The following is a 115,343-nucleotide window of genomic DNA, read 5'->3' on the forward strand; positions in this document are numbered from 1 at the left end:
TAGCGATAAAAAAGGCATGTCGATTGAACGGGAAACCTTTTTATTGTTAATGATCAGGGATGAGTTGTTGGCTGTCCCAAGCTGATATTTTTATTCTCAAAAGCCTGTCACTGCAAAGTCTAATGCGCTAAGTATGTCATCTCTGAGATGGGCGAGTGAGCCTATTGGTTCTTTTAAAATTCTACTAGGAACGGAGGCGATTTGTGGTGTCAGTAGGATGAGTTGCTCGTTGTTGTATTCGATGATTGGGGTGAGTATCTGCATACTTTCATTTTTAAAGTATTCCAGCTTTCCCAAGGGAATGACGATTCTGCTAGTTAGGTCTGAGAGGATGGGGTTTTGGATGTCGAGAAGAAAGGGGTAGGCTTGTTTTGTCGTTTTGCTTGGGTTTGTGTAGACATCAAACTGTGTCATTAGAACGTCCTGTATTCCTCACCAAAACAACCGTTTTCTTCTACAAATTCATTGTATGACTGAATCGCTGCTCGGTTGTCTGCTTTCCATTGCTCTGCCTGATTCTTGGCGAGTTCTTCTTTTAGTGCGTTTTCTAACATGGCAGATAGGTTGATTTTTAGCGCCCGAGATTTGGCCAACAAATCGCTGTTGATGCTTAGGTTGGCCGCTTTTTTGGGTGCCTTTGAATCAAAGAGTGTTTGCATGCTTCTCACCGTATATTTATGCGTATGTCTATGCGCATAGTAGGATGTTTAATATATGCTGGCAAGGCAATAGGAGAAATGATTAGGGGTAGAGAGTCAGTGTAAAACAAAAAGGCGCTCTGGATTTTTCTTAGAGCGCCTTTTTAGAAGGTGTTGCGTTTCGAAGTGATCACTTTGTGCTGTGTTAAGGCGTTTGTATGTAGTTCACTTCGTATTCGATGTTTTGGCGTAGATCGCTCGGCAAATGCAATGCATCTCCAAGGCGGTCTAGGTAGCGGCGCTCTTCTTCGGTATCGATATCAACCGCGAGCAAGGATACGAGATAAATTTCTGTGGCCTGTTCTTCGTTTTCAGATAGGCGTGCGATGGTAATCGGGTCGCTGGTTGCTCGCAGTTGTTCTACTAAAAACTGTTGTTCTTCTTTGCCAATACTAAGGTCTTTGATTTGTTGTTCGATTCGAGTGCGTTCGGTCGCGTCGATATGTCCATCTGCTTTGGCGGCGCTGATCATAGCTCGAATCAAAATGAGGCGCATGTCTTCGCCCTGTTTAGTTGGTTTTTCCTCGACTAGGTCGAAAATGCTCCCTGTTGGGACAGCAGGTAGGGCGTTAGAGGAATCTGAGTGAAAGCTCTGATTGGATGTTGCTGGGGCGGTTTGTGCTGTGTTTTGGTTTTCTTTGTGAGCGCACCAAGCTTTGTAAGCGATTCCGCCTACCGCAGCCATGCCGCCGTATTTAATTGCCGCGCCGCCCATTTTTCGGGCTTTTTTGTTAGTTAATAACATGGCAGCTAATCCGCCAGCCGCAGCGCCACCCAATAATCCACCGGGCATAGAGCCTGATTTGGCGGCAGTGGTAGCTTTGTCGATTCCAGCACTCGCGGTGCCCATAATACTATTTAAAAGTGAGTTAACATTCATGGTCGAGAGCCTCTGGTCTTGATGTTGTTTGTCGTGATTAAGGACACTGGTTGTTAAGTTAAGCCTGATAGTAGGACACGTAAAGTGCTGGTGAGTTCATCCTTGTTTTTGTGGTGTTATTGTTGTTGGAGGGCAATACTTATGTTTTGCTCAATGAGGTAGGGTATGTTGGTTAGAAAATTTTTATACTTATTACTGTTTATTTTATTACAGGGGTGCTCAGGTATTATGCCGAATTTAGGTGTTTCAAATGGAAAATTAGCCGTCTGTCCTGACTCGCCAAATTGTGTAAGTAGCCAAGCCCAAGCCGAGGATAAGCATTATATTGAACCTATCGAGCTTAAAGGCTCCAATGTCGATGCCCATGACAAAGTGGTTGCGGTACTGGAATCGTTGAAGCGAGTGAAGGTTGTGGTGAATGAAGCGGATTACATTCATGCGGAATTTACGTCGGCGATTTTTCGTTTTGTAGACGATGTGGAGTTTTTGATTTCTGAAGAGCGCGGTGGAGAAGTGGTCATCGATATTCGCTCAGCGTCTCGAGTTGGGCATTCAGACTTTGGCGTGAATCGAAAACGTATGGAAGCCATTCGCAGTAAGTTACAAGAATAGTGCATATGGCGCTGTTATGATTGGCTTCCGTACTTGAAATCCTGAAGACGTCTGTTCGACGCACTTTTTATAAGTGAAGGATTGCGCGACCCTATGGAGTTTCAGAGTCATTAACGGAAATGCTCTCTCGAACAGCAATACAGCTCTATGCCTTACGATATAACGAGCGTAGGTAGAAGTTATGTTCCTATTAAGGAAATGAGGGATTAAAGATCTTAAAGCAAATTTTTTCTTTTCTTTAAACTTAAGTTTTTGGGCGCTAGACAAAAGTTACCCGCTCAGTAGAGCCGAATAAAGGCTAGAAATTCAAAGTGCTTGAATGAAATCCAAAGCACTTGAGTGCAACCTGAAAAAGAAATTAACCAATAACTACAATGTCTCTATTTATACGTTTGTTAAAGTCGTCTGTTAGCTCTAAGTATTTGAATAAAACTAAAGAATTATCTCATTGGACATTTTAATTAAGCATATCGATTGCTTGCCAAATTAGTCGGAAGGCCAGTACCGAAAGTAGTATGTTAAAGATGAGATGATAGTATTTATCTGGCAGCTTTTTGGATAGGTGAAGGCCAACCCAAGTACCCAGTGCTCCACTTATGATCATGAAGATTAGTAGGGGAATCCATGGTGTTAGGTTAAAGCCAGTGTAGCCAAAGATGGCTATTTTGCAGGTGTGTTGAAGTGTCATTACAGCTGCAAAGGTAGCGATTGTTTTTAATTTATCTGTATGGATTTGTTTAACAAAAGCTCCTACTAAAGGGCCGGTGGCGCCAACAAAAAGTGTTAAGAATGTTGTGATTAAACTGGCGGTTGCTATACCTATAGTTCCTAAGGCTATTTTGGGGAGTTTTGGTCCCCAACATAAAAATAAAATAAATCCAGCTATCGATAGATACATGATGGCTGGTGGTAAGGTGACAAGTACAAGCAACCCAATTAAAGAACCAATAATCGCCCCAGGTAGGAAAGCGATGATTACTTTCCAATCAATATTATGCCAACTCATTCCAGCTCTGCCCGCGTTAGAGCCGAATTGAATAATTCCATGAATAGGAATGATAAGTTGTGGTGGCATAATTTGGGCAATAATGCCAAGCATTAATATACCTCCGCCAGCACCAAGGCTGGCAGTTAGCATGGACGTAAAAAATGCGCTAATAACTAAGGTTACGAATACAAACTCAGATAGCGTGTATAAAATAATTTCCATCAGTTTTTCTTTTGCAGTAGTTGATGTTTTGTTAACCCAGTGGCCAAGGTAGCGTTATCCAGTCTTGTAGTAAGCCAATCGGTAAATCGAGCACCATTAGGTAAGATAAGGTTGTGATAAACGTCATTGCGAGAATCGAGAGGATGAGAGATTTTAGCCATGACAATTGGGCTTTTAACTTCAGAAAAATAATAAAGAATGCAAAGGTTGCAATGACAAAACCGACTAGGTAATACGATGCTATTAAGCCGCCAATCCAACATAAGTAGAGATAGAAAGATTCTTTATTTTCTTCCTTTGGAGCTTCTTCATCGTAATTGACTTGGCTGTAATCTCCATCTGTAACCAGTTTTCTTAGAATTAATAAAGAAAGACAAATTAAGCAAACAGCTATGCCTGCTGGAAATATACGAGCAAGCATAGATACTTGAAATGCATCGTATAAAGCGTAGAGCGAAAGACTTAATATCGCCAAAACAAATAACACTTGAGGAGCTATATTGGCGGCTAAGTAACGGTTGTTTGATTCTTTGTTTTTTCGTTTCGCTTTTAGTTGAAGGGCTGTAAAGGTTAGCGAGCTAACAACAATAAAACCAATAATCAGTACGCCAGGTTTTAAGAGGAATCCCCAGCCGTCAAATTGAGCCGCTTGATAGAGATAATTTTCCATTCCTGAAGCAAGTACATAACCAATCAAAAAAGCAGGACGAGGCCAGCCAAAGCGTTTGAAAAAAGCACCTAATATACCAATACCAATTAATGCGGTTAAATCACTAAGATCTCTAGTTGCCTGAAACGCGGCAAAGCAAATCACTGCAATCATGAAAGGCGCTAAAATTGCGTAAGGAATAGTTGTGAGTTTCGCTACCCATTTGGACATGAATAAACATGCGCCAGCGCCTAATACGTTAGCAAGAGCCAAAGACCAGATAATGGTGTAGGTGATGTCTAGATTTGTGCTTACCATTGATGGACCAGGCTCTAATCCTATTAAAATCATACCACCTAGGAAAACAGCCATTCCGCCAGAGCCTGGGATGCCGAACAGAATAGTTGGAATTAGCGCGCCACCTTCTTTGGCGTTATTGGATGATTCTGGAGCAATTACACCACGGATATCGCCTTTGCCGAATTGGCTTTTATCTTTGCTGGTTTGGACCGCGTGACCGTAGGAAATCCAGTCGACTACGCTGCCACCTAAACCTGGCAAGGCGCCAACAACACAGCCAATACATGCACAACGAAAAGCAAGCCATCTATGGGTTATTAAGTCTTTTACGCCAGCCATCCATCCTCCGCCTAGCCCTGATGCTTCGGCGATTTGGCGTTTACTACGAAGTAGATCAACAATTTCAGGTATGGCGAAGATACCCAAACCAACGACAACCAATGGTAGGCCATCCATTAGATAATCGATATTGAAGAATAAACGGAATTCGCCTGTGGCTGGTGCACCACCAATGGTGCCTAGCATTAAACCTAATGCACAGGCACATAGACCTTTCATTAAGCTGTTTCCTGCTAGTCCACCAACCATGCTTAAACCTAATAGAGTAAGCATAAATAATTCCGCTGAACCAAAAGCGAGAATGACAGGGCGTGCAATAAGTACAAATACAGTCAGAACAGCTGCACCAAATAGTCCGCCAAAAAGAGAAGCAGAGAATGCGGCGGAAAGAGCTCGTGCTGCTTGCCCCTTTTTAGCCAAAGGAAAGCCATCGAGAACGGTAGCTTGAGACCCGCTGGAACCTGGGATACCCATTAATACTGATGTGAAAGTATCTGACGTTGGGATAACAGCGACCAAACCAATTAACATGGCTAAAGCCGAGGTCACGTCCATCCCATAAATGAAGGGTAATAGCAGAGACAAGCCAGCGATACCCCCAAGTCCAGGAAATATACCGACAGCTAAGCCTAATACAACGCCGACGCACAGAAACATTAAATGTTCTATGGATAGGACGGAGTAAAAAGCACTCATGAATACATCTAACATGATTTTTACCTAAAAAAGCCAATAAGAAGCATGGGAGTAATCCCATGCTTGGTTGAAAGTTTTGTTGGGTTAACTGAGTAGTTCGTTAGAATTTGACGTTGTAGTTTTTACTTAGCCAATTCTGGATCCATTTTTTGTCGTCGTCTGATAGGCTGAAGATTTGATTGAAAGCGTTTTCTACCTTTTTGTCTCCGACGATTTGTTCATAGTCTCCAATGGCTAGACTGGCATCTTCTTTAAAGCCGTCTTGATTGATAATATCAATCATTGTTTTACGGTAAGTTTGAACTACATCACTTGGAGTATCTTTTGGTAAAAAGAGAATTTTCTGAGCTGCGAACCCTGCAATGAAGAAGGTTTTCCAAACATTGTAGGCTTGTCCTGTTGGTTTATGGCCATTCAGCATTTCGTAGACTTCTGGAAAGCTTGGTAAGTCAGGGAAAGATGGATCTCGCTGGATGTTGCCATCTTCATCTAGTGCTCCCCAAGTCATAATTGGAATCGCGCTTCCTTCTTCTACAAGTGGCGTAACTTTTTGGATATAAGGGGCAGAAGTTTGATAATCCACATTTACTTCACCACGCTCAAAGGCTAGTCGTCCAGCACTTCGATCCATACCAAAAACAGGCTTTACATTTAATTTAAGCATGTCCATGGCAAGCAATGGCACTAGATCAAGAGACGTCGGCCCTAGGCTAGGAAAGATAAGCTCTTTGTTTTTGATTTTTACCAAATCTTGGGCGGATTTAATGCCTAGGCTTGAACTGACGTAGAAAACACCACCAGTTGGTGTAGCAAAAACGGCCTTCCAATCTTTTGGCTCGTAGCGGGCGCGCTTATCACCAAGAAGGTAGTAAAAAAGAGTCGATGCTGTAGACCCGAAAATATGAAGGCCATCATTTTTAGCTCGTTTGTCGAATTGATTTGCACCGTTTATAGAGCCGCCACCAGGTACGTTTTTAATTACTATGGTTGCCGGTAGAGCTTGAGATAATTTTGGGAGGAAGAAGCGTGCCCATGTGTCTGTACCGCCACCTTCTTTAAAAGGAACGATCCATTCAACTCGCTCACCACTAAAATCTGCAGCAATTGCAGTATTGGAGATGCTGGATGTGATAATGGCAAGGCTGGAGGCTAGTCCAAACATTAGTTTCTTCATACATATTCCTACTTTTTTGTTGTTAGAGTTGGCGTAGTATAAAAAATGAAGCTTTCAGAAACCTTTCAATTTTGGGAAGAAGAGTTTTATTTGTTAAACATCATGGCGTTCTCCCATTCTTTTAATAGGATGTTACGTTTGGCTTGATCCGTTAATAAGATGATTGGAAACCCGAAGGTGATTGGGATAAGAGGGCTCTGTGTTGATAGGCGCAATTTATTTATTGGGCTATTTGAACTGGCATCTGGCTTGATGGGAATAAGACTGGAGTCGTTTTCAATGATTTTTTGCCCTTCATCAGAGAGAATAAAGTCAATGAACTGTCTGGCTAGCTCTATGTGTTTAGAGTACTTCGGAACGAGGGCGCTACGTAAAATCACGGAAGTATAATCCGATGGAAATATCACTTCAATTTCAGGAAAGCGAGTCGCCCAATCTGAGGCATAAGACCCTAAAACATTATAGGCAATATAAATATCTTGGTTTGCTAATGCTCCCAGCATGGATGTGCTATTGGCATAGAGTTGTGCATTGTGAGCGCCAAACACTTCGAGTAAACGACCATAAGTGCGTGATTGTTGGCTATCATGAGCCCATGTTAAATAGCCTAAACCGACAGTTTCGATGTCTAGTAGTCCAATTTTATTGTAGAAAGATGTACTTTTTTTGCGGATCAAGTTGAGTAGGTCTGTACGATTTTTAGGAGTAGGGTCGTCATCTAATATAGCTTTATTAACCGCAATGGCTACTGGCTCATAGGTGAATGCAAATACTTCATCTCTCCAGTTTGCCCATTCGGGTAACTGTTTTGTTTGGTCGGAACTGAAGGCATAAGTTAGTCCGTCATTAACAAGTTTAATTTGTAAGTCCATGGCAGGGCTTAAAAGGAGGTCAGGCCAATCATTACTTGATCTAACTGTATCGTCTAACTCCCTAGTACTAAATTCTTTATAAAAAACTGATATATTAGGCATACGCTGCTGAAAGGAGCGTATGACTGGATAGATCGCCTGATAATCCGCCGCACCATAAATTGTTAAAGTGTTTTCCTCTATAGGAGTATTCAATAAGCTTGGGAAATAATATTCATCTGCTGCTAATGTAGTGTGATGAATAGTTGCTATAAGAAAAAGAGCAAGATAACGGCAGTAGGTAAGATAGCCGTGAAAAAAATCTTGGTGAGCATCATCATTGCACCACTTAACTTTCATATTGTTTCTCTTGTTGGAAGCGTACTTCGACGATTAATCCTGTTGGCTGATTATCTTTTAATTCCAAGATCGCATAGTGGTGTTCGGCTACTTCGCTTGCTATTGCTAAACCGATTCCTGTGCCGGATTTTATATTATTTTTGGAACGGTAGAGGTATTCGAATACTCGCTCTTTTTCACTGTCTGGAATGCCATAACCGTGATCCCGAATTTGTAAAATAATACTGTCGACTGATGTATCAATTGATACTTCCACTGGGCTGTCTTTTGGGCTGTATTTAACGGCATTTTCGAGAAGGTTTCTGACCATCTGTTTAAGCGCATATTCGTTCCCGGTGATCATCGCTTCTTTCTCTTCGCTTACATAGGCTATTTCTACGTCGCTTTCCAGCGCTACCACAGTAACTTCTCGACATATATCTGTAACAAGTTTGGGTAGTGAGATAGCAACTTTGTCATCACTTTGGAAGCGGTGCGCTAAATTTGCTTGGTTTAATAGCATAGAAATAATGACAGTTAGTTCATCGCAGCAGGCAATGACGTTTTTTAGTTGCTCGTTTCGGCTGTGGGAGTCATGTTCTTCTAGAGCACTTTGGGCTTCGGAGCGCAACCCTGCAAGCGGCGTTCTTAGTTGGTGAGCCGCTTCTCCTGTAAAGCGCTTTAAGCGTTTTAATGTAGTATTTAGTTTTTCCATAAAGTAATTAATGGAGCCAAGTAGTGGCTGGATTTCTTTTGGTACTATCATCTTTATCGGCGACAGATCTGTAGACGATCGAGACTCCAAAGCAATTCCTAAGGATTTAAGTGGGCGTAATACTAGCCATATTCCGATGGTAATTAGCAGCATAAAAACGCAAAAAAACAACAGTACAAATTGAGTAACGAAAAGGCTCATTTCTTTTGCTAGTGCCTCTCGGGCGATAGATGTTTGCCCTAATGTAATGACAATACTAGTATCGATATCGGTATCTAATAATCGTTTTTTGAGCTGTACAAAGCGTACCGATTCACCGCTATAAAAATCGTTGTAATAAAGCGGTGTTGTTTTTGGTGTTTTCGAAGGCAGGGGAAGGTCATCATAACCTGTGATAAGTGTGTTGTTTACGTCTCTTACGGCATAAAAACCTCTATCTCTTGGCGACATGGCTAGTATTTCAAAAGCAGATAAAGGTAAGTCGACGATGAGCTCTCCATCAACCAATGTGATGCTTTCTGCCATTTGAAGAGCCGCGCCTAGTAATTGATTATCGTAAGATATACGCGCTGCACGGTGACCATATAAATTGGCAGACCAATAAGCCAGCAAGCACATAACTAGTAAGATGCTGCTTGTAACAAGTAAAACTCTTTGACGAATAGAGTAGTTGCGTAAGATCATTTTACTCTATCCAATAAATAGCCTAATCCTCTGAGTGTTCGAAGGTTAAAATTTTTGCAGTCTGCAAGTGACTTTCTAAGACGAGCAACATAAATTTCAATGGCGCTTGAGTTTGGTGCATCATCGAAGTTGTATAAGTGCTCTATTAGATATTCTTTGCTCAGAGCTTGTCCCGCATGGCTAAGGAAAATGTTTAATAATCGATATTCAGTATTGGTTACCGCGATGGGGGTGTTATTAATAAAAACAGAGCATGCTTGTCGGTCAACGATCAAGTCTCCGTGTTCTATGACATTTTTGGCCATTCCTTGACTGCGACGTAAGAGAGCAAGGCAGCGAGCTTCTAATTCGGAAAAGTCAAAAGGTTTTGTCATATAGTCATCAGCGCCAAGGTTGAGTAAGGATATTTTATCTTCCATTTGGTCTTTGGCAGTAAGTACTAATACAGGGGTGATTTTTCCTTGATTACGGAGATTTTTTAGAACAGTTTGGCCGTCTATTCCAGGTAGATTTAGGTCAAGAATCACGAGATCATATTCTTGAACTTTTAGAAAGTGATCTGCCTCTACTCCTGTCATGGCTAAGTCGACCGCATGTCCCATTTTTGTGATTTTAGCTAATACTGATTTAGATAAAATAACGTCATCTTCAGCAAAAAGTACACGCATGACTGGACCCTGTTCAGCGTTATTTATAATACTCAATATAACAATTTGCTTTTTGTTTAGCACATTTCATTTGTCATGTTGAGTACCTTAAGCGTATTTAGTAATGGATAAGTATGGCTAGATGTTAATATAGTTTTCAAACATTATCTTTATTAAGAACCAATATTGTGTCTATTACATACCTTGTGTTGTTGAGTTTCTATGGCTCCCTAAGCCTAATTACCTTCTGTTTCTATGGTGTGGATAAGTCCGCGGCTAAGCGTGGAAAGCAGAGAATTCGGGAATCTACTTTGCATTTTCTGTCGTTGTTTGGCGGTTGGTTTGGTGCTCTGTTGGGGCAGAAGGTGTTTCGTCACAAGACGAAGAAGTTACGGTTTTTGGTGGTGTTTTGGCTGACGGTTGTGGTGAATGTCGCGACGATGGGCTACGCAGTTTATTTTTTTCAATTCTCTTAATCTTGGTTAATCTCGTTACGTTATGTAATAACCATAGATTTTTTATTCAAACTCCGTAGATAATTAGTGCTCATATGAGAGCGCTTTGATTAGTTGTCTTCTACAATCCATGAATGACACTGATTTTTTATCTTTAGGTGTAATGTTTTATGAAAAACAATGAGCTAGCCATTAGCCTTGCAGATGTAATGGAGCTGATGCTCGATTCTGTTTGTGTTGTTGATCGCAATGGAAGTTTTGTTTTTGTTAGTGCGGCTTTTGAAAATATGTTTGGCTACGCGCCCCATGAAGTGATTGGCAAGCCTATGGTCGATATGGTGTATCCAGATGATAGGGAGAAAACGCTAGGTATCGCTGAGTCTGTTGTTAGTGGTCAGATTCTGCCGCGCTTCGAGAACCGTTGGGTACGTAAAGATGGCAAGGTGGTAAATGTGCTGTGGTCGGCTCGGTGGTCGGAAGAGCACCAGGTGCGAATCGCAGTTGCTCATGATATTACCGAGCGCAAGGAAATGGAGGCTCAGCTGCTTTACGCTGCGGGTCATGATGATTTGACGGATTTACCGAATCGTACTTTGTTGTTAGACCGTTTGCAGGCGTCGCTAACATTGGCGGAGCGTGAGCATGTCGGTTTATCGGTTTTGTTTATTGATATTGATGGTTTTAAAGATATTAATGATGGCTATGGCCATGCAATAGGTGATTTATTGTTACAACTAATAGCTAAAAGGCTAGGTGCTTGTGTTCGTAAGTCAGACACGGTTGGACGTCTGGGCGGCGATGAGTTTTTAATTATTTTAAATAAAGTGAATAATGCGGAAAGTGCGGCCTTGGTCGCTGAAAAAATCCGTGCTGCTTTATCTGAAGTTTTTGTTGTTGAAGGCTCTACATTGTCTGTTTCTGCCAGCATTGGTATTGCTAGTTACCCTGAAAACGGTAAAGAGCCATTGGATTTGGTGCAGTCTGCTGATCATGCTATGTACCAAGCAAAAAATAATGGTGGCGATAAGGTTATTTTGGCGGCTTCTTAGGGATTTTTAGTTTGGGTTATTGAGCCCTTCTTATCGAGAAGGTAATATCTTTGTCACGTCTCATCACTCTTCTGTCAGTCTATTTTCTGGTTAAAATTAGCAAATATACTGGAAATACACATTCTGTTTGATCCGTGGTTTACGATTTGCTTTCTTCGTGCTGGTTTCCGTTTTACTATCGGGGGATTGGGCGAGAAGCAAAGTCTAGAGTCCACATAATATCAGTGTCGATCACTGGTGTTGTTTGTAATCATTTAACTTTATAGGAAACAATAATGGCGGCTTTTGGTAGCGTGTTTATGCCTAAAATGGCGTTGGCAACATTCGAAAATAATCAATGGAGTGATGCAAGCATTGTCGCATCGGACAGCATTCAGTTGCATCCTGGTGCCCACGTATTGCATTACTCAAGTACTTGTTTTGAAGGTTTGAAGGCGTTTCGTCATGCTGATGGCAGTGTACATGTGTTTCGTATGGACCAAAATATTAAGCGTTTAGCTCAAAGTAGCCGTTTATTGTCTTTGCCTACAATTGATGAAGCGCAAGTTTCTAAAATGATTGTTGATGCTGTTGCTGAGTTTGCTACTGATGTGCCTGAGCCACCAGGGTCTATGTACATTCGCCCAACTCACATTGGTACGGAAGCGGCAGTGGGTAAAGCAGCTGCGCCAACAGCTACGTCTATGTTGTATGTTTTGTTGTCTCCTGTAGGTGATTATTTTACTGGCGGCGCTAAAGCACTTCGTCTTTTGTTGGATGAAACCGGTATGCGTTGCGCGCCTCATATGGGCATGATCAAAAGTGGTGGTAACTACGCGAGTGCTTTAGGTCCTATTTCTAGAGCGAAAGCAGAAGTGCAAGCAGACCAAATTTTGTTCTGCCCAAATGGCGACGTACAAGAAACTGGCGCGGCAAACTTCTTGTTGATCGATGGTAATGAAATCATTACTAAAGGCTTAGATTCTTCTTTCCTACATGGCGTGACTCGTTCTTCTATCCTAACGCTTGCTGCAGATTTGGGTATGACGGTAACTGAACGTGATTTGACGGTTGCGGAATTGCTAGAACGTGCCGCTAAGCCTGAAGTGGAAGCTGTTTTGTCTGGTACAGCGGCAGTATTAACGTCTGTTGGTACCTTTATCCATAATGATAAAGAGTACAAAGTAGGTACTGGTGAACCAGGTCCTATCGCGCTAAAACTTCGCCAAGCATTGAATGATATTCAGTGGGGTAAAGCGGAAGACAAGCACAATTGGCTAACCAAAGTTTGCTAAGTTAAAGCTGTTTTAAACTGCAAAAAAACGGGCTGACATGTTGAGTGTCAGCCCGTTTTTTATGGTGTTTGAATCGGTTTAGAAATTGAGTCTTAGTGACGCAAACATGGCGTTTAGGTCGTTGCCATTGGTTTCTGCGGTGTCGTAGTTAGCTGCCACGGAAAAGTTTGGCGTGACATAGTATCTAAGGGCAGCGGCAAAGCTGGTATCGGTTTGTGAGTAAACATCGTCGTGTTTAATTTTACCTTCTAACTCGACACGGTTTGATAAAGTGGTTCGTACCCCCAAAGAGATTCTAAAACCTGTTTCGTCGTTGTTACCATAGTCCGCTTTTATGTATTGCAGTATGCCGAATACATTGGACTGACCTCCAACTGGCGCATAGACACCTGCACCTATAGCCAATACATCGAGCTCGCCGTATTCTGTGGTCTCAAGCGCAACAAAAGGGCCTGCAGATGTTTCAACGGCGCCAGAAAGTGATGAGTAGTCATCGGATGATGAAGATGAGTCTGGGTCAATTTTGCCAAATCCGTAATCTATATAATCAAATGGACCTGCTTGAGCACCTGCTGATAAAGCACATGCTGTGGCTGTTAAGCTAGATAGTATTATGTTTTTCATGTTCATATCCTTTGTTTTGATTTATGGGAAATCTGTCACATAAGGCGTTGGAACGATTCTTTCCCCCTTTAGTCTGCGGCGGGTGAAGAGATTAGTTTAGTGGAACAGGGCGGTTTTTTTGTCAATCTGACGTATTTTACGGTAACTTTACGGTATTTGACGATATTGGTTTTTAGTTATGGGTGAAGGAAGTTGTCTATGAAAGATGTTTTGAGAAAGATCTGTTCTCCAGTATTGGGAATGTTCGAATCTGGCGAGGGGGATTTTGACTATAAGTCATCCCATCGAACGATATTGATAGTGTTGGGCTTACTTTGTTTTTTGATCGGATCTGTTTCTTTGGTGATGACGCTGATGACAGGTGAAGCGGCCGGTATTATACCTATCATGGTGTTTTTTCTAATGGGCTTAGTATGCGAAATTGTAGGCTTGTTAGGTAGTGATCGTGCAGTGGCAAGAATTTGGAAACGTAGCTAATTAGATCGTTTTATAGTGTGCAGAATACGAAAACAGCGACCCTAGTCTAGGGTCGCTGTTTGTTGTCTGCTATCTGTAGTGATAGTTATTTACGATCTTTGCCGTGATGACGAGGCATGTCATCACAATCTTCCATGCGCTCTTTTTGTAGCTCGATGAATTTAGTTTTTTGTTCTGGAGTTAAGATACTGAGCATTTTGTGCTGTTTGCTTAGCATGTCAACTTGACGCTTAACTTGTTTGTCTGACATTTCTTGTGCTAGTTCAGTGGCTTTAGCTGGATCAAATTTATCAGCCATCAGTAGGCTATTTACTTTATCAAAATGAGCCATACGAGCTTTTTCGCCTTGCTCTTTTTTGTCATTGAAGCGCTCTTTCATTTCTTCTTTGTTAGCTTGACGAAGCGTTTTGAATTGCTCTTTCTGGCTGTCTGTTAGATTCAATTCTTTCATCATGCCTCGGTCTAGACCTGGACGACATTCTTCCTGTGAGCCTTTGTGATCTTTTCCGCCAAACGCAAATGCGCTAGTGCTCAATACTAGTGGTAAAACAACAGAGGCTAGAATAAGTTTTTTTGCCATTTTCATATTTTCTTCCTTATATACTTTAGGGGATCAGATTATTGATAAGTACTGCGTTCTGAACGCATGGGAGTAGAATAGAGGCTGTAAGGTAAAGTGGCGTATTAGCTAGGTAAAGTATCGTAAAGGCTGCACCGCGCTTAGTATTTCGACGTAAAATGTTACCCATCAGCAAGAGTTTTATTCGCTAGCTACAGATTAATCCAAACCGTTTTAGGAACTATTGATGCCACATATTTTAATAATCGATGATGATGTTGAATTGAGTGATTTGCTCAAAGAAGTTTTATCTTTTGAGAATTGTGCTGTTTCTGCTGCCTATGATGGTGAAGCGGGTTTGGCAGCGATGGATGATAGTGTGGATTTGATATTGCTTGATGTCATGATGCCTAAGCTAAACGGTTTTGAAACTCTGAAGCAGTTGCGTGAAAAATGGGATGTGCCTGTTTTGATGTTAACGGCGAAAGGTGAAGAGATTGATCGTGTGGTTGGTCTTGAGCTAGGTGCGGATGATTATTTGCCAAAGCCATTTAGTGAGCGCGAGTTGTTGGCAAGAATTCGTGCCATTTTACGCAGGACTCAAGCAAGCAAAGGTCAGCAACAAAATGATTTTGTGACATATCGAGACATCAAACTTTATCCAGGTCGCCTTGAAGCGTATTGCAATGGTGATTTGTTGGATTTGACCAGTACTGAGTTTGCGCTTTTGCATTATTTTTTACTTCATCCCGGTAACGTTTTAACCAAAGAAGACTTAAGTTTGGATGTGTTAGGTAAACGTTTGGCGGCTTTTGATCGAGCGATTGATATGCATGTCTCGAATTTACGTAAAAAACTGCCAGACTGGCCGAATGGCAAACCTCGTATTAAAACCTTGCGTGGACGCGGTTATTTACTGGTGGAGGGCGACTGATGCGTTTGCCAAAGATCACTAGTTTGTACGGTCGTATTTTCGCTATTTTTTGGTTTACCATGTTTTTGGTGATTTTGGCTGTGTTGGCTTTGCCGCATTTTGATCCTCGTAAACCACGAGATATTCCTCCTCCTCATTATGATCGGATGCTGCAAATACGTGACCAAGTTGAGCGGACTTTTGCTTCTGCTCCGGATTTTGTTCAGGTTCTACATAATCTAGAAGGTTGGTCTCGCCATGGACCAGACGATAATAAACTGCGCCTTTTTATTACTGACCTTGATGGTAATGTGATTACTACTGATCGCCGCCCTGATTTTAGTTATAAGGCATTACGCAATTTTGTGACTTCTATTGATAACCCTCAGGAACCCCAGCAAAAACTGTACGGCAAGACGATGATTTCTGGCCCTCTTCCTATTCGGTTGGCCAAGAACGATTATTTTCTTTATATCGGAACTCGCTGGAGTGAGCCTCCGCATTTTTTATTACAACTCTTTGATCATCCTTTTCGTTTGTTGTTGGCAGTAATGTTGGTTAGTACACCTTTGTTATTGTGGTTGGCATGGGCGTTGAGTCAGCCTGCCCGTCGTCTTGAAAGAGCGGCGCAGCGTGTGTCACAAGGCGTGTTTGAAATTGATCCTGAGCTTGAAAAAGGTACCTCAGAGTTTCGCCAAGCAGGTGCCAGTTTTAATCAGATGGTAACGGCCGTAAACTTGATGATTACTCGGCAACAGCGTTTGCTATCGGACATTTCTCATGAGCTACGCTCACCTTTGACTCGCCTAAGAATGGCGCAAGCTTTGGCAAAACGAAAGCTAGGCGATAGTACGGATTTAACGCGCATTGATACGGAAGCTCAGCGTCTTGAGCAAATGATAGGCAAGTTGCTTGAATTGTCTAGCGTGCAAGTGGATAGTCATTTGAATCGAGAAATTCAACCGCTATCGAGTCTTTTTGATGCTTTGTTAGCCGACAGTCAGTTTGAAGCTGAACACATGGGTAAGACCTTGCTTTTGTCGGCTGTCCCTAATCGAATGATTAACTGTCATCCTCAATTGTTAATGAGTGCTTTAGAAAACATTGTCCGTAATGCCATTCATTATGGTAAAAACCAAATTCAGGTTTCATTGGATGTTCATTCAGATACGTTATCTATCCGAGTAGAAGACGATGGTGATGGTGTGCCTGAGGATGAGTTTGATTCTATTTTTAGGCCTTTTTATCGGGTTTCAACAGCACGTGACCGCCACAGTGGTGGCGCAGGGTTGGGTTTAGCTATCGCCGAAAATGCGGTTCGTCAACATAATGGTATGATCAGAGCTGCTCGAAGTGAACTGGGCGGGTTGCTGGTGGAAGTGACTTTGCCGCTGCAAGAAGAACCATAGTGCTTCTTTAATTTTTTTTAGGAAAGTATTATCTTTGTTTTTACGAAAGCATTAGTAGACAAAGCGATTAATTCAGCTCATATTAGAACCTCATCGTTCTTATTATGCATTCGGTTAATCGCTTTCCCCAAAAGCTATCCCTAAAAGTACTGAGTAACGCAGAGAGTATTTCTCTCTCGCACCTTGCCTTTTTTATACTTTATTTGAATAAGAAATTTGCTAATAAGCGCTTGGTCTATTTGTTTAGACTCGTTTTTAAAAACAAGAAAAGAGAGAAGCCTTGTCGTTTTTCTCTAAAACCATAGGTAATACATGATAAATACAGCCAAAGAATTTGTACTACAGCGAATTTGCATCTTTGCAAGCCAGACATTCGACCCTAACTCCGACTCGCAAGTGGTTGGATTATTAAAAAGTAAATTCAATATCCGTTTACCGCAGAGACGTTCTATTAATGAGTCTTTATCTTCTTCCGTTAGCGATCATGAAATTATCTCTTTGATTCTAAAGTATCGTTCAATGACAGAATCTTAAGTTCAAACCGTTAAGTCTTCTTTATTTTTTGACACACAAAAAGATTGCGTTACCAGATAGCTTCTCCCAAGGTATGATTTTGTCGTGTTCATGTTCAAATACATGAACGTCAAAATATGGCATTAACAGCGCTTGTAGTTCATTAAAGCTTAGTGCCACCATAGGGTGCTCGTCTGTCCAGAGCTGAGTGTGTTGCGCACTTGTTTTTTCAATGCTCAGCTTTAGTGTTTGCTTTTCTCCCTCACCACAGTAATACCAAGAAGAACCAAACGAAAACTCGCTGTTATCGTGCATCACACTGTGCTTGGCTGATAGGGTATTATCTATATGGTTTTTATCGACCGAATTGAAACAAAAAACACCGCCAGTATTGAGAGCTTTGTGCACGCTTTGAATGCAACTTGTTAGGTTTTTAATATCGCCGCTATAATGGACTGAGTATAAAAAACAGGTGATCAAGTCATAAGGCTCAGCTGCATCAAATGCACACATATTACCTAATTCGAAGTAAGCGTTAGGGCATCGTTGTTGTGCTATATCCAGCATTGGTTGATTTATATCCAAGCCGCTTGATTGATAGCCTTCTTGGCTAAGATAGCTGATATGTGGACCAGTACCACAAGCCAAATCCAAATGTTGTTTCCCGCCATTGCCGAAAATCTGATGAAGTCTATGCGCGCTGTTGCTTTGGGCTTGATAATTAATATCGGCACACATTAGATCGTAATAGCCGGATAAGTCCGTATAGAGCGCGTTGTCAGACATGTTTTCTTCACTTGGAGGGGATAAAATTTGATGGCGAATAATATAGTAGATCGCACTTTTTGCGAAGCAAAAAAACAGGAACAAAGAGCGACTTTGTTCCTGTTTTTTTATTGGAGTTTCGTTATCTTAATTAGACAAAGATAAAGAATTTAGCGATAAACAAGGCAGCTAAAAGGTATACCGCAATGCCTACTTGCTTGCCTTGACCTGATAATAGCTTGATCACAGCGTAGCTGATGAAGGACAAAGCAATACCATCTGCGATTGAGTAGGTTAGTGGCATGGTGAAAGCCGCAATCAGGACTGGTGCCGCTTCGGTAATATCATCCCAATCTACATGCGCTAGGCTGCTTGTCATTAATACAGCAACGTACATTAACGCGCCAGCTGTTGCATAAGCAGGGATAGATCCAGCCAATGGCGCAAAGAACAGGCTTAGTAAAAATAATAACGCAACAACTACGGCTGTCAAGCCAGTACGTCCACCAGCGGCAACGCCTGAAGCGCTTTCGATATAACTTGTTGTAGAAGATGTGCCTAGTGCAGCACCAACCACAGTAGCGCTAGAGTCTGCTAACAAGGCTTTTTTAAGACGCGGCAGTTTGCCTTCTTTATCTAATAAGCCACCACGTTGGCCAACGCCAATTAACGTGCCTGATGTATCAAATAAATCGACAAAGAAAAATGCGAAAATAACGCTTAGCATACTGATTTGGAAAGCACCTTCTATGTCCATTGCTAAGAAAGTAGGCGCAACGGAAGGAGGCATAGAAACTAATCCGCCGAATTCATTTTGACCAAATAGAATCGACAAAACCGTCACAAAAAGTATGCCGATCATTACTGCGCCTGTGATATTCAAATACGCCAAAGCACAGATAACAAAAAAGCCAAGTAAGCCATAAATCGCAGATGGCGAAGATAGGTCGCCTAAGGACACCATTGTCGCTGGATTTTTTACAATAATGCCTGAGTTTTGCAGTGCAATCATGGCTAAGAAAAGACCGATACCTGCCGCAATCCCCAGCTTCAATGAAGACGGAATGGCATTAATAACCCATTCACGAATTCGAAAAATACTGATGAAAATGAAAAGAATACCGGATAAGAAAACAGCGCCAAGTGCTTGCTCCCATGTGTAGCCCATGCCTAAGACTACACCGTAGGTAAAGAAGGCGTTTAATCCCATTCCTGGTGCTAGAGCGATTGGGTAGTTTGCATACAGACCCATAATCAAGCAACCAATTGCAGCTGCAAGACAGGTTGCTACAAATACAGCACCTTGATCCATGCCTGCTTGAGCAAGAATAGAAGGGTTAACGAAAATGATATAAGCCATCGTCAAGAAGGTGGTAATACCTCCGATAACTTCATTACGTACCGTGGTGTTGTGCGCTTTAAGTTTGAAATAACGTTCGAGCATGAGGGGGACCTTTTGCTAGTAGACGACGGCGATTATTTTATTGAGAGATTACTTATGCAGATTTGCTCTCAATAAAATATGCCGAGACAAGTTTAGTAACTGATCATTTGGTCAGTAAATAATTTCGGCGGCAAGTATAAAAAATTCGAGATGGTTTGGGGAGATAAATTGTAAGAAATAATCGATGTAATGGAGTTAAACAGTAAAAACTCACTAGTTGTGTGAGTTTTTACTGTTTATCCTGTGTTTTCTGACCGTTAAAGGACAGTTAACGGGTATTTATAATTTAGAGACTTGATAACCGCTGGCTTTAAGTTTTGCAAGTAAACTGTCTGGCCCAGCAAGGTGCATTGCTCCAACCATGATGAATTCGACTTCATCGTTCTTTAGCATATTTTCAATTTGCGCTATCCAAAGATTGTTTCGATCGACTAAAAGCGATTGATATACTTCAGGGTAATCTTGTCTAAAATCTGTTAACTCAATATCTGCCATGGTTTCCATATCGCCTTTTCTCCAGCTTTCCCTTAGGTCATTCATGGTCTTTGGCATGTCTTTGATATCTGACAAGGTATAATTAATCACATCATTACTGTCTTGATCATTGAGATTGCTGAGCATTTCTACTTGTGCTTCAGGCTCTTCAAGCCAGCCTTTGGGCTTTTGATCTTGTTGGGCTTTTTGTGCATAAAACTGATCGACACCTTCACTGGTAAAGCCCAGATGTTTCAGCTCAATCATACTTAGGGAAATCGCCAGTGCACTGGGCTTTAGGTTTTGAATAGCTGTAAAAGGTATTTGTCTAGCGTTTAAATAGATTTTGAGTGACTGATAGGTTTCCGCTGAGATCACTTGATCTATGGTCGTGCCATCAGAATAAGACAACTCGGCTTGCATTTGTCGTTTGAATGCTGGGTTACTTAAGGTTTCCATGTTGGTTTCAAAAATAACTTTATCGGCAGCTTGGTAGGCTTTCTCGTAGGCTTTTGGTAAAGGGTAATCTTGTGCAGTGAGTAAGTGAATGGTACCACCAATATAGAGCGTATTGGTGCCTGACGTTACTTTCCAGACAGAAGCTGCTTGGGTTTGAAATGTAGCAGCCGCTAGTAAGGTTAAGCCAAATTTTTTGAGAAGATTCATGAGATACCTAAATGGTTTTGTTGATCTATTATGACTTTCAGTTTACCTATCTCAATGATGAGCGGAAGAGGTTAATGAAAGTTGTACTGCTTTTTTCTCATTTTTTGCTACGGAATTAGTAGGTTTTATCCTACTAATACTCTCATAAAGAATGGCAAGCATAATGAGTAAAAGTGGTATTATCCTCGTTCTTATTTATTCGAGTGTGTGGGTTTTCGATGGGAAAAGAGTTTGTCTCTATAGGGTTAACGAACCCTAAAAGCACTTCAAATGTCGGTTCTGTAATGAGGGCAGCAGGGTGTTATCAAGTGGATCAAGTTTTATATTCTGGCAGTCGTTATGATCGTGCAGCTAAGATGTCGACAGACACCAAAAAAGCAACTTCATCCATTCCTTTGATCAATATAGAAAGCCTTGGTGTAGACAATTTGATTGAGGCAGTAGACACCGATACCAAGATTGTGTGCGTCGATTTGATCCAAGGTGCGACACCGTTACCAGCCTTTAATCATCCTGAAAAAGCCTTGTATATTTTTGGGCCAGAAGACGGCACGATAGGCCAAAAAATTGTCGATAGAGCCGATTTTGTTGTCTTTGTTCCTACTGTTGGTTGTATGAATCTAGCCGCATCGGTGAATGTGCTGCTTTATGATCGCTTAGCAAAGTCTGCTCGAGCCTTTGCAGGGGACGAGCTGATTCGCCAAAGTAAAGACGTCAATAATAATGTTAAAGTCCGACCTAATGCTTGAAAGTAAGGCGCCTGAGTGTAAGGGGATGTTGCTTTCTTATCTATTACTTTGCATATAGTTAGCAGAATTTTGACTGTGATAAGTCTGTATCAATGCAAAAATGTCTCTTAAACCTAATGGCTATATTAGGAAGACGGCAGGTGTTCTGTTTTTTCTGTTTTTGAGTACCATCTTGCTGTCCATTACTTCCTTTTAGCCATCATGGAACCTGTTTGATGAGATAGAAGGAACGCATACAAATGGAGCCTATAAAACGAGTCGTGCTTGCTGCATTAGCTTGTTATGTCCCAGTTATTTATGCTGCTGACACCCCCTTTACTCCTTTAGAGCCCTTGAGCGCTGAATTGGAGTTGGGAGTTATTGCAATTACTGGTAATACAGAGAGTACAGCGGTGAAAGCAAAAGCGACTATTAAACAGGACTTTGAAGCTTGGAAAGCGAAGTATCAGATAGATACACTTTACAAAAGAGGTAAAAATGAGGGCGAAACTGACACAAGAACAACGGCACAAAAATTATTTTTATCCGCACAGAGTGACTATAAATTAAGTAGTGAAAATACTTCTGTATTTATCTATGGTTCCTATACTGACGATCGATTTAGTGGTTATGAATATCAGAATACAGTGTCTGTTGGTTACTCTGCGCGTTTGTTTGCTAGTGATAGCTCTTTTTTAGATTACAGTATCGGCCCTGGTTATTCTTTTACTAAAACGGATAAGGGCGATGAAGATGAAACAGCAATAATGCATGTCGAATTGCAATATGAGTACAAAATTAGTCCTAATGCCACGTTTCAGCAAGCCCTTAGCACCGAAGCTGCATTGCAGAGTGATAAAAATACTCGTTCGAAGTCAGAAACTTCCGTTAGTGTAAAACTGAGGGATGACCTTAGTATGAAAGCCTCTTATAGTCTTACTCATAATAGCCAAGTGTTGGATGATAAAAAGAACACAGATGGCACAACAAGTATCATTTTTGCTTATACATTTTGAGATGTTTTCGTTATGCGCTATCAGGGTATAAAAGTCACTTTGGTGACGGGTTTTTTAGGAGCGGGTAAAACAACCCTTATTCGCCACTTACTTGCGCAATCGCCTCCTAATGAGCGTTGGGCAGTATTGGTTAATGAGTTCGGTGATATTGGACTTGACGGTGCTTTTTATGCGGATTTAGGCGTGGCGATCCGTGAAGTTCCTGGTGGCTGTGTTTGCTGCACGACGTCCGCCGCCTTTCAACAAGGATTGAACCAATTAATTCGCCAATATAATCCCGATCGCATTTTTATTGAGCCATCGGGCCTTGGTCATCCAAAACAGATTATGCAAAAGCTACGCAGTGCTTCTTATCAAGATGTGTTGTTTTTGACTGGGGCATTTTGTGTATTAGATGCACGTAACCTAAAAGACGAGCGTTACACAAAGCATGATATTTTCAATGATCAAATAGAGTCTGCTGACGGCATTGTATTGAGTCATGTTGATCGTTATCAGCAGGAAGATATTGATTTATTAGAGTCTCGATTTGGCGCGCTTACTTCAAAGGCATCAACTCCCGTTCTTTACATGTCTGAGCCTATGGCCTTAAGTGCGGATTCGTTGGATATAGGCTTAATGAATTCATTAAGTATTTCTATTACTCCAGAAAGTGATTCGAATCACTCTTCCCACCACCATCGTTATCATGAAGGTGGTGGTGTAGAAATACCGATTCAAAACGAGCGCTGGAGCTATCATAAACAACAAGGTGCAATGCAGGTGGTCGGCTGGCGTTGGCCTGATTTTGATTGTTTTGATAAAGAGAACATGACGTCAATTATTCAAGATATGTCTAAGCCTAATGGTGTTTACCGTATCAAAGGAGTGTTTGTTATCAACTCAAGTGAAGCTCTTTTTGTGAATGTCGCGCGAGGTGAAGTTGTAATAACAATATCACCTTGGCAGGGAGGTAGTCGCTTAGAAATAATAGGCGGAATCGAAGGTGATTGGTTGGAAGTTTGCCAAAATTATTGTGCTAAGTTTCTTTAATTAAGGTTTCGCTGATTATATTTGCTAGCTTTGTATTTACTTCAATTTTGTAGATTCTCTTTGTTTAACTGACAAAATCCGATGCTTGGTCTATTTTGTCATTAACTTTGGCACCTTTTGTTATTGAGAGAAAGCCTCCGATAGAGGAACCTTTCTAGCATAAGAGGTTCCTATTGGAACGGATGGAATAAAAACAATAAGAGGTCATAGGCTATGCCTGAATATAAAGCGCCACTGCGCGACATCAAATTCGTCACTGAAGAAGTTCTCGATTTTCATGGACACTACGCTAAGTTGCCTGGTGCCGAAGAAGCGACGCCTGATATGGTGGCGGCGATTCTGGAAGAGGGCGCCAAGTTTGCTGAGCGTGTTCTTTCTCCTCTAAACCGTGTTGGTGATCAACAAGGTTGTCAATTTAAAGATGGTGTAGTCACAACACCCGAAGGCTTCAAAGAAGCTTATCAGCAATATGTTGAAGGTGGCTGGCCATCGCTGTCTCATCCTGAAGAAGTGGGTGGACAGGGCTTACCAGACTCCCTTGGCATGATGGTGACGGAAATGATCGCCACTTCAAACTGGTCTTGGGGTATGTACCCAGGCTTAAGCCACGGAGCCATGAACACCATTGAATTGCATGGCACTGATGAGCAAAAACAAACCTATCTAACAAAACTTGTTTCTGGTGAATGGACTGGCACCATGTGCTTGACTGAGCCTCATTGTGGTACTGACCTTGGTATGCTGAAAACCAAGGCTGAGCCGCAAGCTGACGGCAGTTATGCCATCACCGGCACCAAGATTTTCATCTCTGCCGGTGAGCATGATATGGCTGACAACATTGTCCATATCGTATTGGCTCGTTTACCTGATGCACCTGCTGGTACAAAAGGCATTTCATTGTTTATTGTGCCAAAGCATAACGTCGATGGCTCTGGTGAAATGGCAGATCGTAACCAAGTGTCTTGTGGTTCAATTGAACACAAAATGGGTATTCATGGTAACGCGACTTGTGTAATGAACTTTGATGGCGCGAAAGGCTTTCTTATTGGTGAAGCAAACCGCGGCTTGAATTGCATGTTTACCTTCATGAATACTGCGCGTCTTGGTACTGCTTTACAAGGCTTAGCACATGCTGAGTGGGCGTTGCAGAACTCTGTTGCTTACGCGAAAGACCGCCTGCAAATGCGTTCTTTGTCCGGTCCAAAAGCGCCAGAAAAAGCAGCAGACCCAATTATTGTTCACCCAGATGTACGTCGTATGTTGCTAACGCAAAAAGCGTTTGCCGAAGGCGGTCGTGCTTTGATTCATTATTGCTCTATGTTGGTAGACATAATGAAAAAAGGTACTGCTGACGAGAAAGCAGAAGCTGACGAACTGATGTCCTTACTTACCCCAATTGCTAAAGCATTTCTCACTGAAACTGGTTTTGAATCTGCTAACCATGGTTTGCAAGTGTTTGGTGGTCATGGCTTTATCGCTGAATGGGGTATGGAACAAAACGTACGTGATTGCCGTATCTCTATGTTGTACGAAGGTACAACAGGTATTCAGGCGTTGGATCTATTGGGTCGAAAAGTACTAATGACTCAAGGTGCTACACTACGTCGTTTTACAAAAATTATTCATAAATTTTGCAAAGAGCACAAAGGCGATAAACGCTTAAAATCTTATATCACTGCACTGGATAAACTGAACGGTGAGTGGGGCGATGTTACGATGAAAATCGGCATGAAAGCTATGCGCAATAAAGATGAAGTAGGCGCAGCGTCTGTGGATTATTTGATGTTCTCTGGTTATGTGGTGTTGGCTTATTTCTGGGCTCGCATGGCTGTGACGGCACAAACAAAACTAGACGAAGGCACTGATGAAGTTGGTTTTTATACGGCCAAACTGCAAACAGCAACTTTCTACTATGAGCGATTGTTACCACGTACTCGTGGCCATGTAGAAGCTATGTTGTCAGGTGCTGATAATTTATTGGCGATGGATGAAGATAATTTCTTATTCCTAAATGCATAATTAACACAACGAATAAGCACCTGTGTAACATTGTCACACAGGCAATAAATTTTTTGCTAGGTTAAAGAGGTTTATATTATGAGTGAAGCAAGAACCGTTTTTGAATCCATGTTAAATCGTTTCGATGCGGATGAAGCAGATGACATGGAAGCTGTGTTTCAATTTGACTTAGATGATGCGGACAGTTATTACTTAAGTATCACGGATGGAAAATGTGATATGGGGGAAGGGGAGCATGATGATCCAACCGTGACTCTTAGTATGGACTTAAATACCTTAAAAGATGTTATGAGTGGTGAATTAGATGGTATGGCTGCTTTTATGCAGGGAAAAATCCGTGCCGATGGAGATATTATGCTGGCGACTAAATTGACTCAAATTTTCCCTCAGTAAGGGATCTTTTAGCAATTTTATAGCTCTAAAGCTCAACTACCTTTGTGTGGTTGGGCTTTTGTACTGAGATCTTACATGATCGTCAAAACTTTGTTAAAAAGAGACTGGAAATGCTTATTTATCACTTATAAATACTGCTTTTTTGTCTGTTTTTGCCTTTTTATGGCTTGGCTCGTGACATCATGAAAGAGTCTCATATTCTCCTAAATAAAAAAAACAAATGGAGCTTATTATGACAATGGATACTTCTTTTCTTAGCAATGCAAATATTAGAAAAGCGCCGGGCAGCTATTTACCCGCATCGCTAAACCCACATGCTTATCAGTCATTAAATGATGTCTTAGCGTTAGCTACGAAAAAATTTGCCGATCGACCTGCTTTTACCAGTGTTGGCCGTACTTTGACCTATCGTGAATTAGGTGAAAAGTCCGATGCATTTGCAGCGTACCTTCAGCATGAAACGGATTTAATGCCTGGCGATCGGATCGCTGTTCAATTGCCTAATATTATTCAATATCCTGTGGTGCTGTTTGGAGCGATGAAAGCAGGCTTAATTATTGTTAATACCAACCCACTTTACACGCCAAAAGAGCTTGAGCATCAATTTAATGATGCTGGTGTAAAAGCCTTGGTTGTGTTTGCGAATATGGCGCACAACGTCGAAAAGATATTGGCAAAAACCTCAATTAAGCACGTCATTATTACAGAAATTGCTGATTTTCATCCTCCTTTAAAACGCTTGCTAGTTAACTCTGTTGTTAAATATGTGAAGAAAATGGTACCTGAGTATCATATTTCTGGTGCTTTAACGCTTAATGATGCGTTGTCGAAAGGCAAGGGTAAACCAGTCGAGAAAGTTGAATGCAATCCGGAGAACATTGCGGTATTGCAATACACTGGTGGAACAACTGGTGTTGCGAAAGGGGCGATGCTGACTCATGCAAATTTGATTGCCAATATGTATCAGTTAAGTTCTAGATTGAGTTCTATCATAGCTGATACAAACGAAGTCTATATTGCTCCGCTGCCGCTTTATCATATCTACGCTTTCCTAATTCATGGTCTGACACTTTTAGAGCGTGGTGCTCATAGTGTTTTGATTCCTAACCCTCGAGATTTACCAGGCTTTGTTAAAGAGCTTAAAAAATGGCCATTTACTGGCTTTGTTGGTCTGAATACCTTGTTTGTAGGGCTATGCAATAAAGCGGAATTCAAAGCACTTGATTTTTCAACTCTTAAGCTAACCTGCTCTGGAGGCATGCCTCTAACTCATGCTGCCGCGGATGAATGGGAGAGAATCACTGGCTGCAAAATAGTAGAAGGTTATGGTTTAACTGAAACGTCACCAGTTGTGTCTTTTAATCCTATTGGTAAGGAGCGTATTGGTACGATCGGCCTACCTGTTTCTGAGACGGATATTAAGATTCAAGGGCGTGATGGTGAAACCTTGCCACAAGGGGAATCGGGTATGTTGTGCGTACGAGGACCTCAGGTGATGAAAGGCTATTGGAATCGTGAAGAGGCGACCCGAGAAGTCATGACAGAAGATGGTTTTTTAATCACAGGCGATATTGCTATGCAGCACCCTGATGGTTACTTACAAATCGTCGATCGTGCGAAAGATATGATCATTGTATCTGGCTTCAATGTGTACCCAACTGAAGTGGAAGATTGTCTTTCTTCTCATCCGTCGATTCTGGAATCCGCCGCTATTGGTGTGCCAGACGATAAGACGGGTGAGTCCGTAAAAGCTTTTGTGGTTTTAAGAGCGAATGTTGAAACACTTGATGAAAAGGCCTTGCGCATATACTGCAAAGAAAATCTTGCTGCTTATAAGGTTCCTAAATTTGTTGAAATTCGCAAAGAGTTACCAAAGACCAACGTGGGTAAAGTTTTGCGTCGTGCCTTGCGCGAACAAGAGCAGGCTTAACGCTTACGTTTAACGCCTTTTGAAGTGATTGGGAGAGCAATAGTGGCACAGGTTAAACGTAAGCTAATGCATCGACGTTGCATAGAGTCCTATGGTTTTTTACGCGAAGACGGTCTATGGGATATTGAGGCAAGTATGCAGGATCTTAAGTCCTATAATGTAAAGCGTGAATTTGATGGTAGTTTGGTGCCGGAAGGTAGTCCTTTTCATGATATTCGTGCTTGCTTGACGTTAGACGACACCTTTTTAATCAAAGAGGTGTCGGTGACTATGGATTCCTATCCTTTTCCTAACTGCGGAGGCGCAGCACCTAGTTTTTCGATACTAAAGGGGACTCGAATTGAACCAGGTTGGAGCCGTTGGCTAAAAGAAACCTTTAGCGGCAAAGTCGGCTGTACTCATGTGTTAGAGCTTTTCCCAGTGGTCGCTACAACGGCGTTTCAAACTATGTGGGGGCCGCTTGGCGAGAAATACCCTGAGCAAATTTCATCAGCAGTGACTAAGTTAATTAATAGTTGTCATGGTTGGTCTGAAGACGGTCCAATGGTTCGTAAATTGGTCGATGAACAGGTACTTAAGTTACCATCAGAGGAGAGTCAGTAATGAGTGATTTTGTTACTGAAAGCATTGAGTCTGGTGTGCAGATTTTGTGCTTAGATCGAGTTGAAAAGAAAAACGCAATTACATTGGACATGTATCAGGCACTAACTAATGCACTACGTCGTGCAGAGCTTAATCCAGAAGTAAAGGTGACCTTAATACATGGCGCGGGGCGTGATTTTTCTTCGGGAAATGATATTAATGAATTCGTTCAGATTGCCCAAACGCCAGAAAAAATGGAAGCCATCATGGCTTTCTTGCAAGTCTTAAGCAGCTATAAAAAACCACTGGTAGCAGGTGTTGAAGGCCGAGCTGTTGGTGTTGGCGCAACCATGTTGCTTCATTGTGATTTGGTTCTTGCTTCTCGAGGGGCGCGTTTACAGTTTCCATTTGTACAACTAGGCTTGGTGCCAGAAGCGGCGTCGAGTCATTTGCTTCCTCAATTAGTAGGTCATCAAAAAGCCTTTGAGATACTTGTGTTGGGTGACGTTGTTGATGCGACGCAAGCCTACGAGTTGGGGCTAATTAATCACTTATGTGAAGAGGGCGAAGCCTATAAAATGGCATTGTTTTATGCTGAGAAAACAGCAGCGCTGCCTGTTGAAGCTGTAGCTTTAAGTAAGGATCTATTGAAATATCGAGCGCAGGATGATGTTCAAATGGCCTTGATGCGAGAAGGTCGAATTTTTAAAGATCGTCTACGTTCAACAGAGGCACATCAAGCTTTTACTGCGTTTTTGTCGCGTAATAAGTAATGTCTTTTAATGATTTCTGTAAAGCCTCACTTATCAGTGGGGCTTTTTTGTTATTAAGGCTAGACTAATTGGGTTGAAAGGTTTTGGAGCCTTTTTAACAGATAATGCGCGCTTCTGAACGACGCTTGAATATTTTTGTCAGTTAACTGGCGCTTTTTTGTTATTGATGAAAACCATTCCCAAACTACTATAGAGGGTAAGTGAAGAGTTCTATTGATAGGGAATATTAATATGCAATCAATCTAGTGAAAACTAAGGTTGAATGCTTAAAACAGAACTTAATAATAAATACGAGGGGCTTATGAAAATCTTAGTATCTGTAAAGCGAGTCATAGACTACAACGTCAAAGTTCGTGTCAAATCCGACCATACAGCGGTCGATCTTACCAATGTCAAAATGTCCATGAATCCTTTCTGTGAAATCGCCGTGGAAGAAGCTATTCGCTTAAAAGAGAAAGGTGTTGCTTCTGAAGTCGTGGTGGTATCTGTTGGTTCAAAGTCTTGCCAAGAAACCTTGCGTACAGCAATGGCGCTGGGCGCAGACCGTGCCATTCAAGTTGAAACAGAAGATGGTTTAGATTCTTTATCTGTCGCTAAACTCATCGCCAAAGTGGCCCAAGATGAAGCCGCTGATTTGGTTATTATGGGTAAGCAAGCGATCGATTCTGATAATAACCAGACTGGTCAGATGGTGGCTGCGTTATTGGATTATCCTCAAGCGACATTTGCATCTGAGGTTGCTATTGAAAATGGTGAAGCGCAAACATCCCATGAAATAAAAGTAACCCGTGAAATCGATGGTGGTTTGCAAACCTTGGCAATTATGCTGCCTGCGGTTGTTACCACAGATCTTCGTCTAAACGAGCCTCGCTTTGCGTCTCTGCCTAATATTATGAAAGCGAAGAAAAAACCATTGGATGTAAAAACACCTGCCGATCTTGGTGTAGAAGTTGGCTCTAATGTCAGCATCGTATCGGTTACGCCGCCGCCACAACGCGCTGGTGGTATTAAAGTTGGCTCTGTTGCTGAGTTAGTAGACAAACTTAAAAATGAAGCGAAGGTGGTGTCATGAGCGTTTTAATCATTGCAGAACACGATAACAAATCTCTAAAGCCTGCGACCTTAAACACAGTGACCGCAGCAACACAAATTGATGCTGATGTTCATGTATTGGTTGTCGGTTTTGAATGCCAAACCGTCGTCGAGCAGGCTTCACAAGTGGCTGGCGTCACCAAGGTATTGGTCGCTGACAATGCCGCTTATGAGCATCAGTTGGCAGAAAATGTTTCTAAATTGGTGGTTGAAGTCGCTAGCGACTACGAACACATTTTAGCCCCGGCAACAACGACAGGTAAAAATACCTTGCCGCGTGTGGCTGCACTATTGAATGTGGCTCAGTTGTCCGATGTGATCAAAGTCGAAGCAGCGGACACCTTTGTACGCCCAATCTATGCAGGCAATGCTATTGCTACCGTCAAAACAACCGATGCGGTAAAAGTACTAACTATTCGTACAACTGGTTTTGATGCCGCAGCTAGCACCGGCGGAAATGCTGAGCGACAAGTGCTTTCTCAAGTTATTGCTTCAGATCGTAGTCGTTTTGTGAAAGAGCAATTAGCCGAGTCTGATCGTCCCGAATTGACCGCTGCCAGTGTAATTATTTCTGGTGGTCGAGGCATGGGCAATGGCGAGAACTTCAAATTATTGGAAGGTGTCGCAGACAAACTAGGCGCTGCTATTGGTGCTTCCCGTGCCGCTGTGGATGCTGGTTTTGTACCGAACGATTTACAAGTCGGTCAAACGGGTAAAACCGTTGCGCCGGATCTGTATATCGCGGTCGGTATTTCTGGTGCGATTCAGCATTTAGCTGGTATGAAAGACTCCAAGGTGATTGTTGCCATCAACAAAGACGAAGACGCACCTATTTTCCAAGTAGCAGATTATGGTTTGGTAGCCGATTTGTTTGATGCCGTGCCAGAGCTAGAAAAAAGCCTGTAATTTTTTAATAGAACGTCGCCTGTTTAAGCTTTTGACAAGGCTTAAACAGCTTTTAAATACCGGATAGCGGTGAAAGATAGTTTCACCGCTATCAAAATAAAAATAATTGGAGACCAGCATGATTTTCGAAGGACAAGCAGTCAAGGTTGCAGTCGATGATGCCGGCGTGGCAACCGTCACTCTGGATTTGGTCGGTGAATCGGTCAATAAATTCAATAGTCTTACCTTGAATGAATTGGCCGAAGCCGTTACTGCGCTAAAACACATTGACGATCTACAAGGTGTTATATTTGCCAGCGCAAAAGATGTTTTTGTAGTAGGAGCGGACATCACTGAATTTACTTCTTGGTTCAAACTTGAGGACGATGATTTAGCTGATAAATTGCGTCACGCACACAGTATTTTTAATGATATTTCAAACCTATGCTGCCCAACCGTAGCAGCCATCAATGGTGTTGCGCTTGGTGGCGGTATGGAGTTGGCGTTGGCGTGTGATTATCGCGTCATGGCGAGTACAGCCAAAATTGGTTTACCGGAAACGCAATTGGGTATTTACCCAGGTTGGGGCGGTACGGTTCGTTTACCTCGTCTGATCGGTGCCGATAATGCTTGTGAATGGATTTGTGGTGGTGCTCAAAAACGCAGCGAAGATGCCTTTAAAGATGGTGCGGTTGATGCCGTTGTGCCTGCTGCGAAAGTCAATGAATCCGCTCGTCATCTTATTCAGCAGGTGCTTGATGGCAAGTTGAATTATCATGCTCGTCGCGATGAATTACGCGCTCCAATGGAATTTACTCCAATTGAAAAAATGATGGTTTTTGAATCGGTTCGTGGTGTAGTTGGTGCGAAAGCGGGCAAACATTACCCTGCGCCAATGGCTGCGATTAAAACCATTGAAAAAGGCATCAGCCAAGATATGGAAAAAGCCCTTGATACCGAAATCAAAGGTTTTATTAAACTTGCTAAGGGCCCAGTAGCGAAATCTTTAGTGAACTTATTTTTAAGTGATCAACAGATTAAGAAAACGGCAGGCAGATACGCTAAAAATGCGACGCCAGTTAAGCAAGCTGCGGTATTGGGTGCAGGTATTATGGGTGGTGGTGTTGCCTATCAGTCTGCGTCAAAAGGCACACCAATTATCATGAAAGATATTCGTCCTGAAGCCTTAGAGTTAGGTTTGAGCGAAGCGAATAAGCTATTCAATGGTCAAGTAGAGCGCGGACGTTTAACAACCGAAAAAGCCTTTAAAGCCATGAACGCAATTATTCCTGCTTTGAGCTATGGCGAATTTGAACATGTTGATCTAGTAGTCGAAGCGGTTGTTGAAAACGTCAAAATCAAAAAGTCGGTTTTGGCTGAAGTAGAAACTAAGATAGCTGACGACGCTATTTTGACGTCGAATACTTCCACTATTTCCATTACTGAATTGGCAAAAGATCTTAAACGCCCAGAAAACTTCTGTGGTATGCACTTCTTTAACCCAGTGCATCGTATGCCGTTGGTAGAAGTTATCCGCGGTGAAAAAACCAGCGATGCTGCAATCGCCAAAACGGTTGCTTATGCTCAAGCCATGGGTAAAACACCTGTTGTGGTAAATGACTGCCCAGGGTTCCTTGTTAACCGTGTGTTGTTCCCTTACTTCGCTGGTTTCTCCTTGATGATGCAAGAAGGCGCGGATTTCCAAGTGGTTGATAAAACGATGGAAAAATTCGGTTGGCCAATGGGGCCAGCTTATTTACTTGATGTGGTTGGTATTGACACGGCTTATCATGCGGATCAGGTCATGGCAGAAGGCTTCCCAGATCGTATGAAGCATGAAGGCACAAACGCAGTAGATTGTTTATTCGAGTTGGAGCGTTTTGGTCAGAAAAACGGTAAGGGTTTTTATACCTACGAGCCAGATCGTAAAGGCAAACCGAAGAAAATCTTTAATGAAGAAATCGATGTTTTGCTTTCTTCCATAGTTGTGTCGAAATCTGAGTTGAGCGAAGACGACATAGTGGCACGCATGATGATTCCACTTTGTATTGAAACAGTACGTTGCCTTGAAGAAAATATCGTGGCATCGGCGGCAGAAGCGGACATGGGATTGATTTACGGTATTGGTTTCCCTCCATACCTTGGCGGTGCTCTGCACTACTTAGACCAAATGGGACTGCAGGCCTTTTGTGACCTTGCAGACAAATACAGCCACTTAGGTAAGTTGTACGAGCCAACCGCAAAAATGCGAGACATGGCGAAAAACAACGACACTTATTACGGCGCATAATTTCCCATAGGCTATAGGAGAATTTCCATGAAACTGAATCCAAATGATGTCGTAATTATCGACGCCGTTCGCTCACCAATGGGTAAAACGAAAAATGGCGTATTTCGTAATGTACGAGCAGAAAACTTATCTGCAGCGCTAGTAAAAGAATTGTTCAAACGTAATCCAAATGTCGATCAAAAAGACGTTGAAGATTTAATCTGGGGTTGCGTTAACCAAACCTTAGAACAAGGCTTTAACATGGCGCGTGCTGTGTCCTTGTTAGCAGGTTTGCCTATTACGTGTGCGGCACAAACCGTGAACCGCCTTTGTGGTTCATCTATGTCAGCTATTCATACGGCGGCTCAAGCTATTATGACAGGACAAGGCGATGTGTTTGTCGTCGGTGGCGTAGAGCACATGGGTCACGTTGGCATGATGCATGGGGTAGATGTAAACCCAGCGTTATCAAAACATATGGCGAAAGCCTCCATGATGATGGGTGTGACGGCGGAAATGTTGGGTAAAATGCACGGTGTTAGTCGTGAAGCGCAAGACGCCTTTGCGGTACGTTCACATCGTCTTGCTCACGAAGCCACTTTGCAAGGCCGTTTCAATAACGAAATCGTTTCTATTGAAGGTCATGATGCTGATGGCAACAAGATCCTAGTGGAAGTAGATGAAGTCATTCGTCCAGAAACTTCTATGGAATCTTTAGCAAGTTTGGCTCCTGTATTTATGCCGAAAGTCGGTACTGTGACCGCGGGTACATCTTCTGCTTTGTCTGACGGTGCATCAGCTATGTTGATGATGTCTGCGAAAAAAGCCGAAGAGCTTGGCCTAACGCCAATTGCTAAAGTACGCAGTATGGCAGTGGCGGGTTGTGATCCAGCGATTATGGGTTATGGTCCAGTTCCAGCAACGAAAAAAGCTCTAAAACGCGCGGGTTTGACGATTGCCGATATTGATATTGTCGAGCTAAACGAAGCCTTCGCTGCCCAGTCTATTCCAGTACTTAAAGATCTTGGTTTGCTGGATCTTGTCGATGATAAAGTGAACTTGAACGGTGGCGCGATTGCCCTTGGTCATCCGCTTGGTTGCTCTGGTACTCGCATTTCAACGACCTTGCTAAATGTTATGCGTGAAAAAGACGCGACCGTTGGCCTAGCAACCATGTGTATTGGTATGGGGCAGGGTATAGCGACGGTATTCGAGCGCGTTTAAGTAATATTGAACTAAGTACATGAAGTTGTGTGCCTCCTTGCTCTAGAACAGCAAATTGTAATCTCTGTCTTTAGCCCCTCCATGTGCGGGGCTTTTTTTGCTCTGGTGTTTTGTACTATCTTGGTCGATGATAAGCAACATTAACCAAGCGATATCAGATGAGTAAATGAGGATTGTTTCGTGAAAATAGCAATATTAGATGACTATCAAAATAGTGTTAAAGATCTTGCATGCTTCAATGTTTTACAAGGCCATGATGTACATGTATTTAATGAGAGTTTTACAAATGCTGAAGATTTAGTCACCAATCTAAAGGGTTTTGATGCGCTTGTTTTGATACGCGAACGTACGGTTATTTCGGAAGAATTGCTTGCTAACTTGCCTAATTTAAAACTTATTAGCCAAACAGGAAAAATTAGTAATCACATTGATGCCAAGCTTTGCCATAAATATGGTGTGGCTGTTGCGGAAGGTGTTGGTTCTCCGGTTGCACCATCAGAGTTATGTTGGGGTTTGATTATGGCGGCGAGTCGACATATTCCCGAGTATGTAGCACAATTTTCACAAGGTTACTGGCAGCAGTCAGGTTCCTTAGGATTAGGTCGAGTCTTAAGCGGATCTGTTTTGGGAATTTGGGGATACGGTAAAATCGGCCAACGTATCGCACAATACGCGAAAGCTTTCGGCATGAAGGTACTGGTTTGGGGAAGTGAAAGCTCTAGAATGTTGGCGCAAGAACATGGGTTTTTAGCCGCACCATCAAAGGCAGAATTCTTTCAAACTGCAGATATTATAACTTTGCATTTGCGACTCAATGACGTAACCAAAGCTATTGTGACGCAAGCTGATTTGGCTTTGATGAAATCTGACTCTTTGTTAGTGAACACCAGTCGTGCTGAGCTAGTCGAAAATGGTGCTTTGTATCGTGAGATGTCTTCAAATCCAAGTAAACGTGCTGCCGTTGATGTATTCGAAACAGAACCTGCGAATACTAATAATGAGCCTTTGTTGTCTCTGTCAAATGTACTTTGTACACCGCATATTGGTTACGTTGAAAAAGCCAGCTATGAGCTTTATTTCAAAATTGCTTTTGAAAATGTCCTGGCTTTCGCCAATGGTAAAGCGGAAAACTTGGTTATTAACCCATAAATTAGAACAGAGTTAATGTTGCTATTAGCTCCGTTAATTCGTGTTAACATTTCTTGGGTAAAAGTCTTTTAATTAATCCGTGTAATGAATGTCATTGCATTAATGGATATATTTCAAATCACATAGGATGTTTATTATGAAAACTCTTTTGACTGCGTTGTTCATTGCTGTGCCTGCAGCTTTATCCTCCAGTTTGCTAGTTGCTGAAGAAACCACTGAAGCGTCTATTTGTGAAGCCAAAGACATGACCTCAGTGTCTTATATGGAAAACCTTCAGCCTAATAGTGACGTTGATGTAGGGGCGATTTATCAAGCCAAAACCGAGCAGCTCATTGCTTTCGCAGAAAAGTACAATCTTGAGGATTTTCAAATTATTAATCAAGATGCATCAGTAAGCGCGAACTGCTGTGGTAATTATGGCTCACAAATCAGCATGAATTACACAGTGACTTATAAGCCGAGTTATAGTGCCTTCACCGCATTTCATAAATACGGTGGTACAGGAATGGTTTCAACGTATCGTGTTGGTATGGAAAACTGTCCAATCACGAAGTAGTAATTTATTGTATTGCTCTTTAACGGCTATTGTTAAAGAGCAATATGCAACTTTAATCGCACTTTTTTCGTTATTCAGTATCTCTAGACTTTAAAGTTTCCTACTTCATTATTTAGTGTTTTATACAAATCTGTTATTTGTGTGGACTGTTTGTTTATTAGAATTGAGACATCCTTCACACCATCAGTTTGCTCTTTCAATAACATAAGGCTTTGATTTATGTCGTCAGACAAAGTCGCTTGTTCGATTGTAGCTTGGGCTGTTTTTGAAGCCATTTGTTGTACTTTTTCAAAGGAATGATTGAGCGCGTCAAAGATGTTGATGACGTTATCAAAATTTGATGCGGTATTGTCGGCATTATCGCGGCTGTTTTGAGTGGAGATAGAGGACTCTTTAACATTCAGCTTAAGTTGTTCGATGATCGTCTCTATTTCATCCGTACTCTTTTGAGTTCGAGTTGCTAAGGTTCTCACTTCATCAGCGACGACGGCAAATCCTCGCCCTTGCTCACCAGCACGGGCGGCTTCTATGGCTGCGTTTAGAGCGAGTAAATTGGTTTGCTCGGCAATATTTCTAATGACTTCAAGCACAGACGAGATATTCTCTGAGCTTTTTTCTAACTCTTCAGCTCGCTTTAATGACTCTTCGATATTGCTGATTAAGCTCGAAATAGCTTTATGTGATGTATTTACCGCTAGAATACCTTGTTCAGTTAATTGGCTCGAAGTGGTTGCTTCTGTTGCCGTATCTTTTGCTACTTCCGACATTTGTTGATTTGATACGTTCATTTCCTGTCCGGCACTAATCATTGCTGTTGAAGCATTCACTAGAGCATGAGTAATATTGTTTGTGGTCTCAGAGGCGCTTTTTAATTCAGTTGTCATGCTGCCAAGAGCTGATGATTGTTTATGTATATTGCTAATGATTGATCTTAGTTGTTCAACAAAGCCGTCAAATTCTTTAGCTAGATCGCCAAGTTCATCTTTAGCACTTGAGTTGATTCGTTGTGTTAAATCACCATCCCCTTCGGCTATCTCTCGAATACGACGCCCCATGCTTTCTACATTTCGAGTAATCTTGAGAGGAATGAGATAGCCAAAAATAAGAGCAATAACAAAGGCTATTGCTGTCACTATCATGGCTATTTCTTGGTTGCGGGCAATATTCTGTTTGGTTATCTCTTCTATTTCTCTGGAATGTTTTCTAACTGTTTCACCAGCTTTGTCCAAGAGTGAACGAATAGCCGCAAATTTTTCATCAGCATTTATTATTTCTTGTGGAAGTTGATTAGACGTTTGGGCCTCAGGAGACTCAAAATGAAGTAGACTCCCTTCAAACCATTCATTGAAAAGTACATCGAATTCACTATAAGGTTTTGTTAGGTCAGTTTCATGAATAAGATAGCCTCGATATGCTCTAAACCTTTCCAATGCTTGCGCAGAATTTAGTTTGAAGTCTTCTTTATTATCAGTACGATCGCCAATGCCATTAATTATTCTTTGTTGTGCTAAACGTGCTTGGTACAAATCTCTATCCGCATTCAATACTTCTGTAATTGCTTCTACATAGTTATTAAGTTCCGCAGCGGAATTTATTTGGTTTTGTATATCGTGAGTGTGCTTTCGTAGTTTTTCCCCGGCTTGATCAAGCATATTGCGAATGACTTGGAACTTATTATCTAAAGCTATCATTGTTTCAGAAAACTGAACGCTGCCTTTTGAGGTGTCAATGAGACTCTCACTTGAATTTAGCCATTCGTTATAAAGCGTATTAAAAGAGTCAAAAGGCGCGAGAAGATCTTTTGGTTCGTCCGCAAGGTATTGTCTATAAAGTTGAAAACGATCAAAAACTTGTTGGGCGTTTTCCCTAAAATCGGCTTCATTGCCATTTTTTGGCCCTTGTCCATCGAGCATTTTCTCTTGTGCAAGTCGTGCTTGATATATGTCGCGGTCAGCATTTAACACTTCTGAAATGGCTTCGAAATAATGTTCAGCCTGTAACTTCATATTATTCTTTTGTATGTTGCTCATTAGCATCATAAAGGCAAAAAGAGAGATTAAAATAAGCGAAAGAAAGATGATTGGAAGCATCATCTTGATTCGAATTGAATGGACGCGCATATATAATCCTTTATCATTTTGTAAGTTATTTACAGTCTAGGAAAGGATGTTTGTAAGCGCAAAAAAATCATCAAATTTTGATCTAATCTTTTGTTTTATTAATGACTACTTATTTTGTACTTAATAAAAGTTGGACGTTCAAAAAAGATGAGAGAACTAGATCGCTCACCTTTTTTGAACGGGTTATTGAATTATTGATTATTTTATCGCTTGTGTAATCCAAGGTTGAGTTATCACCTGAGACGGTTGGCGTTGCATAATAATTTCACCGTGACGTACAGACAGTAATACTTCCCCTTGCTGACGCAGGACACTGTAGTCATCATGTCCTTCCAGTAAAATAAAGTTGGCAGCGTTGCCCACTTCTATCCCATATCCCTGCAAACACATAGTGCGAGCACTGTTGTCGGTGATCATATCTAGAGCGCTGGCGTAGTCTTGGTAACCCATCATTTGGCAGATGTGCATGGCGTAATCCAATGTGCGCAGTAGCTTGCCATTCCCGAGTGAGTACCAAGGGTCGAAGATTGAGTCCTGACCCAAACAGATGTTGATGTTGGCTTCTCGAAGCTCTTTGACTCTCGTCACTCCACGACGCTTAGGGTAAGTGTCAAAACGACCTTGTAAGTGAATGCTTTCGGTTGGGCAGGATATAAAGTTAATGCCGGAGTTCTTTAATAGACGAAACAGTTTTGAGCAATAGGCGTTGTCATAAGAATGCATGGCTGTGGTGTGGCTTGCAGTTACTTTAGATCCCATGTCATGAAATAAAGCTTCACAGGCAAGAAATTCTAAGAAACGAGAATTTGGATCATCGATTTCGTCACAATGAACATCCACTAATCGGTCGTATTTTTTTGCTAGCTCTATTATTAATTTGACGGATTTTTCACCCAATTCACGTGTGTATTCAAAGTGTGGAATTCCGCCGACCACATCAGCGCCAATTTCCAAGGCTTCTTCCATCAGCTTTAAGCCATTTGGATAAGACAGCATGCCGTCTTGCGGAAAGGCAACTACTTGTAAATCGATTTTGTCTTTTAGCTCATCGCGAAGAGCACAAAGTGTGCGAACGCCGATTAAAGTCGGGTCTGTTGTATCCGCATGAGTTCGAATTGCTTGTACACCGTTTTGCACCAGTAGTTCTATTGTGGACAATGCACGACGGTGGATGTCGGCTTCATTTAACATTGGCTTGCGCTGACTCCAGCGCTCAATGCCTTCGAAAAGTGTACCGCTTTGATTCCATTCGGGTTCGCCTGCCGTTAAGGCTGCATCAAGGTGGATATGTGGCTCGACAAAAGGCGCACAAACTAATTTACCGTTGGCATCAATTGCATTGTCAGTTGCTGCTAACGTGCTTTCTTGTGCTTCAATTTTACTGAAACGTCCTTCGTCAATGTGGATGGAAAATAGTTCTGGACGTTGGCGTAAACGGGCGTTGATAACATGCATAAAAAACCTCAATCGTGGTGCAGAGCAGGCGTGCTAGCCTGTTCTTCAATGTTGTGATGGTGAAATAATACTTGTTCAATAAGTAGTGCATTTTGTAAATTGAGTCGTAAAAATGGGTCTTGTAGAGAGTAGCCTAAACGTTGTTCTATTTTATTAAGGCGATAATTTAGTGTATTTCTGTGGACACTCATTGCGTCGGCTGTTTGTTGCAAATGCCCAAAGTGGTTGAAGTAGTGATTTAGTGTGCTTTTCATTTCAAGAGTTGCATCGTCACGAGCAAAGCATAATTCGCCTAAATGTTGCTTGCAAAAATCTGCTAGTAGACCGCGATTTGGAATGGCTGCATATAAACGAGCAATGCCTAGCTGTTCGTAGAAAAAAATACGCTGGTGCTGATGTTTGATTGCGAATTGTAATGCTTGCCGAGCTTGTTCTGTTGCTTCGGCTAACTTATCTAAGCCTGTTTTACGTTCACTCACACCAATACATAGCACGAGTTGTGGAAAGCGCTTTTGCAACAAGCTTAGTACTTGCTCCAATTCATCATAAAGCTCAGAGGTATCGTTTTCAGTGACAGGCCAAATAGCCAGTAGGTCTTTTTCATAATTTAGAACCGGCCAGTCAATTTGTCTGCGTTTTAAAATGCTGCCTAGGTGTTGTTCTAGTTCATGGTTGAAGTGGAGTAACTGATAATTCGGGTCGTCTGTTTTGGGATTAATATGACTAATTCTTAATGCCAATGTTGCAAAAGGGCAGTTGTCACTGATTCCTAAATCCCCAGCGCGTAAATGGATTAACTCTGGTGCTTGATCAAACCCATTTATTAACTTGGTCAAAAATAGCCGAACTGACTTCCCTAGTAGGTTGTCTTGAACAATAGCATTACTGATGACTTCTGTAACCAGCACCATTTTTAGACTATAAGGCTGTTCTAATATGGGAAGCTGATGCTGATTCGCAAGCTCCAATACACTGTTAGGAATTTGCTGGATAAATTCTGGACCAGTCAAAATAACCAGTCCAGCGACATTGCTATTTACCGCTTCTTTTACCATCTGGCAGAGATTTCTTTCAGTGCGGCGGTGGTTAATTCCGGTCACAAAAACCAGTTCACCGCCACTTACCCAAGGTTGAATCGAATCATTTTCTGCTACATAAGGCCAACGAACAATGCGTTGGCCGCCAGTTAAACCGGCTCGAAAGATAATGCTTTCGAGGCCGGGTAAACGAGGTATGTCTACGCAACAAATACTCATTGATTTCCTAATACGGTTACTGCTTGTCTATGGGATAGAAAAGATAATATGCCATAAGTAACAATTGCCACAAAGACCCCAATAATAGGTGGCATCACCGGAGACGCATAGGCTGCAGCAGACGCAATGACATAAGAGCCAAGTCCAATCCAATTAAAAGCGGGTAGCTTAGCATTGGCTAGCAATGGGTATTGGCCTTTATGGCGCAACAAAAAGTCAGCCATGATTACACCACCAATAGGCGGAATAAATGTTCCCAACAAAACCAGAAAAGGAATGAGGAAGTTGTACATTCCAAACACCGCCATGACTGTGCCAATGGCTGCGCCAGTGACGGTCACAATTCGACGTTTATCAGTTCGAAGAAGGTTACAACCTGCGACGGCAAAGTTGTAAATAGTGTTGTCTTGAGTTGTCCAAATATTGAGAAACAACATAAGTACAGCCAGCACCATAAAACCTTGCGCTAGCATGACGTCGACAATGTCGGCTTGTTGATAAATTAACGTACCAAGCGCACCAGTTAATACCATCAAACCATTGCCTATAAAGAATGCCCCCATAGTTGCCCAAACAGCGACTTTTCCGCTATTAGCAAAGCGACTCCAATTCGTTGCCTGAGTCGCACCGCTTACGAAAGTACCAATAACTAGGGTGATGGCAGCGGTGAAACTCAAACTTTGTGTTGGCTCAATGTCAAATAAGGCGGATATACCACCAACATCGACTAATCCTGTGTAAAGGCTAATTAAAATAAAAACGAGCATGGCAGGAACAGCTACTCTGGATAAAATATCCATGCCTCGAAAACCAATCATGGCGGTAATACAAAAAGCCATGCCGAAGATAATCATTAGGGGCGTTTGCCATGCTTCTGGTATGTCCGTAATTTTGACTAACACAATAGCAAGCGTTGCTGTTCCCCATGCGTACCAGCCAATTTGAGTGAAGCCAAGGATGAAGTCTGCCAACTTGCTGCCAATTTCACCAAAGCAAAACCTCCCCATTAGTACGCTGTTTAGGCCACTTTTATAGGCAATGAATGCTAAACAAGAAGCATAAAGGCCAAGAAGCAAATTACCGATTAGAATAACGAAGAGCAATTCTGAAAATGAAAACGCCGTTCCTAATGTACCCCCGGCCCACATGGTTGCGGTGAAAAAGGTGAACCCAAGCAGAATCACTGCCATGGGGAGTAGCCCTCGGCGTTTATTTTGAGGTACTTCAATTAATGGATAATCTGATTGCGTCATAGTCGTTTCCCATGATGATTAAGTCAAAGTCGCTTATTTTTGGTTTCCTTCGGTATATAAGCAACTTGCGAACCAGTTTTGGATTAATACTATTTCTCTGATGAGTTTATGGCGAGATGACTAAGAATAGTAATAAATGATTAGGCACTTTATACAATTCCTGATTTTACTGAGCCCTAAATGCATATCTTCTTCTATGTTGAGTGCACTATTTAATAGCAATGAAATAGTAGGGTGGCTGGCTTAGGCTATTATCTTCTTAGTTTTTATTTATTAGTTACTCACTCTTTTTAAGTTTATAACTATAGTTAATAAAGCGTTATTGAAAAATAAAATGTTCTAAGCAGCAAGCAGGAGAGACCGCTATGTCTAAAGAAAAAATGTCAAACGAAGGTAAGTGTCCTTTTAATCATGGTGCCGCAGGTGCAAATCAATCATCGGGCCGCGGTACGTCAAACAAAGACTGGTGGCCGAACCAGTTGAACTTAAATATTCTTCATCAGCATTCACCGAAATCTAACCCGATGGGTGAAGATTTTGATTATGCCAAAGAGTTTAATAGCTTGGATCTTGAAGCGCTTCGCCAAGATTTGTTCGCCCTGATGACAGACTCTCAAGATTGGTGGCCTGCCGATTACGGTCATTATGGTCCATTTTTCATCCGTATGGCTTGGCACAGTGCGGGTACTTATCGTACTGCAGATGGCCGTGGCGGCGCGATGTCAGGTACTCAACGTTTCGCACCATTAAACAGCTGGCCAGATAACGTTAACTTAGACAAGGCACGTCGATTGCTTTGGCCTATTAAACAAAAATACGGCAGTAAGATCTCTTGGGCAGATTTGATGATCTTAACGGGTAACTGTGCATTGGAGTCCATGGGATTCAAAACTTTTGGTTTTGCTGGTGGTCGTGTTGACGTATGGCAACCAGAAGAAGACATTTATTGGGGAACTGAGAAAACTTGGCTAGATGATGCGCCACGTTACTCTGGCGACCGTGAATTGGAAGATCCGTTGGCTGCCGTACAAATGGGCCTAATTTATGTTAATCCAGAAGGGCCAGAAGGTAAGCCTGATACGCTGGCTTCAGCTCGCGATATTCGCGATACCTTTGAACGTATGGCGATGAATGACGAAGAAACCGTAGCCTTGATTGCTGGTGGTCATACTTTTGGTAAAGCCCATGGCGCTGGTGATGCCGCTCAAGTTGGCGTTGATCCAGAAGCGGCTGGTATGGCCGAACAAGGTTTTGGCTGGAGCAATAGTATGGGCACGGGCAAAGGTGTCGACACTATTTCTAGTGGTCTTGAAGGCGCTTGGACGAAAAGCCCAATAGCTTGGGACAATGGTTACTTCGAAAACTTATTTGAATACGATTGGGAATTGACTAAGAGCCCAGCAGGCGCTTGGCAATGGACTCCTAAAGATGATGCGGCAGCTAATTCTGTTCCAGATGCTCATGACTCATCTAAACGCCATGCGCCAATTATGTTTACATCGGATTTGGCATTGCGTGATGATCCGATATACGCACCGATTTCTAAACGTTTTTATGAGAATCCAGATCAACTTGCCGATGCGTTTGCTCGTGCTTGGTACAAATTGACTCACCGTGACATGGGGCCAGTTGCTCGTTATCTTGGGCCATTGGTACCAAAAGAAGAGTTAGTATGGCAGGATCCGATTCCAGCGGTGACTTACGTAACCGTGAATGATCAAGATATTGTCGATCTTAAAGCAAAAGTTCAGGCTTCTGGTTTGACGGTTGCACAGCTTGTATCGACTGCTTGGGCTTCTGCATCTACCTACCGTGGCTCAGACATGCGTGGTGGTGCAAATGGTGCTCGTATTCGTTTAGCACCACAAAAAGATTGGGCCGTAAATCAGCCAGAGCAACTGGCTAAAGTATTGTCTGTTTTAGAAGGCATTCAAGCGGAGTTTAATGGCAAAGATGTTACTAAACAGGTTTCCCTTGCTGACTTGATCGTTTTAGCTGGTTCGGTAGGCGTTGAGCAAGCTGCAAAAGCAGCAGGTCATGATGTGACTGTGCCATTTACTGCAGGCCGTGCGGATGCGTCTCAAGAGCAAACAGATGTGGACTCTTTTGCTTTCCTTGAGCCAGCTGCGGATGGTTTCCGTAACTACTTGAAAGGCAAGTTTACTGTTTCTGCCGAAGAAATGTTGGTAGATAGAGCGCAATTGTTAACGCTTTCTGCACCAGAAATGACGGTATTGTTAGGTGGTTTGCGAGTATTGAACGCCAACTTTGATCAATCTCAGCATGGTGTTCTGACGACGCAGCCAGAAGTGTTAAGCAATGATTTCTTTGTGAATTTATTGGATATGGGAACCAAATGGTTTGCTACTTCTGAAGAAGAGGAAGAGTTCCAAGGTCGTGACCGTACAACTGGTAAGATCAAATGGACAGCAACACGTGCGGACTTAGTATTTGGTTCTAATTCTCAGCTTCGTGCTATTGCAGAAGTCTATGCATGCTCTGATTCACAAGAACGTTTTGTGAAAGACTTTATTGCTGCATGGACCAAGGTAATGGAATTGGATCGATTCGATCTAGCGTGATTCCTAGCGTTGCCAACACCCACCCCCGCTTCCGTGAGGAACGCGGGGTTTTTTTATATGAATAATTATCGATTGTCTGCTAAAACTTTAGTTGCTACAAAAAACAACTGTTTAAAGGTGGTGATTAATAAGCGGCTGTTATAAATTCACCGGAAGTCGTTATTTTTAAATAATTTGATGCTATTAAGTTTAGTATTGAATTTGCATGGAAGCGGTAACGCTGTTTTAATTTTATTAAATAGGTAGTGAAAAAATGAAGGTCTCCCATAAGGTTGTCTTGTGTGCATCCGTCGTTGTTGTTTTAGCATTCTCATTGTATTCATGGTTGCAATACAGCAGCCTTAGAAGTGCATTGTTTGAGAAAACAACAACCAGCACTCAAGAAAGTAGTAAAGCATTAGCTTTACAGGTTAATAATTGGCTTAAAAACAAAATGGATTTGATTGAAGTCATTTCGCAAACGGTTGATGCGGATTTTAGTACAGAAACCATTCAAAAAGCCTTTGATTTACCTATTTATAAAGATGAATTTATTTTGCTATTTGGTGGCTTAGATATTAACGGTAGCCGGATCACCAATGACCCTAATTGGAATCCACCAGGTTGGGATGCACGTAAACGTCCTTGGTATGATATGGGCAAGCAGCATAAGCAAGCGGCATTAACAGAGCCGTATGTCTCTACTGAAGGCGATATTCTGATTTCTGTGATTGCAGATTTTTCTGATCATGGTCAGTTTAAAGGCAGCTTTGGTGGTGATTTAAGCCTTAAAACTGTCTCCGAGGCTGTCAATGCTTTGAATTTTAATAATACCGGTTATGCGTTCTTATTAAGTAAAAATGGAAATATAATCAGTCACCCAAATGCCGATTTAAACGGTAAATCTGTCTCTAATTTGCTTCAAGGTGGTGTGCCAGAGCTAAGTAAAGACCTGGTTGAAAAACAGTTGGCTGATGGTACTCAGGTATATGTATCTTTTAGCCCATTGCCTAATTTATACGGTTCAGATTGGTATGTTGGCGTGGTGTTGGATGAAGATAAATTGTTCGCCAGTGTCCGAGAATTTGGTTGGGTCGCTTTTTGGGGAACGTTAATTGCAGCCTTACTTGTTTCTATTGTGCTGTATTTTGTCGTGACAGGTTTGCTACAACCACTTCGTGCTTTGCATGAATCGCTAAAAGATATCAATGGCGGAGAAGGTGATTTAACCAAACGTCTTGCGATTACCAGTGACGATGAATTTGGTCATGTATCGGGTGAATTTAATAAGTTTATTGATTATTTACAGCGATTAATTGGCGAAGTGAAAAGTCAATCTCGCCATATACGTGAGAATACTGATAAGACGGCAGCATCTTCTGTAGAGTCCTCTAAGCAGTTGTATACGCAGCTTAATGAATTGGATCAGCTAGCTACTGCGATGCATGAAATGTCAGCGACTGCGCATGATGTGGCAGACAATGCTCAAACAGCAGCAAGCCGAGCGAATCAAGCTGATAATGCAGCAAAAGAAGGTGAGGCTATTGTTGATCGCACGACCACTTCGATTGCTGAATTGACTCATAAAATGGGCGATGTAGTTACTACCATTAATGATTTAGTGAAATACAGCGATAATATAGAATCGATTCTTACCGTTATCACCGACATTGCCGACCAGACTAATTTATTAGCCTTGAACGCTGCTATTGAAGCGGCAAGAGCGGGTGAGCAAGGCCGAGGTTTTGCTGTTGTTGCCGATGAAGTTCGAACATTAGCGTCAAAAACTCAAGAGTCGACGGAACAAATTAAGAAGATGATTCAGCAGTTGCAAACTGGCGTAAGAGGAGCAGAAAAAGCTATTCTTGAAAGCAGAGAGGGCGCCAACGTAACGCAACAAATTGCCGATAAAGCCAAGCAATCTTTGGAAGCGATTCGTTTAAGTATTAATGAAATTAATGATATGACAGTGCAGATTGCTGCCGCAGCAGAAGAGCAAAGTGCAACATCCAATGAAATTAACCGCAATACTACGAATATTCGTGATATTAGCCAGTCAGTTTCGGATGCGGCACAAGGTCAATCTGTGCTTTGTGAAACTATGGTTGAAATTACCGTAGAACAAGCGAGATCATTAGATAAATTTAAAGTGTAGATTTTTCTAAGCTTTATAAAAGCGAGCTAGGCTTTTGAGTCTGGTTCGCTTTTTTTTGTTCTATTGGTTAACAAAAAAGCATCAGGCAGAATCAATACAAAAAATATCACCATCACTTTTTTTTCATATAATTCGTGTATGCTGACTTTTTTAAAAAGAAGTTGCGTCTATGAAGTTTGAAGGTTTAAAAGCAATTGCGGTAGTTGATGGAGTAAAAGGTGTGCTGGCTTTGTGCTTGGCGCTGAGTGTCAATTCAATCGCTAAGCAAGATCTTCATCAGCTTGCCGCTCAGGTAATGCAAAACTGGCCAATTTCACCAAACAATTATTATGTTAATTTGCTGTTAACCTTTGTCGAGAAAGCCACTCAGCAAGATCATATATTAGTTATCTCTATTTCTCTGATGTATGCCTGCTTTCGCTTTGTTATAGCGTATGGTTTATGGCATAAACTACGCTGGACGGAATGGTTCGCTTTCATCAGTGGTTCACTTTATATTCCCTTTGAGCTCTATGCTATTTACCAAACCCCCAACTTAGTTAACTTTTCAGTACTCTTGTTTAACTTGATGGTTGTTGCTTACTTGTATTGGGTACTTAAGCGTGGTGAAAAAGCGCTATTGATGACCACCAAATAGGAGAGATTTAAGTTTTATGAATATTCGTCCCTACGAAGAAAAAGACAGAAAAGTAGTGATTGCTCTATGGAATCAATGTGGTTTGCTTGCTCCTCAGAATGATCCGCATAAGGACATCGACCGAAAACTGAAAGTGGATGCCGATTTGTTTCTCGTTGGAGTTGTCGGCAGTGATGTGGTTGCCACAGTAATGGGAGGTTATGAAGGTCATCGTGGCTGGATTAATTATTTGGCAGTTAGCCCAGATCATCAAAGAAAAGGTTACGGGCAAGCGATTATGAAAGCGGTTGAAGGATTAATTATGGCCAAAGGTTGTCCTAAAATTAATCTGCAAGTCCGTAATACGAATCAAGCTGTAATCGCATTTTACAATGCGATTGGTTATGGTCAGGATCAGGTTGTTAGTTTAGGCAAGCGCTTAGAACACGATAACTAATGTTTCCATTCTATTTGTTTGGTATCGCCCATCTTACCGTCGCTGTTTAGTCGATATGCCAAAGCGACGAGTAGGGTTTGAGCCAATGTCATAGAGGAGGTGAGGGAGCGAAATCCCAATACTTCTGCTTCTTTTATATCAAAACAAATGTCTGAAAGTGCCGCCAATGGGCTGATTTTACTATCGGTAATGGCAATGACTTGAGCACCTGCTTTAAAGGCATATTCGCTGACATTCACTGTTTCTTTGGCATAAGGACTGAATGCCGTTGCTATGATAACGTCGTTTTCACGAATATTACTGGCTTGCTCTATTAGCATACCGCCACCGCCATCAATAAGGTGAGTCGTTTTATTTAGGTGCCTCAAGCTGTATGCAAAATAGCTCGAAATAGGAAATGCACGACGTAAACCAATGAGATAAATATTTTGTGCATTTTCGAGTAGATCGACCGCTTTGTTGAGCATCTCTTGAGAAAAATGATGGTTCATGTGATTCATAGAAAACGCATTACTGCTGCTGAACTCTTCTAGAATATGCGATGCATCAATCGTGGTATTGACAGTGCTTTTGCTTAACTTTACACGTTCGCTGTAGCTGGATGTTTGTTCAACGAGCGCTTGTCGAAACAGGTTCTGCATTTCGCTAAAGCCATTGTATTCAAAAGCAGCCGCAAAACGAACCAATGTCGAAGGAGGAACATCACATTGTTCAGCAAGACTAGCTACAGTTTCTAGGGCAACAGTATTGGGATGTTCTAATATAAAACGCGCCACTTGTTGTAAGCGTTTACTTAAGTCGTCATAGTTTCGACTAATGGCTTGTTGTAGTTGGTCAAGAGTAGTTGGCGCGCCCAAAAAGTGGCTCCTAAGTTGTCATAAAACTATCGGTAGAAAGACGAATATTATAGCGATTTTTTATTATAAATACTTGCTGAGAGGTTATGCTGAGGTCGTTCATGACCTCAGCTTTTATTAATAAATTGAATTAACGGAATTCCCCCGCGTATTTTTCAACAAGTGCGATGTTGTCTTTGGTGATGAAGCCAGGACCAGAGTTCACGTCGTTACTTGGAATCAAACCGTAACGAGTGTAAAGCGTTAAGAAGCTGATAGGTAAGTAACCTTGTAAGTAGGGTTGTTGGTCGATAGCAAAGTTAATTCGACCATCTTTAATAGCAGCCGAAATTTCCCCGCTTAAATCAAAAGTACCGAAGTAAATGTCTTTAAGATTGCGGTTTTTTTCCAACGCTCGCAAAGTCGGATGAGCTGAGGTTGGCCCTAAGGTTAAGATCGCTTCAGTATTTGGGTTCTTACGAAGGTAAGCAGATACTTTGGTTTCTACATCGGTCGGATCCGATCCAGAGTCAATCATCTGACTACCAAGTTCAATACCTAAACCTTTGGCAAAGCCCATGCAGCGCTCTACAGACGCTGGGTTGGTAATATAGTGGTTAACACATAAGAAGGATTTCACTCCTTGCTTCTTCGCACGCTCGCCAGCACCAAAACCTGCTGCAAATTCAGGTTGTCCAACATGCAATAACGCACCTAATGCTTTGGATTGTTCTTGTGTTCCAGAGTTCATGGTAATGAATGGAATACCTTTTTTAGAGGCTTTTTCTAATGGTCCTTCTAATGTATCAAAGTCAGCAATAGAAAGCACAATGCCATCAGGGTTAGTGGCCACTGCTTGTTCAACGATTCGTGCCATATCGGCTAAATCGCCGGTTGGTGGGTTACGGTATTCTACGGTGACATTCATATCGGAAGCGGCTTGTTTTACCGCGTTCTTAATCACGTTCCACCATGAGTCAGAATCTGGTGCGTGGGAAATGAACACATAACGTTCACCTTCAGCGTGTGCCGCGGTGGACATTGACATAACGCCTAAGGTCGCAGCACCTGCGACTAATATGGCTGTACTTTTCTTTAGAAAGTTTTTCATTACCACTATCTCCGTTTCGTTTAATTATTTTTGTTATTACTTATTTTTGGATTTAGCAAACACAACTTCTGATCTATTTTTAATCAGAATTGAAGTGATACTAGAATGAATATTTCATAATTGCAATATTTTGAAATTTTTTATTCTGGAATGGTGGTTTTCTTATATTTATTTGTTTTTAAAGACTTTATTGTTATTTTTTGACAGTTTATCTAGGTTTTTAAGGCATATTTTTTTGTATTTAATGTAAATTTTTATTTTGCCTATTGAATAAAATGAAACAAATATTCTATTATGATTCTATTGTTGAAATGAAAAGACATTAAGCTCTATCGTGTTACTGAGTGCGCTATAAAAAACAACTTGTGCGAGAGTCAGAGGCGTAACGAGTTGTTAGGCAAATACGACAGTTCACTAGTACACGGTTAGAAATCACAAAAAATAAATATAAAAAAGTAAGGTGTGACGCTATGACTGATCAAGCTCAATCGGTTGATTTATCTAAAATGGCAGAAGATAACTCAACAGAAGGTAAATCGGCTGGAGATGAAAGGGTTCGTAAGGTTCCTGCTTGGAAACGACTGCTACATCGGCCTGAATTTGGGGCGATTTCTGGCGCTGTGTTGGTCTTTGTTTTCTTTTTTATCACCGCTGGAGACTCCGGCATGTTTGCCTCAGATGGCATCATGAACTGGACAACCGTATCAGCACAACTAGGCTTGATTGCTATCAGTGCCTGTCTATTGATGATTGCGGGTGAGTTCGATTTGTCGATTGGTTCGATGATTGGTTTCGCTGGCATGATGATGACGATCCCCGCAGTTTATTGGGGCTGGCCTATCTGGGGGGCTATCCTCTTTGCTTTTGCTGGGGCATTGTTTATCGGTTTTTTGAATGGCTATATTGTTGTTAAAACTGGTTTGCCTTCCTTTATTGTTAGTCTTGCTTTCCTTTTCATGTTGCGTGGTTTGACCATTGCTCTGTCTATTCTATTCACTAATCGCACCATAGTTGGTGGTATCGACAAATACGCTGATGGAGATTGGCTCGCAGCCTTGTTTGGTGGAGTGATAGGCAAAAGCCTTTTTGTCTGGTTTGCCAACATTGGCTTGATTAGTTCTTATGACGATGGCACCCCAGTGGTTGAAGGTATTCCTATGGTGATTGTTTGGTGTGTATTCCTAGCAGTCGTTGCAAGTTGGGTTCTATTACGTACGAAATACGGCAACTGGATTTTTGCCACCGGTGGCGATGATAAAGCCGCTCGTAACGTCGGTGTACCAGTTGATAAAGTTAAAATTTCTTTGTTTATGTTTACTGCATTCACCGCTACGGTTTACGCGGCTTGTCAGGTATTTGAGTTTGGTTCCGCATCCGCTGACCGAGGCGTCTTAAAAGAGTTTGAAGCCATTATTGCAGTGGTCATCGGCGGTGCGTTACTGACCGGTGGGTATGGCTCGGTGATTGGTGCGTGTTTTGGTGCCTTGATCTTTGGTGTCGTGCAAATGGGCATATTCTTCACAGGTATCGATTCAGATTGGTTCCGTGTGTTTTTAGGTGCCATGTTGTTAATCGCGGTTTTGTTCAATAACTACATTCGTAAAAAGGTGACAGAGGCCCGACATTAGTGGCGAGCCCAGATTCGAGTTTACTTTTTAGAAAAAGAATTTAGGAGAACAAAATGAGCGAATTTATTATTGAATTGAAAAAAGTGAGCCGCTACTTCGGTTCGGTTATTGCTATTAAAGACATCGATATGAAGGTAAAGCTGGGCGAAGTTCACTGTTTGTTAGGTGATAACGGCGCTGGTAAATCCACCTTGATAAAAACCCTAGCAGGCGTTCACGCGCCAAGCGATGGGCAGTATTTGTTAGAAGGCAAACCGGTGGTTTTTAACTCGCCAGTCGAAGCTCTTGATGCGGGCATTGCCACGGTTTATCAAGATCTGGCATTAGTGCCTTTAATGAGTGTGACACGTAACTTTTTTATGGGACGTGAGATTACCAAAGGGCGTGGAATTTTTAAGCGTTTTGATATTGAAACCGCTAACCAAATTGCTCAAAAAGGCATGGCCGAAATGGGCATTAATGTCCGTGATCCTTCCCAAGCTATCGGCACAATGTCAGGCGGTGAAAGACAGTGTTTGGCAATTGCCCGAGCGATTCATTTTGGTGCCAAGGTATTGATACTTGATGAACCAACCGCTGCACTTGGTGTGAAGCAATCTGCCAATGTTTTAAAAGTCGTTGCGAAAGCCAAAGCCCGAGGCTTGGCGGTGATTCTGATTACTCATAACGTTCATCACGCTTATCCGATTGCCGATCGTTTCACTTTATTGAATCGTGGTCAGAGTCTAGGTTCCTTTATGAAATCCGAAGTTAGCCGTGAAGATGTATTGGAAATGATGGCTGGCGGTCAGGAGCTAGATGAACTTACTGCTGAGTTAGAAGAATTTAGTCGCTTGGATGCTACCGCATAAGGAACGACATCATGACAAATAAACAAATGCGTGTTGGTTTGGTTGGCTCTGGATACATGGGCAAAGCTCATGCGATTGCTTACCGAAATGCGATGGCGGCTTTTGCCATTCCCCAGGGTCAATTGCACTGTGAAATGTTAGCCGATGCAACGCCTGAGTTAGCTAAAACGAAAGCCTTGGAATTAGGTTTTAACCGCTCAACAGGTGATTGGAAAAGCTTAATTAACGACGCTGATATTGATGTGGTTGATATATGCGCGCCGAATTTTTTGCATAAAGAAATTGCTCTCGCTGCCATTGCCGCAGGCAAGCATGTTTACAGTGAAAAACCCTTAGCGCTAAACGCTGATGATGCCAAAGAAATGACTGAGGCGGCAGAAAAGGCTGGAGTGAAAACACTGGTTGGCTTTAATTATATTAAGAATCCAACTGTGCAATTTGCCAAGCAATTAATCGCTCGTGGTGATATCGGTGATGTGGTGCATTTTCGTGGTGTGTTTAATGAAGATTATCTTGCTGACGCGAACTTACCGTTTAGTTGGCGTTTACAAAAGCAATTTGCGGGAACGGGAGCGCTGAATGACTTAGCCTCACACCTTGTGCAATTGGCCATTCATCTTGTCGCACCGATCACGTCATTGTGTGCCGATTTAAAAATTGTTCATCAACAACGTCCATTGTCTCAAACGTCAGATGATTTGAAATCGGGTGTTGGCGAAGTCGAAAACGAAGACCAAGCTCATATGATGGTGCGCTTTGCCAATGGTGCTCAAGGTACATTAGAAGCATCACGCATCGCGTGGGGCCGCAAAAATGGTTTGTCGTTCGAAATTACAGGAACCAAAGGAAGTTTAATCTTCGACCAAGAAACCTTGTCAGAATTGTCTTTGTATATTGCTGAAGGTAATCCTCAAACCCAAGGTTTTAAACGTATTTTAGTGGGGCCGGAGCATCCTGATTATCAAGCTTTTTGTGTGTCAGCGGGTCATGGATTGGGCTTCAATGATATGAAAGCAGTTGAAATTCGAGACTTGTTCCAAGGTGTTGTTAACAACGCTCCTTTGTGGCCAGATTTTCGAGCCGCGACTCAGGTAAATATCATTCTCGACAGCGTGGTGGAATCCGTTGATAAAAGAGCGTGGGTCGAGGTGGAGCAATACGATGGGGATCACAGATGAATAATAAAAATTTGGATGTTATTTGCTTAGGGCGCGCTGCGGTTGACCTATATTCGGAACAAATAGGCGCGCCATTAGAAGACGTGAGTAGTTTTAAAAAATACCTTGGAGGTTCGTCTTGTAATATCGCCTTTGGAACCTCTCGAATGGGATTGAAGTCTGCCATGCTAACCCGCGTTGGTGATGAACACATGGGGCGTTTTGTGCGCCAAGAGCTCGCGCGAGCTGGTGTGGATGTCTCTCATGTGGTGACGGACAAAGAGCGCTTAACCGGCTTGGTGTTGCTTGGTATCAAAGACAAAGATACGTTTCCATTGATCTTTTATCGTGAAAACTGCGCGGACATGGCAATCAGTGAAGGCGATTTTGATGAAGCCTACATTGCTTCTGCAAAAGCCTTGCTGATTACCGGAACGCATTTTTCTACCAAAGGCACAGATCAAGCCGCTAGAGCAGCCATCAAATACGCCAAAGCTAATAATACAAAAGTGGTGGTCGACATCGATTATCGACCTGTATTGTGGGGTTTGACAGGAAAAGGCGAGGGCGAAAACCGTTTTGTATCGAATGACTCTGTCACCCAGCATTTGCTGTCAATTATGCCTTTGTGCGATTTGGTAGTAGGAACCGAAGAAGAGTTTCATATTGCTGGTGGCTGTGAAGATACCATTGAATGTTTAAAACGTATTCGCAAAGTGTCATCCGCTGAATTTGTGGTGAAGCGCGGTGCCTTGGGATGTTCTGTTTTTAAAGCAGAGATTCCTGAAACCTTGGACGAAGGCATTACTCGTTACGGTGTCACTGTCGATGTGCTGAATGTGCTGGGTGCTGGCGATGCCTTTATGAGTGGTTATTTACGTGGCTGGATTCCTGGCGAATCGACAGAAAATGCTTGTGACTATGCCAATGCTTGCGGAGCGATTGTGGTTTCTCGTCATGGCTGTTCACCTGCTATGCCAAGCCTTGAAGAACTGGATTATTACTTGGCTAATCGCAATGACATTCCAAGACCAGACCTTGATCCAGTGTTGAACTATTTGCATCGTGTCACGACTCAGCGAATGTTGCGTGAAGATCCAACAAAAGAATGGCAAGACATGTGTATTTTAGCTTTCGATCATCGACGTCAATTTGTCGATATGTGCCGTGAAGCGGGTGCGCCTTTGTCACAAATATCGAAAGCAAAGAAATTGATTCTACAGGCGGCTTATCAAGGGGCTTCTGTTTTAGAAGGTAAAGTCGGTGGCACGGGAATTTTGGCTGATGGCACTTTTGCCCAAGACGTTTTGAATGACATTACCGGCAAAGATTTTTGGATCGCTCGACCTGTGGAATTACCCAGCAGCCGTCCGTTGCGCTTTGAATTAGGTAATAACGTAGGGCAAGCGATTGCAACATGGCCAGCCAATCATATTGTGAAATGCTTGGTGTTTTATCATCCAGATGATGAAGTTAGTTTGCGTAATGAGCAAGAGCAAAAGGTCATGGATCTGTATCGTGCTTGCTGCACAACTGGCCATGAGTTGTTGGTGGAGATTATCCCGCCTGTGGGATCGGAGGTAAAAGACGATACTTTGTCTCGCTCCATCGAACGTTTCTATAACTTAGGCGTATTTCCTGATTGGTGGAAACTGCCATCACCAAGTAAAGCCGCTTGGCAAAATATTAGCGACTTGATCAAGGCGCGAGCGCCGTATTGTCGCGGTGTAGTCTTGTTAGGCTTAGATGCGCCAGTGGATGCACTAAAAGCAGGCTTCGAAGCGGCCGCAGGACAAGACATTTGTAAGGGCTTTGCCATTGGTCGAACGCTATTCTCTGAACCGGTAAAAGCTTGGTTAAGAAAAGACATTGATGATGCCATGCTTGTTGAACGAGTGACACAAAACTACTTAGAAATGAGTGCATTGTGGCAGCAGAGAAATGACAGCCAGATGATGAAAAGGAAGGAGGCATAATGGACACAATACGTTTAACAATGGCGCAAGCCTTGGTCAAACATTTGCAGGCGCAATTTACTGTGGTGGATGGTGTGGAAGTGCCTTTGTTTGGTGGGGCTTGGGCGATTTTTGGTCATGGCAACGTGGCTGGGATGGGTGAAGCCTTGGCTCAAGTCAAAGACGAGTTCACGACCTTTCGAGCGCACAATGAACAAGGTATGGCATTAGCGGCTTGTGCCTACGCGAAGCAATATCGTCGTCAACGTATTATGGCCTGTACTTCATCCATTGGTCCGGGAGCCTTAAACATGGTGACGGCTGCTGGCATGGCGATGGCGAATCGTTTGCCTGTGCTGTTTTTACCAGGTGATGTTTTTGCTACGAGAACGCCAGATCCAGTACTGCAACAGGTCGAGCATTTTAATGATCCGACCCTGTCGGTGAACGATTGTTTTCGTCCTGTGTCGCGTTATTTTGACCGAATCAATCGACCAGAACAGCTGATTACCAGCTTGCCTGTTGCGATCAATACCATGTTAGATCCAGCGACTTGCGGACCTGCTACAGTAGCATTGCCGCAAGACGTGCAAACCATGGCGTTTGATTATCCAGCTAGTTTCTTTGCGAAAAAAGTTCATAAACTTCGTCGTAATCGTGCCGATGTGGATCAGTTAGCGACAGCGGTTGCCGCGATCAAGCAGGCGAAAAAACCACTGATCTTGCTTGGTGGCGGTGTGCATTATAGCTTGGCACTTGAAGAGGCAACTGCCTTGATTGAGCAATGCCACATTCCCGCTTGTGAAACGCAAGCTGGCAAAGGCGCATTGCCTTGGGATCATGAATTTAATCTTGGTTCGGTAGGTGTAACTGGTTCTAGTGCTGCGAATGCTGCGGCACAAGAAGCGGATTTAATCATCGCTATTGGCACACGTTTGCAAGATTTTACCTCAGCGTCGCGTACCTTGTTTGCCAATCCAGATCACACTTTATTAAGCATCAACGTAACGTCTTTTGATGCAGAAAAACACAATGCCGTGCCCTTAATCGGCGATGCAAAAGTTACGCTGCAAGAGTTGTTGGCTGAGGTTGAAGGTTATCAAACGCCAGCGACTTGGAGCAAAAAAGTGAAAGCCTTGAATCTTGATTGGCTCACTGCAGTGGATCAAGTTACTGCCTTGCCAAAACAAGCAATCGATCATAACTATTTGCCAACCGATGCAAATGTGATTGGTGTGATTAATCGCGCAGCAAGCACCAACAGCACTTTAGTGCAAGCAGCGGGTGGTTTGCCTGGCGAATTGCACAAATTGTGGCGTACTTCGTCAGACCTTGGTTATCACGTGGAATACGGTTTTTCCTGTATGGGTTACGAGCTAGCGGGTGGCCTTGGCGTGAAAATGGCAACGCCTGAGCGTGAAGTGATTGTGATGGTGGGGGATGGTAGTTATTTGATGCTGAATTCTGAAATCGCCACGTCGGTGATGTTAGGTTTAAAGCTCATCATCGTTGTCTTGGATAACCGTGGTTACGCCTGTATCAATCGCTTGCAACAAGCCTGTGGCGGAGAGTCATTCAATAATTTATTGCAGCACTGCCATACCGTAGAAGCAGGTGCACCAAAAACCGACTTTGCTGCTCATGCCAAAGCCTTAGGTGCAAATTCCGAACAAGTGTCTTGTCTTGCCGACTTAGAACAAGCTCTGACTCGAGCAAAAGCCAGCGATAAAACCTATGTGATCGCTATCGATACTGACCCAATACCAAGTACACAAGAAGGCGGTGCTTGGTGGGATGTGGCGGTACCTGAAGTGTCGAATCGTGAGCAAGTGGTCGATGCCGAGCGTCAGTACAAAATAGCCAAACAACAACAACCTTATTAATTTTAACTTTCATTTTTCAATAAGAAAATAGAACAGAGATCTTGGAGCAACTTCATGAACAGCACGAATAAAAATAATAATGCGACAACCGAATCAAAGATCAGAATTGGCATTAATCCCCTTACTTGGACCAATGATGATTTGCCATCGTTAGGTGCTGATACACCGTTAGAAGTTTGTTTGAGCGAAGCGCGTCAGGCAGGTTACAGCGGTATTGAGTTAGGCAATAAATTCCCCCGTAATGCCAGTGTGCTTGGACCAATCCTCAAGCAACACGACTTATCATTGGTATCCGGTTGGTACAGCGCACGTTTGTTAGAGCGTAGCGTGGAAGAAGAAATTGCCGCCATGCAGGATCATCTTAATCTACTAAAAGCCTTGGGTTCTAACGTCATGGTATTTGCCGAGGTGAGTGGTTGTGTTCATGGGGATCAATCAGTGCCTTTGTCACAACGTCCACGTATGACCCAAAGTCAGTGGGAGGAATACACAAAACGCATGACAACTGTCGCGGATTATATGGCATCGGAAGGTGTAAAAATGGCCTATCACCATCATATGGGAACCGTGATCGAAACAGCGGAAGAAGTCGATAAACTCATGCAGATGACAGGCGATAATGTGGGTTTATTGTTGGATACAGGCCACATAACCTTTGCTGGTGGCGATGCTTTGGCGATGGCGAAAAAACACGCCAAACGCATTGTACATGTGCACTGTAAAGACATTCGCCCGGCTGTTTTGAAAGACAATCTTAATCGCGACAGTGCATTTTTGAATGCGGTTCTGGATGGTGTTTATACCGTGCCCGGAGACGGTAGCATTGATTATTTCCCAATTTTTGAAGTACTGAAAGCCGCCGATTATCACGGCTGGATTGTGGTGGAGGCGGAGCAAGATCCAGCGATTGCCCATCCATTAACGTATGCGACAAAAGGCTACGAGTATTTGTCGGCGAATTTAGAAAAGGCCGGTTTTCATTTTTAATCTGGCACTTGTCATTCACGTACTTTAAGCGATAAGAAAGAAGAGAGAAGAAAATGTCTAATAACGTCATGGGTAACTTCATCAATAACCAGATTGTAGGAAGTACTTCCTCACGCCAAGCAAAAGTCTTTAACCCTGCAACAGGTGATGTGTCATTGCAGGTTTCCTTGAGCACTGCTGAAGAAACACAAGGCGCGATTGCTGCTGCACAAACCGCGTTTGAGACATGGTCTCAGGTGACGCCATTAAATCGCGCTCGTGTACTGTTTAAGTTCAAAGCTTTGGTAGAAGAACACAGCCATGAGTTGGCGGAATTGATTTCCAGCGAACACGGCAAGGTGTATTCCGACGCAATGGGTGAATTGACCCGTGGTCTAGAAGTGGTCGAATTTGCCTGTGGTATTCCTCATCTACAAAAAGGCGAGCATAGTTTGAATGTTGGTCGTGGTGTCGACAGTTATAGCTTGATGCAGCCGCTGGGCGTTTGTGCTGGTATCAGTCCATTCAATTTCCCCGCGATGGTGCCAATGTGGATGTTCCCTGTGTCCATCGCTTGCGGAAATACCTTCGTAATGAAGCCGTCTGAAAAAGACCCAAGTACCATTATGCGCCTTGCAGAATTGTTAAAAGAAGCGGGTTTACCTGACGGTGTGTTTAACGTGGTTAACGGCGATAAAGAATCGGTTGATGTCTTGCTGACCGATGAACGCATTCAAGCGGTGAGCTTTGTTGGCTCTACGCCAATCGCAGAATACATCTACGCCACGGCTAGTGCTCACGGCAAACGTGTTCAGGCTCTAGGTGGTGCAAAAAACCATATGTTAGTGATGCCTGATGCCGATCCTAGTCAAGTAGTGAATTCACTAATGGGCGCCGCTTATGGTTCAGCAGGTGAGCGTTGTATGGCGATTTCAGTTGCTGTATGTGTCGGTGATGACGTCGCTGATAATTTGATTAGCAAGCTGAAAACAGAAATTTCCACCATGACGATAGGGCCTGGTTTGTACAAGCAATTTGGCATTGAAGAAGAGCCGCACATGGGGCCGCTAATCAGCAAAGAACATGCGCAAAAGGTTAGAGATTACATTACTTCAGGTGTTGAACAAGGTGCTACCTTGGTCGTTGATGGCCGTGATTTTGTGCGTAAAAATCACGAGCAAGGTTATTTTGTCGGACCAACCTTATTTGATCATGTTAAAGCGGGCATGCGCATTTATGACGAAGAGATCTTTGGCCCTGTTTTGTGTGTGGTTCGAGTGGATTCGTATGAAGAAGGTTTGGCGCTAATCAATAAGCATGAATATGGCAACGGCACGGCGATTTTTACTCGAGATGGCGATACGGCGCGTCAGTTTACTGAGAAAGTTCAAGTCGGCATGGTTGGTGTAAATGTGCCTATCCCTGTGCCAATGGCGTTCCATAGTTTTGGTGGTTGGAAGCGTTCTTTGTTTGGACCTTTGCACATGCATGGGCCAGATGGTGTACGTTTTTACACTCGCATGAAAACCATTACGGCGCGCTGGCCAACGGGTTTACGCGCAGGCGCTGAGTTTTCAATGCCAACCATGAAATAATAAGTTTCGAGGTTTTTAATATGTCACATCTTTTAAGTAAAAGAAGCCAGCAGGCAGGGCAGTCACAGACTCAATTAGTAACACCTAAAAGTGCCAATTGGCGTTACGTTGGCTTTGAAGCGCATCAGCTTAAAGCGGGTGAATCTGTTGTTATTGAAACAGGTACGGACGAAGTGTGTGCGGTGATCTTATCGGGCAAAGCGAATGCCAGTACCAAGCAGGAAGCGTGGAAAGACATTGGTGATCGTATGAGTGTATTCGAGCAAAAAGCACCATATTCAGTTTACTCGCCAGCGCAAGACGAGATTCGAATTGAAGCGATTACCGATGTGGAAGTGGCGTTTTGTAAGGCACCGGGTAAAGGCGGATTTCAAGCGAAATTGATCACGCCTGAGCAATGCCAATACGAAACGCGAGGCGTTACCAGCAACACTCGACATGTGTGTAATATCTTGTTCGGCAACGAACCGGCTGACAGCTTGTTAGTCTGTGAAGTCATCACGCCAAGTGGCGGCTGGTCTAGCTATCCACCGCATAAGCATGATACCGATGCGGCTCCCGCTGAAACTCAGTTGGAAGAAACCTATTACCACAAGATTGATCCGCCACAAGGCTTTGCCTTCCAACGGGTTTATACCGATGACCGCAGCATTGATGAAACCATGGCCGTGGAAGATGGTGATTTAGTCATGGTTCCGGAAGGCTATCATCCAGTTGGCGTGCCACACGGTTATCAGTCTTATTATTTGAACGTCATGGCGGGGCCAAGTCGGAATTGGATTTTTCATAATGATCCGGATCATGAGTGGATTATTGAAAGAGATAAACAGCTCTAAACCTTAATAACTGTTGCGACGTTACGAGCGAAGTAAAGACAAGGCAAAAACGAACGAGAAAACGGAGTTTATAGTTATAAATGAGTATTTCGAGTTCGTTTTTAACACAGTATTTACAAGCGCAGTAGTCGCCTTAAATATACCTAAGGAATTATCATGTTGAATTTTGCGTTATTTGGTGCTGGTCGAATCGGAAAAATGCACGCCCAAAATATTCAGGCGTTTGCTCAATCGAATTTAAAATATGTATTTGATGTCTATGCGCCAGCGGCGGAAGCGGTAGCAAAAGCAACCGGTGCAAAGGTTGCTGACAGTGTCGAGATGGCCTTGGCCGATCCTGAAGTGGATGCGGTTTTAATCGCTACGAGTACGGATACCCATGTGGAGCTGATTATTAAAGCGGCCAAAGCGGGCAAAGCCATTTTATGTGAAAAACCAATTGATTTAGACACGGCTACGGTGAACGCTTGCTTAGCACAAATTAAAGATTGCCATGTGCCGATTCAGATTGGTTTTAACCGTCGTTACGACCCAAGCCATGCTGCAGTGGTCAAAGCGGCGCAAGATGGCAGTATCGGCAAGTTAGAACAGATCATCATTACCAGTCGTGATCCGGGCATGGCGCCAGTGGAATACCTTAAATCATCTGGCGGCATTTTCCGTGACATGGTGATTCATGACTTCGATATGGCGCGTTTTGTATTAGGTGAAGAGATTGTCGAGTTGCAAGCTTTTGGTAGCGCCATGGTGGATGAGAAGATTACCGAAATTGGTGATGTTGATAGTGTGATGGTCATCATGAAAAGCCAGTCTGGTCGCTTGATTCACATTAACGGCTCTCGTCGTGCAATTTACGGTTATGACCAGCGTGTGGAAGCGTTTGGTTCAGAAGGCATGGTGATATCGAATAACCAAACGCCAACTTCTGTAACGCGTTTCACCAAAGACACGACACAAGTAAAAGATCCGCTTTATAACTTCTTTATCGATCGTTATGTGGATGCCTACAACTTGCAGCTAACGTCTTTTATTGAAAATGTTCTTGCGAAGAAGCCTGTATCTCCAAGCTTCGAAGACGGACGTCGTGCACAAATGCTCGCTGATGCAGCACAGAAATCACTAGAAACAGGGCAAAAAGTAACCTTGGCTTGGTAATATCTCGATCTTTACCACAATAAAAAAGGGCGATTTGCCCTTTTTTATTGTCTTTTGCTAGGAGATTCAACCACCACTCTTTGGTTTAAGTCCTTCAAATTTGTTATCGAATGCTTCTATAAAGGCGTTTTTCAATGCTTCTAAAACAGCGTCAAACGCACTAATTTCAGGGTCGTTTAGTGAACCTGTAATTTCGATGATGGTAGCGGCTTTGTCCGTATCGCTGTTGGTAAATAAGCTTGTTAATCCACCACTTAGCCCTTCCCAAGACAATTGAAAGAGTCCGTCGCCATCTTCTACGGCGTCTTGTTGCCAATCAAGAATATCGACTTTTTTGAATAAGGGTTTTACGTAACCGTTTAGTTCTCCATCCGCGGCTTTTAGTTCGCTGACCGCTTCGCCTGTACCTGCTCGAAAATCAAATCCGGCATAGGCTTGGGCAAAATCATTGAGTAAAGGCAGTGAAACGGATTCTGTTTTTAAGGCGATATTAAAATCGTTTGAGACAAAAGGGTCGAACTCAGCATTCATTTCCAAAGAGGCTGAATTCAGAATTTTTGCGTCTAGATTTAAGCTCGCCACACGTTTACCGTCTTGTCCGGCAATATTGGTCAGGTTAGACACTTCAGCATTGAGTTCGGTAAGCTGTACATTAACAGGCGGTTCGGATTCAAAATTACGAAAGGCAATGCTGCCATTGTTTAAACTGATTTTACTAATGGTAATGGGAATAAGTCCTTCGACGACACCTTGCCAGTCTCCACCTTTGCCTGATTGGGCATTATCTGCTTTATCACTATCGACAAAGTTTACCTGTGGTGCGTTCAGAGCGATATCAGCCAGAATTTCGCCTTTGAACAATGCGCGCCAGCTTAATGCAATATCTATGTTGTCGGCGCGAATGAATGGCACTTTGTGCGTACCTTTTATCTTTGAAACAGATAATTCCTGTAGCTGATATGCACCTCGATAAAGATCTATGTCGACGTTTTCTATGTGTCCCGAATAATCTCCCATATCGGATAATTTTTGATTCACTGTATAAAGTGCCCAATAGGGTAAATACAGTCTTAATATGATGAGAATACTTAAGATCATCACGAGAAAAGTGATGGTGTTTTTCAGCCGTTCTGCTTTCATGCTAATTTCTCCTTGTTAGCATTTAGATTAAGATGCAGAGCGATTTTTCTCAATGAAAATCAAGGCTTTCCATAATCTATACGAGACCTTTGCATTATGTTAAATCCAGTTAACATTGAAAAACAAAATAGCTTAAGGCTTATTCAAATGCGGCAATAGACAACTCAACTCTTTGTCTGAAGTCATCTGGAAAGGGAATGGCAGCTTTGGCGGCTTTGGAGAAGCACACATAAGTCACATCGGCTTCAACTACGATCTCATTGGTTGGAACCTTGATGATGGTTTGTTTCATGGTGATGCTGCGATTGCCGATTTTAGTGTAGCGGGTTTGTACTTCTAGAACATCGCCGAAATTCGCTTCGGATTTAAAATTAATGTTTATGTTAACCACTGGCCAGACGAGATCTTGCTGCATCCAATCGTTGTCATCGAAAAACTCATCAAAAAAAGCCCAACGACCTTCTTCTATAAATTCCAAATAACGGGCGTTGTTGACGTGTTGAAAAAGATCAAGATGATAACCGCGTACTTTTATTTGCGTCTTGTTGAGCATGGTTACTGCCTCTAAAAAGTTCGAACGCAAAAGATTACGATTCTTTAAGCAAGAAGCAAATAACAAAATCGCTCGACTTTACTAACAGCGAATTTGAATAGTTATGAAGCGCTTGGACGTACGGTGTGTCTCCACACTGGTGGAGCGTGAAATATTAGATGTTGTTTTTTACGTTCTTTGTTAGAGGCGTTTTCCAATAAAGTTGAAATAGCATCTGCCATTGCACCGAGTGGTTGAGAGAACGTAGTTAGTTGATAGCCAAGCCAACTTGCTTGTTCTATATCATCGAAACCGACAATGCAGATATCTTCTGGAATACGTAGACCAAATTCATTTTTCGCCACATCCATAAAGCCGCAAGCAATCAGATCTGTGACACAAAAAACGCCATCCGGTCTATCCCGAGAGGCCAATAAACGTCGTGCTGCGTCTACGCCAGTTTGGTAGCTCGTTGGTCCTGCTCGTAACAAGGTACAAGCTTGCTTGGCGTCTTCGGCGGCTTGAATAAACAGTTTTTCACGAGTTAGTAAACTGGGCGATTGAATTGTCGACGACACAACCGCAAGGTTTTTACAGCCTGCTCGTAGCAGCATGTGATGGGCATCAGCCATAGCAGATTGGTAATCTATGCTGATGTGGTCTGTGCCTTCAAATTGTCCGGCACGGTTCACCAGAATGACTTGTTGCCCGCTTTGCACGCAGGTTTCGATCAAGGTAGTTTGTGGTGTGCCTGATAAAACGATGGTCGCCGAGGCGCGGTAATTTAACGTTTGACGTAACGCTGCATCGGCACTGGCTTCGCCGCCTGACGTGTTAATCACCATCACGGCTCGACCAGCCAGTTGCAGACGTTGGGTGAGAGCATCGAGCAAGCTTGCTTGATAAGGTGCATTAAGATTGGCGCCTAGAATACAAACAGGTCGGCTTTTTTCGCTGGATAAGCCACGAGCAAGATGATTTACGTGATAATTCAGTTCTGCGGCCGCGGCCAGCACACGTTCACGAGTGTCTTTGGAAACGCTCGCACCTTGGGTAAAAGTGCGAGAAACAGCAGACCGAGAAACGCCAGCTAGTTTGGCAACCTCTGCGGCGCTGGCGATGTTTTTCGGTCGTTGCTGTGTCATTTTTTTTTCATGTCCTGACCAAAGCCAGCGTCTCGCAATAATTTTTCCATGCTTGCGGCACGTTCTGCTAAGTGAATCAAAGCCGGTTTTGGGGTTTCGAACCATTCATCAGGATGAAGCTCTCGTGTTTTACGAATGTGCGCGATGGCTGCATCCAACGTAGGATAGCGATCTGGGTATTCTAGATGTAAAAACAAGGCAACTATGGTGACGGAGCGGCTACGTCCACCGCGACAATTCACTAAGATATTGCCTTTTTCGCGAACTTTATAAGAGGCTTTCTCGGGTAGCTCTTGATCCAGTGCTGAACGCATTAAATGATAACCTGCCAAGACCATAGATTCTGGGTTACCAGGGCCGTCAATAAGGCCAATTTTATAGTAACGAACACGAGCTGAGCCATGCTTTAGCAGATGTTCCGGTGTGTTTGGCTCTTCTGAATGCACAAGGTCTATGTCTAAGTTTACGGCACAGTTCAGCACGACTTTGATGTTGTGTTTTTCAAGCAATTCCGCGTCAGCTACACCGGTGGAACCGCCAATATAAATGTCGACGCCCCAGCCAGGGATATTGCTTTCGATTAAGCTAACCGGTGGGCGTGGATAATGCTTTTTTACTTTTTCAGATGTCATGGTTTTTCGTTCTCTTTTTTGCGCTTGTCTTTTATAAAGTACAAATGAGCCAAGGTGTTAGGCTGTAAGTTCAAGCTCAGTCGCGCGTTGGTTATTCGTCTCTTTTTGGTCATTATGTTCAGCTGCAAGCGATATCATGGTGTCATTGGCAAACTGTTCTGCCACACCGGGAGCGACAGCGAGAATCGGTCCACCATGCGCTATCTCCTCGTGAGTTTTAGGGTAGACACCAGTTCGTCCACCAGCCTCTCGCACCATAAGTAAACCTGCCAAGCAATCCCATGCATTCATATGCGATTCTGCGTAGCCGTCGGTTCGGCCTTCGGCTACCCAAGCCAATGCCAATGCACCAGAGGCACCACGTCGTATATTGGTACCGCTTTCCAGAAGAGAAGAAACTATTGCCAAGTAGATATCTTGGGGAACACGTGTAGACCATCCTAATTCAAAGGATGAGCTATGAGTATCCCTTATGCTAGAAACACGTAGAGCTTGACCATTTTTTGTGACGTATTGGTCTTTTCTAGCCAAGTACATTTCGTTCGTCGCTGGATTATAAATCGCGCCGAGTAACGTATCGCCGTTATGCACAAAGGCGATGGAAATACAAAAATGATCTATGCCCCGAGCGAAGTTGGCGGTGCCGTCAATCGGGTCAACTACCCAAAGCGAGGGGTTAGATGTTGATCCTCCTGTTTCTTCCCCAAGTAATCCATCTTCAGGAAAAAGGTTATAAATAGCTTGGCGAATGTGTTCTTCGACCAGTGCGTCGGCTTCGGTCAAAAAGTCTTGCTGGCCCTTCAGTGTAAAATCGCCGGGTTGTCTGGCGCGATAGCTTTCTAGTGCTAATGCTCCTGCGGTTAGAGTAATAGAGTGCAGGGCGGCTTCGCGTTTTTCTAGTTCGCTTTTTTTGATGTTGTTGGGTGTCAAGGATGGATCCTTTTCTAAAATGTTGGATTGAGATCAGCTAGATATTTTATTGTCCTAACTGATCTCTTTTTTAGTTATTACTGAAGCTATCTCTAGCTTACTTTTTAAAGCTTAAGCTCCATAGGTCTTGCCAGTCTTGACGGCTTTCCCAGTCAGATTTTGCCGTAGAAGCATCGTACCCCATAATTTGGTCGCGGACTTTATCGATACCTGCTGGCTCGTTATCAGGTAGTTTAACGGTTTGGTTGGTCGACATTTTACCGTCAACACCCTGTGGCGCGATGCCTTCGGCTGTCATCATGTAATGAATGAACAATTTTGCTGCGTTCGGGCTTTTCGTTCCCGTGGTAATAAAGCCTAAACCTGGATAGCTCCAGCCGCTAAATGGCACCATATCGGCACAAAGACCCAGCTTCATACCATTTTCGTTTTGACGAAATTTTGCCGCGCTCACCATGCCGACAAAACTGTCTTTCACATCTGGTGCGCCAACAGCGTTAGCGGCTTCTGTATCAGAACTAGTGACTAGTGGATGATTTTCTGCGAGGGCTTTTATGAAAGCCGCGGTGGCGCTGTTTTCTTTGGTTTTTAATGGCTTACCAAATTCTGCTTGATACGCATCGGCCATGGCTTTGTCATGATGTGTGGCTAGCTGGTTAAACCAATCTGTGTAAGATGGCTTGCCAAGCGGATCTTGCATGGCGATCTTACCTTGCCATTCAGGCTTGGTAAGTTGCCAAATATTGGTAATTGGACAGGTGTCGTAAAGTCCTGTGTTATAGGCCCAAATGTTGGGTGCCAAAACCACGGTTAGTGGGCTTTGGTAGGTGGCTGGAATGTGCTCCGCCAAATCGGTCGGCACCCAGCTAGTCACGTAACCTTTTGATAAAAGCTGTTCTATACCTGCAGGCGCATCGGCAAGAATAGCGACGTCAGCTTTGACGTTACCGGCTTTGGCTTCACGGCTGACGATTTCTAGAATTTGCGACGCTTTGGCTTTGATGCCCGTAGCCTGAATACCGTATTTTTTGCTAAAGGACTCGGCTTGCTTAACGATTTTTCCTGTTGAATCGTACACAGTCAACGGTGCTTCTTGTTTGGCGGCCGCGATTAATGCTTGAAGATCAAACGAGTCTGCGGCTGAAGCTGAAATAGAACCGAGGGCTGTTAAGCTAACACTCAGTGCAAGAAGGCTTTTTTTCATCGGGAAGTTCATAACAGTTTCCTTTTTAAGTTTAGCTTATGCTTGTTTAGCGTAGGGTTGATTGGTGTGTTTCTGGTTAGCGTCTCTTGAATTAGATCGAGACGAGCTGAGCAGTAAATTGTCGAAGTCTCTACCATTACTGGAGAGCACAAGTCGGTTGCCATGGTGATCAAAAAAATGCAGTGATGGCGTTGGTAAATAAGCGTTTACCTGATCGCCTTCACGCCATCTCGGGCGAGACTGAGTGGAGTGGAATAATCTGTCTTCACCGAAACTAAGTTCAATCACCCAGCTGCCGCCAGTGGGCATGATGTTTTCAATGGTCATGGGCAAGGTATTAATGTTGGCGCTGTCGGTCAGAATGATTTCTTCCGGACGAATGGCACACACTTTGGCGTTGTCGACTTCGAGTCGTCTCGCTTGAATGTGCTTCGCAATGTTTATTGCCTCGGCATTAGAATCTTCTAGCTTGATCAGATTGATTTTCGGGTTGCCAATAAATTCAGCCACAAAACGATTGCTTGGTTCGGCGTAAATTTCATCTGGCGTGCCGATTTGTTGCAGCTGACCTTTGTTCATGACCGCAATGGTATTGGCAAGCGTCATGGCTTCCCATTGGTCGTGGCTGACAAAAATAATGGTTGTGCCAAAGGTTTGATGTAAACGGCGCAGCTCGGCGCGCATTTCGAGGCGAAGGGTCGCATCAAGGTTCGATAATGGCTCGTCTAATAGCAAAACCCCCGGATTCACCGCCAGCATGCGTGCTAAGGCAACGCGTTGTTGCTGACCGCCAGACAATTGAGACGGATAACGGTCTGCGTATTCAAGAATGCGTAACTTGCTCATCACATCTAAACAACGTTCTTTGCGTTCTTGGGCTGGCACCTTTTGTAAGCGCAGACCAAAATCCACATTGCGCTCTACTGTCATGTGCGGCCACAGAGCATAGTTCTGAAATACCAATCCAATACGACGTTGTTCAGGCGGAATGAAACAAGACTGATGCACAGAATCGACAACTAAATCGTCTACGGCAATTTCACCGCTGGTGGAATGTTCGATACCAGCAATCATACGCAAAATCGTGGTTTTGCCGCAGCCAGATGGGCCAAGCAAACACATAAATTCGCCATCTTCTACCGTCAGTGAAACCTTGTTGACGGAAGGTTCAGTATTGCCGTCGTAGCATTTTGTGAGATTGGTTAATGTGATAGTAGGCATATTAATTCTCCAGTCCTTGAGCCAAACCCGTACCGGAGATCTTTTGGATCAATACGGTACCAAGCCAAGCGATAAGCGCAATCATCAAGACCACCGCATTGGCGGCTTGGTCGTAGTTGTAATCGAGTAAACGCAGTGAATACGTGGTGAGTACATCGGTGGATGGAATCGCCAAGATAATGAACAGGCTGACGCCTTTAATGCCGGAAATGAAAGGCAGCAGAATGCCCGTTGCCAATGGTCCAGCTTGTATTGGAATAATGATTTTGCCCATGCGGCTAAACCAATTGGCGCCAGCAATACGTGCAGCTTCTTCGGGTTCTTTGCCCAGTTGCGTCATAGCTGCAATACCTGACCGGCTTGCAAAGGGCATTTTTTCTGCGACGAGGGCGATGATGAGAATCAGCGGTGTTCCGTACAGCGCCGGAATTGGGCCGCGAGCCACAGCGAACAAAGATAAAAATGCCGCCGCAAAGGCTATACCGGGAACCAAATAAGGCAAGAAGGTAATTTGGCGTAAGAAAGAACCCACACCTTTGAATGAGCAGCGTAATACTGCATAACCGACTAACAACCCTAAGACGCCAGATATCATCGAAGACGAACCGACAATCACAATAGTATTCCACGCGGCTTGCCAAAACTCTGGCGTCAACAAGATGCCGTTACGAAGGGCAACCGTGTCTAAATTGCTGCCGATCCAATAATCAAAGGTGAAGTTCTCCAGCGTAAAGCGACCGGGCAAAATCATGATGGTGGATAGGAATAATGTCAGTAATGGAAGCACCACACCGATTAAAACAAAGGCCCCAGCAAATCCAGAAGCAGGCAAACGCATGTGGCCCAGTTTGCGTAGCCTGTCCATGTTGCCCTTACCGCCGACGGTTACGAAGCGGCGAGCTTCTTTCATCATGCGAACATCGATCAGCAAAGTAATCACACCGATGATCATAATAACCGCAGCGATCACCGCTGCCACGCCGTTTTGACGAGTGTCTAAGGCGCGATAAAGTCCGGTTGCTAATGTGTCGTATCGCACTGGTAAACCTAGAATATACGGAACCGCGAACTCGCCAATACAATCGGCAAATATCAATAAAGCCGCTGACATTAATGCAGGGCGAATCAAGGGTAATACGATAGAGAAGGCGATGACTCGTGATGGCGCACCGAGCACACGAGCGCTGTCTTCCATTTGTGTATCTAGACGACGTAACGCATTGCCCACAATCAAAATTACCAATGGCGTGTAATGCAAAACCAAGATAAAAACGATAGGAAAATAACCGTAAGCCACACTGTTTGATGTAGTGATGCCTAAGGATTCTAGCCAGCCGGGTTGTCCACCAACGGTGCGGTTTTTAAAAATTGTCGTCCAAGCGAGGGCGAACGTCCACGTCGGTAACATAAAAGGCACAATCAGCGCCGTGGCGAACCAAGCGCGTCCCGCCATGTTAGTGCGATTTACTAACCACGCCAGCACCACGCCAATACTCATTGAAAATACCATAGTGCCAGCGGCAATGGCTAAGGTGTTGTACAGCGGTTGCCATAATAGGATTTCAGAAATGCGTGAATACAGAGTTCGTACAATATAGTAAAAGGTGAAACTGCCTTCGTCCTGATGGGTTCTTGCTTCATCACCGGATTGCACAATAAAGGAATCTACAAGAATCGAGAGCACAGGTGCAAGAATCAAATAAGCAAAGAAAATAGCCAGAACAAGGCCAATCAAATTAGCGGGTTCATGTCTGGCAACAGCAAATGAATGCCTTGCGCGTCGCCAAAGATTTGGCTTCTTTTGCTCTGCTGCGGTGAGCAAGGTGGTCATAAGTTATTCCTTAGAAAAACATTTAATTTTCTAAACAATAATCTTCGTCTATGACAAACCGATGACATTTTGCACATATGTGCAAAAAAAGTTTTTTAACGCACTTTTGATGAGGTTAAATGGCATGATTCGAGGTTAAGCGTGTTTTAGATTGAGCCACTGTATTTCTGCTGTTACTTTAGCTTCACTACTAGTGGGAGTATTCAATGGAACATGTATTGCCGAACGATGAGGCTTTTTACGGAAAAACCTTTACTGATTTAGCTATGGTGCAGGAAAGTGTGAGCCGTAAGGTGTTTGAGTCTTGTGTGTTTGAATCTTGTGATTTTACCGAAGCGTTTTTTGATGCTTGTACTTTTAAAGATTGTCAGTTCCGTAAATGCAAGTTGACCGCGGTGAATGTGAGAAATAGTAAGTTCTCAGATGTACAGTTTTATGAATCAAAAGTCTTGGGTGTGGATTGGACAAAAGCTTATTGGCGAGGCTTGGAGCTTGGCGCGCCGCTTTTTTTTAAAGAATGTATGGTTAATGGCTCGTCGTTTTATGACTTGAAATTATCAGGAATTGTTTTCGAAGAGTGCCGTGCTCATGATGTGGATTTTAGAGAAGCGACACTGTCTCGTGCGCGTTTTACTGGAACCGATTTAACCAATAGCTTGTTTGTGAATACTAATCTAACTGGCGCGGATTTTAACGGCGCGACCAACTACGATATTGATGTGAAGAAGAACACCATCAAGAACGCGATATTTTGTCGTTATGAAGCGGTAAGTTTGCTGACGTCACTGGGGATCAAATTGGTTTAAAGGTAACGGATAAAAATAAAAAAGGAAAATGGCATGTTAAGAAAAGATAAAACGGGTTTGGTCGTGATCGATGTTCAAGGAAAGTTAGCAACTATTGTTCATGACAGCGAGGCGTTTATCGCCAATCTCGTTAAATTGGTGAAGGCCGCAAAGTTATTGGGCTTGCCCATTCTGTGGTTGGAACAAAATCCAGAAAAACTGGGCGCAACCGTACCAGAATTACGAGAGGTTCTGGATATGGTTGAGCCAATTGCTAAGTATTCGTTTAGCGCCTGTGGTGAACCTACTTTTGTCTATGCCGTGAAAAAAACCAAGGTGAATACTTGGTTAGTGAGCGGTATTGAAGCGCATATTTGTGTTTATCAAACGGCGTTGGGCTTGCTAGATTTGGGTTATGAAGTGGAACTGGTGAGCGATTGTGTGTCGTCACGAGCTATAGAGAATAAAGACATGGCGCTTGCCAAGTTAGCTCGCAAAGGGGCAGAAGTGACTAGTCTTGAAATGTGTTTGTTTGAGTTGATTGGTGATTGTCGAGCGGATGAGTTTAGAAGTGCGTTGAGTTTAATTAAGTAAAAACTTTTGTACGATTGCGGCTCGTTATATCGATTTAATTTATCTTGAACGGTCTGCTTTGTGGTTTAATCCAGCAATAGTTTTTCATTGAGACTCAATACCTTTCCCTTTAGGCAGGCAGCATGAACATAGATAAATCTAAAAAACGTATCGCAAAGAAAGTTAAAATGGGTTTCAAAGGTTATCCGCAACTTTCCATTGCTTACTTCGGCGATACTGAAGACATCGCCACAGAAGTGATTGTCACCTTTACCGCAGAAGAAGGCGCTGAGCCACAAGATCAGCGTTTTGCGGGCCAAAGTGATGTACGTGAAGACGAAGTGATTCAATCCGCCTTGGTGAAAATCATGGAACGCACAGATGCGAAAACAGTATTAGAAGTAGAAGGTGTTTCGATCAAGAGCTAAGGCTCTTTTTTATTTAAATAATATGAAACTGGTGCTTGACCTTGGAGTGTGCTCTAAGGTCTACACTCTCCTTATAGCTTAAAAACAGGAGAGCCATATGCATCATTCATCAGGTCAACATAAAGAAAATTGCCAATCTCATTCTTCATGTCAGTGTCATCAAGCAAAAGACCATTCATCACACTCACATCAAGAGACGAGCAGTTCTTGTTGCTCGACGCCAAGTGAAGCTTCCTCTTGTTGCGCAAGCAATGATAGCAGTCAAAACGAAAGCCAATGCTGTACTTCTGATGATGAAGACGTCCCCAGTTGTTGCTCATCCGCTGATTCCAGTGACTATGCCTCAGTAGCGCAAGAAACTGCCAAGCAAACTTATACTTGGCGAGTCAATGGGATGGATTGCGCCAGTTGTGCACGTTCTATTGAGAAGGCGGTTTCTTCTTTGGATGGCGTGGTGAGCGCGAATGTGGTTTTTTCTACCGAAAAATTACGCGTTCAGGCAGATTCGGATCTTTTTGACAAAATCCAAGACACAGTGAAAGGTATTGGCTTTAGTTTGGTGCCTTTTGGTGAAAGCGCTTCTAAGCAGCACTCTCAGCAAGAAAACACTCAGCAAACTATTTCAGATCAAAAAACGACGTCATGGTTTTCACGCCAGCAATTAAGTGAATACGGTCCGATTGCGGCTTTGGCAGTGCTGATGTTATTGAGCTGGGGTATCGCGCAATTCAATCCATTATTTGGCGAAACCGCCTTTATAGTCACTACCTTGGTTGGCTTAGTGCCTATCATGAAAAAATCATGGCGGATGATGCGCAGTGGCTCGCCGTTTGCCATTGAAACCTTGATGAGTGTTGCAGCGATAGGTGCATTATTTATTGGTGCTACCGCAGAAGCCGCCATGGTGTTGTTGCTCTTTATGATCGGCGAATGCTTGGAATCGTTTGCGGCGAACCGTGCGCGTAAAGGCGTGAGCGCTTTGATGGCTTTGTTACCAGAAGAAGCCTTAATCATCAAAAATGGTGTGCGTCAAAAAATCGCTATAGCGGATTTACGTCCAGGGGATGAAATAGAAGTGTCGCCGGGTGAACGTTTGCCTGCCGATGCTGAGCTCTTGTCCGAGATGGCAAATTTCGATGAAAGCGCGTTGACGGGTGAATCTGTACCTGTTGAACGATTACGAGATGAAAAAGTGCCAGCAGGGAGCTTGTTAGCTGATCGAGTTGTGCGACTCAAAGTAGTGTCGCAACCGGGTAATAATGCCATTGATCGAATTCTACACCTTATTGAAGAAGCGGAAGAGCGCCGAGCACCGCTTGAACGTTTCTTAGATAAATTCAGCCGTATCTATACGCCTGTGATTATGCTGATTTCTGTCTTGGTGATCTTGATTCCGCCTTTGGCCTTTGCTCAACCTTGGGATACGTGGATTTATCGTGGTTTAGCCTTGTTGTTGATTGGTTGTCCTTGTGCCTTGGTTATTTCGACGCCAGCGGCGATTACGTCTGGTTTGGCGGCGGCGACTCGTCGTGGCGCTTTGATTAAAGGCGGATTAGCGTTAGAGCAACTTGGTCGAATAAAAACCATCGCCTTTGATAAAACCGGCACGCTTACAGAAGGTAAACCAAGTGTGACGGATGTAGTTACTTTAAACGGTTCTAACTTTAATGATTTGTTGGCTGCTGCAGCGTCCGTTGAAATGGGGGCTCATCATCCATTGGCGAAAGCCATTGTTGATTACACAGAACAACAAGGCATTGCATTAGTGCATGCTGATAATCGCAAAACCTTGGCTGGTGTTGGTGTGGAAGGGGATTTTGCAGGTAGGAAAATCAAGATTAGTTCGCCAAGTAAGTTAGAGCAAGTGTTAGATGACTCTATACAACAGGAAGTTATTCGTCTTGAGCAAGAAGGTAAAACTGTCGTTGTTGTTTTCGAAAAAGGTGAATTGTCGGGCTTGATCGCTTTGCGGGATAGGCTACGCGATGATGCTAAGGCGGCGCTTAAAGATTTAGCGGCTTTGGGAATTAATGGCGTGATGTTAACGGGTGATAATGCCCGTGCCGCAGCTGCGATTGCAGCCGAGTTGAATATAGATTATCGAGCGGATTTATTACCAGAAGACAAAGTTATGGCTGTCACTGAGTTGAATCAACAGCAAGCGACAGCCATGGTGGGCGATGGCATCAATGATGCGCCAGCAATGAAAGCATCCACTATCGGCATTGCCATGGGAAGTGGCACCGATGTAGCTTTAGAAACCGCGGACGCGGCTTTGACGCATAATCGCTTGCAAGGATTGGCTGAAATGATTCGCTTATCGCGTGCGACCAATGCCAACATTCGTCAGAATATCACCATTGCTTTAGGTTTGAAGGCGGTGTTTCTGGTGACGACCTTGCTGGGTATAACTGGGTTATGGTTGGCGGTATTGGCTGATTCTGGCGCGACCGCATTGGTTACAGCGAATGCCTTGCGACTGCTTTCGAAAAGGTTGTGAGACATTGAAGGTTTGTTTGGCTTTTGTTACCTAATAAAGTCGCTGAAAATGAACCGCCAGTCATGAATATTTCATTTATGTTAATGAAATGGGTAAGAAAAGATTAATCCGCTTACAAAGAGCTAAGTTTTATTTTACAAGCGCATTTTTATAGAAAGTTGGTGGTAGGATCTCGCACCTTGTGTTTGATGTTGGTCGTAGAAAAGGCACTTTTTGGTGGTTTTAAATCAACCAAAATAATGTCCAAACTGCGGTTAGCCTATATCAATGTCTGATGGTGGCGAGGTGCTTTTAGTCTGTCTCTTTGAGGGTAGCAAGCACGTCCTATCATCCAACTATAAAATAATAGATGTTGTTTGCTTTATGAAAAATCAAAATACAGCTCCTGAAAAATCCCTTTCTGCTCCGTTCGTTTATCCGAACATGAAAATTGCGTTTATCTTGTTAATTACCTGCTTTGCTGCATGGGGCGTTGCCGCCAACATGACAGATCCATTGGTAAAAGTGTTTAGTAAAATTTTTACCATGAGCACGTTTGAATCCGCTTTAGTACAGTTCGCTTATTATGGCGCGTATTTCTGTTTGGCGATTCCTGCGGCGTTTATTAACGCTCGTTACTCTTATAAAGCGGGTGTGTTGACAGGTTTAGGCTTGGCTATTTTAGGTGCCTTGGCTTTTTATCCTGCCAGTGTTTCGATGACGTATGGTTTCTTTTTAGCTGCCTTGTTTATTTTGGCAGCAGGCTTGTCTATTTTAGAAACCTCAGCGAATCCTTTTGTTATGACTATGGGGCCAGAAGGCAGTGCAGCACGCCGTTTAAACTTGGCTCAAGCGTTTAACCCAGTTGGCACCAACATCGGTGTATTTCTTGCAGCGACATTGATTCTTCCTAATCTAAATACCGCATCTCCAGAAGAAAGAGCCAGCATGGCGCCAGAAATGCTGCTGAGCATTCGAGCAGATGAACTAAACAGCGTGATGACACCTTATGTCGGCATGGCTTTTGTGTTGATGATCATTTGGGCGTTTATCTATTTTATGCGCGTGCCTAAATCGGCTAACACAGTAAATGTTGATGAAGTTCAGACGATTGACTTTATGGCGACATTGGGCCGATTATTCGCTAGAAAACAATACCGTTGGGGTGTACTTGCACAGTTCTTCAACGTTGCCGCACAAACTTGTACTTGGACTTTTACTATTCAATATGTGCAAGAAACACTAGGTGGAACCGAAGCTAGTGCTTCTGATTACTTGCAGTACAGCTTGATTATTTTCTTGGTGTCACGTTTTGTGATGACTTGGTTGATGGGCTTTTTCCGTCCTGCTGTGTTGCTAAGTATCTTGGCTCTATTGGGGACTGCTTTATGCCTATACGCTGTGATGGTGCCAGATGTAACAGGTGTTTGGGCGATTGTGTCTATTTCCGCTTGTTTATCTTTGATGTTCCCAACGATTTACAGCATTGCGTTGGATGGTCTTGGTAGTGATACTAAATTCGGTTCTGCGGGTTTGGTCATGGCTATCTTGGGTGGTGCCGTGATGCCATTGATCCAAGGCGCGACTATCGATGAGTACGGCGCGATTTTTTCATATGTTGTGCCTGCCGTTTGCTTCTTGGTTGTAGCTGCTTACGGAATGTTCTCAGTGAAAAATACCTCTGTTTAATTACTGGTTATAATGAATTCTAAAGAGCCTCGCGAATGCGGGGCTTTTTTTTGTCTGTGACTTTATACGCTTACTTCTTTATGATTCCTGCTCACTCAAATCAATGTTGAAACGGCTCGTGGTTGATTTTAGTTGGATGATTAAGGATGTTAGTTTGTTATGTATTTATCGAACAGAGCGGAAATATTAGAAGAAGAAAGCCGCATATTTGCTCATTCTGTGACTCAATGTGATTTGCATCATCACGATGCACATGAATGCTTATGGGTGGTGAAAGGCCGTATTCGTGTTCAGGTAATGGATGAAATACTGCTTTTGCAGGAAGGCGATGTTTTATTTATTAATAAAGAATTGCCTCACGCCACTCAATCTACCGAGGATGATAATTTAGTACTTTGTCTACAGCATAACTTTGCTGGAGTGGCTCTGGATACTTGCCCAATGAAAGCATGGAGTTTGGTTCAGAAAAATATGCTGCCAACGATTAAGCGGCTGATGGCGCATTTGTGGTGGGAACACTACTACAAGGCGGGTCATTGGCAACAGGCGCAAACAAGTTTACTTGCCCAACTTGGCTTGCTGTTTGCTCGCTACTTTCCTTCGACTAATGCAATTAGAGCGGACTCTCTTGAATCTACTTTATTGATGAATGACCTGTTACGTCAGATTACATTGCGTTACCAAGAGCATCTCTCTTTGTCCTTGTTAGCTGAGGAGCGAGGTTTGTCGGAAGCCTATTTAAGCCGGTATTTTAAAGCCAAAGTAGGCGAGACTTTTCTACGCTATTTGACCCTTTATCGATTAGAAAAAAGCTTGTCAGATTTGGCACAGAAACCTAAAAAAGCCGTATCAGATATCGCTTTTGATCATGGTTTTCCTTCTGTAAAAGCCTTTAATATGGCGTTTCGCCGAGAATATGACTGTACGCCAACGGAGTTTCGTCTTAAGCGGGAGTCGGTAAGTTTAGTGAGTGTGGGGCAAGCCTATGCAGGAGTAGACGTAGTACTTTTGAAACAACGAATTATGCCGTGGTTGGATAGGCAATTTTTGTATCTTTAATAAAAGGTGACTTTATCAAGGTCAAAAAACGGCTACTGAGCAGGTCAAAAATCGGATAGCACACTTGATATTAATTCCCATAATGAAGCAAAACAATAAATACAAATAAGGTTTCATTATGAAGAAGTTATCGTTTTTCGATAAGGTTAGTTATGGCTTTGGTGACTTAGCCAGTAATGTGGTGTTTACTGCGGTTGGCACCTATTTGATGTTTTTTTATACCGATGTGTTCGGGATTTCTGCGGCTCTCGTCGGGACATTATTTTTTGTCACGCGAATGTGGGATGCCATATCCGATCCAATAATGGGCATGATAGGTGACAGAACCCAAACTCGATTTGGTAAATTCCGTCCCTATTTACTCTATGTGCCTATTCCTCTGGCTATTGTCGCTGTGCTCACTTTTACGACGCCTGATATGGATGAATCCGGCAAGATCATTTGGGCATTTGTGACCTATATTCTACTGATGACACTCTATACAGCCATCAATATCCCATATTCCTCTTTACCAGCAACCATATCGGATAGCCCAGTTGAGCGCGGCCAGATGGCTTCATTTCGCATGGTATTGGCGTTTACCGGTGCTTTGCTGGTTAATGCGAGTACGTTACCTCTGGTTGAATTTTTTGGTGACGGTAATAAACAGCAGGGCTTTCAGTACACCATGATATTGCTAAGTGCCGTCATGATTGTAATGTTCTGGCTGTGTTTTTCTCGTGTTAAAGAGCGTGTTCCAATGATCAAACAACATTCCTCTTTGAAGGATGATTTTGCCGTGGTGATCAAAAACCGTGCTTGGTGGATCACCATTTTAATGGGCATTCCACTGTTTACCTTTACTATTATGCCGTTTGCTGTGGGTATGTATTACTTTACTTATATTGTGGGCGATGCCAGTAAAGCGGGTATGTTTTTTACGGTGGCTAGTTTGGGCATGATTGTAGGCTCTGCTCTGATGTCTCAGTTAGTTAAGCGTTATTCAAAGCGGAACTTGGTTATTGCGGGTGCGCTGTTGAGTATGTGTTTGATTAGTAATTTGTACTGGGTTGATCCATCTGACGTTTATGTGATTTACGCCATTATCTTTTTTAATCAGTTGTCGAAAGGGATTGCTGCTTCTTCTTTATGGGGGCTCGTTGCTGACACTGCTGATTATGTTGAGTGGAAGTCTGGTCGCCGTGTGGTTGGTTTGTCTACCAGTTCTGCGACCTTCTCCCATAAATTTGGTATGGGGTTAAGTGGCGCCTTAGTCGGTATTGGGTTGAGTTTTGCTGGTTATCAAGCAGGTGTTGAGCAAACTGCGGAGTCTGCTCAGATGATTTTACTTTTCATGAGTCTGATTCCTGCTTTTGGCGCAGGCTGCATTGCTGTTATTGCTTACTTTTATCCGATCACGCGAGAGGTAGAAGACACAATGCAATCTGAATTACGTGCGACTCGTGAAGCGAACCGAGCAAATTAAAGAATACTGAGGTTTTATTATGAATGAATCATTCCGTAATGCACCGTTTTTTCTGGGTGACACCGAGCTTACTTGGGTGAATAAAACCTATTCAGAGCTAACGTTAGAGCAAAAAGTAGGGCAACTGTTTAATCTTATTGTTAGAGCAAATTCCGCAGAAGAGTTGTCTCTTATTTATACGATTCAACCTGGTGCGGTGACTAAGTTTGTCGGGCAAGATCTTGATACCGAAGTAAAGATGATGAATCAGCTGCGCAGTCATTCTGTCATTCCGCTTTTGGTGAGTGGTGACCTTGAAGGCGGTGGCATGAGCTTTCCTTTCGGTGCTCAAGTACCAAACCAGCTTGGTCTTGCTGGGTTGAAAGATGAGAGTGCGGTGGAATATTGTACCCAAGTAATTGCTCAAGAAGCTAAATTGCTTGGCATTAACTGGTCATTTACTCCGGTTGTTGATATCAACGCTAAGTTTCGTAGCGCTGTCGTAGGTACACGATCATATGGTAGTGACGTTGATGTTATCGAAAGTATGAGTCTCTCGAATATTAATACTTTCCAAAAAAACGGTATCGCAGCAACGGCAAAGCATTGGCCGGGAGAGGGGTTCGACGACCGAGACCAGCACTTAGTAACGACGGTGAATCCATTAACTATGTCTGAATGGGAGGAGCGTTATGGACGACTTTACCGTAGTGCTATCGATAGCAACGTGATGTCGATAATGTCGGCTCACATCGCTTTACCTGAATATGTAAAGACTCATAATGACAACCCGGCAGAGTGGTGGCGTCCGGCAAGTGTTAGTAAGTTGCTCAATGAACAACTCTTGCGTGGAGAGCTGGGCTTTAATGGCTTAATTGTCTCAGATGCTACTGTGATGGCGGGTTTGAGTAGCTGGACGAAACGTGAAAACGTGGTTGCTGAGATCATTGAAAACGGTTGTGACATGCTGTTGTTTTGCAAGGACCCGGTTGAAGATTACGCTTATATGCTTAAAGCCGTGCGTGAAGGTAGAGTATCTGAAACACGCTTAGAGCAATCTGTTATGCGGATCTTAGCGATGAAAGCCGCTTTGGGCTTGCATGAAAAGCAAGAGGAGATTAGTTCCAGTAAATTTAAGGATATGTTGGCATCAGATTACGCGGACCGAATCCCCGAGCTGAATCGTCGCACGGTGCATTTGGTAAAAAATCGCGATAATATTTTACCAATCAGTTTAGAACGTCATCAGCGCGTGTTGGTTATTTCTACTGGTATTCGACATGTTTTTAGTCCTATTCCTGCGTCATTGAGTGTGGCTACCATGCTGAAAAATGAAGGCTTTGAAGTGACAGAGTTTCAAACAGGTATGGCATTAAATGTGAAAGAGTATGATTTGTTGCTCTATCTTAACGCTGATGAATCTATGTTGGTAAAGTCGCACATTTACATTGATTGGATGGCATTACACGATGGTTTTGGTAATGCCATGTATCGTCCTTGGGTCGATATTCCGACGGCAATGGTATCTTTTGGTCATCCTTATCTTTTGTACGACGCACCTAAAGTGCCAGTATACATTAATGCCTATAGTCCTTTATTGGAGGTTCAGAAGGCGGTCGTGGAAGGCTTGTTAGGACGGTTAAGCTTTAATTCTAATGCTGCTATTGATCCATTCTGTGGGTTAGAGCAACTACGTTATTGATTGATAGTTAGCTTAATAAAAAGAACCCCCAATGTTGGTTGTCCAACTATTGGGGGTCACTTCAGAGATTAATGTGCACAGGCTCTTTTTTTGTTTGCTGACTTTGTGTGCGAACTCGCTTATGATGGTCCGTTGTGGTGCAAATCCACCGCTCGAATTGGAAAGAGTGAGTGTTATAAAAACAAGGAAGGTTTCCTGCTAGAGCAAATTCCCCTTCCGTTATACTTTTTTACACACTGGAAAAATTTCTGAAGCAAGTCGTAGGTAATGAGTTTACTTACGGCTTTTTTCTATTTTAAGCAATAGGTTAGACCAAGATAAAGAATAGGTAGATTATGATGCAAAGACCACAAATAACCATTTCATCATTAGATGCTGTGAGACTTGAGAAGATACTGGATTCACTAAGTTATTCGCAATTCCCCAACAAAGATGATTTACAGGAGGAGATTAATCGCGCCGAAATTGTTGAGCCACGAGATATGCCTGACAATATTGTGACGATGAATTCGACTGTAACATTTAAAGTCTTATCTTCGGAAAAGGAATTTTCAAAAACCTTAGTATATCCAAAAGATGCTAATGGCGCTGAAGACACGGTTTCAGTTTTAGCACCTGTTGGCAGCGCGTTACTTGGTCTAAAGGAAGGTGATCAAATTGATTGGCCTAAGCCAAATGGTGATGTGCTGTCGGTAGTTATTATGAAGGTAGACTATCAGCCTGAACGTGCTGGTGAGTTCCAACTTTAGGTTTTTTCGTTAGTTAGCGATCAGTTTTTGGTAATAAAAAATAACCCCTTGCGTTTGACGCTCGGGGTTATTTTTTTAGTCTTGACTGATACCGTTAATTTACTTTGGTTTTATGCTTTTCAGCAGATTGCTCAAGGCGTTCTTTTATAATAGGAGCAATGGCATTTAGCGGTTCAGAATCAAGCATGTCTTGATGCCGACATGAAATGTTATGAGTTTCTATTTCACCTGTGATTCTTGAGGCCCAGGCATTGGATTGGTGCTCAAGAATATTACCCATCGAGCCATTCACACTATCTTCAGCGACAAAAAACAGTAAATCTGCATCCACCTTTCTAGGTTTGAAGCGACCAGCCAGTGCTAAGTTGTTTTCGATTATGGTTTGAACTCTGTCCATAATATTTGTTTGGCTTTTTTGGATATCTTGAACCACAGACATGGACGAATCATCATAATCTCGCCATAACAACGACGCTAATTCTTCTTTGTTAATAGGCAGCTTTTCCAGTGTGCTGAGATCATAACCTAGAAAGAGTAGGGCTGCTCTGACAATATCTGCTTCGTTTTTTGGCTGCTGGTAATCGAGTTTGTATGGGTAGCTGTCTAACATACATAAAAAGGACACTGTTTCATCTTCTGCTTGTAGCTTCTCAGCAATAGCATGAGCAACCAGACCACCAAATGACCAGCCTAGAAGACGGTATGGTCCTTTTGGTTGCACGTTTTTAATTTGCAATAAATACTCTTCTGCCATTTCTTCTATAGATTCTGGCAAGCGCGCTGCATGGCGCAGCCCCGTTGCTTGGAGGCCAAATACTGGCGTTGATTTAGATAAGTGACGTAGTAGTCCTGCGTATCCCCAAGCGAGGCCAAGTGCAGGATGAATACAAAATAATGGTGAATCCGTACCGCTAGATTTGATAGGTAGCGTGCAAATCATAGGATCCCAATCATCACTTCGACTTAAGTAGTCAGAAAGATCGGCAATGGTGGAGGCTTTGAATAAGACACCTAATGGCACTTCAATTAATAAGTTCTTCTGAATATGATTCAGAATTCTTGTTGCAGATATGGAATCGCCACCAATTTCAAAAAAGTTATCTCGGATACCAACTAGAGTAAGACCTAATGTCTCAGCCCAAAGGCTAGTGAGCATTTCTTCTAGTTGATTTCTTGGTGGTTCATAACTATTAGATGCGTGCCAAGTTGGTAGAGGTAAGGCTTTTCGGTCTACTTTTCCATTTGGTGTTAATGGCATTTCATTTAACAGCATAAAGTGTGCTGGAACCATGTAATCAGGCAGTACATTGATTAGCTGACGACGAAGTTCATTGGTATCTAGGTTGCTGTCTATTGGTATTACATAGGCAACCAGTTGCTTATCTTCGTTCGGCGACGTTTGAGCTACGACTATGGCTTGAATGACTTCGCGACAAGCTAATAATGCAGATTCAATGTCACCAATTTCGATACGGAAGCCGCGAATTTTAATCTGATGATCGTCTCGACCTTGGTATTCTAATACCCCATCTTGGCGCCAGCGTGCTTTATCTCCCGTGATATATAGGCGGCTGCCTTTTTTGCCATATGGATTAGAGATAAACCGCTCATTTGTTAATTCAGGGCGATTGTAATAACCCAGTGCTAAACCATCACCGGCAATATATAGGTCTCCTGTTACGCCTACCGGAACAGGCTCCATTGCGTGGTCTAAAACATACATTTGAGTGTTTAGCAGAGGTCTACCAATAGGGGGGTGGCGGAGGTCTGTTGGCTTAACCAGTGGCATAATACTCGACCAGATCGTTGTCTCTGTTGGCCCATATAGGTTTACAACAGGATGCCCCAAGTTTGACATGATTTGAGCCAGTTGACCTGATAACGCTTCGCCTCCTACCAAAGGCCGAATGCCTTTTAGTTCATTGCTGTATGTCGGTAATAATGCCTGCCAAAGAGACGGCGTAGCTTGAAGCAAAGTTACGCCTTCTTTGACCGCTAGCTTTGTTAACGCTTGTGGATCGCGAACGGTTTTTCTATCCGCAATCAGAACAGATGCTCCAACAGTAATAGGCAGGAATAACTCTAAGATAGAAATATCGAATGAAATGGTCGTAACAGCCAGAAATTTATCTTCGCTAGTAAGGTTGAGCTCTTTTTGCATAGCGTATAAGAAATTCATCAAGGCTTTATGTGAAATTTCTACACCTTTAGGCCGACCCGTAGAGCCTGAAGTATAGAGGACATAGGCCGGATTGCTTCCTTGAATTGTTAAGCCAGTAGGATGAGAAACATGTTTGTCTAAGGAAATATCTGAATGTGCGTCATCGATTAATATTATCGGCATATCAACTTTGGGTAACTGTCCAATAGCACCATGGCAGCTGAGTATTAACTTGGGATTGGCATCCTCTACTATGCTGCGAAGGCGCTCTTCTGGAAAGTCAGGATCCAGTGGTAAATACGCAGCTCCAGCTTTTAGTGTACCCAACAAAGCGACTAGCATGTCCGTATTACGTGTTAGTGCAATAGCAACTAAATCGCTTGGGCAAACTTGTTCTTGTATCAGCTTATTTGCCCAAGCATTAGAAAGTGCATTAAGTTCTGAATAGTTTAAAGTGTTTTGTCCAGAGGCTACTGCAATGGCTGTTGGAGTACTGATTACTTTAGCATTAAATGCTTCGACTACGGATTGTTGTGGAATAGAGCATGCCGTATCGTTCCATACATGCAGAATTTTGTAGCGCTCACTTTCTGACAATAATGTTGCCTTACTTATAGGGTTGGCAGGTGCCAATACCATTGCGTCTATCAGGCGTTCAAACTGTGCTAAATGGTTTTCTAGTTCATGTTCTGTATAACGTGTAGGGTTAGCGTCAAACTCTACTTTTAAACCATTGTTGTCGTGTCTGTCGAAGATAAAAACGGTAAGATCGTCGATCAAGGCATTACTTAGGTTATGCAGCGAGGTCGAGCAATTTCCGAATGTTAAGTCATAATTAAAAGGTTCAATGTTAACTCCTAGCGAGGCAATTTGCTGACCAGCAGACATTAACCCCAGCTCACGCTTTAGGTCTTCATAACGATATTGCTGATGACGTAGTGCTCTAAGTACTACTTTAGATACTTGTGTTATTAACTTTTCCAATGTGATTTCAGTAGATAAACTTAAGCGAATAGGCACAGCGTTTGCTATCATTCCAGGTGTAGCACGTTGTAATCGTTGGATTCTTGCGGTAACAGGCATTGCAAAAACTAAATCATTCGCTCCTGTCATACGATAAAAATACGCAGCCACTAAAGCTATTAGAGTTTGCGGTAGGCTGGCGTTTACTTGTTGCCCAATGGCAATGAGTTTATTAGTCAATTCTTGAGATAATGTTAGAGGTTTGCGTAGCTGCTTTTTATTCTGAGAATGATCTATTCTCTGAGAAAGGGACGTGGTTTCGGGTAAATTGATAAGGTTTTCTAGCCAGTACTGACGATCTTTTTTATAGCGTTTGGAAGATTTGTACGCATGTTCACTTTCGACAAGTGCAGCAAGAGAGCCAAAAGGATTAGGGCCTGCATCTAGATTGTTTAGTAATGCACTGTATATTTCAGCAAGTCTTAGAGTGAGCAAGTTTCCTCCAAAACCATCGAGTGCAACGTGATGGCAACGGTGGTACCAGTAATGATGGTTTTCGCCGAGCTTAATCAAAGCACTACGCCACAAAATATCCCCTGGTTTGGTGAGTGGCCGCATCATGTCCTCCGTCATCCATATTATTGCTGTTTTATGCGGGCTTTCTGCAGAACTAACGTCCGATAAAGAGAAATAGCCTTCATCTGTTTGATAGATGATCTGGAGGATTTTATCGTCTTCTTCGACGATTCGGCTGCGTATGCAATCAGCTTCACTGATGAGTTGTTTAATAGCGGAAGTAAAATGAACTGCATCAATTGCCCCTTTTATTTCAAGGTATTCGGCAATATTAAAGGCGGCACCTTGAGGCGCTAGTTTTTGGGCGATCCATTGTCCACGCTGGGCGGTAGAAAGGGGGACTGCAAATGATTGTTGAGAAATGGGTTCTTTTGAACCATAGCAATTATTATGACTTTTAATCATTTGTTTGCTCCTGCAAAAAACGTCTTCCATGTTAGAACTGTGATTATTATGTCCTAAATATTTACTTAAATTAACATAAGTTGATTTTATAATTAAGTCTATTAAATAAAATTTACATATATATGAATATATAAATTGAAAAGTATTTTTATTTTTTAAATTGCAGTCTTAACTAGAAAAAGCAATATTTTTGTTTTTGATGTGACTAGTTACTTGCAGAAAAAGCAGTACGCCTGACAGGATTCCAAAGCCTGCTAGCCCTGACCAAATCCAACCATGATTTATATTTGTCGAAGATAATAGCCAACCTGTGCTGATGTTGCCTATAAAAGCGTATAGACCACCTACACAAGAATACAAACCATAATGACTACCTAATTCCTTAGCAGAGCAAAATTTAGGGACATAAGCACCTAACAGTGGAAACACTAACATCGAGCCGAGGCTAAAAAAGACTGCACAAATTATGAAAGATAAGGCTGGTAGCCACTGCAGGCTAAGGTTGAGCCATAGGTAGCTGGATCCCATAATCGCCATGCCTAATCCTATCCCTCGAGCTGTTCCCAAGTGTGACTCAACGAAACGGCTTACGGGCATTTGCATTAAGACGCCCATAATAGAAGATGTCGCGAAAACCCAAGTAATGATACTGACGTCCTGAGTGACTACACGGATTTCATGTGGAACGGCAATGTATAGTTGGTGGAATAGTAATTGATACACAGAAGCGCATAATATGAATCGCATAAAGGATTTGTTGCTGAGCATTTGTCCCCATTGCTTCCAGAATTTCGAATGAGCGTGCGTCGTATTTTTTTGTGATTCCAATTCAGGTAGAAAACGCCACTGAATAATGAGTAGTAAAGTAAATAACCCTGCAGAAACGACACCAACTAAAGCAAAATCGACGTAGAGTAGAGACAAACCTACTAGTGGTCCTAGCAGCATTCCTGCTTCTGATGTGAGGCTTTGTAAGGCGAAAACTTTATCTCTGGCTTTTTGTTCTGGGTATTCAGATGCCAAATAAGCTTGGCTGCTCGGTGTAAAAAGTGCGCCAGCAAAACCAGAAAAAAATGCTCCTAATATTAGTATGGGAATAGTCTGCCCAACTCCTAATAAGGTGAACCCAATGATACGAACGGCACAACCCAATAGAATAAGGCGCTTGTAGCCTAATCTGTCACCTAAAGTACCACCTACTAAAAACATGCCTTGCTGGCTTAATACTCTAAGTCCAATAATTAAACCAACATACCAACCGCTGATACCCAAGTTATGCTGTAGGTGATCCGCTAGATAAGGCAGCAACATGTAAAAGCCAAGATTGAAAGTGAAGCCGTTTATCACCAATACTCGTCCCGCAGGAGAGAGTAATTGCCAATCTTTTATCAGATGTTTCGAAAGCATGGTGTGGTTGATTTAAGCCTTAATAAAATAATAATGTTAAGCAAGTGTTTGGTTGTTGTGATTCACTTTGACTAGGATGTTTAGAAAGCACCTTCTGCGACTTTTATTGCTTGCTCTTTTGGTTCTTTGTTCTCGATGATTGAAGTAGCTGCGCGATTGTTTCGGATGGTTCGAACAAAAGGAATGCCTGCGGCGTCTTTTGTAATATCAGCCTCAACGTTATAAACATTTTTTACTAGCGATGGTGTGAGTATGTTGTTTGGGTGACCGGTGGCAATTAACTTTCCATCTTTAAGAACCAGTAAATTATCGGCATATTGAGCAGCAAGATTTAAGTCGTGAAGCACCATGATGGTGATCCAACCTTGTTCCTTTGTTTGAGCATCTAGATGATCAAGAAGGACATGCTGAAAATGCAGATCCAACGCGCTGACTGGTTCGTCTAACATGAGTATTTGGGGTTTTCTCATTAAGGCTTGAGCAAATAAAATCATTTGGCATTGGCCGCCACTGAGCTTATTTACTGGGCGATTCGCTAGATGCAAGAGACCAATTTTATCAAGAGCAGATAAAGCTTCTTTAATAACACTATCGTCTAATCGAAAACCTAGAGCATTTAATTGACCAAGTAGAACCACTTCTAAAACACTTAACTCTACATCAAGACGAATGTCTTGAGGCATATAGCCAAATTGCTTACGCCAGCGTGATAATTGTTTGCGTTGTAAGGTTTCGTTTGCAAAAGTTATCTCACCTGATTTGGTGTGAATATCGCCAAACAAGGTTTTTAATAACGTGCTTTTACCTGTGCCGTTTGGCCCAATAATGACGTTGACCTTGCCAGATTCTAGAGCAAATGACATGTCTTTTGCTAAAACAAGATCATCTATAACAACATTGAGATTGTTTACTTGTAGCATAAGTTAGCGCCTTTTACCCAGAATCAGCCAGAAGAAGAAAGGCACACCAATAATGGCGGTGACAATGCCTATTGGAAAGAGAGCACCAGGAACGATAACTTTAGATAACACTGATGCACTAGAAAGCAAAAATGCCCCAATGATGAAAGACAAGGGTAAGAAAAAACGCTGATCTTCTCCAACCAAAATCTTGGCAATATTGGGTGCGACTATGCCGACAAAGCCAATAATGCCAACAAAACTGGTTACGGTTGCGGTCATAACGGCAACGATTAACAAGGTTCGCAAGCGCAGTCGAGTAATGTTGACTCCGAGACTTTTGGCTCGCTCCTCTCCCAAGCGTAATGCGGTCAGTTTCCATGCGTCACGTATTAAAAAGAACATGCAGACAACGGTAACACTTATGATAATTGAAAGATTAGACCAAGAGGCTTTTGATAAGCTGCCGAAGAGCCAAAATAGGATTTGTTGGCTGAGTTCTGGTGAAGACACAAATTGTACGAGAGACAGCAAAGACTGAAAAAGGAACAGTAACGCGATACCCGCCAATATAAGCTGACCTGAACTGATGTGTCTCATGGTTGCCAATGCGAATAAAAATGCCGCCGCCAACATGCAACAAACAAAGGCTCCTAACGGAACCGCAATATTAGTATTTAATCCCAATGAATCAAAATACAGCATCAAAGCGGCACCAAATCCCGCTGCGGCTGCCATCCCCAAAGTGTACGGGCTTGCCATGGAGTTATTGAGTAGGGTTTGCATTTCTGCGCCACCGACGCCTAATACACCACCAACAACGACGGCCATAATAGCAATAGGTAGACGCAAGCTGGACACAATGACTTGTGTTGTCGGATCGACTTCTACAGGGAAACCAATAAGGTTTAGTAAGGCATTGGCGACGTCTTTTACATTGAGTAAAGACGGGCCAGTTGCGACATCTAAAATAAAAGAAAAAACAAGAATGATCAGTAGGATGCTTATAACTGACCAACGACGCTTTTCGCTACGTCGTTGGCTTGAAACCGCATCAGAAATTAAGGCTGATTGCATAGGTATGAATTCATCATGGTCTCGATGAATATTACTCCGTTATTTGGGCGGTAAAGGTGCCTGTCGGTACAACAGGTAAATATTTTTTGTAGAAATCTAGATATTCTTGTTCTGGGTTTATGTCTTCAAATAAACTTGGGTACATAGATTTAGCCATGAATTGAACCATGGAAGCATCTAAGATAGTACGAGAGGCACCTTGGTATATGCCATATACTCGGCCATTTTTCACTGCTGGTATTTGTTCCCATCCAGTACGTTTTTTATAACCTGCTAAACGAGCTTCAGCTAGCTTCCTATCTACGCCTTGGCCCATTGCTATCGCATTACCTGTCATGCCAGATTCTGTTCCTGCAAGGAAAACAACGTCAGGTCGTGAGGCTAGCACTTGTTCAGGATTCATTGTTCCCCACCATTCAACAAATGGTGTGGCAATGTTATCGCCTCCCAACATGTTAATAACAGCACCCCACATGTTTTTTCCATAAGTGAAGCTGTATTGGCTTGGGCCTTTATTGCCAAATTCAACATAAGTGCGTGGCTTTGGTAATTTTGCGGTTTTTATGCGTTGTAGGGTCGATTCTATCGTATGTTGGTAGTCATCTGCTATTTCTTGAGCACGTTTTTCTTGTCCAGTTAATGCCCCAATAATTTGAGTACTTTTAACATGACGCTCTAATGTTTGAGCGTTGTAATCGATAACAACTATTGGAATTCCTGCGCTCTCTAAGCGTTCAACATCGGTACCAAGTCCTTGATATTGCCAATCGGCTAACAAAATAACGCTAGGCTTAAGACTAATGACTTTTTCAATAGAGAACGTTTGCGCTTCTACCTCACCAACGTCAGGAATTTCTTTTAATGAAGGGCGGTAGTTTGTATAAAGGTTCCAACTTGCTGGACGCCATCCTTCCCATGTATCACGAGAAATACCTACCACATTATCTAATGCGCTTTCTGTTCCTATTGCTATGTAATCTTCGGCGTAGAACCCTAGAATTACTCTCTGGGCTGGCAAGTCAACTTCCACTTTTCGGCCTAAAACGTCATCAATGATAGTCATTTTTGCCTGAGCTAATCCAGCAAAAACGGACATTCCTAACATCAAAATAAACACAGCACATCGATTCATAAAAGTCTCTCTATTGAGAATGATTTTCGTTTTTTGGCATCTTACGGATAGAGGAGAATTAATCAAGGGTTTTATTGAGACAGAAGGTACATTTAAGATTCATTTCTATGTGTTGTAAAAAATAGGGCTATATTAGGTTAAAATGTTGAGGATCTTTTACTCATATTTAAGAGACTTCGTTTTCGATTTCCTGCAAAATTCGCGATAAATTTTACTTTGCTACTTGAGCGGTAAAGGTGCCTGTTGGCGTGACAGGTAAATATTGTTTATAAAAATCTAGGTATTCTTGCTCTGGGTTGATGTCTTCAAATAGATTTGGGTACATAGACTTTGCTATAAAGCGAACCATAGGCGCACCTAAAATAGTACGAGCAGCTCCATGGTATATTCCGTAAACTCGCTGGTTTTTTATTGCTGGCATTTGCTCCCAGCTGGCACGTTTTGTGAAGCCTTTTAAACGAGACTCAGCCAGTTTTCGGTCAATGCCTTGCCCCATAGCCATAGCATCTCCTTTTACTCCAGACTCGGTGCCTGAAAGGAAAATTACCTCGGGATTTGATGCTAATACTTGCTCTGGACTCATCGTGCCCCACCATTCAACAAATGGCGTAGCAATATTATTGCCTCCCAACATGGTTACGACTGCGCCCCACATGTTTTTTCCATATGTGAAGCTGAATTTGCCTGGGCCTTTATTGCCGTATTCTACATAAGTACGTGGTTTTACTAAGTTCGCCTCTTTTATGCGTTGTAAGGTGTTTTCTATAGCCAGCTTATATTCGCCTGCGATTTTTCTCGCTCGTTCATTTTGTCCTGTAAGTTGGCCAATAATCTTCGTGCTTTTAATGTGACGGTCCAATGTCTGTGCGTTGTAGTCAACGACCACTATTGGAATATTAGCGTTTGTTAAACGGCTAATGTCGGTACCTAAGCTTTTATATTGCCAGTCGGCTAATAGAATCACGTTAGGTTTAAGGCTGATGACTTTTTCAATAGAAAAAGTTTGTGCCTCTACTTCACCAACGTCAGGTATGTCCTTTAATGAAGGGCGATAATTTGTATAAAGACTCCAATTTGCGGGGCGCCAGGTTTTCCATGTGTCACGAGAAATTCCGACCACTTTATCAAAGGCGTTTTCAGTGCCAATGGCCATGTAATCTTCGGCGTAGAACCCTAAGACTACTTTTTGTGCAGGTAAATCCACTTCCACTTTTCGACCTAAAACGTCATTAATGACGGTCATTTTTGCTTGGACTGATCCAGTAAAAAAAGACATCCATAACATAAGAAGAAGCATTGTAGATCGATTCATAAAAGGCTCTTTTATTAAGAATGATTTTTGTTTCTGTGTGTTCTGTACGGACTAACAATGAATTAACTTTTTAAGGTTCTATCTACTCTTAATAGTACGCTTACGGATAATTTACAAGTCAATCACTCCTTTAATCAATTGCAAGTGATTATCATTACGTTTATATTTATTGCTAATGGTTATCATTACAGGAGTTTTTATGGACGCTACCATTCAAGACTATGCTAGTTCTTTAGCATTGAATCAATCTCAAGATGATTTGTTTTTATTTAATTCCAATTTCAATCTCGTACGTGCAAATGGCATTCGTCAGCGACTTACCATTCCAGTTCTTGCTAATACCTTTCATAAAGAAGTTCAAGCTGTTTTTAAAAAAGAGAAAGCTCAAGGGAAGAGCAATCCAATTTTGGTTGGAGCTATTCCATTCGATATGAATCAAGCTGCACAACTGGTGGTGCCAGAATGGTTCGAGATAGTAAAGCCTCTAGATCGTACCTTGTCATCATTTGTAGATAAGGACTTTGTTCATCATGTGTGTGAGCATAGTTTTGCTCCAAGCCATGTGGATTTTTTAGACATGATAGAGCAGGTGCTGTCTATTTTTGAACGCGGTCCTTTAAAAAAGGTGGTGTTATCCAAAATACTGAAATTAACCTTAGACAGAAATGTAGACGTTCCTCGTTTATTGGCCAATATCATGGCGCAAAATCCAAGTGCTTACCATTTTAGTGTTCCGCTTGAAAACAGTATTTTGATTGGTGCTAGTCCTGAATTACTGATTAGAAAACAAGGTAATAAGATATTTTCCAATCCATTGGCAGGGTCGGCTAAACGTTTTGGTAATGCCGATGCTGATCGACAAGCTGCGAAAAGCCTCTTTAATTCTGCGAAAGACCACTATGAGCACCGGCTTGTTGTTGACGCGATTCTAGCCTCTTTATTGCCTGTTGTTGAATGCCTTAACGTACGGGAAGAGCCTAGCCTGATTTCAACGCCAACAATGTGGCATTTATCAACTGATATTGAAGCAACGCTGCCTACTGTAAACCCTCCCTCTGTATTCGATCTTATAAAGCAAATACACCCAACACCTGCAATGTGTGGCACACCCACCTTACAAGCACAGCGTCATATTGAGGCTCTAGAGCCACACCAACGTGGCTTTTTTAGTGGCTTAGTTGGCTGGTGTGATGCAGAAGGCAATGGCGAGTGGGCTATTGCGATACGTTGTGCAGAAGTGTCGGAGAACAAGGTGACCTTATTCGCTGGGGCTGGTGTTGTGCCAGACTCAAACCCAGAAAGCGAGTGGTTAGAAACTAGCGCGAAAATGCGCACTATGCTAAATGCATTTGGAATAAAGGAAGATGTAATATGAGTATTGCCTATACACCATGGCCAGAATCATTTGCTCAAAAATACCGTAAAAAAGGCTATTGGACAGATCGACCGTTGTTGGACTTAATTGATAACGCGCCACACGAGAACATTGCAGTTATTTGTGGTGAAAAGTCGTTTAGTTATCGAGACCTGTGTTTGCAATCTAAGCGATTGGCTATCTATCTACAGGAATTAGGTTTGCGAAAGGGGGACACCGCATTAGTTCAGCTGCCTAATATTGCCGAGTTTTATGTGGTGTTCTTTGCGCTTATGCGTCTTGGTATTGCTCCTGTTAACGCATTGTTTAGTCATAACAAAATGGAGTTAACTGCTTACGCCACACAAATCGAACCTAAGATTATTATTGCCAGTGAAGAACACGCCTTGTTTCATGATGGTGCTTTTTTCAACACGTTGAGCGCATTGTCAAAAGAGCTACAGCACGCTTTGATTGTTGGCAAATCAGAATGGGCTGAGACCCTTGAAAATATACTTGGTTCATCGACAAGTACATTGTTAACGGCAATACCGAGCAAGGCTGATGAGGTGGCATTCTTTCAGCTTTCTGGTGGCAGTACAGGTACACCAAAGCTAATCCCAAGAACCCACAACGATTACTTTTTTAGTGTGCGTCGTAGTACTGAAATCTGTCACTTTACATCTGCTACAACGTATTTGTGTGCGCTGCCTTGTGCACATAATTTCCCTATGAGTTCTCCTGGTGCATTTGGTATTTTTCATGTTGGAGGACGTGTTGTCATGTCGCCAAGTCCTGATGCTAGTACTTGTTTTAAGCTAATAGAACGTCATCAAGTTACGGTTGCCGCTTTGGTTCCTCCCGCTTTGGCTTTGTGGTTACAAGCAGCACCAACTAATAAAACCGCTTTATCGTCTTTGCAGCTGGTGCAGGTTGGTGGTGCGAAACTAAGTGAGAGTCTTGCTAGACAAGTGCCTGATGTATTGGGTTGTCAGTTGCAACAGATTCTTGGTATGGCTGAAGGATTAGTGAACTATACCAGACTAGACGATGACCTTGACACAATAGTCACGACACAAGGTCGACCAATGTGCTCGCTTGACGAAGTAAAAGTCATTAATGAGGCCGGTGAGGAGGTGGCTGTGGGTGAAATTGGTGAATTGGCAACTCGTGGACCTTATACCATTCGTGGTTATTACAAGGCGCCAGAACATAACACCAAGGTGTTTGATAGTGAGGGCTTTTATCATTCAGGTGATTTGGTGCGTCGTAACGATAAAGGGTATTTGACGGTTGTCGGGCGTGATAAAGATCAAATCAATCGTGGTGGTGAAAAGATCGCTGCAGAAGAAATAGAAAACTTTTTATTGAGGCATGAGCTGATTATGCACAGTGCCCTTGTCTCTATGCCAGATAGCATGATGGGAGAAAAGAGCTGTGCTTTTATTGTGCCGAAAATCGCTAGTCACGGCATGAAAAGTCTCACTTTGCGTAAATATTTAAGAGGGCTGGGTGTGGCGGATTATAAAGTGCCTGATCGCTTTGAGTTTATTGACTCTCTTCCCCTTACTCCTGTTGGCAAGCCTAACAAGGTTGCATTGCGCGAGTTGATACGTCAACGCTTACAACTTACTTCTCAACTAGATAAAACACTATAAAAAGGACTTTATATGAGCATTCCAACGATACCTTCTTACCTTATGCCAACATCTGATACGTTCCCAAATCAAAAAGTAAATTGGGTATTGGAGCCAAAGCGTGCGGTGTTTTTAATCCATGATATGCAGGCTTATTTTTTGCGCTTTTATGATGCGGATTCCGAGCTAATTAAAACCCTTAAACAAAATCTTGCGGCCATAAAAGCATACTGCCGAGCGAATGGCATTCCTGTTGTATATACGGCGCAACCCAATGATCAAAAGCCTGAAGATAGAGCCTTGCTGAATGATATGTGGGGAAGTGGATTAAACAATTTCCCTGAATTGCAAAAAATTGTCGAAGAGTTAACGCCAGATGAGCACGATACAGTCTTGGTGAAGTGGCGTTATAGCGCATTTCATCGCTCTAACCTTCAAGAACTTATGCAGAGCTGGGGACGCGACCAGTTATTGATTGGTGGTGTTTATGCACACATTGGCTGCATGATTACGGCAGCTGATGCGTTTATGCGTGATATTCAGCCTTTCATGATAGGCGATGCATTGGCGGATTTTAGTGAGGGAGAGCATAGACAGGCACTAACCTTTACAGGTGGAAGAACTGGTCGAGTGATTTCAACAAAAGAGGTGTTGATTGCAACCGATATTGTGGATACTGGCTTTCGCTATGAGCAGTTAAAAGCGCAAGTTTTTGCCTTCCTTGATGACGAAGATATCCAGGAGTTTGATGCCAATGAAGAGTTGATGGATTATGGCCTTGATTCGATTCAAATCATGTCATTGGTTACCAAATGGAAAGCGCAGGGAATTGAGGTTTCTTTTCAGGAATTGGCCAGTGCTGCAACGCTAAATGGCTGGTGGCACCTTATTCAAAGCAAAAGAGAGTGTGCAGCATGATCAATCCGCTCGATTTTTCAGGGAAAACAGTTTGGGTAACCGGTGCTGGTAGAGGAATAGGGTTAGAAGTTGCGAACCAATTTACCCAATTTGGCGCAAAGGTTATTGGCTTTGACTTGTCATTTGATAATCAGTCTTATGATTTTGATTGTGTGATACTTGATATTAGCGATGAAAGTGCGGTTTTACAGACGATTCAAAACGTATTGTCAGATTTTCCACGCTTAGATGTGCTGGTTAATGGTGCAGGAATATTACATTTAGGGAGCCTTGAAGAAACCAGCTTTGAGGGTTTCAAACACTGCTTTAACGTCAATGCTGGTGGTGCGTTTTTAATGATTAAGCATACGACTCCGACGTTTAAGCGTCAGAAAAATGGGGCGATAGTAACCATTAGCTCGAATGCCGCAAAAGTACCGCGTCAGAATATGGCGGCTTATTGTGCATCAAAAGCCGCGTTATCGGCGCTCAGTCATACTGCTGGACTAGAGCTAGCACCTTATGGAGTCCGTTGTAATCTGGTTTGTCCGGGTTCTACTGATACACACATGCAACGCATGTTGTGGACAAGTGATGACGCCGAGCAAAACACCATCAAAGGCTTTCCAGAGCAATATAAACTCGGCATACCTTTGGGGAAAATTGCCCAACCTAACGATATCGCCCAAGTGGTCTTGTTCTTTGCTTCTGATATGTCGAACCATATCACCATGCAAGATATTGTTGCGGATGGTGGTGCGACGTTAAATGCGTAATTTATAATTGAATAACAATTGATTGGACTATTTATAGAAGAACCAAAAAGGCGAATCATTTCTGATTCGCCTTTTTGGTTTTTTGCGTTATTCCTAATTATTACATGCGGTAGGTAGCGCTTAAGCCGATAGTGCGAGTTTGGCCCACAGAGGCACGTACAGATCTTCCCCCATTGATTTCGTAAATTATGGTTTCGTCGGTTAGGTTTTTAACATAACCATCGATAGTTAGGCTGCCATTAACGTATTGTATGCGAGCATCGGTGCGGACGTAATCGCCAGCTTTGTAGTCTTTTGTGTTATCTAGGTCAGAATAGTACTCGCCAACATAGGTTGCATCTGCTCCAAAGGACCAGTTTTCACCAATATATTGAGTGAACCCTAGGCTTAAGTTTGTTTCAGGGGCGCTAGGAAGGTCATTTCCTTTTGAGGATTCATAATTGTCAATTTCGCTTCGTAGCAAACCAATAGAACCGCGTACTTGAAGATCATCGGTAGCCCAAGCGGTGGCTTCCACTTCTAAACCGTATGTGTGTGCTGCGTCAATATTGTTGATGCGATCATTATACATTGCTTGGTAATTAGAGTAGTCGTTATAGAACAAAGAAGTATTTAGTGTGGTGCCATTTTTGAATTGACTTTTACTGCTCACTTCGTAAGCAATAACCTCTTCACTTTCATAAGTGTAAAACTCGCGTGTTGAGTCCCATTGATAAGCAGAACCACCAGGGCTGTAGCCTTTACGAATGTTGGCGCCTAATGTTGTGGTATTTGATATTGCATGTGTTAAACCGATTTTTGGTAGGAGGCTTGTTTCGCTATCGTCGTGATCAACATCGGTACGGCCATCATTGACAATAAAGCGGTCTGCCTCTTCTCTTTCTACTCTAGCACCACCAATCAAATTTGTTTTCTCAGTTAATGCATAGCTTCCTTCACCGTAGAATGCCAATGTAGTGGTGGAGGTGTCGTTGGCAGTGTACCAATCTTGACCACGGTAAGTGATGTCTGTATCAGTGTCTTTTTTTGATACGAATAAGCCAATGACACCTGTTAGCGTCGCGTCAGGTTGATTGAAGATGATACGGTTTTCAATCGTTGTGGTATTTTTTGTTATGTCGAGTAGTGTCGTCCCAGGATATTCATCAAAGCTTACTTTGCTTTTGCTATAGGCGATATATAAAGCGTTACTGATCCCATCACCTAGATCGTAATCGATGTCTATTGCAATTGCGTCTGTTGTTGAATCTTGCAGACGTGTATTGCGACCACCACTTCCTAAAGTCATCAGTGGTCCAGAAAAGTTATTTTTTTCATCATTTGCCCAGCTTAAGTACTCTCCTTCATACTTATGATGTTCAACGGTTAATTTAGCAGTTAAGTTAGGATTACTTGCAGGCTCCCAAAGCAATTTTCCGCGTACATTGTAGTTTTCTGCATCGTTGACGTCGGGGCCAGTGTCTAGCTCATTGTTTTCTTGAGCGTAGTTCATCCAACCTTCGCCCTTAGTGCCATCGAGTGTAATGCGATATGCCAGCTCATCGTCAATTAAGGCACCTGATGACATCGCTCCTAAGTTGTATTTCAGATTTCCGTTTTCGTAATGTTCGAGTCCGGTCCGTATAGCGGATTCATTGGTAAACGTTGGGTCATTGGTTTTTATTACAACTGCGCCTGCGATCGAACTGGTACCTTGAGTTGTAGATTGTGGGCCACGTAAGACTTCCACTTGCTGGGCGTCCCAGACACCACTTGGCGTGAAATTATAGCCAGACCAATCTTGGGTACCACCATCTATTACGGTAGAAACGCGAGAGCGTGCGCCAGTGATCAAGGCGTAACCACCGGAAGCAGCTCCGTTACCACTCATTCCTCGTATCGCGACATTACCAAATGCAGAAGTGACGACGTTTGGTGCCTGCGTTGCTAGTTCTTTTACATCTTTAGTTTCGCCACTAGCAATATCTTTGCCATGAATAATGGTAACGGCTGTTGTTGTTTCTTTAATGTCTTTGTCTATTTTTTCACCAGTAACGACCAAAGCTGGTAATGCATTAACCTCTTCCGCGAATGCATTTGATGAAACACAAGCCGCATTAATGCTAATGACCGCTAGGGCGACGGTAGATAGGTTGCTTGGGAATTGAACTGATGGATTTATCTTTAAGAGAGACATGCTATCCCTTTTTGCATAAATTAGATAAAGAGTTTGTTAATCTTATTGATAATGATAATGCTTCGCAATACTATTAACTGGTGTTTTTTGATTGTTTAATAACTTGAGGAGTGATGGAGCTTTATGTTTTCCAAGAAAAAACTAATAGTCAGCATGCTGGCAGCTATCCCAATGATGAGTTTTGCTGCAAGTGAAGATAATGAAGTTAATTTGTCTGAAGATGCTGAGCAGTTAGATACGCTAGTTGTTACAGCAACAATGGAAGCTAAAAAGATTGAGGATATTCCTGCCTTTGCAACAGTAGTAACTAAGGATGATATCGCTAAATCTACAGTAAACAGTGTGGCCGATTTACTTAGAGAAACAGTAGGTGTTAATAATTTTAGTGATGAAACAGGTCGTGATTCGATTCAGATTCGCGGCTTGGATGGCGGATATACAGTTTTATTAGTAAATGGCAAACGTGTTTCTGCTGGAAGTGCTTTTGATAAAGGCAGTGATACCGATTTCAATAGTGTACCGTTGAATTCTATAGAAAGAATTGAAATTATTCGTGGGCCAATGTCTGTGCTTTATGGTGCGGATGCTATTGGTGGCGTGGTAAATATTATTACTAAAAGGCCGCTTGCTGATGCTGGCTGGACTGGTACTGCAAGTGCAGAAATGCGCAAAATTGAATCTGGGGAAGGTGGTGACCAATATCGTTTAGGTGTGTCTGGAATGGGGGCTATCAGTGATAAAGTAGCTCTTTCCGTTAGCGTTGAAGATTTAAGACAAAAAGCTTGGTTTGCTAATGAGAGTGACATTTCTCCATTGCGTGAAAAGAAAAATGCACAAAACTTAGTTTCTACTTTGACTTGGCAGGTTGCGGATAATCAGGAGGTCGATGTTGACTTTGGTTATAACCACGATGAACGTCCTTACCAAGTTTTTAATACAGGCGGTGCTACGCGCGAGCAAGAAATTACTCGTACCGATTTGGCTATCACTCATAAGGGGCGATGGGATTGGGCGAATACTACTGCTTATATTAAACGTGAAGAAAGTGATATATACGACTATAACTCTCAATATGGCGAGCCTAAAGCCCACTCTGGCCTAGAAGCAAATAACACTTATGCAAAAGGTTATGCTAACAAAGTAATTGGTATGCATGCACTTATGGCTGGTGTGGATTACCAAAATGAGCAGCTAAAAAATAGCTATACACTTTTAGATTCTGGTGAATATAACATAGATCAGTATGGTTTGTTTGCTCAAGATGAAATAGCTTTAACAGATAAGCTCATTTTTACTTTAGGTGGACGTGTAGATAATCACGATATCTATGGAAATAATTTTTCTCCTAAAGCTTATCTTGTATACAACGCCAGTAATTCATGGACTATAAAAGGTGGTGTCACCAAGGCTTTTAAAGCACCAGAAGTTAGTAAATTAAGCGAAGAGTATCGTACCGTAAGTTGTGGAGGATCTTGTACTTTGTCTGGTAATCCTGATCTAGAAGCGGAAACCAGTATTAGTTATGAATTTGGCGTGGATTATCATACCAGAAGTTTAAATGTTACCGCTGCTGTCTTCCGTAATGATATTGATAACTTGATAGAGCGTGAGGTCGGTTATGATAGTAGCGGCAAAGCTAATTCAGCTAAGTGGGTTAATGTTGCTACAGCGATGACACAAGGTTTGGAATTGAGTGCTTCAACTCCTTTAACAGATGATCTTTTATTGAAAGCAAATTACACTTATTTAGATACGGAAGCTGAAGATTCTGATGGTTTAAAAACCTCTTTAACTGGACGTCCGGAACATCAAGCAAGTTTGTCATTCGATTACCAAGTGACGGACACATTGGCAACCTACCTGTCTGTTAATTATATATCTGGTATGCAGTACTCAGGTGCAGGCAATGTGTATAGCACGCTGCCTTCGTATTACCGTACGGATATAGGTTTGACCGCTGACGTTACCGAAAACTTAACACTTCGAGCTGGTATTAAGAATATTGGAGATGTTCGTTTAGATGAAGAAGATACGGGTTATACAACTTATGAGCTTGGTCGTAACTTCTTTGTAAGTGCAGCTTATAACTTCTAAAGTGTTATGAACTGGTTGAAAAGACGTACATGCTAAAAACATGTACGTTTTTTTATGTGTGGGTTTTATAGGTATGAAAAAGCCTCCGCATAGGGAGGCTTAGGAGCATGGGTTGAAAATAGGCTTAACTTTCTTTAATTAGGTTTGGATCATTCAGTGTACTACTTCTTAGCGTTTTTAAGCTGGCCAATAGTATCAATCCAAGTCCCATTGCGACGGTACCAAAAGCAAAGATACTACCTAATGACGAGAGTAGTTTTCCTAATGCTCCGATAGAAAGTGTTCCTACAGAATCACCAGAAGCATCTTGAGCCGTCCATATGCCATTTATGCGACCTAAATAATGGTCAGGGGTATGACCTTGAACAAAGCTGTATTGCAGTAATGAGGTAATAGACACAAGGTAACCAAAGGCTGCCAGAAGGATAAGGGTAAGAGGAAAATAGGTTGTACTGCCAATTCCCATTAAACAGAGAAAAGCAGCAAGGCTGATAAGCATCATTACCAAGCCTGGTTTTGCTACATGATTTGCCCAGCCACTAATAATAGCGCCCATCGTTGCACCTAATGGAACGGCAGAATACATCAAGCCAACTGTCCAGGCGCCACCGCCGTAGACGCTATCAGCAAGGGCTGGAAAGAGCACGCGTATCGCTGTTGTTAAGGTGACTAAGGTTCCCATTATTACCACGCTGGCAACAATTTTATTGGTGCATAGATATGTAAAGCCGTCCCATAATGATTTGAGTGGATTGTGACTTTTTACTTCTTTGGGTCGCATTGTTGGTAAAGATAGAAGAGCCATAAGAGTTATGCCTGTACCCACAGCAGCAATCATATAGTTCCAAGCCACATCAGAAACAGCAATAATAACGCCGCCAATAGCTGGTGAAATGACTGTTGCTAAACGCACACTTACCATGCTGATAGCGCGAGCTTGCATGAGATTTTCTCTGCCAACAATAAAAGGCATGCACGCCATTAATGCAGTGACACCCAATGCACCAAAGAAGCCGTCCCAAATAGAGAGAATATAAATGGCCCATAAAGAGGGTTCTGGTAACCATGCATTAATGGCCATAGCGAGAAAACCTAACCCACAAATAGTTCGCGCAAAAAGGATTATGCGTTTACGTTCATACATGTCGGCTAAAACACCACCTAGAAGTAGGCCAATAAACAGGCCTATTCCTTCTAGTGCCATGACGATGCCTACATGCAAGCTGTCGTTGGTTAAAGAATACACCTGTACAGGAATGGACACGGAAAGCATGCCTAAACCGAGTATAGAAATAGTACGGGCAATAAATATATTGCGAAAATTCCTGTGGGTTGCTAATAAACTGAAATCCACAAATATTGATTTTTTCTTGGTATCGCTCACATTCACTCTCTTTTTGAAATGGTTAAGCTAATTCTGATGATGTATCAGAACGATCTTTTAAATTTAATGATGGATCTTGTTTTGCGTCATGAATAAGCTGATTGAGCAATGGCCCCAATGTTTTCAGATGCTCAGGAGATAAAATGTCTTCGTGGCTGCAATGAGCCAAAGTGTGAAAACACACTTGATCTGCATAAGGTGGCCAATCGATGGTTGGATTGATGTAATCAGGCAGCGATTTCTGTGCAATAAAGATATTCACTCTTGCATCATAGGTCGGAGTGGTGGCTTTTTTCAGTAAGCGAACTGCATCTTTATAATTGGCAAGAATTTGCTCAAGCATCTGATTTTGTTCTTGTTTGACAAAAAGTGTCATTTCACTAGGATCTTCATCTGTTATTGCAGTGCTTAGAAGTTGTGTTTGTTCACGCTCCGCGTACATAGCGGCCTCTTCTCCTTGCGGGTCATTCCAATCATGAACTTCGGCTGGATAAGTATCTAATAGACCGAGGAAGTTAACGTCTTCCCCTATTTCTCTAAGCTTAGCTGCGACGCCATAAGCAACGGTTCCTCCGAGGGAATAGCCCAATAAATAATAGGGACCGTGTGCTTGTTCTTGACGAATGACATGAAGTTGTTGGTCGATTAGTTCTTCCATCGTTGCGCTACTGGCGATTAAACCGTTGGGTCTGGGAGATTGTAAGCCAATAATAGGGTGTTCACCTTTTAAATAGCGGGATAACACACTGTATTGCCAAGCAAAGCCAGATCCAGGATAGAAGCAAAACAGTGGTTCACCTTGCCCTTCACGAAGGTAAATCAAATGGTCAAAGCCATTTGCGTTACTGGCAGTCATTGCATTGCTGCCATCCATCATGGCTTCCAGCTTTTCGCGGCTATGTTGCTCTGTGTCTTTGCTTAAGAGTCGGGCGAGTTTGGCAACCGTAGAGGTAACCATTATTTGTCCTACTGTAATAGGTCGTTTCACTTCTCTACGTATATCCGCAGCTAGCCTCATGGCGAGTAAAGAGTGACCTCCTAGTGCAAAGAAATCATCTTCAGCTTTGATGTTTTCTATTCCTAAAAGCGTTGTAAACAGGCGTGCCAGCTGACTTTCTAGTCCGATCGATGGTGCTCTAGACACGTTGGACGTGAGCGTGTTTTTTGCTATGTTGGGTTCTGGAAGTGCATTTCGGTCAAGTTTGCCATTGGCACTGAGTGGTAGGCTGCCTAAGATGACATAAGCGACAGGCAGCATATGACTTGGTAGTTCTTCGGAGAGCGCAAGTTTAACTGCTGATTCATCATAGTTTGTTGAAGCATTTAATGTGAGATAGGCCACTAACTGGCGATTATCTTGTCCCGTATTGTTGGCGGTTTCATTATTCAATGTACGGGCTACGACGACCGCTTGTTCGATTGTATTTTGTTGTAGAAGAAGCGTTTCAATTTCTCCTAGTTCAATGCGTTGGCCACGGATTTTGATTTGATTGTCCGCTCTGCCTAAATACTCAATATCCCCGTTTTCTAACCAGCGGACGATATCGCCTGTACGGTACATTCTGTCTCCGGCTTGTCCAAAAGGGTCAGCGACAAACCGAACACAATTGAGTTCTGGGCGATCTAAATAGCCAATAGCTAACTGAGTACCGCATAAATAAAGCTCTCCTGTTGCACCAATAGGGACGGGCCGTAAGTACTGATCTAGCACCCTTAGTTCTGTGTTCCACACGGGTTTTCCAATCGCGACGCCTTGGCCATGTGAAGACAAATCCTCAAAAGCGGGTTTATAAGTCACATCAACAGCGGCTTCGGTTGGCCCATAAAGGTTATGCAGTTGAGCGTTAGAGCAGTCTTTGAAAGCAATGGCTTGTGTTTTTAGCAATGCTTCACCGCTGCAGAATACCTGTTTAAGTGATTTGCAAGTAGGCGAATTATCGTCCTTGCTTTGCATGCTTGCCGTAAAAATAGCGAGCATAGAAGGAACAAAATGCAAGGTGCTGATAGCATATTGGTCGATGGTTTGCATGAGTAGTTCTGGATCGCGGTGAGCTTCAGGGGCCGCCATGACTAAAGATGCACCAACCATTGGCGCCCAAAAAAACTCCCAAACAGAAACGTCGAAACTGCAGGGCGTTTTTTGTAAGACGACGTCGTCAGGGGTGAGGTGGTATTCATGCTGCATCCATAAAATACGGTTGATTATTGCTTTATGGGAAACCAATACGCCCTTTGGACGACCTGTGGTACCTGACGTATAAATTAAATAAGCAGGATGTTCACCTGTAATCGCGCTGGCCGCTATTGGCTTGGTGTTTTTGTATTGATGTGCCGAGTTTTTATCGTAAGACTGGTCAAATAGCTCATCAAAGGCAAGGCGTTTTATGTTTGTATTTATGTTAAGAAAACGGTTTTTTTGAGAGCTCTGGGTGACTAACAATACAGGTGAGGCATCGTCGAGCATGTAGGCGAGGCGATCATCAGGATAACCAAGGTCTAAAGGTAAATAGGCCGCCCCCACTTCAATAATGGCCCAAATGGCCAAGCTTAAGTGACAGCTTCTTGGTAAGGCGACGGCAACAATATGACCTTCAGTAACACCTTCATTGCGCAGCTTTGATGCCAGGACTTGCACTTGATATCGAGCTTCTTGATAATTCAACTGATGTTGTTGATCTGAAAGGCAGAGAGCCTCCGGCGTAGTTTGTGCTTGTATTGCTAATGCCGATTGTAAGGTTAATTCAGGAACAGATTGCTTCGTATCGTTAATACGGGTAATGAAGCGAACTTCCTGAGAGCTAAGACTTTCGTATCGGCACAGTGGTCGTCGAGGGTCTTTAAGACAGATTTCAATAGTTTGCTGCAATCTATGTGCTAAGGCTTCCACTTCAAAATGCGTTAATGCACCACGGTTTTCGATAAGGAAAGTAATTTCTTCACCGGGTAATACTAATAAAGCCAATGGATAGTGACTGTAGCCGCGGTTATGAATGTCGCTGACCGTCAGTGGGTTGCCGTCTTTACCTTGTAATTTGGTGTCTAGATATCCGCTGTCCGGGTAGTTTTCCACCACTAATAAAGTATCAAACAAGGTTTGATTCCCCGTTATATTTTGTATTTCCGCAAGACCAATTGCGTCATGTTCTAAGAGTTCGATATGACGTTCTTGCATGATCGGCAACTGTTCCCAGAGCGATAAAGTAGGGTCTATCATCACGCGAATTGGCAGCGTATTTAGAAATAGGCCAACTTGGTCCTCAATACCAACGATATTGGTGCTTCGCCCAGAGACGGGCGAACCGAAAATTATGTCCTCTTTACCTGATAATAGATTTAATGCTTGGGCCCAAAGTGCTTGCATGAAAACATTTAAGGTCACACCACGTTCTTTAAGTTGAGATGTTAGCTGTCTGCTTGTGGTGTGGCTTAAAGAGAGTTCAAATTCGCTCACTTCATCATGGCGCTGTTCAAATAATAGGCAAGGTTGTACTTGATGCATGACATCCTGCCATTTCTCTAAACTCGCCTTCTGATCACGATTGTATAGTTGCTTGATTACCTCGGTGTAACTATTGGGAGTAGGGCTAAGATAGTGAGTTTGTTGCTGGTAGGCATCAAGTAGGCTGCGTAATAGAAGGGGCGTAGACCAACCATCGATAATAAGGTGATGGACGATTAGGATCAGCGCCGATTTAGGTTTCCTTGTTGTTCCATCTTTTCCTAAATATACATAAGCGGCGTGAATCATGCCGGAGAATGCCTCTGTCTTATGTTGGGTTTTTAAGAAGGTTTGCTCTAGTTCTTCTAATGCGGCTGGTTTTTTATCGTCAGGATATAAGCTGATGTCATGAGTGCTCAGAGGCCATTGCCAAGTTTGTTGTTTAGTATCGGGAATGATGAATACAGGTTCTGCAAAGTGTTCGCTATCAAAAGCACCGGCTAATTGAGAGTAGCGGATTAGCAGGGCGTTTAGTGCATTCTGTAAAGTGGATAGGTTCATTTCACCGGTAAAATTTAGGCGTGTATATGCGTTGTAATTACCAGAAGCCGAATTCATCATGGTTTCAAATAATATGCCTTTTTGTAATGGTAGTAGCGGTGCAACGTCACTAATTGGCTCATAATGTAATGACAGTGTACTTAGCTGATCTTGTGATAGAGTCCATTTATTGATGTGATCAGAGGGTAAAGCGTCTGATGTGGGCGTCATCTCGACGGCAAGCTCTCGTGGAGTGCGTAGTTTGAAAACTTGGCTTGGACGCAATGCATAGCCTGTATTTCGTATTGCTGTGCAAAGCATAATGGCGCTAATACTGTCGCCACCGAGAACAAAAAAATCGTCCGTCGCGCCAATTTTGTCTATCTTTAATACTTTTGAAAAACAATCACAGAGCCGTATTTCATCTTCATTCACAGGTAATGCTTGGGCTTCTAAGGAAGCTGTAATGTCTATTTTAGGTAAGGCCTTTTTATCTACTTTACCGCTGACATTACGTGGGAAAGCTGACATAACACAAAGGCCTGATGGCACCATGTAATCAGGTAGATTATTGCGTAATTCTGCTAATAATATTTGTCCGTGGTCTTGCTGTTGTTTTGTTGATAAGCCTGGTATCACGCAATAGCCAATTAGTCTGTGGCTGTTATTTAGCGCTTCAGCAATGACAATTGCACTTTCGACATGCTCTAATTTTGAGAGAGCGTTTTCTACTTCGCCTATTTCAACTCGGTAGCCACGGATTTTAACCTGATCGTCTCCACGCCCCATAAATTCTACGTAGCCTGCTTGATTCCAGCGTACGATGTCGCCGGTTCGATACATGCGGGTGCCGGCTTGGTCGCTAAAAGGGTCAGCAATAAAACGGCTAGCACTGAGTTCCGATCGTGCCAAATAGCCGTGGGCTAAACCTGCGCCTGATATATAAAGTTCACCTAGGACGCCGATGGGAACAAGCTGTAACTGAGTATCTAAAATATAAGTATGTGTGTTTGCAATAGGGCGGCCAATGATAGGCATATCATGCTGTGTTAGGTCGGCACGCAGTGTATCTACTGTGTATTCTGTTGGCCCATAAAGATTATGAGATTTTAGTTTTGGGTAGCTTCTCAGTTGCTGCCAAAGTGCCGCTGGGCATGCTTCGCCACCAATCAATATTAGGCTTGGTTGATGGTTTGATGTGCCGGATTGATCTGCCATCAAACCATTGTTAAGCAGTTGCGCTAACAGAGACGGCGGCAAGTCCATGGCATCAATTTGGATCTTATGAACCTCTTCTACAATGGCATAGGCGTCGCGTCGCGTATCTTCATCAAACACATAGAGTTCTTCTCCTTGAATCAGCCAGAAAATCTGCAACCACGAAGAGTCGAAAGAAAATGAATGGGTGTGCGCCGCTCGTAGAGCGCGCCCTGGGTGACGTTCTTGAACCACTTTTTGGGTTGGACGGTAAATGGATTCTTGGTGAGAAAACAGTAGGTTCAGCATGGCGGCATGGGTGTTCATTACACCCTTTGGTCGACCTGTGCTACCTGAGGTGAAGATTACATAGGCGATGTCGTCCTTGCTGGGTGTTGGTCTATCTGCTTCTGTAATGTGGGTGTCTGGATGGGTGGCGAGTAACGAGACAAATGATTCATCGTCTAGGTTAATCACAGGAAGATTTAACCCTAGCGAGACACTGGAATGGGTCAATAGCAAAACGGGACATGTATCTTCACACATCATTTCCATGCGTTCTTTTGGGTATCCTAAATCCAGTGGTAAGTAGGTTGCTCCTGTATTTAGAATAGACATCATCGCGATAACAGATTGAGCGCTACGAGGCATGGCGCAGGCAATGACAGTTTTGCCTTCGGCCTGTTGAAGACTAGGGTGTGCTAGTAAAAAATGACTTAAGCGGTTGATAGCTTGACCTAGTTCGAGAAACGTAAAGCGTGTTTCAATGTCTTCGTCTGGATGGCGGCAGACAAGCGCTGTCGCTTCTGGTTTGTCTACTACTTGTTGCCAGAAAACGTCTAAAATATTGGATACGTTTTCGGGTTTGAATTGGCGCCCTTTTCCCCATGCGATAAGAGCTTTGTGTTCCTCTTCAGGTAGAATGGATAGTTGGGCTAATGGGGTTTCGGGAGCTTTCAGCCAATGCGTTAGCATGGTAAAAAGGCGTAGGCCGTGCTGCTCTAGAATCGCGGAATTATATTTATGTGCATTTGCTCTTAGCTCGAAATATGTTTTTTCTTTTTCGACAATAATACTGAACTCAAAATCATCCACAGGGCCTGTGGCCAAATGATGGGTAATGCCTGCAATGCCTGCAAAATTGAGTTCGTAATCAAACTGTTTGTAGTTGATGAGCGTGTTATAAAGCCCAGACGATCCGACCTTACCTATGTCTCGCTGAATTTGTTCTGCGCTGTAGTTTTGGTGGCGACGAATCGTTTTTAAAGAACGCTTAAACGTTTTTGTGATGTGATGCCATTGCATGTGGGGTTCTAAGTCTATTTTCATCGGCAGCACATTGACCATGGGCGCGACGGATGACACAGATACAGAGCCTAAGCGCCTCATAAAAGGCATTCCAATGACTTGGCTAGTTTGACCAGTTACTCGGAAGAGGTAGGTGGTTATAAGGCTCATTAATAGCTCAGCGCTGCTGCTTTTAATTGAGTCAGCCAGTACGTTCAGCTTTTCTAGTTGATGAGGTGTTATTGGCGTGATATGGCGTATTAAGCTTGATTTACCTAGATCGTTTATAGTGGGTGTATTTGAAAGGCTGACAGGGGATGGCATGTCAATGCAATAGTCGGTCCAGAATATTTTATCGTTCTGATATCTTTCGGATGCCTGATATGTACTTTCTTCATCTATTACCTGGGTGACTGAAATAAAAGGTGAATCGGAAATAGGTTGTTTTTTTAACAAGTGATTGTAGATATCGGCCACTCGTTTGGTGATAGCGGTGAAGCTGAATCCGTCTAACATAATATGATGGTAGCGCTGATACCAAAGCCAGACACTATGACCATTCTCTGTGATGGAAATTAATATCTGTTTCTGCAGCGGTTTTTGGCCGTCATTGGTGAGTGGAAGGTCTTGTTCTGTGTCTGCTTGCATGATTGCCAGCGCTTGTTCGCGACCTGCATTGTTTTGCGTTAAGTCGATTTTTTCTATGTGGATGTTATTAGCTTCTTTCGGGTCAAGAAGTGTTTGTTTTCCATCTCCGTAATGAGCGAGAACTGTATCGGCTTCACCAAGTGCTAAACGGATGGCTTGTTCTAAATATCCACTTTGAATATTACCTTTCATTTCTAAGCAGTGCGAAATAGTGTAGAGGTGTTTGTCTTCTGATACCTGATCAGCTAGCCATATCCCTTGTTGTGTATTGGTAAGAGGGAGTCTTTTAGATCGCATAATAGGGTTCCTTATCGGCTTTCTGTCACTGTATTATCAAATGGATTAATCGCTTTCCAATGCTGTTCAACGTACGTTACGCATTCACTTCTAGGTACAGGACCTAGCACTACTTCCCATCCTTTTGGGAGTGAGGCGAATTCTGGCCATAAGCTGTACTGCCCCTGTTGGTTTAGAAGCACAAGGAATGACAGTTTTTCATTGTCGAATGGGTTGAGGTATTGGTTATTGTCCATAGGTGTTTGGTCCTTATGACGCGGTATATAGTTGTTAATAATTAGCTATTAAGCGCCTGTAATAGGCTGTGAATGAGACCTTGGCGCCAGCATAGCCAGTCATGACCCCCCCTAAATTCTCGATAGCGAACATGATGTCCATTGCTTTTGAGTGCTTTTGCCATTATTTGGCTGACCTCTAGCATGTCTTTCTCATAGCATCCGGCCTCCATCACAATATTTAGAGGGGTTGTGGTTAAATCTGCATTTGAAATCTCTTGAATTAACCTACCTTCTCCTGGTTGAGAGTCGACATCAGGCCACCAAAATGAACCCGATTGACTGATGGCTGTAGCAAAGTATTCAGGCCAGTGAAAAGCCCCAAAAATAGCGCAAAGGCCACCAAGGCTTTGACCTGCAACGGTTGTTTTTTCAGGTTTATCCGTAATGGGGTATTGAGCATTCACCCATGGGAGTAATTCTTTCTGGATGGCGATCCAGAAATCGGTATTACAAGCAAGCTCAATATTTCTATGAGAAGTGTTAATCGAATCGATGAAGACATATTGGGCTTTCGGAAGCTGACCAGATAAGGTTAGTCCGTCTAGCTCTGCATAAATTGGTAGGTGATTTGCCCAATATTGTCCATCGAATAACAGTACGACAGGCAGTGATTCTTGAGTGTTATTACTTGTTCTGTAGAGCCAAATGCGGCGTTCATTAGTGAGTCGCTCACTTTGCCATATGCATTCTTTTAGGATGCCCTGTGTTTCTACATTTGAATATTTGAACGTGTTTTTTTTATCTTCACTTAGACAAAGGGCTGAGAGTGTTATTCCGTTTCCGTTACTATGGGCGGGTAATAAGTTTAATGGATCAGACTGCGCAGTTAAGCCCATTAATTGGATCCACCATCGGCGAATATATTGATGATTTTTGTGTAGTGGTGGGCGTTGATTGTGTGTGGCTGGCATTAAAAAATAGCTACCAAGCCAGTCGTTTTCAAGTTCTGTTTCCCAGAACCAAACATCACTACCTTTAAGTCGGGTGAAACCTGTCAGCTGCTGGGTGGGATGAGGCGTTTTCGAATAGATATCAATATAAACGGTATCGATATCAGAGCGCTTTCCATCTGGGTCTCGCCAAATAAAGGAGACAAGGCTTTTATTCTCATCGACCTTTACGATTAAAGGTGTCCCTGCTTGCTTAATATCCTGCCACCACTCATGAGAGCCTACATCTTGATGATGGAACAAAGGATTAATAGGTTGTATTTTCTGCATAGTGTTGACTTTAATAATGGCACCTTTATTAAAAGGCGCCCATTCTAAAGTGAAATAGATTTGTCTAAATTCACCTTAGAATAGGCGAGTGTCTTCAATTAGTGTTTAAGGGTTGGAAGTCAGTGCATGTTTGTCTTTTTTAAATAAGTTTGTTAAACGCTGAATCATGTTACTTGAGCTAAAATAATCGAGCCTGAAAGTATCATTTCCTACTGCGTAGATGGAGTTATTAAGGATGGCTGGAGTTTCAGCAAGGTAAGCATTGTTTTTTACCATTGCTTCTTGAGGCGGTTCTGTAGCAAACAAGAGCAATGTGTTTCCGGTTAACGCATCGGGGAAACGTTCACCACTAGCGATGACTATGTCATTGCGTTTTCCCATGCTTAAATCGCCGCGCATCGAATCTGGAATAGGTGACAAGGTGAATCCTAACTGGGTTAAAAGTTGACCCTGAGCCGATTCGGATGTCCAGATGTTGCCCCCTGTACCGTCTCGATAGTAAACCAGTGCGGTTGTTGGTTGAGGTGGGAGTGTTGCCACTTCTTTGAACTGATCTATTTGCTGATTAAACGTATCGATCAGTATGTTTGCATTTTCTTCTAAACCAATGAAGTTGCCCAATACCTTGGCAAGTTGCATCCAGCTTTTATCTCCATAGTTAATGACTGCTGTCGGTGCGATGTCTTTTAATTGATCGTAGAGCTTAAGGGCTGAATCACCACCTGTTGCGGAGATGAGTATAAGATCAGGATTTTCTCGAATAACCGCCTCCGCATTGTGTTCTGTCTGATAAAGCACCTTTAAGCCTTTCTTCGAGGCAAATTCACTCCATTGAGTGAAAAAACCTTGGTCATCAGAGATGTTGGTATTAGGAATTGTTGCACCTGAGCCAATAATGGGAGCATCAATGGCTAATAATGTTCCAGTCATGGTGACACTAGTGGAGACGATTCGTGTCGGTTGCTTGGTGAGGGTGACAGGGCCATGACTCGTCATAAGCGTTCTTGGCCATCCTGATACACCTTTACTTACCTCATCAATTTTTAGCTGCGTGGTACTTTGAGTGCTAACGTATTTATTGGATGCATCATCACAAGCTGTCATTAAAATGCATAGTGAAAGTAGGCTAGCCCAGAGGGAAAGGCGTTGAGTTCTGTGCGTCATTATCAGAGTTCCTAATGCAAATGATGTCTTTAAGTAGATATTGATTCAATTAACACATATGATAATCATTATCATATGTGTCTTACAAGGCTTATAAATACTTAATTCATGAATGTTTTTGTAGAGGAAATAGAATTGATCGAAAGTACGGGTTTACCACAACTATTGTGTAGTTTTCTTTTACCTGAAAGTCAGATTGGTAGTAGTAAGTGGTGGAAAGATGTTCACGCGATTGGAGCGCCTTTTATTAAAGTTAAAAACCCTCAAACGAGTGTTGTTCTATTTATTTGGCAGGATCCACACGGAACGGATGAGAAATCTTCAATAGCGAGCGTATTGTTGGATGTGAACTCAATCACCGATCATCACAGTTGGGAACCAGTCTGCCTGCATCGAATAAGTGGTACGGATGTGTGGTTTGGTCAGTTAACTGTGGATTCTAAATGGAGAGGCAGTTACTCCTTCATTCCAATAGAAGAGAACCAGTTGCCAGATCTTGTGCTACAAGCGGGCGATGGCTCAAGAGAAGCTCAACGCGCTTGGTGGATGTCTGTTGCTGGTAACCAAATTCCTGATCCTTTAAATCCATTGCCTGTACTGAGCTCTGGTTGGGGGATAAGTTCACCACTTCACCTTCCTAAAGCCGCAACTGAATTGGGTTGGCAAGAATGGGATCGTGGAGAATTGAATGCTATTTCAGCGAGTCGTGTTAATTCTATCGATTGGTCTTCAAAAGAACTGGGTAACCAGCGAACAGCTTGGCTTTTCTCGACTGCAACGAGTGACGCACCATTGGTTATATTGCTTGATGGACAAAAATGGGGAGCGCCAAGTGGCACACTATCGGTTCTCCAGTATTTAACAGATACCTCTAAAATAGCACCTGCTCATTATCTTTTGGTGCCTTCAATTGATGGGCTAACTCGCTGGAAAGAGCTGAGTTGTCATCACCCTTTTTGGCAATCTTTGTTAGATGAGCTTTTGCCAATAGTAACGTCAATACTTGCTAAAGACGATTGCTCTGCTACTGATTTTCTTGTCGCAGGCCAGAGTTTAGGTGGGCTTTCTGCTTTGTACGCCGGTATTACTTTTCCAGATGTCTTTTCGAAGGTGATTAGCTTATCAGGGTCTTTTTGGTGGCCTGACAAAGACCGAATGGTTGATCCTGATAATGTTATCGCGTCTAAACCTATTCCAGCCGATAGTCTTGCAGAGCAAATATTGAATGACCGAGTAAGTGTTTCGCACTTAAAGGTTTATCAAAGTGTTGGAACGGGCGAAGAAGATATGTGTGTTTACAATGAGCAGACTCGCCAGGCCATTAAAGGAAAAGGGGGCTGTGTGCGATATGAGGTCTTCTGTGGTGGCCATGATTGGCTCTCGTGGCGCTCTGGCTTGATAAAGGGATTGTTGTTTTTGATTCCTGCTGACATGGCGGATTAACTGAGTTGTTATGTCTAAATCAAAGATTATGTTGGACTTTAGTTTACTAAAAACCAATAGGCATTTTCGGGCGATTTTTATTGCGCGGTTGATGTCTGTACTGGGCATAGGAATGCTAAATGTTGCCGTGCCGGTACAAATATATGAGTTAACGGGATCAAGTTTACAGGTTGGTTTTGCCGTAGCGTTAGATGGAATGGGTATGTTTGTCGGTTTGATGCTAGGAGGTGTTTTAGCTGACAGAATGGACCGCAAATGGCTGATTCTATTTTCGCGCTTTATTTGCGGTGTTGGTTTTGTTTTGCTTGCAGCCAATGCGTATTTGTCAGAGCCAAGTCTATGGGCCGTTTATGCCATTTCCCTTTGGGACGGTTTTTTCAGTGCGATTGGAATGACAGCATTAATGGCGTCTATTCCTCATTTAGTCGGGCGAGAAAATTTGCCAACAGCGGGTGCATTGAGCATGTTGATTGTGCGAATTGGTTCCGTCATTTCACCCGCCATTGCCGGTGTGGTAATTGTGTCATTTGGGTGACATGGAACTATACCTTGGCTGCGATAGGTACGCTTTGTACGTTAATTACCTTGGTTACTTTGCCAAACATGAAGCCGCAAGAAGGTGGGCCTCAAGAACACCCGATTCGCTCTTTAATGGACGGATTTAGCTTTGTATTTACGCATAAAGTTATTCGTGCCGTTGTTGCCTTGGGTACGCTAGAAGCAGTCACCAAATCAATTCGTATTTTATTTCCTGCTTTAGCGGCAACCGCGTTTGGTGGCGGGGCGTTTGAGGTGGGGCTCATGTACGCCGCGGTGCCTGTAGGATCGACCTTAGGAGCACTTACTAGCGGTTGGGTTCGTCATGCGAAGAGGCCAGGTATGGTTATGCTGTTCACGGCGTTTTTCTCCTTTTTGTGTGTCTCTGCGTTGGGGTTTATGGGACATTTAGTGTTGATGCTGCTTGCCTTGGCGGTGTTTGGTTATCTAGGGTCGATTGGTGGTTTGCTGCAATACACCATTGTACAAGGTCATACTCCCGATCATATGTTAGGGCGAATTGGTAGCTTCTGGACAGCGCAAGATGTGGTAGGCGATTCTGCTGGTGCATTAGGCATTGGTGTGATTGTAAAAATGCTATCGCCAGTCATGGGCTTGGTCGCGCTTGGCTTTGGTTGTGCAGCAGCAACTGTATTATTAAGCGCAGGAGTGCGTTCATTAAGAAGTGTCAGCTTGATTGATACGACGCTCTTTCCTGATGATGACGTTGCTAAAAAAGAAACTCTTCAAGCAAAAGATGCTACGGCATAATCGCTCTTTTACTTGTGCAGTCTAAAAAATGGCGATGTCTCAGGACATCGCCATTTTTTTATTTATAGCTTGCTGTTCAACTATACTTGTCGGCCTTTGGGAATGATTAATGGTGTACCCGAAACAGGATCTTCCAGAATCATACAGGGTAAGCCAAATACGTCTTCAATAAGTGCTTCAGTGACTATGTCTTTGGGGGCGCCAGAGGCAATGATTTTTCCTGCTTTCATAGCAATAAGATTGTCAGCGTATCGGCAAGCGTGATTAAGGTCATGCAGAACCGCCACCATGGTATGACCTTGTAGGCGGTTTAAGTCTTGAAATAAATCCATCAGCTCAATTTGATGAGCGATATCTAAGTACGTTGTTGGCTCATCTAATAACAGTAATGGCGTTTCTTGAGCCAATGCCATTGCTACCCATACACGTTGTTTTTGCCCTCCAGAAAGTTGATCAACATGATGCTGAGCGAACTCCATTATGCCCGTTGCTTTCATTGCAGACTCTACGGCTATCTGGTCTTGTTCGCGCCAAGGCTGAAACCATTTCTGATGGGGGAAACGGCCACGAGCGACTAAATCGACCACTTTTATGCCATCAGGAGCAATTGCGCTTTGTGGTAAGAGCCCCAGTATTTTTGCTACCTCACGGGTTGGTAAGCTATGAATGTCTTGGCCATTTAGTCGTACTTGGCCAGATGTTGGTGGCAGCAATCTACTCAGTGCTCTTAGTAAAGTGGATTTTCCACAGCCATTTGGGCCAACAATAATACTGAACTTACCTTCAGGAATATCAACCGAGAGATTGTTGGCGATGATT

Annotated in this window: 94 protein-coding genes (2 of these 94 only partly in view); 53 read left to right on the plus strand and 41 right to left on the minus strand. The window is 42.8% G+C overall.

All coding sequences use genetic code 11. From position 1 onward, the window contains the following. Positions 1-85 carry the final stretch of an NUDIX hydrolase gene (locus CCS02_RS01065; RefSeq protein ID WP_100635592.1) on the plus strand. 443 nt of this gene lie to the left of the window's left edge, so the window shows 85 of its 528 coding nt (coding positions 444-528); its start codon lies beyond the left edge, outside the window; its stop codon occupies positions 83-85. 11 nt (positions 86-96) lie between these two features. Here CCS02_RS01065 and CCS02_RS01070 read toward each other — a convergent pair whose 3' ends face one another. From CCS02_RS01070 to CCS02_RS01080, 3 genes are all read right to left on the minus strand, one after another. Beyond that, positions 97-414, minus strand: coding sequence for a CcdB family protein (locus CCS02_RS01070; protein ID WP_100635333.1), 318 nt, complete (start codon positions 412-414; stop codon positions 97-99). After that, a complete protein-coding gene (locus CCS02_RS01075; RefSeq protein WP_100635334.1) occupies positions 414-659 on the minus strand; it encodes a type II toxin-antitoxin system CcdA family antitoxin in 246 nt (81 codons plus the stop codon). Before CCS02_RS01075 ends, CCS02_RS01070 begins: the two co-directional genes overlap by 1 nt. 184 nt (positions 660-843) lie before the next feature. Continuing rightward, a complete protein-coding gene (locus CCS02_RS01080; RefSeq protein WP_100635335.1) occupies positions 844-1,578 on the minus strand; it encodes a tellurite resistance TerB family protein in 735 nt (244 codons plus the stop codon). Between the two features lie 165 nt (positions 1,579-1,743). On the opposite strand from CCS02_RS01080, the gene CCS02_RS01085 reads away from it, so the two are divergent. Continuing rightward, positions 1,744-2,190, plus strand: a complete 447-nt coding sequence (locus CCS02_RS01085; RefSeq protein ID WP_100635336.1) for a DUF1499 domain-containing protein — start codon at positions 1,744-1,746, stop codon at positions 2,188-2,190. A gap of 457 nt (positions 2,191-2,647) precedes the next feature. Here CCS02_RS01085 and CCS02_RS01090 read toward each other — a convergent pair whose 3' ends face one another. The 6 genes from CCS02_RS01090 to CCS02_RS01115 form a co-directional block, all read right to left on the minus strand. Then, positions 2,648-3,400: a sulfite exporter TauE/SafE family protein gene (locus CCS02_RS01090; RefSeq protein WP_100635337.1), complete on the minus strand. Its 753-nt coding sequence runs from the start codon at positions 3,398-3,400 to the stop codon at positions 2,648-2,650. A gap of 31 nt (positions 3,401-3,431) precedes the next feature. Further along, positions 3,432-5,399, minus strand: a complete 1,968-nt coding sequence (locus CCS02_RS01095; RefSeq protein WP_100635338.1) for a tripartite tricarboxylate transporter permease — start codon at positions 5,397-5,399, stop codon at positions 3,432-3,434. 85 nt (positions 5,400-5,484) lie between these two features. Further along, positions 5,485-6,558, minus strand: coding sequence for a Bug family tripartite tricarboxylate transporter substrate binding protein (locus CCS02_RS01100; protein ID WP_100635339.1), 1,074 nt, complete (start codon positions 6,556-6,558; stop codon positions 5,485-5,487). 86 nt (positions 6,559-6,644) lie between these two features. Beyond that, entirely contained in the window at positions 6,645-7,769 is a 1,125-nt protein-coding gene (locus CCS02_RS01105; RefSeq protein WP_100635340.1) for an ABC transporter substrate-binding protein, read from the minus strand. Then, positions 7,759-9,147 (minus strand): sensor histidine kinase, encoded by a 1,389-nt coding sequence (locus tag CCS02_RS01110; protein ID WP_100635341.1) that lies wholly within the window; start codon positions 9,145-9,147, stop codon positions 7,759-7,761. Before CCS02_RS01110 ends, CCS02_RS01105 begins: the two co-directional genes overlap by 11 nt. Continuing rightward, on the minus strand, positions 9,144-9,815 hold the full coding sequence (locus CCS02_RS01115) for a response regulator transcription factor (protein ID WP_100635342.1): 672 nt from the start codon (positions 9,813-9,815) through the stop codon (positions 9,144-9,146). The genes CCS02_RS01110 and CCS02_RS01115 overlap by 4 nt, the downstream gene beginning before the upstream one ends. Positions 9,816-9,982: 167 nt before the next feature. On the opposite strand from CCS02_RS01115, the gene CCS02_RS01120 reads away from it, so the two are divergent. From CCS02_RS01120 to CCS02_RS01130, 3 genes are all read left to right on the plus strand, one after another. Then, positions 9,983-10,270 carry a DUF1294 domain-containing protein gene (locus CCS02_RS01120; protein ID WP_232728791.1) on the plus strand — a complete coding sequence of 96 codons (288 nt, stop codon included), beginning with the start codon at positions 9,983-9,985 and terminating at the stop codon, positions 10,268-10,270. Positions 10,271-10,419: 149 nt separating this feature from the next. After that, complete coding sequence (locus CCS02_RS01125) at positions 10,420-11,298, plus strand: diguanylate cyclase domain-containing protein (protein ID WP_100635343.1); 879 nt, start codon at positions 10,420-10,422, stop codon at positions 11,296-11,298. Between the two features lie 275 nt (positions 11,299-11,573). Then, positions 11,574-12,572 carry a branched-chain amino acid aminotransferase gene (locus tag CCS02_RS01130; RefSeq protein ID WP_072837877.1) on the plus strand — a complete coding sequence of 333 codons (999 nt, stop codon included), beginning with the start codon at positions 11,574-11,576 and terminating at the stop codon, positions 12,570-12,572. Positions 12,573-12,650: 78 nt separating this feature from the next. Here CCS02_RS01130 and CCS02_RS01135 read toward each other — a convergent pair whose 3' ends face one another. Beyond that, on the minus strand, positions 12,651-13,196 hold the full coding sequence (locus CCS02_RS01135; RefSeq protein ID WP_100635344.1) for a hypothetical protein: 546 nt from the start codon (positions 13,194-13,196) through the stop codon (positions 12,651-12,653). 198 nt (positions 13,197-13,394) lie between these two features. Between CCS02_RS01135 and CCS02_RS01140 the strand changes: the two genes are divergently transcribed. Beyond that, positions 13,395-13,673 carry a hypothetical protein gene (locus CCS02_RS01140; RefSeq protein WP_072837879.1) on the plus strand — a complete coding sequence of 93 codons (279 nt, stop codon included), beginning with the start codon at positions 13,395-13,397 and terminating at the stop codon, positions 13,671-13,673. 85 nt (positions 13,674-13,758) lie between these two features. Here the strand turns inward: CCS02_RS01140 and CCS02_RS01145 are convergent, their stop codons facing one another. Next, complete coding sequence (locus tag CCS02_RS01145; RefSeq protein WP_100635346.1) at positions 13,759-14,259, minus strand: CpxP family protein; 501 nt, start codon at positions 14,257-14,259, stop codon at positions 13,759-13,761. A gap of 220 nt (positions 14,260-14,479) precedes the next feature. Here CCS02_RS01145 and CCS02_RS01150 point away from each other — a divergent pair, with 220 nt between their 5' ends. From CCS02_RS01150 to CCS02_RS01160, 3 genes are all read left to right on the plus strand, one after another. Then, positions 14,480-15,166 carry a response regulator gene (locus CCS02_RS01150; protein ID WP_072837881.1) on the plus strand — a complete coding sequence of 229 codons (687 nt, stop codon included), beginning with the start codon at positions 14,480-14,482 and terminating at the stop codon, positions 15,164-15,166. Then, a complete protein-coding gene (gene cpxA / locus CCS02_RS01155) occupies positions 15,166-16,554 on the plus strand; it encodes an envelope stress sensor histidine kinase CpxA (protein ID WP_100635347.1) in 1,389 nt (462 codons plus the stop codon). Before CCS02_RS01150 ends, cpxA begins: the two co-directional genes overlap by 1 nt. A 312-nt stretch (positions 16,555-16,866) precedes the next feature. Continuing rightward, positions 16,867-17,088: a hypothetical protein gene (locus CCS02_RS01160; RefSeq protein ID WP_012069275.1), complete on the plus strand. Its 222-nt coding sequence runs from the start codon at positions 16,867-16,869 to the stop codon at positions 17,086-17,088. 21 nt (positions 17,089-17,109) lie between these two features. Here the strand turns inward: CCS02_RS01160 and CCS02_RS01165 are convergent, their stop codons facing one another. From CCS02_RS01165 to CCS02_RS01175, 3 genes are all read right to left on the minus strand, one after another. After that, entirely contained in the window at positions 17,110-17,853 is a 744-nt protein-coding gene (locus tag CCS02_RS01165) for a class I SAM-dependent DNA methyltransferase (protein ID WP_072838070.1), read from the minus strand. Between the two features lie 130 nt (positions 17,854-17,983). After that, positions 17,984-19,276, minus strand: coding sequence for an NCS2 family permease (locus tag CCS02_RS01170; RefSeq protein WP_100635349.1), 1,293 nt, complete (start codon positions 19,274-19,276; stop codon positions 17,984-17,986). 279 nt (positions 19,277-19,555) lie between these two features. Next, the gene (locus tag CCS02_RS01175; protein ID WP_100635350.1) at positions 19,556-20,416 is read right to left on the minus strand and encodes a TraB/GumN family protein; all 861 of its coding nucleotides are present in this window, start codon (positions 20,414-20,416) and stop codon (positions 19,556-19,558) included. A gap of 218 nt (positions 20,417-20,634) precedes the next feature. Here CCS02_RS01175 and CCS02_RS01180 point away from each other — a divergent pair, with 218 nt between their 5' ends. From CCS02_RS01180 to CCS02_RS01245, 14 genes are all read left to right on the plus strand, one after another. Further along, the gene (locus tag CCS02_RS01180) at positions 20,635-21,165 is read left to right on the plus strand and encodes an RNA methyltransferase (protein WP_072837885.1); all 531 of its coding nucleotides are present in this window, start codon (positions 20,635-20,637) and stop codon (positions 21,163-21,165) included. Between the two features lie 239 nt (positions 21,166-21,404). Next, the gene (locus tag CCS02_RS01185; protein WP_072837886.1) at positions 21,405-22,160 is read left to right on the plus strand and encodes a DUF481 domain-containing protein; all 756 of its coding nucleotides are present in this window, start codon (positions 21,405-21,407) and stop codon (positions 22,158-22,160) included. A 12-nt stretch (positions 22,161-22,172) separates the two neighbouring features. After that, a complete protein-coding gene (locus CCS02_RS01190; RefSeq protein WP_100635352.1) occupies positions 22,173-23,192 on the plus strand; it encodes a CobW family GTP-binding protein in 1,020 nt (339 codons plus the stop codon). A gap of 213 nt (positions 23,193-23,405) precedes the next feature. Next, a complete protein-coding gene (locus CCS02_RS01195; protein WP_072837888.1) occupies positions 23,406-25,211 on the plus strand; it encodes an acyl-CoA dehydrogenase C-terminal domain-containing protein in 1,806 nt (601 codons plus the stop codon). Positions 25,212-25,289: 78 nt separating this feature from the next. Beyond that, positions 25,290-25,604, plus strand: coding sequence for an SCP2 sterol-binding domain-containing protein (locus CCS02_RS01200; RefSeq protein ID WP_012069283.1), 315 nt, complete (start codon positions 25,290-25,292; stop codon positions 25,602-25,604). 232 nt (positions 25,605-25,836) lie between these two features. After that, on the plus strand, positions 25,837-27,534 hold the full coding sequence (locus tag CCS02_RS01205; RefSeq protein WP_100635353.1) for an AMP-binding protein: 1,698 nt from the start codon (positions 25,837-25,839) through the stop codon (positions 27,532-27,534). A gap of 42 nt (positions 27,535-27,576) precedes the next feature. Next, complete coding sequence (locus CCS02_RS01210) at positions 27,577-28,137, plus strand: DUF2889 domain-containing protein (protein ID WP_100635355.1); 561 nt, start codon at positions 27,577-27,579, stop codon at positions 28,135-28,137. Beyond that, complete coding sequence (locus tag CCS02_RS01215; RefSeq protein WP_100635357.1) at positions 28,137-28,889, plus strand: enoyl-CoA hydratase-related protein; 753 nt, start codon at positions 28,137-28,139, stop codon at positions 28,887-28,889. The genes CCS02_RS01210 and CCS02_RS01215 overlap by 1 nt, the downstream gene beginning before the upstream one ends. A gap of 301 nt (positions 28,890-29,190) precedes the next feature. Beyond that, positions 29,191-29,961, plus strand: a complete 771-nt coding sequence (locus CCS02_RS01220; RefSeq protein WP_100635359.1) for an electron transfer flavoprotein subunit beta/FixA family protein — start codon at positions 29,191-29,193, stop codon at positions 29,959-29,961. After that, complete coding sequence (locus CCS02_RS01225; RefSeq protein ID WP_100635360.1) at positions 29,958-30,887, plus strand: electron transfer flavoprotein subunit alpha/FixB family protein; 930 nt, start codon at positions 29,958-29,960, stop codon at positions 30,885-30,887. The genes CCS02_RS01220 and CCS02_RS01225 overlap by 4 nt, the downstream gene beginning before the upstream one ends. Positions 30,888-31,005: 118 nt before the next feature. Further along, the gene (gene fadB / locus CCS02_RS01230; protein ID WP_100635362.1) at positions 31,006-33,156 is read left to right on the plus strand and encodes a fatty acid oxidation complex subunit alpha FadB; all 2,151 of its coding nucleotides are present in this window, start codon (positions 31,006-31,008) and stop codon (positions 33,154-33,156) included. 27 nt (positions 33,157-33,183) lie between these two features. After that, the gene (gene fadA, locus CCS02_RS01235; RefSeq protein ID WP_072837896.1) at positions 33,184-34,359 is read left to right on the plus strand and encodes an acetyl-CoA C-acyltransferase FadA; all 1,176 of its coding nucleotides are present in this window, start codon (positions 33,184-33,186) and stop codon (positions 34,357-34,359) included. A 180-nt stretch (positions 34,360-34,539) separates the two neighbouring features. After that, positions 34,540-35,508: a D-2-hydroxyacid dehydrogenase family protein gene (locus CCS02_RS01240; RefSeq protein WP_072837897.1), complete on the plus strand. Its 969-nt coding sequence runs from the start codon at positions 34,540-34,542 to the stop codon at positions 35,506-35,508. A gap of 136 nt (positions 35,509-35,644) precedes the next feature. Next, positions 35,645-36,064: a hypothetical protein gene (locus CCS02_RS01245; protein WP_072837898.1), complete on the plus strand. Its 420-nt coding sequence runs from the start codon at positions 35,645-35,647 to the stop codon at positions 36,062-36,064. An 83-nt stretch (positions 36,065-36,147) separates the two neighbouring features. On the opposite strand, the gene CCS02_RS01250 is transcribed toward CCS02_RS01245, so the two are convergent. The 4 genes from CCS02_RS01250 to codB all read right to left on the minus strand — a co-directional run bounded on the left by CCS02_RS01250 (position 36,148) and on the right by codB (position 42,148). After that, a complete protein-coding gene (locus CCS02_RS01250) occupies positions 36,148-38,070 on the minus strand; it encodes a methyl-accepting chemotaxis protein (RefSeq protein WP_232728792.1) in 1,923 nt (640 codons plus the stop codon). 312 nt (positions 38,071-38,382) lie between these two features. Further along, the gene (codA, locus tag CCS02_RS01255; protein ID WP_100635365.1) at positions 38,383-39,639 is read right to left on the minus strand and encodes a cytosine deaminase; all 1,257 of its coding nucleotides are present in this window, start codon (positions 39,637-39,639) and stop codon (positions 38,383-38,385) included. An 8-nt stretch (positions 39,640-39,647) separates the two neighbouring features. After that, on the minus strand, positions 39,648-40,895 hold the full coding sequence (locus tag CCS02_RS01260; protein ID WP_072837900.1) for a PucR family transcriptional regulator: 1,248 nt from the start codon (positions 40,893-40,895) through the stop codon (positions 39,648-39,650). Beyond that, positions 40,892-42,148: a cytosine permease gene (codB, locus tag CCS02_RS01265; protein ID WP_100635367.1), complete on the minus strand. Its 1,257-nt coding sequence runs from the start codon at positions 42,146-42,148 to the stop codon at positions 40,892-40,894. Before codB ends, CCS02_RS01260 begins: the two co-directional genes overlap by 4 nt. Positions 42,149-42,513: 365 nt before the next feature. Here codB and katG point away from each other — a divergent pair, with 365 nt between their 5' ends. The 4 genes from katG (at position 42,514) to CCS02_RS01285 (ending at position 47,937) form a co-directional block, all read left to right on the plus strand. Continuing rightward, complete coding sequence (katG, locus tag CCS02_RS01270; protein WP_198515312.1) at positions 42,514-44,730, plus strand: catalase/peroxidase HPI; 2,217 nt, start codon at positions 42,514-42,516, stop codon at positions 44,728-44,730. Positions 44,731-44,983: 253 nt separating this feature from the next. Further along, positions 44,984-46,864, plus strand: a complete 1,881-nt coding sequence (locus CCS02_RS01275) for a methyl-accepting chemotaxis protein (RefSeq protein WP_100635368.1) — start codon at positions 44,984-44,986, stop codon at positions 46,862-46,864. Positions 46,865-47,033: 169 nt separating this feature from the next. Further along, on the plus strand, positions 47,034-47,501 hold the full coding sequence (locus CCS02_RS01280) for a DUF2127 domain-containing protein (protein ID WP_100187329.1): 468 nt from the start codon (positions 47,034-47,036) through the stop codon (positions 47,499-47,501). Between the two features lie 16 nt (positions 47,502-47,517). Then, positions 47,518-47,937, plus strand: coding sequence for a GNAT family acetyltransferase (locus tag CCS02_RS01285; protein ID WP_072837904.1), 420 nt, complete (start codon positions 47,518-47,520; stop codon positions 47,935-47,937). Here CCS02_RS01285 and CCS02_RS01290 read toward each other — a convergent pair. Both CCS02_RS01290 and CCS02_RS01295 read right to left on the minus strand, forming a co-directional pair. After that, positions 47,934-48,794: a MurR/RpiR family transcriptional regulator gene (locus CCS02_RS01290; protein ID WP_100187330.1), complete on the minus strand. Its 861-nt coding sequence runs from the start codon at positions 48,792-48,794 to the stop codon at positions 47,934-47,936. The genes CCS02_RS01285 and CCS02_RS01290 overlap by 4 nt on opposite strands. A 130-nt stretch (positions 48,795-48,924) precedes the next feature. Continuing rightward, the gene (locus CCS02_RS01295; RefSeq protein WP_198432088.1) at positions 48,925-49,884 is read right to left on the minus strand and encodes a sugar ABC transporter substrate-binding protein; all 960 of its coding nucleotides are present in this window, start codon (positions 49,882-49,884) and stop codon (positions 48,925-48,927) included. A 470-nt stretch (positions 49,885-50,354) separates the two neighbouring features. Between CCS02_RS01295 and CCS02_RS01300 the strand changes: the two genes are divergently transcribed. The 9 genes from CCS02_RS01300 to iolG all read left to right on the plus strand — a co-directional run bounded on the left by CCS02_RS01300 (position 50,355) and on the right by iolG (position 61,910). After that, positions 50,355-51,512, plus strand: a complete 1,158-nt coding sequence (locus CCS02_RS01300; protein ID WP_232617130.1) for an ABC transporter permease — start codon at positions 50,355-50,357, stop codon at positions 51,510-51,512. A 53-nt stretch (positions 51,513-51,565) separates the two neighbouring features. Next, positions 51,566-52,363 carry an ATP-binding cassette domain-containing protein gene (locus tag CCS02_RS01305; RefSeq protein WP_072837906.1) on the plus strand — a complete coding sequence of 266 codons (798 nt, stop codon included), beginning with the start codon at positions 51,566-51,568 and terminating at the stop codon, positions 52,361-52,363. A gap of 11 nt (positions 52,364-52,374) precedes the next feature. Further along, positions 52,375-53,541 (plus strand): Gfo/Idh/MocA family protein, encoded by a 1,167-nt coding sequence (locus CCS02_RS01310; protein ID WP_100635370.1) that lies wholly within the window; start codon positions 52,375-52,377, stop codon positions 53,539-53,541. Continuing rightward, a complete protein-coding gene (locus tag CCS02_RS01315; RefSeq protein WP_100187332.1) occupies positions 53,538-55,496 on the plus strand; it encodes a bifunctional 5-dehydro-2-deoxygluconokinase/5-dehydro-2-deoxyphosphogluconate aldolase in 1,959 nt (652 codons plus the stop codon). The genes CCS02_RS01310 and CCS02_RS01315 overlap by 4 nt, the downstream gene beginning before the upstream one ends. Continuing rightward, positions 55,496-57,358 (plus strand): 3D-(3,5/4)-trihydroxycyclohexane-1,2-dione acylhydrolase (decyclizing), encoded by a 1,863-nt coding sequence (gene iolD / locus CCS02_RS01320; protein ID WP_100635372.1) that lies wholly within the window; start codon positions 55,496-55,498, stop codon positions 57,356-57,358. The genes CCS02_RS01315 and iolD overlap by 1 nt, the downstream gene beginning before the upstream one ends. Before the next feature lie 54 nt (positions 57,359-57,412). Next, on the plus strand, positions 57,413-58,345 hold the full coding sequence (iolE, locus tag CCS02_RS01325; RefSeq protein WP_100635374.1) for a myo-inosose-2 dehydratase: 933 nt from the start codon (positions 57,413-57,415) through the stop codon (positions 58,343-58,345). Between the two features lie 53 nt (positions 58,346-58,398). Next, positions 58,399-59,919: a CoA-acylating methylmalonate-semialdehyde dehydrogenase gene (locus CCS02_RS01330; RefSeq protein ID WP_100635376.1), complete on the plus strand. Its 1,521-nt coding sequence runs from the start codon at positions 58,399-58,401 to the stop codon at positions 59,917-59,919. A 20-nt stretch (positions 59,920-59,939) separates the two neighbouring features. Then, positions 59,940-60,755, plus strand: coding sequence for a 5-deoxy-glucuronate isomerase (gene iolB, locus CCS02_RS01335; RefSeq protein WP_100635377.1), 816 nt, complete (start codon positions 59,940-59,942; stop codon positions 60,753-60,755). Between the two features lie 156 nt (positions 60,756-60,911). Beyond that, positions 60,912-61,910, plus strand: a complete 999-nt coding sequence (iolG, locus tag CCS02_RS01340; protein ID WP_072837913.1) for an inositol 2-dehydrogenase — start codon at positions 60,912-60,914, stop codon at positions 61,908-61,910. Positions 61,911-61,976: 66 nt separating this feature from the next. Here the strand turns inward: iolG and CCS02_RS01345 are convergent, their stop codons facing one another. The 8 genes from CCS02_RS01345 to CCS02_RS01380 form a co-directional block, all read right to left on the minus strand. Next, positions 61,977-63,050 carry a DUF748 domain-containing protein gene (locus CCS02_RS01345; protein WP_100635380.1) on the minus strand — a complete coding sequence of 358 codons (1,074 nt, stop codon included), beginning with the start codon at positions 63,048-63,050 and terminating at the stop codon, positions 61,977-61,979. Between the two features lie 139 nt (positions 63,051-63,189). Next, positions 63,190-63,603 (minus strand): acyl-CoA thioesterase, encoded by a 414-nt coding sequence (locus CCS02_RS01350; protein WP_100635596.1) that lies wholly within the window; start codon positions 63,601-63,603, stop codon positions 63,190-63,192. A 101-nt stretch (positions 63,604-63,704) separates the two neighbouring features. Next, the gene (locus CCS02_RS01355; RefSeq protein ID WP_100635382.1) at positions 63,705-64,727 is read right to left on the minus strand and encodes a LacI family DNA-binding transcriptional regulator; all 1,023 of its coding nucleotides are present in this window, start codon (positions 64,725-64,727) and stop codon (positions 63,705-63,707) included. Next, positions 64,724-65,359 (minus strand): dual specificity protein phosphatase family protein, encoded by a 636-nt coding sequence (locus CCS02_RS01360; RefSeq protein ID WP_100635384.1) that lies wholly within the window; start codon positions 65,357-65,359, stop codon positions 64,724-64,726. Before CCS02_RS01360 ends, CCS02_RS01355 begins: the two co-directional genes overlap by 4 nt. A 57-nt stretch (positions 65,360-65,416) precedes the next feature. Further along, the gene (locus CCS02_RS01365; RefSeq protein ID WP_100635387.1) at positions 65,417-66,289 is read right to left on the minus strand and encodes an inositol monophosphatase family protein; all 873 of its coding nucleotides are present in this window, start codon (positions 66,287-66,289) and stop codon (positions 65,417-65,419) included. Positions 66,290-66,386: 97 nt separating this feature from the next. Beyond that, positions 66,387-67,505, minus strand: coding sequence for an ABC transporter substrate-binding protein (locus CCS02_RS01370; protein ID WP_100635390.1), 1,119 nt, complete (start codon positions 67,503-67,505; stop codon positions 66,387-66,389). A gap of 24 nt (positions 67,506-67,529) precedes the next feature. After that, on the minus strand, positions 67,530-68,714 hold the full coding sequence (locus CCS02_RS01375; RefSeq protein ID WP_100635392.1) for an ABC transporter ATP-binding protein: 1,185 nt from the start codon (positions 68,712-68,714) through the stop codon (positions 67,530-67,532). A gap of 1 nt (position 68,715) precedes the next feature. Next, positions 68,716-70,545, minus strand: coding sequence for an ABC transporter permease (locus CCS02_RS01380; RefSeq protein ID WP_100635394.1), 1,830 nt, complete (start codon positions 70,543-70,545; stop codon positions 68,716-68,718). Positions 70,546-70,751: 206 nt separating this feature from the next. Between CCS02_RS01380 and CCS02_RS01385 the strand changes: the two genes are divergently transcribed. From CCS02_RS01385 to rnk, 9 genes are all read left to right on the plus strand, one after another. After that, positions 70,752-71,351 carry a pentapeptide repeat-containing protein gene (locus CCS02_RS01385; protein ID WP_100635397.1) on the plus strand — a complete coding sequence of 200 codons (600 nt, stop codon included), beginning with the start codon at positions 70,752-70,754 and terminating at the stop codon, positions 71,349-71,351. Positions 71,352-71,384: 33 nt separating this feature from the next. Further along, complete coding sequence (locus CCS02_RS01390) at positions 71,385-71,924, plus strand: hydrolase (RefSeq protein ID WP_100635400.1); 540 nt, start codon at positions 71,385-71,387, stop codon at positions 71,922-71,924. Between the two features lie 122 nt (positions 71,925-72,046). Continuing rightward, on the plus strand, positions 72,047-72,331 hold the full coding sequence (locus CCS02_RS01395) for a hypothetical protein (RefSeq protein WP_012069321.1): 285 nt from the start codon (positions 72,047-72,049) through the stop codon (positions 72,329-72,331). A 97-nt stretch (positions 72,332-72,428) separates the two neighbouring features. Beyond that, on the plus strand, positions 72,429-74,831 hold the full coding sequence (locus CCS02_RS01400; protein WP_100635401.1) for a zinc/cadmium/mercury/lead-transporting ATPase: 2,403 nt from the start codon (positions 72,429-72,431) through the stop codon (positions 74,829-74,831). Positions 74,832-75,194: 363 nt separating this feature from the next. Further along, on the plus strand, positions 75,195-76,499 hold the full coding sequence (gene fucP / locus CCS02_RS01405) for an L-fucose:H+ symporter permease (protein WP_072837922.1): 1,305 nt from the start codon (positions 75,195-75,197) through the stop codon (positions 76,497-76,499). 159 nt (positions 76,500-76,658) lie between these two features. Beyond that, on the plus strand, positions 76,659-77,558 hold the full coding sequence (locus CCS02_RS01410) for a helix-turn-helix transcriptional regulator (protein WP_072837929.1): 900 nt from the start codon (positions 76,659-76,661) through the stop codon (positions 77,556-77,558). 118 nt (positions 77,559-77,676) lie between these two features. Continuing rightward, complete coding sequence (locus CCS02_RS01415) at positions 77,677-79,023, plus strand: MFS transporter (RefSeq protein WP_100187346.1); 1,347 nt, start codon at positions 77,677-77,679, stop codon at positions 79,021-79,023. Positions 79,024-79,042: 19 nt separating this feature from the next. Continuing rightward, positions 79,043-80,704, plus strand: coding sequence for a glycoside hydrolase family 3 N-terminal domain-containing protein (locus CCS02_RS01420; protein WP_198515313.1), 1,662 nt, complete (start codon positions 79,043-79,045; stop codon positions 80,702-80,704). Positions 80,705-81,039: 335 nt separating this feature from the next. After that, positions 81,040-81,453, plus strand: a complete 414-nt coding sequence (rnk, locus tag CCS02_RS01425) for a nucleoside diphosphate kinase regulator (RefSeq protein WP_012069327.1) — start codon at positions 81,040-81,042, stop codon at positions 81,451-81,453. Positions 81,454-81,547: 94 nt separating this feature from the next. On the opposite strand, the gene CCS02_RS01430 is transcribed toward rnk, so the two are convergent. The 6 genes from CCS02_RS01430 to CCS02_RS01455 all read right to left on the minus strand — a co-directional run bounded on the left by CCS02_RS01430 (position 81,548) and on the right by CCS02_RS01455 (position 91,385). Next, entirely contained in the window at positions 81,548-85,558 is a 4,011-nt protein-coding gene (locus tag CCS02_RS01430; protein WP_198515314.1) for a non-ribosomal peptide synthetase, read from the minus strand. Positions 85,559-85,726: 168 nt separating this feature from the next. Beyond that, entirely contained in the window at positions 85,727-86,965 is a 1,239-nt protein-coding gene (locus CCS02_RS01435) for an MDR family MFS transporter (protein WP_100187348.1), read from the minus strand. 80 nt (positions 86,966-87,045) lie between these two features. Beyond that, positions 87,046-87,885 (minus strand): ABC transporter ATP-binding protein, encoded by an 840-nt coding sequence (locus CCS02_RS01440; RefSeq protein WP_072837933.1) that lies wholly within the window; start codon positions 87,883-87,885, stop codon positions 87,046-87,048. Positions 87,886-87,888: 3 nt separating this feature from the next. Then, on the minus strand, positions 87,889-88,941 hold the full coding sequence (locus tag CCS02_RS01445) for a FecCD family ABC transporter permease (RefSeq protein WP_072837934.1): 1,053 nt from the start codon (positions 88,939-88,941) through the stop codon (positions 87,889-87,891). 31 nt (positions 88,942-88,972) lie between these two features. Continuing rightward, the gene (locus tag CCS02_RS01450) at positions 88,973-90,073 is read right to left on the minus strand and encodes an ABC transporter substrate-binding protein (protein ID WP_100635405.1); all 1,101 of its coding nucleotides are present in this window, start codon (positions 90,071-90,073) and stop codon (positions 88,973-88,975) included. A 211-nt stretch (positions 90,074-90,284) separates the two neighbouring features. Next, positions 90,285-91,385: an ABC transporter substrate-binding protein gene (locus tag CCS02_RS01455; protein WP_100635408.1), complete on the minus strand. Its 1,101-nt coding sequence runs from the start codon at positions 91,383-91,385 to the stop codon at positions 90,285-90,287. A gap of 199 nt (positions 91,386-91,584) precedes the next feature. Here CCS02_RS01455 and CCS02_RS01460 point away from each other — a divergent pair, with 199 nt between their 5' ends. Genes CCS02_RS01460 through dhbA form a run of 4 tightly spaced genes read left to right on the plus strand, consistent with a single transcriptional unit; the run spans position 91,585 to position 96,049 of the window. Continuing rightward, positions 91,585-92,760 (plus strand): isochorismate synthase, encoded by a 1,176-nt coding sequence (locus tag CCS02_RS01460; protein WP_072837937.1) that lies wholly within the window; start codon positions 91,585-91,587, stop codon positions 92,758-92,760. After that, positions 92,757-94,397 carry a (2,3-dihydroxybenzoyl)adenylate synthase gene (locus CCS02_RS01465; RefSeq protein WP_100635409.1) on the plus strand — a complete coding sequence of 547 codons (1,641 nt, stop codon included), beginning with the start codon at positions 92,757-92,759 and terminating at the stop codon, positions 94,395-94,397. The genes CCS02_RS01460 and CCS02_RS01465 overlap by 4 nt, the downstream gene beginning before the upstream one ends. A 12-nt stretch (positions 94,398-94,409) precedes the next feature. After that, a complete protein-coding gene (locus tag CCS02_RS01470; protein ID WP_072837939.1) occupies positions 94,410-95,294 on the plus strand; it encodes an isochorismatase family protein in 885 nt (294 codons plus the stop codon). Then, on the plus strand, positions 95,291-96,049 hold the full coding sequence (gene dhbA / locus CCS02_RS01475) for a 2,3-dihydro-2,3-dihydroxybenzoate dehydrogenase (RefSeq protein WP_072837940.1): 759 nt from the start codon (positions 95,291-95,293) through the stop codon (positions 96,047-96,049). Before CCS02_RS01470 ends, dhbA begins: the two co-directional genes overlap by 4 nt. Positions 96,050-96,149: 100 nt before the next feature. Here the strand turns inward: dhbA and CCS02_RS01480 are convergent, their stop codons facing one another. Next, positions 96,150-98,225, minus strand: coding sequence for a TonB-dependent receptor (locus CCS02_RS01480; RefSeq protein ID WP_100635412.1), 2,076 nt, complete (start codon positions 98,223-98,225; stop codon positions 96,150-96,152). A 123-nt stretch (positions 98,226-98,348) separates the two neighbouring features. Here CCS02_RS01480 and CCS02_RS01485 point away from each other — a divergent pair, with 123 nt between their 5' ends. Continuing rightward, positions 98,349-100,319 (plus strand): TonB-dependent receptor plug domain-containing protein, encoded by a 1,971-nt coding sequence (locus tag CCS02_RS01485; RefSeq protein ID WP_072837942.1) that lies wholly within the window; start codon positions 98,349-98,351, stop codon positions 100,317-100,319. A gap of 124 nt (positions 100,320-100,443) precedes the next feature. Here the strand turns inward: CCS02_RS01485 and entS are convergent, their stop codons facing one another. The 5 genes from entS to fepB all read right to left on the minus strand — a co-directional run bounded on the left by entS (position 100,444) and on the right by fepB (position 111,773). Further along, positions 100,444-101,703 carry an enterobactin transporter EntS gene (entS, locus tag CCS02_RS01490; protein WP_100635414.1) on the minus strand — a complete coding sequence of 420 codons (1,260 nt, stop codon included), beginning with the start codon at positions 101,701-101,703 and terminating at the stop codon, positions 100,444-100,446. A gap of 22 nt (positions 101,704-101,725) precedes the next feature. Further along, a complete protein-coding gene (locus CCS02_RS01495) occupies positions 101,726-109,111 on the minus strand; it encodes a non-ribosomal peptide synthetase (protein ID WP_100635417.1) in 7,386 nt (2,461 codons plus the stop codon). Between the two features lie 11 nt (positions 109,112-109,122). Continuing rightward, on the minus strand, positions 109,123-109,347 hold the full coding sequence (locus tag CCS02_RS01500) for an MbtH family protein (RefSeq protein WP_072837945.1): 225 nt from the start codon (positions 109,345-109,347) through the stop codon (positions 109,123-109,125). 41 nt (positions 109,348-109,388) lie between these two features. Beyond that, positions 109,389-110,609 carry an enterochelin esterase gene (gene fes / locus CCS02_RS01505; protein WP_072837946.1) on the minus strand — a complete coding sequence of 407 codons (1,221 nt, stop codon included), beginning with the start codon at positions 110,607-110,609 and terminating at the stop codon, positions 109,389-109,391. A gap of 105 nt (positions 110,610-110,714) precedes the next feature. Further along, complete coding sequence (gene fepB / locus CCS02_RS01510) at positions 110,715-111,773, minus strand: Fe2+-enterobactin ABC transporter substrate-binding protein (protein ID WP_100635419.1); 1,059 nt, start codon at positions 111,771-111,773, stop codon at positions 110,715-110,717. Positions 111,774-111,908: 135 nt separating this feature from the next. Between fepB and fes (CCS02_RS01515) the strand changes: the two genes are divergently transcribed. From fes (CCS02_RS01515) to CCS02_RS22435, 3 genes are read left to right on the plus strand one after another with little or no spacing between them, the layout of a single operon-like run. After that, positions 111,909-113,216 (plus strand): enterochelin esterase, encoded by a 1,308-nt coding sequence (fes, locus tag CCS02_RS01515; RefSeq protein WP_157807961.1) that lies wholly within the window; start codon positions 111,909-111,911, stop codon positions 113,214-113,216. 10 nt (positions 113,217-113,226) lie between these two features. Next, the gene (locus tag CCS02_RS22430; RefSeq protein WP_269800417.1) at positions 113,227-113,751 is read left to right on the plus strand and encodes an MFS transporter; all 525 of its coding nucleotides are present in this window, start codon (positions 113,227-113,229) and stop codon (positions 113,749-113,751) included. Continuing rightward, positions 113,748-114,524 carry an MFS transporter gene (locus CCS02_RS22435; protein ID WP_269800418.1) on the plus strand — a complete coding sequence of 259 codons (777 nt, stop codon included), beginning with the start codon at positions 113,748-113,750 and terminating at the stop codon, positions 114,522-114,524. Before CCS02_RS22430 ends, CCS02_RS22435 begins: the two co-directional genes overlap by 4 nt. An 80-nt stretch (positions 114,525-114,604) precedes the next feature. Here CCS02_RS22435 and CCS02_RS01525 read toward each other — a convergent pair whose 3' ends face one another. Further along, positions 114,605-115,343, minus strand: partial view of an ABC transporter ATP-binding protein gene (locus tag CCS02_RS01525; protein WP_084122076.1) — the 3' portion only. The gene runs 113 nt beyond the window's last position; only the last 739 of its 852 coding nucleotides appear in the window; its start codon lies beyond the right edge, outside the window; it ends in the stop codon at positions 114,605-114,607.

It is taken from the genome of Marinomonas sp. ef1, from assembly GCF_002806845.1.
Classification (GTDB): Bacteria; Pseudomonadota; Gammaproteobacteria; order Pseudomonadales; family Marinomonadaceae; genus Marinomonas; species Marinomonas polaris.

Bases quoted from the DNA above. Each gene is read 5' to 3' on its own strand.
- CCS02_RS01070 (WP_100635333.1), bottom strand. From the start codon at position 414: ATGACACAGTTTGATGTCTACACAAACCCAAGCAAAACGACAAAACAA.
- CCS02_RS01075 (WP_100635334.1), bottom strand. From the start codon at position 659: ATGCAAACACTCTTTGATTCAAAGGCACCCAAAAAAGCGGCCAACCTA.
- CCS02_RS01080 (WP_100635335.1), bottom strand. From the start codon at position 1,578: ATGAATGTTAACTCACTTTTAAATAGTATTATGGGCACCGCGAGTGCT.
- CCS02_RS01085 (WP_100635336.1), top strand. From the start codon at position 1,744: ATGTTGGTTAGAAAATTTTTATACTTATTACTGTTTATTTTATTACAG.
- CCS02_RS01090 (WP_100635337.1), bottom strand. From the start codon at position 3,400: ATGGAAATTATTTTATACACGCTATCTGAGTTTGTATTCGTAACCTTA.
- CCS02_RS01095 (WP_100635338.1), bottom strand. From the start codon at position 5,399: ATGTTAGATGTATTCATGAGTGCTTTTTACTCCGTCCTATCCATAGAA.
- CCS02_RS01100 (WP_100635339.1), bottom strand. From the start codon at position 6,558: ATGAAGAAACTAATGTTTGGACTAGCCTCCAGCCTTGCCATTATCACA.
- CCS02_RS01105 (WP_100635340.1), bottom strand. From the start codon at position 7,769: ATGAAAGTTAAGTGGTGCAATGATGATGCTCACCAAGATTTTTTTCAC.
- CCS02_RS01110 (WP_100635341.1), bottom strand. From the start codon at position 9,147: ATGATCTTACGCAACTACTCTATTCGTCAAAGAGTTTTACTTGTTACA.
- CCS02_RS01115 (WP_100635342.1), bottom strand. From the start codon at position 9,815: ATGCGTGTACTTTTTGCTGAAGATGACGTTATTTTATCTAAATCAGTA.
- CCS02_RS01125 (WP_100635343.1), top strand. From the start codon at position 10,420: ATGAAAAACAATGAGCTAGCCATTAGCCTTGCAGATGTAATGGAGCTG.
- CCS02_RS01130 (WP_072837877.1), top strand. From the start codon at position 11,574: ATGGCGGCTTTTGGTAGCGTGTTTATGCCTAAAATGGCGTTGGCAACA.
- CCS02_RS01135 (WP_100635344.1), bottom strand. From the start codon at position 13,196: ATGAAAAACATAATACTATCTAGCTTAACAGCCACAGCATGTGCTTTA.
- CCS02_RS01140 (WP_072837879.1), top strand. From the start codon at position 13,395: ATGAAAGATGTTTTGAGAAAGATCTGTTCTCCAGTATTGGGAATGTTC.
- CCS02_RS01145 (WP_100635346.1), bottom strand. From the start codon at position 14,259: ATGAAAATGGCAAAAAAACTTATTCTAGCCTCTGTTGTTTTACCACTA.
- CCS02_RS01150 (WP_072837881.1), top strand. From the start codon at position 14,480: ATGCCACATATTTTAATAATCGATGATGATGTTGAATTGAGTGATTTG.
- cpxA (WP_100635347.1), top strand. From the start codon at position 15,166: ATGCGTTTGCCAAAGATCACTAGTTTGTACGGTCGTATTTTCGCTATT.
- CCS02_RS01160 (WP_012069275.1), top strand. From the start codon at position 16,867: ATGATAAATACAGCCAAAGAATTTGTACTACAGCGAATTTGCATCTTT.
- CCS02_RS01165 (WP_072838070.1), bottom strand. From the start codon at position 17,853: ATGTCTGACAACGCGCTCTATACGGACTTATCCGGCTATTACGATCTA.
- CCS02_RS01170 (WP_100635349.1), bottom strand. From the start codon at position 19,276: ATGCTCGAACGTTATTTCAAACTTAAAGCGCACAACACCACGGTACGT.
- CCS02_RS01175 (WP_100635350.1), bottom strand. From the start codon at position 20,416: ATGAATCTTCTCAAAAAATTTGGCTTAACCTTACTAGCGGCTGCTACA.
- CCS02_RS01180 (WP_072837885.1), top strand. From the start codon at position 20,635: ATGGGAAAAGAGTTTGTCTCTATAGGGTTAACGAACCCTAAAAGCACT.
- CCS02_RS01185 (WP_072837886.1), top strand. From the start codon at position 21,405: ATGGAGCCTATAAAACGAGTCGTGCTTGCTGCATTAGCTTGTTATGTC.
- CCS02_RS01190 (WP_100635352.1), top strand. From the start codon at position 22,173: ATGCGCTATCAGGGTATAAAAGTCACTTTGGTGACGGGTTTTTTAGGA.
- CCS02_RS01195 (WP_072837888.1), top strand. From the start codon at position 23,406: ATGCCTGAATATAAAGCGCCACTGCGCGACATCAAATTCGTCACTGAA.
- CCS02_RS01200 (WP_012069283.1), top strand. From the start codon at position 25,290: ATGAGTGAAGCAAGAACCGTTTTTGAATCCATGTTAAATCGTTTCGAT.
- CCS02_RS01205 (WP_100635353.1), top strand. From the start codon at position 25,837: ATGACAATGGATACTTCTTTTCTTAGCAATGCAAATATTAGAAAAGCG.
- CCS02_RS01215 (WP_100635357.1), top strand. From the start codon at position 28,137: ATGAGTGATTTTGTTACTGAAAGCATTGAGTCTGGTGTGCAGATTTTG.
- CCS02_RS01220 (WP_100635359.1), top strand. From the start codon at position 29,191: ATGAAAATCTTAGTATCTGTAAAGCGAGTCATAGACTACAACGTCAAA.
- CCS02_RS01225 (WP_100635360.1), top strand. From the start codon at position 29,958: ATGAGCGTTTTAATCATTGCAGAACACGATAACAAATCTCTAAAGCCT.
- fadB (WP_100635362.1), top strand. From the start codon at position 31,006: ATGATTTTCGAAGGACAAGCAGTCAAGGTTGCAGTCGATGATGCCGGC.
- fadA (WP_072837896.1), top strand. From the start codon at position 33,184: ATGAAACTGAATCCAAATGATGTCGTAATTATCGACGCCGTTCGCTCA.
- CCS02_RS01245 (WP_072837898.1), top strand. From the start codon at position 35,645: ATGAAAACTCTTTTGACTGCGTTGTTCATTGCTGTGCCTGCAGCTTTA.
- CCS02_RS01250 (WP_232728792.1), bottom strand. From the start codon at position 38,070: ATGAAGTTACAGGCTGAACATTATTTCGAAGCCATTTCAGAAGTGTTA.
- codA (WP_100635365.1), bottom strand. From the start codon at position 39,639: ATGCATGTTATCAACGCCCGTTTACGCCAACGTCCAGAACTATTTTCC.
- CCS02_RS01260 (WP_072837900.1), bottom strand. From the start codon at position 40,895: ATGAGTATTTGTTGCGTAGACATACCTCGTTTACCCGGCCTCGAAAGC.
- codB (WP_100635367.1), bottom strand. From the start codon at position 42,148: ATGACGCAATCAGATTATCCATTAATTGAAGTACCTCAAAATAAACGC.
- katG (WP_198515312.1), top strand. From the start codon at position 42,514: ATGTCTAAAGAAAAAATGTCAAACGAAGGTAAGTGTCCTTTTAATCAT.
- CCS02_RS01275 (WP_100635368.1), top strand. From the start codon at position 44,984: ATGAAGGTCTCCCATAAGGTTGTCTTGTGTGCATCCGTCGTTGTTGTT.
- CCS02_RS01280 (WP_100187329.1), top strand. From the start codon at position 47,034: ATGAAGTTTGAAGGTTTAAAAGCAATTGCGGTAGTTGATGGAGTAAAA.
- CCS02_RS01285 (WP_072837904.1), top strand. From the start codon at position 47,518: ATGAATATTCGTCCCTACGAAGAAAAAGACAGAAAAGTAGTGATTGCT.
- CCS02_RS01295 (WP_198432088.1), bottom strand. From the start codon at position 49,884: ATGAAAAACTTTCTAAAGAAAAGTACAGCCATATTAGTCGCAGGTGCT.
- CCS02_RS01300 (WP_232617130.1), top strand. From the start codon at position 50,355: ATGACTGATCAAGCTCAATCGGTTGATTTATCTAAAATGGCAGAAGAT.
- CCS02_RS01305 (WP_072837906.1), top strand. From the start codon at position 51,566: ATGAGCGAATTTATTATTGAATTGAAAAAAGTGAGCCGCTACTTCGGT.
- CCS02_RS01310 (WP_100635370.1), top strand. From the start codon at position 52,375: ATGACAAATAAACAAATGCGTGTTGGTTTGGTTGGCTCTGGATACATG.
- CCS02_RS01315 (WP_100187332.1), top strand. From the start codon at position 53,538: ATGAATAATAAAAATTTGGATGTTATTTGCTTAGGGCGCGCTGCGGTT.
- iolD (WP_100635372.1), top strand. From the start codon at position 55,496: ATGGACACAATACGTTTAACAATGGCGCAAGCCTTGGTCAAACATTTG.
- iolE (WP_100635374.1), top strand. From the start codon at position 57,413: ATGAACAGCACGAATAAAAATAATAATGCGACAACCGAATCAAAGATC.
- CCS02_RS01330 (WP_100635376.1), top strand. From the start codon at position 58,399: ATGTCTAATAACGTCATGGGTAACTTCATCAATAACCAGATTGTAGGA.
- iolB (WP_100635377.1), top strand. From the start codon at position 59,940: ATGTCACATCTTTTAAGTAAAAGAAGCCAGCAGGCAGGGCAGTCACAG.
- iolG (WP_072837913.1), top strand. From the start codon at position 60,912: ATGTTGAATTTTGCGTTATTTGGTGCTGGTCGAATCGGAAAAATGCAC.
- CCS02_RS01345 (WP_100635380.1), bottom strand. From the start codon at position 63,050: ATGAAAGCAGAACGGCTGAAAAACACCATCACTTTTCTCGTGATGATC.
- CCS02_RS01350 (WP_100635596.1), bottom strand. From the start codon at position 63,603: ATGCTCAACAAGACGCAAATAAAAGTACGCGGTTATCATCTTGATCTT.
- CCS02_RS01355 (WP_100635382.1), bottom strand. From the start codon at position 64,727: ATGACACAGCAACGACCGAAAAACATCGCCAGCGCCGCAGAGGTTGCC.
- CCS02_RS01360 (WP_100635384.1), bottom strand. From the start codon at position 65,359: ATGACATCTGAAAAAGTAAAAAAGCATTATCCACGCCCACCGGTTAGC.
- CCS02_RS01370 (WP_100635390.1), bottom strand. From the start codon at position 67,505: ATGAACTTCCCGATGAAAAAAAGCCTTCTTGCACTGAGTGTTAGCTTA.
- CCS02_RS01375 (WP_100635392.1), bottom strand. From the start codon at position 68,714: ATGCCTACTATCACATTAACCAATCTCACAAAATGCTACGACGGCAAT.
- CCS02_RS01380 (WP_100635394.1), bottom strand. From the start codon at position 70,545: ATGACCACCTTGCTCACCGCAGCAGAGCAAAAGAAGCCAAATCTTTGG.
- CCS02_RS01385 (WP_100635397.1), top strand. From the start codon at position 70,752: ATGGAACATGTATTGCCGAACGATGAGGCTTTTTACGGAAAAACCTTT.
- CCS02_RS01390 (WP_100635400.1), top strand. From the start codon at position 71,385: ATGTTAAGAAAAGATAAAACGGGTTTGGTCGTGATCGATGTTCAAGGA.
- CCS02_RS01395 (WP_012069321.1), top strand. From the start codon at position 72,047: ATGAACATAGATAAATCTAAAAAACGTATCGCAAAGAAAGTTAAAATG.
- CCS02_RS01400 (WP_100635401.1), top strand. From the start codon at position 72,429: ATGCATCATTCATCAGGTCAACATAAAGAAAATTGCCAATCTCATTCT.
- fucP (WP_072837922.1), top strand. From the start codon at position 75,195: ATGAAAAATCAAAATACAGCTCCTGAAAAATCCCTTTCTGCTCCGTTC.
- CCS02_RS01410 (WP_072837929.1), top strand. From the start codon at position 76,659: ATGTATTTATCGAACAGAGCGGAAATATTAGAAGAAGAAAGCCGCATA.
- CCS02_RS01415 (WP_100187346.1), top strand. From the start codon at position 77,677: ATGAAGAAGTTATCGTTTTTCGATAAGGTTAGTTATGGCTTTGGTGAC.
- CCS02_RS01420 (WP_198515313.1), top strand. From the start codon at position 79,043: ATGAATGAATCATTCCGTAATGCACCGTTTTTTCTGGGTGACACCGAG.
- rnk (WP_012069327.1), top strand. From the start codon at position 81,040: ATGATGCAAAGACCACAAATAACCATTTCATCATTAGATGCTGTGAGA.
- CCS02_RS01430 (WP_198515314.1), bottom strand. From the start codon at position 85,558: ATGATTAAAAGTCATAATAATTGCTATGGTTCAAAAGAACCCATTTCT.
- CCS02_RS01435 (WP_100187348.1), bottom strand. From the start codon at position 86,965: ATGCTTTCGAAACATCTGATAAAAGATTGGCAATTACTCTCTCCTGCG.
- CCS02_RS01440 (WP_072837933.1), bottom strand. From the start codon at position 87,885: ATGCTACAAGTAAACAATCTCAATGTTGTTATAGATGATCTTGTTTTA.
- CCS02_RS01445 (WP_072837934.1), bottom strand. From the start codon at position 88,941: ATGCAATCAGCCTTAATTTCTGATGCGGTTTCAAGCCAACGACGTAGC.
- CCS02_RS01450 (WP_100635405.1), bottom strand. From the start codon at position 90,073: ATGAATCGATGTGCTGTGTTTATTTTGATGTTAGGAATGTCCGTTTTT.
- CCS02_RS01455 (WP_100635408.1), bottom strand. From the start codon at position 91,385: ATGAATCGATCTACAATGCTTCTTCTTATGTTATGGATGTCTTTTTTT.
- CCS02_RS01460 (WP_072837937.1), top strand. From the start codon at position 91,585: ATGGACGCTACCATTCAAGACTATGCTAGTTCTTTAGCATTGAATCAA.
- CCS02_RS01465 (WP_100635409.1), top strand. From the start codon at position 92,757: ATGAGTATTGCCTATACACCATGGCCAGAATCATTTGCTCAAAAATAC.
- CCS02_RS01470 (WP_072837939.1), top strand. From the start codon at position 94,410: ATGAGCATTCCAACGATACCTTCTTACCTTATGCCAACATCTGATACG.
- dhbA (WP_072837940.1), top strand. From the start codon at position 95,291: ATGATCAATCCGCTCGATTTTTCAGGGAAAACAGTTTGGGTAACCGGT.
- CCS02_RS01480 (WP_100635412.1), bottom strand. From the start codon at position 98,225: ATGTCTCTCTTAAAGATAAATCCATCAGTTCAATTCCCAAGCAACCTA.
- CCS02_RS01485 (WP_072837942.1), top strand. From the start codon at position 98,349: ATGTTTTCCAAGAAAAAACTAATAGTCAGCATGCTGGCAGCTATCCCA.
- CCS02_RS01495 (WP_100635417.1), bottom strand. From the start codon at position 109,111: ATGCGATCTAAAAGACTCCCTCTTACCAATACACAACAAGGGATATGG.
- CCS02_RS01500 (WP_072837945.1), bottom strand. From the start codon at position 109,347: ATGGACAATAACCAATACCTCAACCCATTCGACAATGAAAAACTGTCA.
- fes (WP_072837946.1), bottom strand. From the start codon at position 110,609: ATGCAGAAAATACAACCTATTAATCCTTTGTTCCATCATCAAGATGTA.
- fepB (WP_100635419.1), bottom strand. From the start codon at position 111,773: ATGACGCACAGAACTCAACGCCTTTCCCTCTGGGCTAGCCTACTTTCA.
- CCS02_RS22430 (WP_269800417.1), top strand. From the start codon at position 113,227: ATGTCTAAATCAAAGATTATGTTGGACTTTAGTTTACTAAAAACCAAT.